The sequence below is a fragment of the Bradyrhizobium sp. USDA 4454 genome (genome assembly GCF_054822705.1).
This window is the reverse complement of sequence record NZ_JBTRCN010000001.1, coordinates 7,498,574-7,611,214: the sequence shown is the minus strand read 5'-3', so window position 1 is coordinate 7,611,214 and position 112,641 is coordinate 7,498,574. Positions and strand designations below refer to the sequence as shown.

Below are 112,641 nucleotides of genomic sequence, written 5' to 3'. Positions count from 1 at the left end.
AATTCCCCGCAACCCGATCTGTGACTACCGGGACTCGAGCCACGGCACGGTAAGCCAACGGCCGGCGTGGATGCGTGTCCGTCGGCAGGCTTTGGCCAAGCCATCCAGCTCTCCGCTCAAAGTGCGCATCCCTCGAAAACCGGCTATCGTGCCCGGCACCGGCCCGTGAGAGGCCGTGGACTTTTGGGGAGAACGCCATGATCTCTGCAACTCGCGCTGCCGGATTGTCTCTGGCCGCGGCAATCCTTCTCGGTGCCGGCTCGCTCGACTGCGCTCAGGCCAGGCCTCTGATGATCGTCGGCCTCGACGAGAAGCTTTTGTGGGACGACGACGGCAAGCCGGTGCTGTCGGCGCCCGGCAAAGATCAGGTGCTGATCGTCGATCTCGCCGATCCCGAGAGCCCGAAGATCGCCGCTTCTCTGCCATTGAAGAACTCGGTGGTCGGCCCGCCGGTCAACGTCGATATCGATCCGACAGGGACAGTGGCGCTGGCCGCGGATTCGGTCGATGTGGTGAAGGAAGGCGACGCGCTGAAGCAGGTGCCGGACAACAAAATCTATGTCATCGATCTCAAGGCGACCCCGCCCAAGCTCGCAGCGACCATCGCGGGCGGAAAGCAGCCATCAGGGTTGAGCTTCAGTCCCGATGGCAAGATGGCGTTGGTGGCAAATCGCGGTGACAATTCGATCAGCGTGCTTTCGGTCAACGGCACTGACGTCAAGATCACCGATACGGTATCGATGCCCGACAGTGTCGCGCATGTCGCGTTCGCGCCAGACGGCAAGCGCGCGCTGGCTGCGCGTTTTCCCGCGCACAAGATATCGGTGCTCGACGTCGCCGGCGACAAGGTCACCTACAGCAAGATAGACTTGGCGACCGGCCAATGGCCTTACAACGTCGCAGTAACCCCCGGCGGCAAGATCGCGTTGACGTCCGACAATGGCAACGCAGGCGCGTCCGACGGCAGCGTCGACACGGCGAGCGTCATCGATCTCGAAGCGAAGCCGCCGCGCATCGTCGATCGCGTGGTGGTCGGCGATGGTCCGGAAGGCCTTGCCGTCAGCCCGAAGGGGGATCTTGCGGTCTCAGTGATCCTGCGCGGCTCGAACATGAAGAATGCGTTCTTCCATGACAAGAACGGCAGCGTTTCTATCCTGAAGATCGACGGCAAGAAGGTAACCAAGATCGGGGATATCGAAGTTGGCGGGTTGCCCGAGGCCGCCGTCTTCACGCCTGACGGAAAATATCTCCTGGTCGGGAACTACCTCAGCCAGGACTTCTCGATCCTCAAGGTCGACGGAACCAACGTCACCGACACCGGCAAGCGCTTTCAGGTGCCGGGCCACCCGGCGTCGGCCAGAATGGGACCGAACTAATCTAATTTGGTCAGATAGAGCATGATCCGGAAAATTGGAAAGCAGTTCTCCCTCGCGACAAACGCCAAAGGCGATTGCGCGGAGATCATGCTCAAACAAGAGATGAGATGATGATGCGATTCCGTGGAAACGCATCATCATCTAAGTCGAGGCTTGATGCGCGGTCCGGATCGCGCGCCGCGCTCACTCCGCCGCCACCATCTGCTGCGTCCGCCACTGCCCGAGCAGGGCGCGCAGCGAGGCGGGCTTCACCGGCTTATTCAGCACCGCGATGTTTTCCTCGCGCGCGGCGGCGCGCACGGCGGGGCTGCGGTCGGCGGTGATCAGGATCGCCGGGATGCCGTCGCCGAAGCGGCGGCGGATCTCGCGGATCGCGGCGACGCCGTTGCCGCGGTCGAGGTGATAGTCGACCAGCACGCCGGTGACGCGGCTGCCGGCGGCCTCGATCGCGCTGATCGCACCCTCGGCATCGAGCACCGCGATCACCTCGGCATCCCACGCCGTCAGCAGCGTTTTCATGCCGTCGAGAATGGCAGGGTCGTTCTCGATGCAGACGATCAGCGAGCCGCTCATCGGCGTCTTCGCCAGAGGGGTGGCGCTGGTGACGGCCGCGGTGTGGTTGACCGCGGTCGCGACCGGCACGGTGACCGAGAACGCCGAGCCGCCGCTGACATTGGCCGAGATTGCGATGCGGTGGTTGAGCACGCGCGCCAGCCGCTCGACGATCGATAGCCCGAGGCCGAGGCCGCGGGCGATCCGGGCGCCCTGTTCAAGCCGGTGGAACTCCTTGAAGATCTCGCCGCGCTTCTGCACGGGGATGCCGACGCCGGTATCGTAGATGCTGATCTGCAGCGTGTCGCCGCGGCGGCGGCAACCGATCAGCACGCGGCCGCGCGGGGTGTATTTGATCGCGTTGGAGATGAAGTTCTGCAGCAGCCGGCGCAGCAGCGAGCGGTCGGATTCGACCGGCAGCGAGCAGGCGACGAAGCGCAGGTCGAGGCCCTTGTCGCGGGCGATCGGCATGAACTCGATCTCCAGCGAGCGCATCAGATCCGCCATCCGGAAGCTCGTGATCGCCGGCGTCATGGCGCCGGCATCGAGTCTCGAGATATCGAGCAGCGCGCCCAGGATGTCTTCGATCGCCTCGAGCGAGTCGTCGATGTTCTCGACCAGCCGCGAATCCTCGCCGCCGTTCTGGCGCTCGACCAAGCTCGTGACATAGAGCCGCGCCGCATTCAGCGGCTGCAGGATGTCGTGGCTGGCGGCCGCCAGGAACCGCGTCTTGGAGGCGTTGGCGTCTTCCGCGATGCCCTTGGCGAGCGCGAGCTCCGAGTTCAGCCGCGTCAGCTCCTCGGTGCGGTCGCGCACCCGCTTTTCCAGCGTCGCATTGGCGCGCTCCAGCGCCTCCGCGGCCTCGAAGCTCGGCGTGACGTCGGAGAAGGTGATGACGAGCCCGCCGCCCGGCATCCGGTTGGCGCGCACCTCGATCACCAGATGGCGGTCGGTGAAGCGCTCCAGATAGGGCTCGCCCTCGGTGGTGTAGGCGCGCAGCCGCAGCTGCAGCTGGCTTTCGCCGTCGCCGGCCGCCGGCGGATTGATCGCGCCCATGTATTCGAGGATCTCGGGCAAGGGGATGCCGAGCTGAACCAGATGCGGCGGCAGCGCCAGCAATTCGGAGAACTGACGGTTGGAGCAGATCAGCTGCAGATCGGCGTCGAACACCGCGATGCCCTGGCGCACATGGTTGAGCGCGGTCTGCAGGATCTCGCGGTTGAAATGCAGCGCGGCGTGGGAATCGTCGAGCAGCTTCAGCGCGGCCTTAGCCGACACCGTCCGCCGTTGCAGCAACAGCGACATCACGAGGCGCGAGGACGCAGCGCCGATCGAGGAGGCGATCAGCCGCTCGGCGTGCTGCAGCAGCTCGAAATCGGCCGGTGCTGCGGTCTGCAGCACGATGTTGCGGTCGGCGGCGAACGAGGCGAACGCCTCGCGGGTGCGGTCGGGGCCGAGATATTGCGTCACCGTGCTCTGGATGTCCTGCACCGTCACCGTGGTGCGCCAGCGCCGGAAGCTCGGCGCGATCGGGGCCAGCGCGTTGGGCACGAACTGGTCGGCCTGCAACAGCTCGATCGCGGACGGCGCGCGCGCCAGCGAGAGCAGCACATAGGTGAGGATGTTGAGCGCAAGGCTCCATAGCACGCCGTGCAGCAGCGGCGGCAGGTCGGCACCGAACAGCGCCTGCGGCCGCAGCGCCTCGATCCCGAACGGCCCGTGCTGCAGCAGCATCAGGCCGGCGGTGGAGTTTTCCAGGAAGCTCGGGATGAACAGCGTGTAGAGCCACGTCGCGAAGCCGACCAGCATGCCCGCCATGGCGCCGCGTGCGGTGGCTCTGCGCCAGAACAGGCCGCCGAAGAAGGCCGGCGCGAGCTGCGTGATCGCGGCAAAGGACAGCAGGCCGATCGCGACCAGCTGGGTGTTGCCGAGCGCGCGGTAATAGAAATACGCCAGCACCATGATGGCGAAGATCGAGAAGCGGCGCGCCTTCAGCAGGAAATCGGCAAAATCCTTCTGGCCGGCGCGGGCGTCGTCGCTGCGCGGCAGCACCAGCGGCAGCACGATGTCGTTGGAGACCATGATCGACAGCGCGACGCATTCGACGATCACCATCGCGGTCGCCGCCGACAGGCCGCCGACGAAGACCGCAAGGCTGAGCAATTGCGAATTGCCCTCGATCGGCAGCGCCAGCACGAACATGTCGGCGTCGACGGCGCCGAACGGGAAGATCACGAGGCCCGCGATCGCGATCGGAATCACGAAGATATTGATCGCGACGAGGTAGAGCGGGAACAGCCAGCGCGCGCGGGTGACCTCGGCGGGCGTCGAGTTCTCCACCACGCTGACATGGAACTGGCGCGGCAGCAGCATGATCGCGCAGAACGACAACAGCGTCATGATCAGGAAATTGCCGATCGACGGTACGTATTCGATCGCGCGCACCGCCTCCGGCGTCTTCAGGGCGCGCTCATAGAGCTCGACCGGGGAGAACATCCAGAAGGTGACGAAGGCGCCGGCGGCGATGAAGGCGACCAGCTTGACAATGGATTCGGCGGCGATCGCCAGGATCAGGCCGTGCTGGTGCTCGGTGGCGTCGGTGTGGCGGGTGCCGAACAGCACCGCGAACACCGCCATCGCCAGCGTCACCATCAGCGCGATGTCGCCGATGACGGGGATTTTCGAGAACGCCTGGTCCTCGCTCAGGATGGTCTCGAGCGAGGAGGCCATCGCCTTCAGCTGCAGCGCGATGTAGGGCACCGAGCCGATGATCGCGATCAGCGCCACGGTGGCCGCGACCGCCTGGCTCTTGCCGTAGCGGGCGGCGATGAAGTCCGCGATCGAGGTGATGTTCTGCGACTTGGCAAGCGCGATCACGCGGCGGAGTAGCGGCGTGCACAGCCCGACCATCACGATCGGGCCGACATAGATCGCCAGGAAGTCGATGCTGGTGCGGGTGGCGAAGCCGACCGAGCCGAAGAAGGTCCAGGAGGTGCAGTAGATCGCCAGCGACAGCGGATAGATCCAGTGGCTGGCGCGGCCGCGCGCGCCCGCCGACATCCGGTCGCCGCGGCTGGCAATGAAGAACAACAATCCGATGTAGGCGAACGCCGTGGCGATCACGCCCCAATCGTGCAGCATCGCTGCTCATCTCCTGTCCCGGCCTCCAGGCATGATCCGGAAAGGTGTGAAGCGGTTTTCCGAAAAGATCCATGCTCAAACAAAGCGGCCGGATGTCAGGATTATAACGCAAAGGGCCGGCCGCGCGATGCACGGCCGGCCCGAATTCCGGTTCGGAAACGGATAAGGTTACTCGGCGGCCAGCGGCTTCTGGTGCAGCGGCAGGCCGAGCCGGTCCCAGACCTGGAGCAGGGCTTCCGCCAGCGCGTCGATCAGGCCGTCGTCATGGTAGGGCGAGGGCGTGATGCGCAGCCGCTCGGTGCCCTTGGCGACGGTCGGATAGTTGATCGGCTGGATGTAGATGCCGTGGTCCTCGAGCAGCAGGTCGGAGGCGCGCTTGCACTTCTCGGGATCGCCGACGAACAGCGGCACGATATGGGTGTCGCTCGACATCACGGGCAGCCCGGCGGCGGTCAGGATCGCCTTGGTGCGGGCGGCGCGGTCCTGGTGGCGCTCGCGCTCCCAGGTCGAGGTCTTGAGGTGGCGGATCGCAGCGGTGGCGGCCGAGCAGATCGCCGGCGGCAGCGCGGTGGTGAAGATGAAGCCCGGCGCATAGGAGCGCACGGCGTCGATCACGGCAGCCTTGCCCGCGATGTAGCCGCCGAGGCAGCCGAACGCTTTCGCCAGCGTACCTTCGAGGATATCGATCCGGTGCATCACGCCGTCGCGCTCGGCGATGCCGCCGCCGCGCGGGCCGTACATGCCGACCGCATGCACCTCGTCGACATAGGTCATGGCGCCGTATTTTTCGGCGAGATCGCAGATCTTGCCGAGCGGCGCGACGTCGCCGTCCATCGAATAGAGGCTCTCGCAGACGATCAGCTTCGGCCGGTCGGGGCCGGCGGCGATCAGGAGTTCCTCGAGATGGGCGGTATCGTTGTGGCGGAAGATCTGGCGGTCGCAGCCGGCCTGGCGCACGCCTTCGATCATCGAATTGTGGTTCAGCGCGTCCGACAGGATCAGGCAGTTCGGGATCAGCTTGGCGAGCGTCGAGATGCCGGTCTGGTTCGAGACGTAGCCCGAGGTGAACAGCAGCGAGGCTTCCTTGCCGTGCAGGTCGGCGAGTTCGGCCTCGAGCTGCACCAGGGGATGATGGGTGCCCGCGATGTTGCGGGTGCCGCCGGCGCCGGTGCCGACCCGGGTCGCGGTCTCGACCATGGCGCCGACCACCTTGGGGTGCTGGCCCATGCCGAGATAGTCGTTGGAGCACCAGATCACGACGTTGCGGCTGCCTTTCGGCGAATGCCAGGTCGCGTGCGGGAAGCGTCCCGCGATCCGTTCGAGGTCGGCGAACACCCGGTAGCGCCGCTCGTCATGCAGGCGGTTGAGGGCGGTATTGAAGAACTGGCTGTAATCCATCGGCAAACCCAAAGCGGAACCTGACCGGAACGACTGCCTCTTCTTAGAGCTTTTCCAGCTCTAATGTCTATGCGTTGGCCCACATTTGGGCATCCGTCGCAGTTGGGCAAATTGCCCTAGCGGCTCTCTATCCGGCTTGATTTCGGTCAAATCGCCCGGGGCATTACGGCTTGGCCGGGCTCAGGTCGTCCTGAACCGCAGCATGCCGTCGGCGTGCATCGCGGCCGTGAGGCGGCCCTCGACCAGCATGTAGTTGACGTGGGCGACGAGTTCGCCGGCGGCAAAGCCCATTTGGTGCTCGTCCAGCACGTGCTTGTGGAACACCACCGGCACCAGTTCCTTGGAGGTCTGCGGCACCTCGCGGCAGGCCTCGGCGATCAGCCGGCAGCGTTCCTCATGGTGGTCGGCGAGCTGCTTGATCCGGGTCTTCAGCCCGTAGAACGGCACGCCGTGGCCGGGCAGCACCATCACGTCATAGGGTAGCGTGGTGGTCAGGCTGGCCAGCGAGGCCAAGTACTCGCCGAGCGAGTTCTGCTCGGGCTCGACCGCCCAGACGCTGACGTTGGGCGAGATCTTGCTCAGCACCTGGTCAGCGGACAGGAACAATTTGTCGGCGGCGCAATACAGCATCACCTGGTCGAGCGCGTGGCCGCCGCCGGTGATCACCTTGAAGCGCCTTGTGCCGATCACGACCTCGTCGCCATGGGTGAGGCGGTGGTAGGACGGCGGCAGCACCGAGACGCGCTTCAGATAGTCCTGGCCGCGGCCGAGCAGTTTTTCGGTGAGGTCCTCGTCCATGCCGTGGCGGCGGAAGAACAGCCGCTGCGCGTTGCGCCGTTCCTCGGTGCCGCGGTTCTGGTGATAGACCGATTGCAGATATTCCACCTGCGACATGAACAGCGGGCAGTCGAAGCGCTCCGTGATCCAGCCGGCGAGACCGACATGGTCGGGATGCGAATGCGTCACGATCAGCCTGGTGACCTTGACGTGCTTCAGCGGTCCCTCGAACAGCGTGGTCCAGGCCGCGATCGATTCCTCGTTGCCGAAGCCGGCATCCACCATGGTCCAGCCGTCGCCGTCGGCGAGCAGGTAGATGTTCACATGGTTGAGGCGGAACGGCAGCTTCAGCCGCGCCCACAGCACGCCGGGCGCCACCTCCACGACCTGGTCGTGGCCGGGATGGTTTTCCCAGGGGTATCGCAGTGCCTCCGCGGAGGAGGGAAGGCTGTCGGTCTTCGTGTGCATGCTACCGGCTTAGCGGCACATTGCCCGCCGCGCCAGCCGAAAAATCAGATAGTCGTCCGGAGACTGCGGTGAAGCGGCGCCCGAATTCCGTAGCCCGGATTGCGCTGGTCGCTTCACCGCCCGCTTGCGACAGGATCATTCGGCTGGATGCACGCTCCCCACGGGATGGCTGTGTCCGCTCACACTCCCCGAAGATTTGGCTTCGTGCGTTGCCACGCGCTGCGGCTTGCGCCCGAACCTGCGGACCACGGTATAAAACGCTGGCGTGAACAGCAGGCCGAAGGCGGTCACGCCGAGCATTCCGGCGAACACCGCAGTGCCGAGCGACTGGCGCATCTCCGCGCCGGCGCCGGTTGCGACGACGAGCGGCGCAACGCCGAAGATGAAGGCGAGCGACGTCATCAGGATCGGCCGCAACCTCGTGCGTGCCGCCGTGACGGCGGCTTCAGCCGGGCTCGCACCAGTCTCTTCGGTCTGGCGCGCGAACTCCACGATCAGGATCGCGTTCTTGGCTGCCAGACCAACCAGCACGACAAAGCCGATCTGAGCCAGCACGTCGATCGGCATGCCGCGCCACAGCAGGCCCGTCACGGAGGCGAGCAGACACATCGGCACGATCATCACGACCGCAAGCGGCAGATTCCAGCTTTCATACTGGGCGGCGAGCACCAGGAACACGAACAGGGCGGCGGCGCCGAACACCAGCAACGATGATGTTCCTGGCAGCTGCTGTTGAAAGGCAAGCTCGGTCCATTCGAAGCCGATGCCGGGCGGCAGAACTTGATGGGCCAACTCCTCCATCCGATGCAGCGCGCTGCCGGTCGCCACGCCCGGCGCCGCGACGCCCATCACCTCGGCCGCCGGGAACAGGTCATAGCGCGGCACGCGATAGGCCATGTTCTCGGATTTCATCCGCGCCACGGTGCCGATCGGCACCATCTCGCCTGAAGAGTTGCGGGCCTTCAGCCGCGCGACATCCTGCGGGTCCTGCCGGAACGAACCATCGGCCTGCGCAATCACCTGGTAGGTTCGGCCCAGATAGTTGAAGTCGTTGACATATTGCGAGCCGAGATAGACCTGCAGGGTGTTGAACACATCGGTCGGCGTCAGACCGACTTTCTCGGCGCGCTCGCGGTCGATGTCGGCATAGACCGACGGCGCGCGGGTGCCGAACAGCGTGAACACCCCGGCGAAGCTCGGATCCTTGTTGGCGGCAGCGACCAGCGTCTGCGCCGCCTTGGCGAGTGCCTCCGAGCCGAGCCCGGCACGATCCTGCAGCATCATCTTGAAGCCGCCGGCATTGCCGATGCCCTGCACCGGCGGCGGCGGGATCGTCAGCACGTAAGCCTCCTGGATCACCGACAGCCGCTTGCGCAAATCGGCGAGCACGCTGGCTGCGGTCACGCCGTCGACCTCATGGTTGTAAAGCGACGGCAGGCCCGAGAAGATCGTTCCGGCGTTGGAGGCGATCGTGAAGGTCGTGGCATCGAGACCCGCAAACGGCGCAACGTGCTCGACACCCGGCGTCGACATGATGATCTCGATCGCTTTCTTCACGACCGCTTCGGTCCGGTCGAGCGTCGCGCCGGGCGGCAGCTGCAACACCGTGATCAGATAGCCCTGGTCCTGTTCGGGAATGAAGCCGGTCGGCGCCCGTGCGAACTGAAAGCCGGCAAGCCCGATCAGCGCCGCATAGATCACGAGCACGACCCCCGTGATCTGCACCAGCCGGCGCGTCAGGCGTCCATAGCTGGTCGACAGCCATTCGAAGCCGATGTTGAAGCGGGCAAATCCTGCCTGCACCAGCCGGGCGATCCACGAGCCCCGCGCCTTGTGGCCAGGCTCATGCGCCTTGAACAGCACCGCGCAGAGTGCCGGGCTCAAGGTCAGCGACACGAAGCAGGAAATCAGGGTGGACGCCGCGATCGTCACGGCGAACTGGCGGAAGAACTGGCCTGTGATACCCGACAGGAACGCTGACGGAACGAACACGGCACACAGCGTCAGGGCGATCGAGATCAAGGCGCCCCCGACTTCCGTCATGGTGACGTGAGCGGCCTCGACCGGGGTCATGCCACGCTCGAGATTGCGCTCGACATTTTCCACGACCACGATGGCGTCGTCGACCACGATGCCAACCGCGAGCACGAGTCCGAAGAGCGAAAGATTGTTCAGCGAGATGCCGAGCAGATACAGAAAGCTGAACGTTCCCACCAGCGAGACCGGGATCGCGATCACCGGAATGATCGCGGCACGCCAGCTCTGCAGGAACAGGAATACCACACCGACCACGAGCAGGATCGCAACGAAGATCGTCTTGATCACCTCATCGACGGATTTGCCGACGAAGATGGTCGGGTCATAAATGATCTTGTATTCGACGCCCGGCGGGAATTCCTTGCCGAGCTTCTGCATCGCCTCGAGCACTTCCTTGTCGACGGCCAGCGAATTGGCGCCTGGCTGGGCGAAGATCAGGAGCGGCAAGCCGGGTTGCCGGTCCATGAAGGCGGTCGAGCCGTAATCGGAGGCGCCGATCTCGACCCGCCCAACGTCGCGCAACCGCGTCACGCGACCCTCGCCATCCGACTTCAGCACGATGGAGGCGAACTGCTCCGGCGTCGAGAGCCGGCCGAGTGTCTGCACGTTGAGCTGATAGGCCTGCTTCGAGGCGACCGGCGGCTGGTTCAGAATTCCGGCCGATACCTGGATATTCTGGGCGCGCAACGCGGCCAGCACCTCGCTTGCGTTCAGATTGTGGGCCGCGACCTTGTCCGGATCGAGCCAGATGCGCATGGCGTACTCGCGGCCGCCCTGCATCGTCACGTCGCCGACACCCGGCAACCGCGCCAGCACATCCTTCACATGCAATGTCGCGTAGTTCGAGATGTAGAGCAGGTCGCGTGAAGAATCCGGCGAATAGAGGTGCACGGCGAGCAGGATATTCGGGGTCGCCTTCCTGACCTGCACGCCGAGCCGCTGCACGTCCTCCGGAAGCCGCGGCAGGGCATCCTGCACGCGGTTCTGCGTCAGCATCTGCGCGACGTTGAGGTCGGTGCCGATCCGGAACGTGACCGTAATGGTGAGCTTGCCGTCGCCGGTCGCCTGACTGTTCATATAGAGCATGTTCTCGACGCCGTTGATCTCCTGCTCGAGCGGCGTCGCAACGGTGCGCGAGACCACTTCGGCGGAGGCGCCGGGATAGCTTGTGGTGATCTGAACGGTGGGCGGCACGATCTCCGGGTACTGCGCGATCGGCAGGATCGCGAGTGCGCCGAGCCCGATCAGCGTCACAAACACGCTGAGGACCGTTGCGAAGATCGGCCGGTCAATGAAGCTGTGGCTCATTTGAAGCTCCGGAAGTCAGGAAAGCGACGCCTGGTCTCGCTGTCGGTCTTTGATCTAGCCGCGGCCGTCGGCGCTCGTGTCGTAGCGAATAGTGCCGTCCTGCGGCGTGACCTTTGAGCCGGGAATGGCACGTACCAGGCCGTCGATGACGACGCGGTCACTGGGCTCGAGGCCCGATCGGATAACCCGCAAACCGCCGCGCAGATCGCCCGTCGTCACGATCTTCGGCTTGACCGCGGAGTCGGGCCCGACGGTCATCACCAGATGCTGCGACTGGTCGAGCATGACCGAGGCATCGGGAAGCAAGAAAGCAGGCGCCGGCGGCGCGATCTCGACCCGCAGCCGCGCAAACGCACCGGGCGCCAGGAGCAGATCGGGGTTCGGCACCGTCGCGCGCGCCCGGATCGTGCCGCTGGAGCGATCGAGCGCGTTATCGATGAAATCGAGCGTTGCCTCGCGCTTGAAATCGTTCTCGTCGGAAAGCCGGATCAGGACCTTGTTGGCAAGCGGCCCCTGAATGTGGGCACGCTCGCGCGAGAATGTCAGGAAATCGGATTCGCTCATGTCGAAATCGACATAGAGCGGGTCGAGCGAGACCAGCGTCGCCAGCAATGTCGTCGGGCTGGTCGCGGCGCGGCTGCCCGCGATCAGGCTGCCGATCGAAACCTGCCGCGCGCCGATGCGTCCCGTAAAGGGCGCCCGCACGCGGCTATAGTCGAGATCAAGCTCGGCGTCGCGCACGCGCGCCTTGGCATCTTCGACCGCGGCCTGCGATGCGTCCTGCTCGTTGGTACGCTGATCAACGGTTTCCTGCGTCGCGAAGTCACTGCGCTTGAGTGACGTCGCCCGCGTCAGCTGATTGTTGGCGAGCTCGACGCGGGCTTTTGCTGTCTGCAGCGCGGCCTGTGCTTGAGCGAGCTTGATTTCATAGGGGCGCGGATCGATGACGAACAGAAGATCGCCCTTGTGAACGATCTGGCCGTCCTTGAAGTGAATTTCGGTCAGAGTGCCGCCGACCTGGGCACGCAGCTCGACGCGGTCGACCGCGGAGAACTGGCCGAGGAAGTCAATCCTGTTGCTGACCTCACGCTGCAGCGGCTGACTGACTGTCACCGGCGGAGCCGGCGGCGCTACCGCTGCCGCCTTGTTGCCTCCATGGGGCGCGAAGCCGAAATAGACCGATCCGACGGCGAGTGCGATTGCCGCAACGATGACGCCGGTTCGCCAGCTGCGTCTCCGTGGCTGCCCCGCCGGTCGATTGAGCGGCTCGCGTGCTACCTTTGTGGTGTCGGTGATCTGGTCCATGAGACGTCCGTCATTCTTTCCCTGGCCGCCCGAGGCTTGGCCGGGCCCGGTGCCGCCAACGGCAGGCTGAGCCTTGCGGCGCATCGAGTCGGTGTTGCCTGGTCACTGTCATCGCCGGAGTGGAAAAATACCGCGTGGGGTTGATATCTGGAGCAAGCCCTCCAATATCGTTGGGGCGATATAACCTCGGGGAGGCGCCGTTCAAGGAATTTTGGAGCGATGACACCAAAAATAATTCAAGGGAAGAAAGCCAAGGACGACATCAAGGACGACACGGTCCGTAACCGCAAGGTGCGCAGCCCAAAGCGCGGCCGAGGGCGGCCTTTGGTCTTCGATCGCGCCGTCGCGCTGCAGGCTGCGATGAAGCTGTTCTGGGAACGCGGCTATGAAGGCACGTCGTTCGACGAGCTGATTGACGCGATGGGGATCAGTGCCTCGAGCTTCTACAATTCATTCGACAGCAAGGAAGCGCTGTATTGCGAAGCGACCAGCAGCTATCTCGACTGGGCGGGCAAATGGTTTCTCGCCATTCTCAATGATCCGTCGATCGACACCAGAACCGCATTCGCGCACTTGCTCGCGGCCACCGCAGACGAGTTCACGCGAGGCGATCATCCGCTTGGCTGCATGATCTCGCTGGCCGGCACGCATTGCTCGCCGGGGATGAAAAACATTCGTGAGATGATGGTCGAGCATCGCGCGTTCTCGGAAAGCGTGATGGCCGACCGCATGCGCAGGGGCGTTGCCAACGGCGATGTGCCGCCGGCGACCGATTGCGATATGCTGGCCGCCTATTATAGCGCGGTCGTTCGCGGCATGGCTGTCCAGGCGCGCGACGGAGCACCGCGCGAGAAGTTGGGCAAGATCGGCCGCTTGGCAATGCAGGCCTGGCCGCACGGCTAGACGCCCGAATGCAATCCGAAGACTGTAGTCGGGCGATCAGCGGGCTATACAACGTTCGACAGAACATTGAGGCGAACCATGGTGCGCAATTGCGCACCTGAGAGGATGTGAAGCTTTATCCTCATCCACTGTTGTCGTCGCCCGGCTCGACCGGGCGACCCAGTACGCCGAGGCCTATCGGCTCAAGCACGGCCGTCTCTGGAATACTGGATCACCCGCATGCGCGGGTGATGACACTGAGCAAGCTGAGTAAGCCAATTCCGTCACCCCGAGATGCGCAATTGCGCACCATGCTGTCGCATCGCCCCTGAACGACGGCGGCGAGTTAGGCTGCGCGGATGTTCGACAGGAAGCTGTCGATCTCCGAGCGCAGCACGTCGGCCTCGCGGCGCAGCGCGTCGGAGGCGCTGAGCACCTCGGCGGCAGCAGTGCCGGCCTCGGCCGAGGCGGTGGAGACGCCGACGATGTTGCTCGACACCTCGCTGGTGCCGCCCGCCGCATGCTGGATGTTGCGGGCGATCTCGCGGGTCGCGGCACCCTGTTCCTCGACCGCGGCGGCGATCGCGGTGGTGACGTCGTTGATCTCGCCGATCGTGCTCGAGATGTTGCGGATCGCGGAGACCGCCGTCGTCGTCACCTCCTGCATGCTGACGATTTGCTGGCGGATCTCCTCGGTCGCCTTCGCGGTCTGGCTCGCCAGGTTCTTTACCTCCGAGGCGACCACGGCAAAGCCGCGGCCGGCCTCGCCGGCGCGCGCCGCCTCGATGGTGGCGTTGAGCGCCAAGAGGTTGGTCTGCGAGGCGATGGTCTGGATCAGGTCGACCACGACGCTGATCCGCGCGGCGTTGTCGGCAAGCCCCTGCATGGTGGTGTCGGTGGCGCTGGCCTCCTCCACCGCCTTGCGGGCGATCTCCGCCGAGGTGACGACCTGGCGGCCGATCTCCTGGATCGACGACGACAGCTCCTCGGTACCGGCCGACACGGTCTGGACGTTGACCGAGGTCTCCTCGGCGGCCGAGGCGACCGCGTTGACCAACGCGCTCGACTGGTCGGCGGTCGCCGACATGCTCTGCGCGGTCGACTGCATCGAATTGGCTGCGGTCTGCAGGCTGCCGAGCGCGCTCTGGACGTTGGACTCGAACGCTGCGATCTGCGTCTCCATGCGTGAGGCGCGTTCGGCCTTGGCGGAGCGGTCCTTGTTCTGGTTGTCGGTGAGCTCGCGGCTCTCGATCATGCTCTCGCGGAACACCTGCAGCGCGTCGGCCATCACGGCGATCTCGTCGCGCTGCCGGCTCTGGGGGATCTCGGTGTCGAGATCGCCGTCGGACAACAGTTGCATCGAGCGCTGCAAGCCGCGGATGCGCCGCAGGATGTTGCGGCCGACATAGAGCCAGACGAACAGGAACGAGCCGACCAGCGTCAGCGCGCCGAGGCCGATCATGACCGTGGTCGCGAGCGAGATCTGCTGCCGCGCCTGGAAGGTCGAGGCGTCGGTGTCCTTCTGAACGGCCTCGACCAACTGCTGCACGCTGATGCCGAGCCCGACATTGAGCTTGCGGGTCTCTTCCAGGATGGTCTGGCCGTAATCGATCGAATCGAGCTCCTTCTGGCGGACCTTGAACACGCCGGTCTTGCTTTCGCCGAGAGCGAGCAGTTTCGAGGCGGCGTCGCGTACGGCAACGATCGCCGGATTGTTCGGCAGGTCCTCGAGGTTCGACTTGACGCGCTCGCGGCCGTTCTTGAACTCCGCCTCGATCGCATCGAGCATCTCGCTGGAATTGGCCGACAGCGCCGCGGTCATGTCGGCTGCGATCAGATTACCGACGGCAAGCACATTGCTGATCTGGCCGACGGTGCGGGCCGCTTCGGTGGCGTCGTCGGCGGAGACTTCGGCCGAGGCGAGGATGGCGTTGAGCCGGGTCTGCGCATCGAGCATCGCGGGACCGGCGGCGGAGACGAAGGCGTTCTGCGCCTTGCGCAGCGCGTTGTATTGCTTGTCGCGCAGCGCCGCGATGTCGAGCCGCTCGTGCGCCGCCGAGATCAGGCTCTTGGTTGCCTCGTCGGTGTTCTTGACGTTCTCCTGCAGCGCGCTGACGACGGATTTGTCGGCGCCGAGCTCGATGATCTCGCCAAGCTTGGCAGTGGTCTGCTGCGCGACCTCCTGCACCTTCCTAGTGCGTTCGTTCAGCGCCTCCTCGCTCTGCACCGCGAGCAGGCCGGGTCCCTGGGCGGCGAGCGAAGCGCTCTGCGCGGACAGTTGCAGGCTGGCGGCGAGCCGCGGAATGTCGCGGCCGGAGAGATCGCTCATGGTGCCGCCGAGGCGATGCAGCACGATGCCGGCGCCTGCACTGATCACGAGCGCCATGCCTGCGATCACGGCGAACGCCGCGAACAGACTGCCCCTGACGCCCATCTGCGGCAGGCGGATGCGCTTGAGATTTGGTTTGCCGAGCTTGAACCGAAACGCCATTGCCCCTGTACCCCCCGGCCAACTACCCGGCCACTACTCTTGGATGTTTCCCCGGCGCGGGAGTATCGGTGCGGCGGGTTAACAAAATCGGGAAAATTGCGACGATCTGCGGGATTTTTCGGGGCCGCCGCGCGCCGTTCGGATCCGCTGTGCGGAATCGATGTGGGTGACTGGACGTAAAAAAGGCCGGCGCGAGCCGGCCTTTCCACTCTTGGTTGGGATGGTCCGTCGTCTCAGTAGCGACCGTAAGCCGGGCCGCCGAGATTGCCGAGGTTGAAGCGGTAGTTGAGACCGGCCTTCACCGTATGCTCGTCATTGTGGAAGCTGCCATACTGCGCCAGCGCGCCCGGCGCGGTGAAGCGGCTGTCGCCAAAATCATAGTACTGATACTCGACCTTGGCCGACCAGTTCGGCGCGAACATGTATTCGGCGCCGCCGCCGATGGTCCAGCCGTTGCTATGGTTGTCGGAGAACACGAAGCCGGTCGGCACGCCGCCCTGCGTCACCGATTCGTTGTTGTCGGAATAGGCGTAGCCGCCCTTCACATAGATCAGGCCCGGACCCCAGGTGTAGCCGACGCGGCCGGTGATCGAGGCGATGCCGCGCTGGTTGTTGTTGTAGACATAGCCGCCCGGGAAGATCGCGTTGAGCTGATGGCCGCTGAGCCAGGAATACTGGCCCTCGAGGCCGATCACCCACATCGGCGACAGCTGCCAGTCGTAGCCGGCCTGCACGCCGCCCATGAAGCGGGCGTCGGAGTCGGACAGCGCGAGGCCGTTGAAATTGTTGTTGCCCGAGAACACGCCGCCGAGATGGCCGCCGAGATAGAAGCCGGTCCGGTTGTAGAGCGGCGCGGCGTAAACAGGCGCGGGCGCCTTCTGGTAATAGCCGCGGTTGAGGTCGGCGGCGTGAGCGGTCGCGCCAAGGGCAGCGACGGCAGATGCGGCTACGGTTGCGAGCAGGAACGTCTTCATGGGGCAGTCTCCGGACAAGTCATGAGGCGCAGCGTGAATGGCGCCACCGCTGGGTTAGCCCGCATTTGAATAAAATTTCTCATCGAAAGACGGCTTGGTGCGTTAAGTCGCAGCCTTTGCGGCGAAACGTTTTGTTGTGCCTAACGAACGCTTAAGCCGGGATGACGGAAGGCTTAACGCGCCGCGCACGGCGCGCGTCTTCCGTTAACCAAGCCGTCCGTTAGCTAGGGCATGATGAGATTCGGTTGAGCTGCAACGGCATCGAAAGTTCACCTCTCCCCGACGGGGAGAGGTGAACCGAGACCGCCAAGCCGATTCAATCAAAACTCATCGCGCCTCAGGCGAGCCGCCTGCGCACGTCGTCGCGTATCTGTTGGCGGAACGCCTCGCGGCGCGCGGCGCGATCCCCGACCGGAACGTCGTGGCGATCGAACACGTCGAACTCCTCCAGGATCGGATAGCGCTCACTCGCCATCGCCAGCACGCGCAGCAGGCCGGCGACCTTCGGGGTCGGGCCGGTGACTTCCCACCGGCGCAGCTTCTCGGCGCCGCCGGCCGCGGGCAACCCGCATAGTTTCGCCATGTCGGCGGCCGTCAGCTCCCGGCCAAGCGCCTCGCCGAGATGTTCGCGCAATTTTCTTAATTCTGGGCCGGTCACGCTGAAGTCCGCAAAGTGTGAAGTAAGTCACATGACGTGATCGAGGTCGGGTCTATACGCCGCGCATGTGACTTCTAGAGCCTTTTCCGTTCCGATCGAATCGGAACGGGGCTCTGGATTCTTGTTTTGACGCGTCTTGTTCATGCGAACCGGTACCCACTTCGCTCGAAAACGCTTCTGAAGGAAACCATCATGCACGGCATCATCGAAAGCCTCAGCCCCGAACACGGACAGATCGATTGGAAATGGGTCGGCAGTGTGTTCGCGTTCTACGTCGTGCTGATGATCGGCGGGGTCGGCGCGCTGCTCGCGCATTGATCCAGCGAAGCGGACGAGGGCAATTGCTTGCCGCGGAGCGCCTTCACCTGCTGAAGGGCCAACGTCAGTTTCATCTTCAATAAACTGAGGCGTTGCCGCAGCCGCAGATAGGCGATGCGGCTGAGCGGGTCTCGCGCGAGCTCCTGGTAGCTTTCCGCCAGATTTTGGTTGCCTTTAGCCAGGCTTTGATGGTTTCCGGCCAGCCTTTGGTAGTCTTTGGCCAGACTTTGGTAGTCTTCAACCAGCCCCTGATAGTATTGGTTCAGGCGCTCGTAGTGTCCGACCAACTCCAGATGGCCATCGACCAGGTTGTTGTAGACCGGGACAACGTGCTCCTCGAGATATTGGCCGCGGGCGACCCACTGAATCCCATTTGTGCTGATGGCCAGCTCCAGTGGGCCGAGCGTCTCAGGAAGCGCGCTGGGCGTGAGCCCGAGCCGCTGCGCTTCGTCGGTGACGACCTGGTCAAATCGCTCGATCATCTGCTTGAACGTCCACGCAGGGGACAGGGCAACTTCGTGATACGCGCGATCGATGATGGATTGTGCCTTGGACGGATTTCGGATGATCGAGACCACTTCCGCCATGTTGCCGTGGTCGCGCCGGAGCGGCACGTAATGCTCCCACGGCCGGACCGCACCTGAATAGTCACCTTCATAGAGGATCATCAGGGTGCGGAGCGCGGCAGCTTCAAAAATGCGCGGAGAAACCACCCGGATAACGATCTTGCCGTCGTCGTCTCCCAAAAATCTCTGTCTTACCACCTCGTGGGGGAGATCGGGATTTTCTGCGCAGAACCGTTCCACCTCGACCTGGGTGTCCCCGGTGAAATCGATGAAGCTGACGCCGCTTTCCGTCCCGAGCACCGCCTTCGAGCTCGCGACAAAGTCGACCCAGGAGCCGCCATAGATCCTGGACGTCTCGCTGGTGTCGATGTCGCAGACCAGGTTGTACTGGGCTGCATCGGCGGCAAATCTGTCGGCTATTCGCCATTTTTCCTCGGCGAACGATCCGAGCCAGGCCGGCGCCTTGCGTGCGCGATACGAAACCTCGAGCGGGCGCGCCGCGTAGTCAGGCACGTCAATCGACAGCAAATGTTCGGGCACAAATCCCGTGAGCGTGTGCTCGAAGCGGACACCGTCGAAATACGGGTCGCGGTAAATCTTTCGGGTCACGTCGGGATTCGTGACCGTGAAAACCACGCCGACCTGCAAATCGGCCAGAGCAGCGTTTTGACGATCGATGAAGCGATATTCGTCCTGAATGAACGCGACCTTGACCCCCTTGAACCGTCTTATCTTGTCGCGGAAAGAGGCGGGAACGTAGTTGTCCATCGAGATCACGATGGAATAGTGAAATACGATGCAGTCATAGGCATCGAGATCCGTTCCGATCGCCTCGAACGCCAGCGAATCCACAATCGTAAAATTGTGCCGACCATATTGGCGAAACGCACGAATATGATCCGATACCGTATTGGTTTTCAGGGCTGCGGCGGCGCACAGCAGCAAAATGTTGTAGCGGGGGGAATGCACTCGGGATTCTCAGCCTGACTATCGGACTACATGACGCGAATATTTTGATTCTCTCAACCTACTTGCGACATTTGGTCGTCAAATTTTCAAACTTTGCGCGCCGCGCGCCCCGGAGCCGGCCCTCGCCCCAATCGCGGAGTTGCAACAAGAGTGACCAAGCCGGCAGCTCACAGCCAGCGCCGCGTGGCCGGGCCCAATTTCGTCAGTGAGTGACTGATGTGTCGGTGGAAAGGACTGGTGCTGCCAGACAGGATTGAACTGAGGTGGCAATCCCGCTTAGTGTTGATTTTATTGAATTTTTCGATCCGGCGATCTGTTTTTGTGTGGCACCCTTGGGAGGCGCCGCACGCCGACTTTTAGCACATTCCGTGCAAGCTTACCAAGGAGTGATCAATTCAAAACTCATAGCTGCCGATGGTTTCTCTCCTAGTTGCGATTGAATGATGGTTCACCTGAGATGCGCGCCTTCCGACCCCTCGTACCGTCGCGCACGCCGCCGCCTTCCATCGCCGCGAGCGTGGCGGAAAGCGCTCCGATGAAGAGCGAGAGCGTCAGCCAGATCGCGGTTTGCATCGCGGCCTTCCGTGCGGCGTCCAGGTCGGACTTGGCTTGCGTGACGACGTCGTTCACGCGCTTCTCGGCGTCGGCCTGGCTCAGCCCCGTGCGTGCGGCAACGATTTTGACGACGTAGGTGCGATCGTCGGCCTTGAGATCCTTGGCTGAACGGAAGTCGGCCGTGAGCAGACGAACCAGTTCGGGTCGCGAATCGGACGATTGCTGCCCCTGCGCGGACGGATCGTTGGGCCGCAGCAGCGCGTCGACGTAGCCGGCCATCGGACCCGAGTTCGTCGCGCTCGCCGCCCCTGAGTGGCGCCGCCGAGAGCGTCCCCGATCAACGAGGAAGCCGGGGAAGCGAGCAGAACTGCGCCAAGCACTGATGCGACCGCGGACCGGCCTCCGACCAAGTTGGCGACTGGTGTCAGGCCGCTAGTTGTTTTAGTGGGACGCTGAGAATCAGCCTCAGACCATTGCGCCGCCAATCGTGCTCGATTTTGCCGCCAAGCTCGGAAGCCACACTCCGCTCGGTAAGAACCGTGCCGAAGCCTTTGGCGCACGGCGTGGTCTCGATGAGGGGGCCGCCGGCTTCGTCCCACTCGAGATGGAATTCATCATGATTGGCGCCCCACGTGACATGGATTGATCCATTCGGCTGGGAGAGCGCGCCGTATTTTACCGCGTTTGTCGCGGTCTCATGGAGAGCCAAAGCAAGGCCCGTCACGGATTTGGCCCCGACCGGCACCTCGGGTCCGCTCAAAACGATGCGACCGGGCGAGCCGTCTTCATACGGCTGAAGCACGGTGCGCACCAACGCGTCTACTGTCGTGCGCTCACTCTCGTGCTCCGTACCCATGATCCCGGGTCGGACGAGATCCTTTGCCCGCAACAGCGCGTCCATGCGCCCACGAAGTGCTCGAGCCATCTCCTGGGGAGTGCGCGAAGAGCGAGCGCTCAAGCTGATCAAGGAGTGAAAATTCGCGAAAATGTTCTTCACTCGGTGGTCGGCCTCGCGTGCAAGCAGCCGTTGTCGCTCCTGCGCGTTCTTCTGGCTCGTCACATCAACCACCACGCCGACGAAGCGTTCGGGCTTTCCTGCCTTGTCGCATAGACATTCGCCGCGTGCCTCGACCCAGCGAATGTCTCCGCCCTTTTTTAGGACTCGGTATTCCTGGACGTATCTTTCCCCAGTGTTCACTGTGTGCTCGATAGCCTTGGCGATTCGCTCGACATCCTCCGGATAGATGCCGGCAAGATACTCCTTCAGTGGGGCACCCTTGTCGCCCTTGTCGGGATCGACCAAGAACATTTCCGCAAAGCGGGCATCGGAATACAGCGTATCGGACTGCACGTGCCAGTCGAAGGTCCCCACCATTCCGGCGGCGCCCAAAGCCAGGGTCAGCCTTTCCTGCGCTCTCGCCAGCGCGGCCTGCGCGACTACCCGCTCGGTGGTTTCGCTGACGATGCAGAGAACTCCATCGACTTCACCCGTCTCGCCGCGGACGGGCGAGTAGGAGATGTCGAAATAGACATTCTCCGGATAGCCGTGTCTCTCGATGTAAAAGGGGCGATCCTTGGCGGACACGGTCTCCCCGGTCTCGAGGACGCGTCGGAGGAGGGGCTCCAGATCGTCCCATAGCTCCGCCCAGCTCTCCGAGGCGGGGCGGCCAAGAGCCATTGGGTGTTTCTCGCCGATGGTCGGGGCATATGCATCGTTGTACAACGCCACGAACTCCGGCCCCCAGAACAGCACGATCTGTGCTTGGGCGGGCAGCATGAGTGTGACGGCAGCCTTCAGGTGCTGAGGCCAATCGACAGTCGGGCCGAGGCTTGTAGTCGACCAATCGAGCGAGCGGATACGTTCGGCCAATTCGCCCCCGCCGGGAGGAAAGGTGCCTTTACCCTGGGAATGGCCGGGATCAGTGTGCATCGCTTGACGGAAACTGATTTTTCCCGACCACGCAAGCGGCGAAAGCAGAATGCCTCGTGTGAGGAGCCGCAGTTCGACTTCGGCGGGCTCGATAGGAACCAACCCGGATCCCTGTCGTTAGACGAGGTTGTTTTTCGGGGCACAAGCTGAAGCGCCGCCTTCTGTCCAAGGCGGCCGCCAGGGGTGAATGATGTCGAGTGGAGCTGATAGGCCAGTTTCCGCAGTCAAACGGAAATCCTATGTCCACGCGGCGGAAGAGCCAGGACCGGTGGCGCTTTCGGCGATCGCCGGGTCCCCCGACGCGATCTGGTGTTGGCGCACCGACGGCATCATCACGCAGTGGAATCCAGCGGCAGAACGCCTGTTGGGGTTCGCGAGTTCGGAAATAGCCGGTCGCTCCCTACTTGACCTGGTCACGCAAGCGGAGCGCTCGACCGCCGAGAATATGATCGATCGCGTCAGCGCCGGCGAATCCTTCGGCCCGTTCGAAACCGTCAGGGTGGATAAGGATGGCAGAGCCCTCGCCGTGGAGATTACGGTCGCCCCGCTGTGCGATGAGAACGGATCGATCGTGGGCGGAGCCTCATTTTGCCGAGACATCAGTGAACGCAAGAGCGTCTCGGAATCTCTATCGCGGACGATCCGGGAGCTCGAAACACTCTTTCACCTGTCCGAGCGTCTTCAGGCCGCTAAATCCGCCGAAGAGGTCTACGAGGCGGCGCTAGGGGCGATTACCGGAGCGCTCGAATGCGAGCGGGCGTCGATCCTTCTGTTCGACTCGACCTCCGTCATGCGCTTCGTCGCATGGAAGGGCATCAGCGAGGAATACCGCAAAGCCGTGGACGGTCACTCGCCATGGACGCCCGAGACGACCGAAGCGGTCCCGATCTTCGTCACCGACATTCGGGATACGAACGAACCCGATGCCTTGAAGAAGATGATCGAGGGAGAAGGAATTCGTGGCCTTGCCTTCATTCCGCTCCTCGCCAACGGGCACGTCTTCGGCAAGTTCATGACCTATTATCGTAGTCCGCACCAATTCAGCGAGCGCGAGACCCGACTAGCGAGCACGATTGCGCGCCAGCTTAGCTTGGCAGTCGACAGAATAATGACCGAAGCGCAACTGAAGGAGTCCGACTTACGCTTCCGGCTCATGTCGGAGCACGCTCCGGTCATGATCTGGATAAGCGATTCCTTTGGCAAGTGCCTCCACCTCAATCGGCTGCTCCGTAGCTTCTGGGGCGTGGAGGAAGCAGCAATTCCCGACTTCGACTGGTCCTCCACGATACATCCCGACGACGCCGCAGCCGTCGGCGAACAGGTCGGGGCCGCAGTCGCGAGACGGACTCCGGTAGAGCTGAAAGGGCGATACCGCAGCGCTTCGGGGGCATACCGGGTGCTGGAAACCGTAGCCCATCCTCGCTTTGGGCCTTCCGGTGAATTCCTCGGGATGATCGGCGTTAATGTCGATATCACGCAGAGAGAGGAAGCGGAGGCCGAACGTCGCCGTGCCGACGAGGCACTGCAGACGATGAACATTGCCTTGCGAGAGAACGAGGAACGGCTGCGCCTGGCGACGGCCAACGCGGACGTCGGCTTCTGGGACGTCGACGAGGTCAATCAAGTCCTGCACTGGCCTCCGTTGGTCAAGGCAATGTTCGGTATCTCGCCGGACGTAGCCGTGTCGATGCTGGACTTCTACTCGGGTCTTCACCCTGAGGACCGGGAGTTCGTCAGCGCAGCTTACGCAGCCGCGGCAGACCCCGACAAGCGAGCCCTCTATGACGTCGAGTATCGAACCGTCGGCAAAGAGGACGGTCGGGTTCGCTGGGTCGCGGCGAAAGGGCGAGGTGTGTTCGATGCCGGGGGCCGCTGTGTCCGGGTGACCGGCACCGCGATCGACGTCACTAGTCGCAAGGCGGACGAAGCAAAGCTGAAAGAGCTGAACGAGACGTTGGAGCGCCGCATCTCGGAGGTCCTGGCTGAAAGGAAGGTTTTGGCGGACATCGTCGAAGGGACTGATGCCTTCGTTCAGGTCGTAGACCTCGAATTTCGCTGGCTCGCCATCAACAAGGCCTCGGCAGACGAATTCCAGAGGATATTCGGAGTTCGTCCGCACACGGGGCAAAGCATGCTCGATCTGTTGGCCCACCTTCCTACCGAACGCGAAGCGGTCCGCGCGATTTGGGCCCGCGCTTTGTCCGGAGAGGAATTCACTGAAGTCGGGACGTTCGGCGACCGAGGTCGCGTACGTCGCCACTACGAAATGAAGTACAACACGCTCCGGAACAGCAAAGGTGAGCGGATCGGCGCGTACCAATTCGTCTACGACGTGACGCAACGTATCCGGGAGCAGGAGCGGCTGGCGCGGGCGGAGGAGCAGCTGCGTCAGGGACAGAAAATGGAAGCGATGGGCCAGCTCACCGGTGGCGTCGCCCACGACTTCAATAACCTGTTGACGCCGATCGTCGGCGCCCTCGATGCTCTGCAACGCAGGGGCGTAGGCGGGGAGCGCGAGCAACGATTGATCGCCGGCGCCGTGCAGTCCGCAGACAGAGCCAAGACGCTTGTTCAGCGGTTGCTCGCATTCGCACGACGCCAACCGCTCCAAGCCAGGGCGATCCGGATGGGGGACCTGATTCAAGGAATGGGCGATTTGATCGCGAGTACGTCCGGTCCGCAGGTCAGGGTTTCGGTAGAAGTCGAGCAGGACCTACCCGCCGCGAAGGTCGATGAGAACCAGTTGGAGATGGCTCTCCTCAATCTCGCGGTGAATGCGCGCGACGCGATGCCCGACGGAGGCACGTTACGCATCACCGCGGACGTCCAAGAGCTTGACGCGGGACACCGGACCAATTTGAGGCCGGGGCGGTATGTCAGGCTATCCGTTGCGGACAACGGCGTCGGCATGGACGAATCTGTGAGGGCCCGGGCGGTCGAGCCGTTCTTCTCGACAAAGGGCGTCGGAAAGGGCACGGGCCTCGGTCTTTCTATGGCCCACGGCCTGGCATCGCAGCTGGGCGGGGCTCTGACCATTCAAAGCCGCCTGGGGATTGGAACTAATATTGAAATCTGGCTCCCTTCGACCGATGAGCCTGTAGCGTCAGAGAATCAGCAGCCGGCCTGTGTGCAAACCGGTGGGGCTTTTGGCACCGCACTTCTCGTCGATGACGAGCCCCTGGTGCGCGCAGCAGCCGCGGACATGCTCACGGATCTCGGATACGCGGTTCTTGAAGCCGGCTCGGCGGAAGAGGCAATCCGGCTGATCGGCGGCGGCGTCAAGCCCCAGCTGCTCATTACCGATCATCTCATGACAGGAATGAACGGCACAGATCTGGCCCGGTTCGTTCGTTCCGAACTGCCTGGGACGAAGGTGCTTTTGATGTCGGGCTACGCCGAAAGCGAGGGCGTCGCGCCTGATCTTCCGCGGATGGTCAAGCCATTCAGCAGCAACGAACTTGCTGCCAAACTAGCCAGCCTATCGAGCAGCGGATGAGGGACTCTCTTTCGCCGACGAGAGCCCGTGCGTTTCTCTCTACGAGGGAGGTCCCGTGCTACCGGGACCGCGGCCGATCGGTGAGATCCTTCACGGCGCGACGATCTCCTCCGGGTGGAAAGGCTTTTGCAGAAGCACGCTGCCGGCCACCGGCCGCGGGGCGACCGGGGAAAATCCCGTCGCGTAGATCACGGGCAGAAGTGGATCGTGCAGCCGGAAGCCTTCTGCGATCTGCCACCCGTCGATCGGCCCCGGCAGCTTGATGTCGGTCACCAGAACATCGACGGCCTGCCGATCCTGCCAGGCGAGCGCCTCGCGCCCATTCGACGCATGGATCACCTCGAGGCCTGCCTCCCGCAGCGCCTCGACCACGAACTCCCTGATCAGCGGATCGTCCTCCACCAGCAACACGCGCACAGCTGTTTCCTCAAGAATCCACACTCATCGCCTCGCTAACCCGGGCGTATCGAGATTGTTCGGAAGAGAAGTGAATTGCTTTTCGACGCACAGAGCCGCCACTCGACGGCGGGCTCCGGGCGTTTGCCGTCTCGGCAGCGCTCTTTGAGGATCGAAGATGCAGTCCCTTCAGGCGGGCGGATGCGCGGCACAACGCCATACATGCGGCCCGAGCACTGCGGCTTTTCCATCCCTAAGGTCGACCCGAAATCGACGACGCCGGGCGCGGCCCGGCTTGCCCGCGCGGCTTTATCGGTGCTGCGCGAGAGGCGGGAAACATTCGCTGAAACCTTTCCCGTCAAATAGGCGCCCTAGGGCCCTACCCATGCGGATACCCTGCCGCGAGAGGATGCTACTGCAGGTCTTCCCGCAGTCCCTTGAAGAACGGGTGTCGGACCTTCCCTTCCGCCGACTTGGCCCGGTATTCGACCTCGGCAAGCAGCTTCGGCTCGACCCAGATCCCTTTGTGGGCGATCCGCTTCGCGTACGGCTGGGTCTTCCGGATCAGTGGCTTGAGCCGCTTCTGCAGGTCGGCGGCGGAGGCCTTGTCGAAGCCGTGGTCGACCTTGCCGGCGTAGACCAGATCGTCGCCCTTGCGCCGGCCGAGGTAGATGCCGTCCCATTTTCCCTCTGTGAGCGCGAAGCCGGCGATCGGCAGGGTCTCACGCAGCGCGCAGGTCTTCTTGACCCAGTTGTTACCGCGGCCGCTGGCATAGAGACTGTCGCGCACTTTCGAGACCACGCCTTCAAGGCCGACCTTGCAGGCGTGTGCGAACATCTCGGAGCCCTCGATCTCGAAGCTCTCGCTGAACTGAATCTCGGTGCCGCCGACGATCTTCTTGAGCTCGGCCTTTCGCTGGAAGAGCGGCAGCTTCCGCAAGTCGCCGCCGTTCAGATAGAGAAGGTCGAAGGCGACCAGTACGATGCTGGTCGACCTACCCTTCAGTTCGTTCTGAAGGACCGAGAAGTTCGTCGTGCCGTCCGCGGCGGGGACCACGATTTCGCCGTCCACGATCGCCGACGCCGCCTTGATGTGCCAGGCGTCGTCGGCGACCTTCTTGAAACGGTTGGTCCAGTCGTGACCGCGGCGGGTGAAGACCTTCACGGCTTCGTTCGCCAAATGGACCTGGACCCGGTAGCCGTCGAACTTGATTTCGTGAATCCATCGGATACCGGTCGGCACCTTCTCGATCGAGAATGCCAGGGCCGGTTCTACGAAGCCGGGGAACGGCGCCTTGACGCCTATCGCCAACGGTTTTCGACGCTGAAACGCCACGCAACTAAACTCCATCACAACAACTGGCGGACTCAAGCTGCCGGATCCTGAAACAGCGTGGTTTTCGGGGGCTCGGTCAGCGCGTCCCATGGATCCATACTACCGGTCAAAATCTCCACGAGGTACTCGTAAGACAAGCGATTCCCGATGTTTTCGGAGGTGCCCGGGGGGCGGCGGGCCGTTGGTCGATTTTCCTGTCGGTCGGCTCGGCCCATGTCGGAACCGGCAGGCCCCGTTCGTCTTGAATCCGAGTAGCCCGATTTGGAGTTCTGCGTTCATGGCCCCCCGCGCCAACTGGAAAGGTTTTCTTCGGCTGTCCCTGGTCACCTGCCCGGTGGCGCTGTACCCGGCGACGTCCGAGTCGGAAAAAATCTCGTTCAACCAGCTGAACCGGGCGACTGGCCATCGGATCAAGTACGTCAAGGTCGACGCCGACACCGGCGACGAGGTACCCAACGAAGACATCGTCAAGGGCTACAAGGTCGACACCGACACGTTCATCGAGGTGATGAAGGAAGAGCTCGAGAACGTGGCGCTCGAATCGACGCGGACCATCGAGATCGACGAGTTCGTCGACCGCAGCGACATCGATCCGCGGTACCTGATCCGCCCTTACTATCTTCGCCCCGACGGGAAGGTCGGCCACGACGCGTTCGCTGTGATCCGTGACACCATCCGGGAGATGGACAAGGTTGCGATCGGGCGCCCGGTGCTGACCAACCGCGAGCACATCATCGCGATGGAGCCGCTGGACAAGGGCCTCATGGGCACGCTGCTGCGGTACCCGTACGAAGTGCGGGATCCGAAGGAATATTTCGACGAGATACAGGACGTCAAAGTCACCAAGGACATGCTGGATCTCGCCCGGCACATCGTGGACCAAAAGTCCGGCTCGTTCGAGCCCGGCAAGTTCGAGGACCAGTACGAGAGCGCCCTGGTCGAACTGATCAACCAGAAGCGGGCCGGAAAACCGATAGTGCCCAAGGACCGGCCGAAGGGCGAGAACGTGGTCGACCTGATGGAAGCATTGCGCCGAAGCGTCGGCGGTGCTGCGGCTACCGAATCCAAGGCTTCGAAGAAGCCGGTCAAAAAGGGCAAGAAGGCGGTCGTAGGGCAGAAGGAAATGTTGATGCCGATCGCCGGCAAGAAGCCGGCCGAGGAGGCCGCCGCCAAGAAGCCTGCCGCTGGCGCGCGGCGCAAGTCGGCTTGAAGTATCGGTGACGCCTTGCGGCATGGGCTGGGCGTAGGACACCAGTTATCTGAGGTTCGAATTCATGGCACTCGCGCTGTAGACGCAGTCGGTTCGCTGAGAAACACTCCGCAAATCAGGATCGACCGGGCATCGTCCCTTTAGGATTTACGGGCGCAACGCCAGTGGAGTGCCTGCGCGTCTTGCCGAACCGACCAGACCGCTCTCGAGCGCCGACCGCCTTTCGGCCACGGCATGGTCGAACAGATGGAGGCTGAGGCCGAACGCCACCATGTCGTCTTGTTCGATCGCACCGTCATCGTAAAACTTCAGCATTTCGCCGATGATACTGTCGACTTCTCGTTGGGCTGCCAGCAGGTCATCTTCGGACCCAGCTTCCACGAGCTTGGATGTCAGGGCGAGGATACGGTTGCGGTGGCCGGCATCGTCGTCAAGGTCGTCCCTGTTGAGATAGCGGCGCAGCCACGCGGCGGCCGACCCGATGCCGGAGAGAAGCAGTAAGGCGAACCAGAAGTAGTCGCTGTACTTGTCGAGAAAGGTCCGCTCCGTCCCGTTGATGACCGCAGCGGCGCCGCGGTGCACGGAGGGTTCGACTTCCTTCTCAGTATCGGGCTTGGTGATGTGTGCGGCGCCGACGACGCGACGCGTGATGGTGTCGCGGACAGCGAAAAGCTGGCGATAGAAGGCCGCCGCTTTGGCCTCCGACAGCCTCCGCCTTGCGACGATGAGATGGCTGACGCTGATGGTGTCGGCCTTGTCCTCCGGCCAGGCCGGGTTCGCGCTGAAGACGCTTCCAGGAATCTCTTCGGCTTCGTAACGCGGCTGCTTCAACGCGATGGCCTCGGATGCATCGACCGGGAGAAACTTAGGAGCTCCGCGCGATCGCGAGGTCGCGGCGATCGCCTCGGCCGTGATCCTGCTGTCGAGAGGACCGACCGCGAGAAAGGCGTCGAGGGTGGTATCCTGCGCGAGCTTTCCGATCTCGTCGGTCCCGAATTGGACCGTCGCAACCTTATCGGGCTCCACGCCCGAGCCGATCAGAACGGTGCGCAGGAGCGCTAAATTGGCGCCGCTCCTTCCGATGATGCCGACCTTGTGGCCTGCCAGATCGGCGATCTCCGAGATCTTCCCAGTTGCCTTCTTCCGGGAGTCCTTGCCCGGTCGTCCGGAGGGCGTCCAAAGGACGACGTAGTTCTTCCGCAGTACGGCCAACGTCTGCGCATCCGCCGGCATGCTCAGATCGCCGCGACCGACCGCCAGATCGGCCTTGCCGGCGCCCAGCAGAGCGAGCGACTCGGCCGCGCCTTCGGTCTTGATCGCGGAAAGCCTGACTGATCTGCTCTCCTCGCCGAAAGCCTCGGCCATCGCATCCACAACCTGCTGGTCGTCGCTGCCCGCCGGGCCGACCGCTATCCGGAGGGTCTCGGGCTGCAGAATGTAGTAGAGAGCGCCCGCGGCGGCCGCGAAGACGATGAATCCCATCGCGAGCACCGCCAGCAACCGTCTTTGGCGTCCGTTGTGCGCAATCTGGGCAGGGTCAGACGGGATCATCGGCAGAACCTCCGCCACCAAACGAGTGGCTCAGGGATCGGTTCACGAGCCGCTTTTATTTTCCTGCCGAGCTTCCCTCATTGCATCGAACACATCGAGAAGCTGCCTCTCATGGATTGGATTGGCGACGGCGGCGCACAAACCGAGATTTCCACGCCTGGATCGGAGAGCGAACGCTTCGCTCGCATTCGCTCTCCGCGATGCCCAGTTACGTCTTTTCCGGCACCCAAGTGGTGCTGGCGCGATCGTACTTGAAGCCTGGCGCACCCTTCAGGTCGTCCTTGGTTTCGTCGAGCGTGAGCCACCACTTGTCGTTCTTCTTGGCGGTCTTGACCGCGGTGAACGGCACGATGACGTCCTTCTCGCCCGCACCGAGGAAACCGCCGACCCCGATGACGAGCCCCGTGATCTTGCCCGACTTGTCGACGAGGACGTCGTCGATGTCGCCGATCTTGCTCTCCTTCGGATCGTACACGGCCTGCTTGTAGTAGTTCGTGACGGTCCAGCTTTCCGTCGGCGCCGCGCTCAGCACGGTGGTAGCAGCGAAGGCCCCGGTTGCCGTCGTCGCGGCCAGCAGACATCCGATTGCAAGATTTTTCTTCATATCCGAACTCCTCATTTCGTAATGGACCCATCCAACGGGATAAAATGGCAAATGTTCCGATGCTGGAACGCTCTCAGCGCCGTGCAGTAAGGTTTGCAAGTTGCGTGAAGCGAGCCCTGTCGGCTGCACGGTCATTGCAGGTCGATCTCGACCGCCACCCTGACGAGGTCCGAGTGGCTTTTGGCGCCCAGCTTCGTCTTGAGCGCCGAAGTGACGTTCGCGACGGTCTTGTAGGAGAGGCCGAGTTCGGACGCGACTTCCGCTATCCTGTCACCTCTCCCCAGCAGCCTAAGTATCTCGAGTTCGCGCGCGTTCATCCGTGTCAACGGGTTGGCTTTGATCTCAGCGCCGGCGAAGGTCGTCGCTTCGGCCAAGCGAGGCGATACGAAGCGCCCGCCCGCTGCAACCTTCCGTATCGCCTCGGACAGGATCTTGGGATCGTCGCTCTTTGAGACGTATCCTTGGATGCCCATTTCGACGGCGCGCACCACGAAGGCCGGATCATCGCTCACGCTGAGCATGACGATCCGCGCGGCGGGATCGTCCTTGCGGATCCGGCGCGTCAGCTCGAAGCCCGTCAGATCGGGAAGCCTCAAGTCCACGACGGTCACGTCCGGATGCTGCTGCAGGTACGCCTGATGACCCGTCTTCGCGTCGAAGGCCTCCTCGATTTCGACGGAATGGTCCGATGCGAACAGCGCGCGGCATCCCGTCACGACGACAGGATGGTCGTCAACGACCAGCACCCGCACGACGGATTTTGAATTATCCCGCATCGACGATCCTCGATTCACGCGACAGGAACGCCGGGCACGCGCCATTGGTTCGTCTTGTCTCAACGGAAACACCGAAGCGCTCTAAGAACGCAAGCTGCCGATCTTCCGGATCGCTCCTTCCTCCGACGGCGGCCGCAGTACGCCGAGGCTGCGAGCGATGCAGTCGGGAAAAATAGGCAATTGCCCAGTCACAAATCTGGAACCTTGCCACCATCCGCGTGTTCTCGCATGCCGCTTGTTGCGGAGAGGGAGACATTCATGAAGAAGCTGATGCTGACATGCGCGATTGCCGCGCTAATTTCGACGGGCGCGATGGCGCAGTCCACGGTCGTCACCACCACCGGCACGGGTCACACCGCTGCGGTCCAGATCGAGCCGGAATACCGCACGAAGATCCGCACCTACGTGACCGAACACAAGATCCGCCCGGTCGAGAGCCGCGAGAAGATCGTGATCGGCCAGCCGGTGCCGCGCGAGGTGGAGCTCGAGGCCGTGCCCGCCGAGTGGGGGCCCTCGCTCACCAGGTATCGCTACGTCTACTCCGGGGAACGGGTGATGCTGGTCGACCCGTCGACCCGCACGGTCGTTCAGGAGATCGACTGAGTCCTTCGGGGCGGGTCGCCGAATGGGCGGCCCGCCCCGACATCAATCCGGCGCCCGCCGGGTGTTGATTCCTTCCCCGCGAGCGGCCGTCCATGCCCATCATCCGATACTTCGTTTTCGTCGGCGCGCTGCTGCTGGCGTTGCTCTTCGCGGCCGACCGATACCTGCCGGCTCCCGTCGGACGCGCGGCGGCGACCGACCCGGACAGAACCATCATCCGGATCGCCTCGGCGAGAAGACTGCCCGACAAGATCGTGTTCGATACGCGTCCACCGTCCGACGTTCCAGCCGTCGCGCAGGCGGACCCGGTGACTGAACGGCCGCAGCAGCTTGTACGCGAAGCCATGGCCGCCGCGCCCGCAGCGCCTCTTCCGGAGGCCAAGAAAGAGCAGCCGATCCGCGTTTCCGCAGCGCGCCATCCACGCCCCAAGCGCCTTGCTAAGCCGGCAAAAAGAGCACCCGAGCGACAGCTTGCCTTCGACCGGCGTGACACATTTTCAGCCGAATGGTGGTAGAGAAAAGGAAGAGGCCGCGTCTTACGCAGCGCGGCCTCTTCTGCGTCGGACCGACAGCTTCACCAGTGGTGACGATGCCAGCGATGCCGAACCACCGGATAGGATCCGCCATAGTAGGCGTAGGCGGGTCGCACGACGCGCCGATAGCGGTAGCCGTAAGAGACAGGGGCGCTGTAGTACGTGCTGGTGTAGCCGCCGCCCCAGCCATAGGGTTCGTCGTACCCATAATCGTAGGCGTACGGGCCTCCGTAATAGCTGGCGCCGTAGTAGCCGGGACCGCCGTAATATCCGTAGCCCGGGCCCCAGCCGTACGCCGAGGATGCAAGCCCGCCGATTACGGCGCCGGCGACCAGCCCGCCGGCGATGCCTGGGCCCCAGCCACCGCCCCGCCAGCGAGCTTCGGCGGGAGATGTCGTGGCCACCGAAGCCAGACCGAGGGCGCCGACCATGAGCGCCGACATTGCAATCTTCCTCATCGGAATTCCTTTCTCATTGCGTGCCCCCCGGCCGTTAACGGGAAAAATAGGCAATAGTTGCTGCGGCGGCGACATTTGAGGCAAAGTGGGATACGGCGTGAACTTCCAGGTCACGGTGCTCAAGATCCTCGTCAGCTATCCCCGACGGGTTCGCCGTCATGGCGGATCTCAAGCGGGACATGGCCATCCTAGCCACCAGCGGCCACGAGTGGGCGGACAGAACCCGGCGCCTCGCCGCCCGCGTTCCCGATCTCGACCTTTTTTCGCAAGGGCTCGTCGAGCGATTGATCGGCGGATGGCGGATCACCGACAAGGGACGCGCCCTGCTCGACTTCATGGAAGCAAGGCCCGTTGACGCGGAAACGGAGCTTGGCGCTTCCGCCGAAATCCCCGCCTCGGAGAAGGCCACTCCGAGGCTCCTCGCCTCGACGAGGGTCGCCCGAGCGAGGCGCCTGCAGCGCCGCCGGGCGGCACGCGAAAAGGCAAGGGCGCAGGTATGAAGGCTCTGCGCACCAAATCGGGAAAAACTGGAAACTTTCGCCTGCGCGTGGAGTTTGCGTCGATAGCAGTGCGGCGGCGGCCGGAGCCCGAACATGTTCGATGATGTAGTTTTGAAGACGGCTGCGGAAACCGAGTGGACGGCATACCGATCGCGTCACCCCGACGTCAATGCGCGAGATGATGGGCGCTGCCTGCTGCAGCGTCATCTGCAGAGGAGATGGGAAGAGCGACGAAGCGACTCCGAAGAACTCGCGAGCTTCGGAATAGCGTACCTCGACCGTCTCCCTAGAGAGGAATGCTAAAAGGAATTAAAGCGTTCGTTGCGCGGATGGCTCGCGGAAGCACCAGGCCTTACTGGACTTTGCTCGCGATGGCCTGCCTCGCCTCCGCCGCGATCGTCATGGCGCTGCGCTTCGTGGTTGAGGGCTAAAAAAGGGATGCGTTCATCCAAAGAAAAGCGGCCCGCCGGGTTTTTCCCGGTCGGGCCGCGCCAGCGTCAACCGGTTCAGTGCATGTGAACCAGGAAGTATCCGGCACCGCCGACGAAGATGACTGCGGGGACCGCCCACAACAAGATGACGGGCATGATCTTCTCCTCGATTACTCTGTTGTTAAGGAAGGGCCTCGCGGCCCGATGCGATTACTGTTCGGTGCAGACCTTCGTGGTCTTCACGGCGGATTCCGCCTCGACCTTGGTCTTGTACACGCCGTCGCCGACGACCGTGGTGGTGGTCGTGGTCGGCTTGCTGTCGACGACAGTGCACTTCTTCGTGGTGGCGTCGCGCACGATGTAGAACTCCGCGGCGCTTGCGGCCTGCGTACCAAGAGCGAAAGCGGCGAGAGCGCCGCACACGATCAGTTTCTTCATGATGTCCTCTCCTCCATTAGCGACTAAGTATCACGCAAACGAGAGCCAAAACGGAAAGTTCCTCTTTTTCCCGAAGTCGGAACGAGCGTGGAGGCGCTTTTCTGCGAGCGCTTCGCGCTTCCGGACACTACAAGGCGAAGGATTGCCGCTAATTCCCGACTTGGAACCGCTGGCACCATGGAATGTTGATGGGCACCCATGTTTCAGGAGGTTCAGATGAACAAGCGTCTGTTGTTGGCGACCACCGCCCTCGTCGCTATCGCTACTTCGGCTTTCGCCCAATCTTCGCCCAACACTTCGACAACCGCCCCGTCGGCGCAGCGTCAGCAGGATTCTACGACGTCGACTTCGACGCCTTCGACTGCGAACTCGCCGTCCGCTTCGAGCACCAGTCCGTCGACGTCGAGCACGACGCCGACCGGCTCCGCGCAGACTTCGAATCCTTCGTCGACCAATTCGGCGCAGACGCAGGCCCCTTCGAGCTCTAACCAGAGCGCCGCGGGTCAGTCGACTGGTTCCGGCAGCAACACCAACACCAACACCAACACGTCGCAGGCGCCGGCGTCTTCGAATTCGCCGAGCCAGGCGCAGACCAACACCACCAATCCGCCAGCGAACCAGGCCCAGACCAGCCAGCCGTCCAGCGGCCAGACCCAGACCCAGTCGGCCAATCCGCCGGCGACGGGTAGCAATCAGGCGCAGCAGAACCAGACCGGCTCGAACTCCACCAATGCCGCGCAGCGAACCGACGACCGGCAGAACAACGCCGACCGTTCGTCAACCAACGTGAACGCTTCGGTCAACATCAACGACCAGCAGCGCACCCGGGTCAGCCAGTCGATCGCGCGTCTCGACGTCAGGCCGCTCACCAGCGTGAACTTCTCGGTGTCCGTCGGCACCGTCGTTCCGCGCGACGTTCGCCTGCAGCAGCTGCCGGCCGACGTCGTCGAGATCGTCCCGCAATACCGCGGCTATGACTTCGTCGTCGTGAAGGATGAGATCGTCATCGTCGAGCCTTCCAGCTACAAGATCGTCGCCACGCTACCGTATGCCGGCAGGTCCACGGCTTCCGCGCCCGCCCGCAGCGAGGAGCGCAAGACCACCTTCAGCGATCGCGACCGCGAGGTCATCCGAAAGCACGCGAAGGCGCGCCCGGTCGAGCGCGAGAAGCATGTGACCACCGGCAGCACGGTTCGCACCGAGATCCGGACCGGCGAGCGCGTGCCCGAGGGTGTCGAGGTCGAGACTTTCCCCGAGGAAGTCTATCGCGACGCGCCGACGCTGCGGGAGTACCGGTACATCAACCGCGACAGTCACACCTACATCGTGGAGCCGCGCGAGCGCCGCGTCATCGAAGAGATCGACTGACCGTACAGAAAGGGCTTGTTTGAGAAGGAAGGGCCGCCCGCGCGGCCCTTCCGATCAAGAGGGTTCCATATGTCTGCGATCGCGAAACTGACGGAACAGAGGAGGCAGCTTTTGGAGCGACTCGAGGCATAGCCAGGGCCCAACGAAAGAACCGAAATCCAGGCGCTGCTCGCAAAGATCGAGACGGCCCTGCGCCTTCTTGGAGCGGGGGTCACTTAAGATTCTCACGCTACTGGCGGACGCGCAGCGGAGGTGAGCAACTTTCGACAAATTGGCAAACAAGCGAAGGCGACCGGTAGCGGTCGGACCTGCTGGATGCTACGCCGCGTGCTACACTGACGTTTCACGGTCGCGCAGGTGGGCTCCGGTGCCGCGTAAACTGAAGACCTACAAGACCTCCCTCGGCTTCTACGATCTCGCGATCGCCGCGCCTTCCATGAAGGCTGCGCTGGAGGCGTGGGGCGCCGGTAGCAACCTCTTCCACCAGGGACAAGCAACGGAGACCCAGGATCGCGACGTTGTCGCCGCGACCATGGCGAAGCCCGGTGTGGTCCTTAAGCGGCCCGCTGGCTCCAGCGGGCGGTTCGCCGAGCATGCCGATCTGCCGGATGTGGACGAAGGAGCCAAGCCCAAGAAGAGCCGCCGTCCGGAGCCGAAGCGACGAGCGGCTCCCAAGGCCAGCGTCGAGGGTTCGCAAAAGGCCGCTGCGGCTTTCGAGCGCGAGCAGAAGCGCCGCGACGCCAAACATCGCAAGGAGGAGGCGGTTCGGGAGAAGGAGCGCTCAAAGCGCGAGAAGCTGGTCGCGAAAGCCCAGGCGGCGCTGGACGCCGCGCAACGGGAGCACGAAGAAAGGTCCGTGGCGCTCGACGCAGAGCGGCGTGAGGTCGAGAAGCGGATAGAGGCGGAGGACGCGCGCTGGGAAGCCGAAAGGGAGAAGCTCAAGGACGCGCTTCGCCGCGCGCGGGAATAGGAGACGCGCGATCGGGGTAAGGTGGCAGACCTAGTTCAGTTTCAGAGTCTCCCGCGGATCCAATTTGCGAAGCAGTCTTTCGACGGTCTGCCGTTGCCCCACGATATCTTCGCGGACCATTTGCCTTCGTCCGTTCTGACCTGGTCCGATTGAGTATCCGGCGACGTCGAGCTCGGCCTGCGCATGACCTGTCCTCCATCCTACCGGATGACGTCTCGAGACGTTCCCGCGAGGAGCGTAAGGCGCTTCGCCATCAGTTCGATGGTTTTGCGCTCGTCGTCCTCCGCTTGGCTCGCTCCGCTCTTGCCGCGCAAGCCAGTTTTCGATGGCCTGCAGTCGCGTCGCGAGCGCGACGGCGTCGTCACCGAACCATCCGCTTACCATCGTACTGAATTCGGCCCTCATCTCGCTGGAGATACGGACATGCAGGCAAGGCGTTTCGCGACCGTCAGGCGCCCGGTTCGGATTCCTTCCCGACATTCTCCATCTGACCGCGGAACTAGCCGCGCGCTCGGCGGCCTCGCTGATGCCGGGCAGTCGGTGACGCTGGTGCGGCTCGAGGGTATCGCGGCGTCGGTGGCGCACCGGACCGGATCGCTGAGCCGGACGCTGTCTTCATATGGGACGGTCGACAGCCTCAGGCGGTTGGTCAGGTTGTGGCCGCGGTTGCAGGTCGTTGGTCGTTCCCCGACCGATCCGCGACCGTGTCGGGCGGCAGATTGATCTTCATCTTACAGACGACCCCCGAAGGTTCGAACAGAAGTTGAGTGTCGCCTCCGAACTGAGCGAGTGCGCGCGACAAGAGCCGGAGTCCAAATCCCTGTTTTTGGGGAGCGACGACCGGCGGTCCGTCCCTTTCTTGCCAATCGATCTCGAGGAGGGTGCCGGCCATCCTCGAGATGAGAAGCACCACACCGCCCGGTACGGACAGAGAGCCGTATTTTGCCGAGTTGGTCGCAAGCTCGTGGACCAGAAGCGCCAGCGTCAAGGCGTATTTGGGCGGAAGCCTTACGTCGGGTCCTTGGATTACGACCCGCGACGCGACGTACGGCCCCAACTCGGTCGTCGCGATGTCATGCACGAACGCACCCTGTCCGTTAGCTTCCTCTATCAGGTGATCCGTCGCCGTCAGGGCCGCGAGGCGGCTGAGGATGCCGTCGCGTACCTGCGGCTGCTCCCTGAGCTGCACGCTGACGATCGCCTGTATGGTCGCGATTTTGTTCTTGAGTCTGTGGGCCAATTCTTGGACCGCTAACTTCCGCAGATGCTCTTCGTCCTCGAGGCGTTTCGCGATGCGTCGAAAATGGTCGGCTCCCAACACCAGGAGCATCGAAACGAATGCGAAGACGATGAGGGTCAGTCGGTCTCCGTTGCGGTCCAGGGCAAAGCTGAAGGCGGGAGGCATGAAGGCCCACCAGGCGGTCACCGCGCCGAGGACCGCCACCAGAACTGCCGGACCGATGCCGCCGAGAAGAGCTGTGAAAGCCACGGCTGGGTAATAGGCGATGAGCGGCGAGGCATTTTGATCGAGCCACATAAGCCAACACTCGAAAAGACCGGCGACCAAAGCGCAGGCCAGAGCGAAGGCATACGATCTCGGGGATCCCGGAGGGATGTACGCGCGCAGACGCGCCAAAGCCGAATCCACCGCTGCGGCCAACGTCGCCGGGTCGCCTTGCTGCATGGCAGGACCCCCTCTCGACTACTCTGAAAGGTACCTTGGCAAAAAATTAGCACATTGTTTTCGAGCGTAAAGACCCGCTTGGCTTTCGGGGCAGGTACGGCCGGCTTCCCCCTCGGGCATTCGTGGCACCCGCAAAAACCGGTCATTTACCCTCCGGAATTGAGTCGAAAAAAAATCGCTGCGGGCCCTTGAAACTTTTCTCTCGCTTCCAAATTTTTTCGGCGTCGTCCTACGACGATCGGGATGCCCTTGGGGTCCCGCCACTTGAGACGGGCTCCGGCCGTGTCCGGTGCCGCTGGAAACCATTTTGCTCCTAGGAGGATCTGGCTATGCGCACTGTAGATTTTTCGCCCCTCTTCCGGTCGGCCATCGGCTTCGACCGTCTTTTCGACCTCGCCGAAGCCGCCCAGCGCGCGGGTGAGGAAACCTATCCCCCCTACAACATCGAACGTCTCGACGAGAACCGCTTCCAGATCTCGGTCGCGCTCGCCGGCTTCACGCCGGAGGAAGTCGCGCTGACGGTTGAGCAGAACGTCCTGACGTTGGAGGGCCACAAGAGCGAGAAGGAGGGCAAGACCTTCCTGCACCGCGGCATCTCGGCCCGCAACTTCAAGCGGCAGTTCACCCTCGCCGACCACGTCGAGGTCAAGGGCGCCAGCTTCGAGAACGGCCTGCTGGTCATCGACCTCCAGCGGGAGATCCCCGAGGCGATGAAGCCGCGGCGCATCGCGATCAACGGTACTGCGCCCAGCAACGTGACGCAGATCGAATCCAGGGCAGCCTGAGGTCGTCTTTCGGATTTATCGACCAGGCCGCGCGAGTCTTCCCGCGCGGCTATCTCCTAAACTCGTCTTTGAAATGGAGGAAGCCATGCGGCCGACGACCGCTTCTCACGATAACGTTGTCGATCTCAACGCCATCATCCATCCCGGTACGGTCTTCGAACATCCCCTGGACGTAGTCTCTCACTCCACTCTGAGCCTGTCCGAGAAACGCGCCATCCTGGCTTCGTGGGCATCGGACGCTTCCGCGATCGCATCGTGCCCGTCGCTGCGTGCACCCGAGGGGCTGAAGGCGCCTGTCACGATCGACGAGATACTGGAGGCGCTTTGCGCGCTAGACGAAGGCCCACGGCATCCGCCCGGCGGCAAGCCGATGCGACTGTGGCCGGTCGAACGGGCCGCAGCCTAGGAGGAGGATGGGAGCGATGAAGATTCTCGATGAGAACCTTGCCCGCATCCGTGCACACCTCAACAACATCCACCGCTATCGCAGTCTGCTGAAGAAAGACGGGTTTGTCGGACATCGAGCGCCAGTTCGTCGAGCGGCGTCTGTCGGAGGAGAGCTCGGCGTTGGAGGCGTTGACTTCCCAGACGTTTCCCATGGCCCTTTCCATGCCCCCGAGCCGAGTCTCGCCGGCGACGACGGGGGGCGCGCCGTGACCGATATGCGGGAGATGCTGATCTACGGCAGCGAGAAGGTCATCTTCCACTACCGGCAGCTGCTTGCGAGCGCAAAGACCGAGAAGGAGCGGGAACTTTATCTGAGCCGGATCGAGCGCGAGCAGAGGCTGTTGGGCCAGCTTCGAGACGGCTTGCCACGGAGGTCCGCGGCATGAAGCTCGACATGGATGAAGACCGCTATCCGGGCTACGACATCGTGTTGAAGCAGCGCGGGCGCGGGCGGTGGAAGTGGGCCGTCTGTGGGCACGAAGGGGAAGCCGTGATAACCGGCTCCGAGTGCAGCCGTGCGGGCGCAAGGTACAAGGCGGGGCGGGCGCTGTTCATGCTGCTATGCTCTAGTGCATCTCGTGCGATGTCCGCCGGCGACGCCAGGGCCGCCGACTCGGGCTGATCAGCATTCCGGACAGGTGTCGCCGATCGAGTCCAACACGCTGCGGACCTCGGCTTGCGCCTCGCCAGGCGAGGCGCCGGGCGGCGGATCCTGGCGGGCGATCTCGAAGGCTCGCTCGCGTGCATGAGGGTCGGCTCGGTCCTTCGCCCAGCCGTGCTCCTCGCATTCGTGAGTCGCGCCGGCTTCCTGCAGCACTTGGATGGCCCACCCTCTCAGCGTCCGAATCGCCGGCCGTCGTTCCTTCGTCATCAGCATTGAGATCGCTCCTGCCTGGACGAATCCTTTCGCCAGCTGCTCGTTCCGCGCAGTTAGCACGCAGCAGGGATTCGCGATCGGCAGGGCTGGAGCCTGTCCACCGTGTTCCGCCCTCGTCAGAGCCTTCGACCAGAAGTAGAAGACTCATAGCAGATTGAGGACCGCCTGACGAAGCGCCTGCGTCAGCGCGCCGGCGCAGGATCCTCCTTCACGCCGCGCGTGACGATTCTTAACGCCCCATCCGGAAGCGGCCGCTGCAGCTTCAGCGCTTCGCCCGTGGGCGCAGTCATCTAGGTCTCGACCTCTTGGGACGTCGTCAAAATCACAGGCATCGCTTCGGATGGCAGAACAGTGCATCCTCAAGCATCAAGATCGGCGTCCGCGCGGGCCGCCTAATATCACGCAGTGAAACCAGTGAAAGCCGCCGGCAACGGCACTTGGCCTCAAGCAGATCGTATCCGCCGTTGATGGCCTTGCCGATCGTTCGATGATCGGGCGCATTTCACCAGTCGTCCATGCCCACATCAGTGCATTCCAAGCCTCGCATTCCAGCCTATCAGCTTCGCGGATCTTGGCTTCCGCTGCACTGCGGATCAGCTTCGATTGCTCGAAGTAGGTATCGTGCAGCCCGTCTGCATGACGAACGCCCTTAGCTTGGGCCTTTCTCAGGTCGCCGGAGAGCGGGATCGGAATGATGCGCGGGGACATTTAGTCATAATCGCGCCGAATCGAACTCGGGGAAGTCGCGAGGGCTAGGGAAAGGAGGAAGTAGCGACACCTGTCATTGGTCAATGTATTGACGCAGGCTCGGACAGCCGGTTGCCAGGCAGGCTTGAACTGAGCCCTCAATCCAGCTTCGCGTTGATATTATTGTGTTTTTCGGTCCGGCGATCTGCTTCTGTGTGGCACTCTTGTGTGACGTTTTCGCATCCATGTTACCATACAACCAGGACGCCGCGTGCAGACAATGTCATGATAATTTTCACTGGCAGCGATCTCCGGTGGCTCGACAGCGACGATAACACAATCGGGTACTCGGATTTGGCGGGCGCAGAACACCCGGGAGCGGCACTTCAAGTCCATGCCCAATCGCAGGCGGTCTGCCGACTACATCGCCGAACCGCTGTGACCGCCTTCTCCAGCCGTCGCGAGCGACGCCGACCCTCTGGACCCCGTCAAACCGGCTTGATGGCCTTCTGCTTCAGCGCCATTGTCTCTACCCAGGTCCTCAAGGCTATGATCTCTGCCTGAACTACGTCGGGTGTGGGCAAGGGCGTATTCAGCCCCCGCGCTTCGCTGTGTAGAAGTGCCGAGCACCTGCCGAAGGCGTCGCGGACCTCTTCGCAATCCTTAACGGTGATAGAGGTTAACTTCACCAGTCCATCAGTCGAAACCTTGTTTGAAAGTCGTCGCAAGACGGGGCCTACGGCGTCTTCGACCGCTCTCTCCCACGAGGTCCGAAGCTGCTCCTGGAAGGAGCGCACCGAGATTTCCCATTCTGCTTGATTACCGCGGTCGTGCTTGATCCGCTCGTTGTCCAAGCGATGTTGCATGCCGTCGATGACCAATGCGAGAGGTTTCGCCCGCAGAGGTGGCTCAGCGCTGCAGAAGCCTGTGTTGTCGAGGCCGCGGCTGATGGACTTGACCGTCATTGTCGGCTTCGGGTCGAGGTCGCCGCACGCCTCGTCCAGCATGAACAGGAACGCGATGTCGTGAGTGAACACGATTGTCTGGCGATGGACCGCCTCCTCGGCCAACCGCTTCGCGACGCTGGTGCGGTGCATGTGATCGAGCGATGATACGGGATCATCGAAGACGATCGTCGACCGGCTGTCGCTGGTGGCTAACTCGGCCAGGAACGCCGCGAGCGCCACGCATCGGTATTCACCCTCGCTCAGGACCGTGCCGACTCCAGCTGTGGGCTTCCGTGTCAACGTCACCTTGAAGCGCGGTACTCCGTGCAGGCTTTTTTCGCGCTTCAACTCGATCGCTAGAGGTGCCACGCCGATCCGTCCGATTTCCCTCGCGAACTGTGCCCTCAACGCATTCGTGACGAGCGACTCGGCGACCTCCGTACTCTTGAGCGTTATCTTCGTTGTCGCCGTGTCCTGGACCGCGGCTTTGAGCGCGGCGATCTGCTTGGCGCGGTCGATCTCGGCGAGAGCGTCCGCTTCGACGGTCGCGAGCCAATTCCGGTCTGCAAGGGCGTTGCACTCCGCGGTCATGCCGCGACGCTCGGGCGAATCCGCTTCTGCCGTCATGACCGCCACCCGAGCGGATATATCCGCGAGCTTCGCCGTCACGATATCGACGGGAGGAGGTTCGACGCCGCGATGACCATTTCGACCGTTATCGCGAGTGATCTGCCGCATGCTCCACGAATTGATCACGATCGACCGGCGAAAAGCTGCTGCCAAGACTTCGTCGCCAAGCTCGTTGGCTACGAACTTGGTCGCCTCCTTCCACTCCGATGGCAATACTCGCGCAGTGATAATCGCGTTAACGCTGGTGTCGTAGGCATCTTTCGCATCGCTCTCGCGGCGTTGGCTTTCGTTCTTGATGAACTCCTCGAAGCGCTTTAGTCGAGAACCTGCCTCGCTGCCGATCTCCTGTTGGCATAGTACGCAGACGCCGGGCGAACTGGCGACGGGAAACGGCTTTCCCGGATATGCTTCTGTCTCGGAATATCGACGGGCCGCTTGCCACAGTGCCCGCCAGGCGTCGGAGCCAATGTTGGGCAACGGTTCGGCCGCGAAGAGAGCCGAGGAGGCGGCGGCGGCCGCCTCGCGTGCGACTGCATATGCTTCGGCGGCCGCATTCAGCGCCTCGGCTTTCTCCCGAGAGACAGCCTCGGCGAGCGCTGCAGTTCGCAGTCCCAGAGCTTCGATTCTTTCCCGCTGCGCGTTCAGTTGACGGCCAGCCTTGATCGGATCGCTCGCTAGATCACTATTGAGCTGCGTCAGTCGTTCGCTTTCTGCAGGGTCGAGCCTTGCAAGCTTCTGGACCTGTGCGGGCGTACACCTACCGAGACGGGCGAGAGCGAGCAATTTAGCGACTTCAGAATCGGGCCGGCAGGGCGGCTGCCTTATCACCTGAGGTGTCTGAGCCTCGATCCTCTTGACGTCCTCCTCAAGCTTTGCGCGTAGGTCCTGACACGTTTTGGCGAGTTGTCCCAGAATCCGCAGAGGGAAAGGCGTGTAGGCGACATCATTGACCACGTCGACGTGCACGCTTGCCGTCCGGCTGTCGAAGACGCTGACGGCGGATAATACCGGATCAGCCGGATTTCCAGCGACCCACGTCGACGAGGCGTTCTGATTGTTCACAGCGAAGTCGACGGTTGCCGTCGGCGTTCCCGGATTCGGATCGTAGATGTTTGGAAGGACGGCCTCGCTTCGGCTTCCGAGGCGTGCTCGGCACATCTGCTTCAGGATGCGCGCATAGCCCGATTTACCCGAGCCGTTGTCGCCGTAGACAACCGTCAGCCCGCTTTTGGTGAAGGTCAGCCTCTCGTCTTCCGCGAGGGCGTTGACGTGCTTGACGTCGCGGACATGTCTGAGCGTCACGACTGGATTACCCGCGGCGATGGCCTTCACATGGGAGGCGTCCAGTGGTCTGCCCGCGGCGTCGCCTTTGCAGATCGCGAGAAGTTCGGTTAGGTCCGCGTCGTCGAGATCGGGGACCGCACAAAGGCGGCGTAGCGCGTCACGTTGCCAGTCGGGACATTCTTCCGACCATTTGACGAGGCCAGCGAGTACCGTCGCTTCGCTGGTCGAAAAATCGGGCATGAGTAAGGACCATCAGGGGCGCCGCACGCCCGCCAAAAAGGTTGCAGGAATCGGAAGGTGCATCGTGAGGTTAATCGAGTTTCCGATTCCTTGGAATGGCCACGCCGGTTCGCGAGTAGGAATGAGGTAGCTAGTCACGTCCTGCACGGCGTTCGTGTCTCCGCCGACAAAGGGGGTGCACGGCCTATGCGGTCCTCTTGGCGCTGTCCTGACCGAAAGCGGAAGTTGGCTCATTTGATCGTTATCGACGCTCATGAGCCGCAGCGCACGCTTCCTGGCGCTCGCTCATGTCGCCTTATGACCGAAATACGTGCAGATTTGAGGAATGGCTCGGCACTGAAAACCCGGACCCCTTGTTTTTTTGGTCAAATTGCCCAAAACGGTAGAGCATTGGCGGCGAATCAACCGCAGATCTTGAGCGCGGACCACGCGAAATTCCCGACCGATCGACATGGCCGTGCCAACTGGTGGCAGTCTCCAGCATGGACGACCCATTGTGATGGTAATTGCCGGTCGAGGGGTGCGAGCGGCTGAAGATTTTGATAGGCCACGTTCGATAGCCGCCTACCGGAAAGGCAGAATGATGGATCAAGCCATAGAGAGCGAGATCGCGTTCATCCGCGTCATCAACTCCAACTCGCGTTCGCAGTTCACTCCGGGCAGTCGGACGCGTTCAATAGATCCAATGAAGAGTGAGTTGCTGCGATGGCGATGATCGCACCCGAACGCCAACTGGAAGAGGCGCTTGTCACGAAGCTACGGGACCTCAAGTATGAGTATCGCCCCGATATCCGCGATCGAGTCACGCTTGAAGCAAACTTCAGGGCAAAATTCGAAACCCTAAATCGTGTCACACTCACCGACGGCGAGTTCCAGCGACTCCTGGACGAGATCGTGACACCGGACGTGTACGAAGCCGCCCGATCTCTCCGGAACCGGGAAGCCTTCATTCGCGACGACGGCACACCGCTGAACTATACCCTCGTCAACATCAAGGACTGGTGCAAGAACGTCTTTGAGGTTGTCAATCAGCTCCGCATTAACACGGACAACAGCCATCACCGCTACGACGTCATACTCCTGATCAACGGCGTACCCGTCGTTCAGATCGAGCTAAAGACACTCGGTATCAGCCCCCGGCGGGCGATGGAGCAGATCGTCGACTACAAGAACGACCCCGGCAACGGGTACACCAAGACGCTTCTCTGCTTCCTCCAACTCTTCGTTGTCAGCAACCGCACTGACACCTGGTACTTCGTCAACAACAACGCACGACACTTCGCCTTCGACGCGGACGAGCGGTTCCTGCCGATCTATCAGTTCGCGGCCGAGGACAATACGAAGATCACTCACCTCGACGACTTCGCCGATCGGTTCCTCGCTAAGTGCACGCTTGGCCAGATGATCAGCAAGTACATGGTCCTCATCGCGAGCGAGCAGAAGCTCCTGATGATGCGCCCGTACCAAATCTACGCCGTGAAGGCGATCGTTGACTGCATCGATCAGAACTGCGGCAACGGGTATATCTGGCACACGACCGGCTCGGGCAAGACGCTCACCTCCTTCAAGGCCTCGACGCTCCTCAAGACCAACGAGAGCATCCACAAGTGCCTCTTCGTCGTCGACCGCAAGGACCTCGACCGCCAGACCCGCGAGGAGTTCAACCGTTTCCAAGAGAACTGCGTCGAGGAAAATACCAACACCGCTGCGCTCGTCCGCCGCCTCCAGTCCGACGACTACGCGGACAAGGTCATCGTCACGACCATCCAAAAGCTTGGGCTCGCCCTCGACGAGAACAGCAAGCACAACAGGCAGAACATTGCTCAGGGACGGTCAACGTTTAAGCAGCGGCTCGAGCAGCTTAGAGACAAACGGATGGTCTTCATTTTCGACGAGTGTCACCGGTCTCAGTTTGGCGAGAACCACAAGGCCATCAAAGAGTTCTTCCCGAACTCGCAGCTCTTCGGCTTCACTGGCACCCCGATCTTCGAGGACAACGCGACGGTTAAGCAGATCGAAGGAGACGTCGCCACCCTTCGAACGACCAAGGATCTTTTCCAGAAAGAACTTCACGCCTACACCATCACTCACGCGATTGAGGACCGGAATGTCCTCCGGTTCCACGTCGATTACTACAAGCCCAAGGACGCCTCTGCCTTCAAGCCGGGCCAGGCTCTCACGAAGCAGGCGGTCGCCCAAGCGATTCTCGATAAGCACGATGCCGCAACCGGAGGCCGACGCTTCAATGCATTGCTCGCTACCGCCTCGATCAATGACGCTATCGAGTATTTCGAGGTCTTCAAGACGCTCCAGGCCGAGCGCCAGGCCGCCGATCCCCAGTTTGTCCCTCTCAAGATCGCCGCTGTCTTCTCGCCGCCTGCTGAGGGCAACAAGGACGTGCAGCAGATCCAGGAAGATCTCCCTCAGGAGAAGGAGGACAACCGGCACGACCCCGAGGGAAAGAAAGCCGCGCTCAAAGCCATCGTCGCTGACTACAACCAGCAGTATGGCACGAACCACGACATCAACAACTTCGACCTCTACTACCAAGACGTCCAGCAGCGCATCAAGGATCAGCAGTTCCCCAACCGCGACCTGCCTGGCAAAGGACGGGAAAAAATAGACGTCACCATCGTCGTAGACATGCTTCTCACCGGCTTCGACGCCAAGTATCTTAACGCGCTTTATGTCGACAAGAACCTCAAGCACCACGGCCTGATCCAGGCATTCTCCCGCACCAACCGTGTTCTCAACGCGACCAAGCCCTACGGGCACATTCTCGATTTTCGCAATCAGCAGGACAGCGTCGATGCCGCCATCGCTCTCTTCTCCGGCGCCCAGCCCGATCGGGCCCGCGAGATTTGGCTGGTCGACAAGGGGCCCGTTGTCATTGAAAACTTCAAGCAGGCGGTCTCTGCACTCGGCGAGTTCATGCAGTCGCAGGGTCTCGAAGCCAAGCCTGACCAGGTGAACAATCTGATGGGCGACGACGCTCGTGGTCAGTTCATCAAGCGCTTCAAGGAGGTCCAGCGCCTCCAGACGCAGCTGGACCAGTACACCGACCTCACCGACGATCAGCGGGAGCAGGTCGAGCAGGCGCTTCCCAAAGACGACCTCCGCGCCTTCCGCGGCGTTTATCTCGAAACTGCCCAGCGCCTCAAGGAGCAACGGGGCACGCCTGGAAAGGACGGCGAGCCTGCCAACCCCGAGGTCGACCAGCTTGACTTCGAGTTCGTCCTCTTCGCGTCCGCCGTCATCGACTACGACTACATCATGAAGCTGATCGCCAAGTACTCCGGACAGGATCCCAAGAAGGTCCAAATCAGCCGCGAGCAGCTCATCGGGCTGATCCAGTCTGACGCTAAGTTTCTCGATGAGCGGGAGGAGATCACCGAGTACGTCCTCTCACTCAACGAGGGCGAAGGCCTCGACGAGGCCGCTATCCGCGCCGGTTACCAGCAATTCAAGGCCGAGAAGCAGGCCAAGGAGATCGCCAACCTTGCTCAGGCCCACGGCCTAGCCACCGAGACCCTCGCGGCCTTCGTCGAGACCATCCTACAGCGAATGATCTTCGATGGAGAACAACTCACTGACTTGATGGAGCCACTCAACCTCGGTTGGCGTGAACGCCGCGAGCGCGAACTTGCCCTCATGGTCGACCTCGTTCCGCTCCTAAACAAGCGGGCCCACGGCCGGGACATTTCGGGACTTAACGCCTACGAGCACGGGGATGTGCGATGACCGTCGATACGCCACCCCACCTTGTGCCGAAGCTGCGATTCGCAGAGTTCGTTGATGATCCGCCTTGGGAGTGCACCGCCCTGATGAAGTTGGCGAACCGAGTCACGCAGCGAAGCACTCGCGGTGCTGAGCTTAGGGCCCTGACCAACTCTGCAGAATACGGTATTGTCGATCAGCGGGAGTACTTCGACAAGGACATCGCTACGAACACAGACAACTACTATATCGTTGAAACTGGCGACTACGTCTACAATCCCCGCACCTCTTCTGCCGCTCCCGTCGGACCCATCTCCAAGAACCGGCTGGGAACAGGCGTCATGTCCCCCCTCTACACAGTTTTCCGCTTCCGGAACGACGCCAACGATTTCTTCGCTCACTATTTCAAGTCGTCCCACTGGCACGGGTATCTGCGGCTGGTGTCCAACAGCGGCGCTCGACATGACCGCATGGCTATCACCTCCGACGACCTGATGCGGATGCCTATCCCAACTCCAGCATCGCAAGAGCAACAGAAGATCGCCGACTGCCTCAGCTCGTTGGATGACCTAATCGCGGCCGAGGACCGGAAGCTCGAAACCCTGCAGCAACACAAGCAAGGGTTGATGCAGCAGCTCTTCCCTCTGCCTGGCGAGACCGTGCCTCGTCTTCGCTTCCCCGAGTTTAAGGACTCGCCTGTGTGGAAAGAGGAGAGGCTTGGAGACATGGTCACAATAGTGAGCGGCAAAAGCCCGTCTCAGTATACGCTATTCTCTCAAGGCAACTGTGCCTTCGTCAAAGTCGAGGATCTGAACAACTGCACGAAATATCAAGTCTACGGCAGAGAGTATTGCGATGACGTTCGAGATGCGGTGCCAGGTGGTTCGATTCTGTTTCCCAAGCGCGGTGCAGCTATCGAAAATAACAAGATCAGGGTTACCGCGGCAGAGATGCTGATCGACACGAACTTGATGGCACTAACGCCTCACGACACAGCGGCAACAGAGTTCCTATACTACTATATTGTCCGTGTCGGGTTGGCCCAGATTGCGGATACCTCAAGTATCCCGCAGATCAATAACAAGCACATCATTCCGTATCGCGTGCTTATCCCGAGTGAGACATCAGAGCAGCAACGTATCGGCGATTGCCTCTCTGTTGTCGATGCCGGGCTCGCCGCGCAAGTGCAGAAGCTCAGTGTCCTAAAAGAGCACAAGGATGGCCTGATGCAGCAGCTGTTCCCATCGCTTGATGGGGTTGAACAATGAGCGGGACGCCGAAAATCCATCGGTTCAAGAATTTGACGACTCTCGCGCAAAGGCTCCGTAGCGACATCAATGATTTCCACTGCGTCTTACTCTACGCTTATAATCGAACGGGGAAGACGCGTCTGTCGATGGAATTCAAGGATCAGGGGAAGAGAAAAAGCCGAGGGGCGCCGGATACTCTTTACTTCAATGCGTATACTGAGGACCTCTTTGTCTGGCATAACGATCTTGATGGGGACGCGGATCGGCATCTGACGATCAACGAGAGCTCATCGTTCACTAGTGGTCTTACTGAACTTGCGCTGGACGAGGCCATCGCGGGCTACCTATCGCGCTACGCCGATTTCGATTTTGACATCGACTACAAAAAGTGGATGGTGAATTTTCGCAAAGGTGATGAAGAGCAAATCAAGATCTCCCGTGGGGAGGAAAAAATCTTCATCTGGTGCATGTTCATGGCGATCTGCGAGCGGGTCATTGATGGCCACCCCTCGTATCAGTGGGTGAAGCACCTGTACATCGATGACCCCATCTCGTCGCTTGACGACAACAATGCCATCGCTGTTGCCTGTGACCTAGCGGCACTTGTTCGCAAAGCCGCGACTCGCCGAAGCGCTAACGGCGAGCGAGATCCGCTTAGAACGGTCTTCTCGTCTCACCACGCATTATTCTTCAACGTCATGTGCAACGAGCTTGGACGGACAAGGGAAGATCAAGAGAAGGTAATCATTAAACGATACTTTCTGCACCGACCGAACTCCGAGGGAGTGTTCACCCTACGAGCCACTGGAGATACGCCCTACTTTCAACATGTGGCGACTCTTGCTGAGCTTCGGAAGTGTTTGGAGGCAGGAACCCTTTACACGTACCACTTCAACGCCCTGCGCAGCATCTTGGAGAAGACGGCGAGCTTCCTCGGCCACGACGACCTCCGAATCTGCCTGTCCGGGCTACAGGACGAAGCTCTCTACAACCGGGCTCTGAATCTGCTCAGCCATGGCAAGTACGCAATCAACGAACCGGTCGAGATGGTAGATGACAATAAAGAGTTGTTCCGCAGAATTCTTAATGATGTTCTTGACCGTTTCCAGTTTGCTCTTCCCGAACTTGATCCCGACGTCGCCCCGCAGAGAGTCAATTCATGACCGACCAAGACCAAAAGCAGCTCGGCAAGACGCTCTGGGCCATCGCTGATCAGCTCCGCGGAGCGATGAACGCAGACGACTTTCGTGACTACATGCTCGCGTTCCTGTTTCTTCGCTATCTCTCGGACAACTACGAGCAGGCCGCGAAAAAGGAGCTTGGCCGCGACTATCCTGACCCGAGCGCCATCAGCAACGGCGGGCGGTCCTCCCTGTCGGTCTGGTATGAGCAGAACCTCAGCGATGTGCCAGCCTTCGAGAAGCAGATGCGGCTTAAAGCTCATTACGTAATCCGCCCCGAGCATCTCTGGGCCAGCATCGCCCACATGGCCCGCACCCAGGACGGCGAACTGCTCAACATGCTCCAGGCCGGCTTCAAATACATCGAGAACGAATCGTTCCAGAGCACGTTCTCAGGGCTTTTCTCGGAGATCAATCTCGGCTCCGACAAGCTAGGCAAGACCTATACTGACCGGAACGCGAAACTCTGCACAATCATCACCAAGATAGTCGAGGGTCTCGCGGAGTTCTCCCCGGACAACGATACTCTAGGAGATGCCTACGAGTACCTGATTGGCCAGTTCGCCGCGGGTTCAGGCAAGAAGGCCGGAGAGTTCTACACGCCACAGCGGATCTCGGACATCCTCTCCGCGATCGTTACGCTCGATAGCCAGGAGCCGAAGACCGGCAAGCGTAAGCACCTCGCCAGTGTGATGGACTTCACCTGCGGCTCGGGCTCGCTGCTGCTGAACGTCCGCAAGCGCATGGGCCAGCACGGTATCGGCAAGATCTACGGGCAGGAGAAGAACATCACCACGTACAACCTCGCGCGAATGAACATGCTGCTGCACGGGGTGAAGGACTCGGAGTTCGAGATTTACCACGGCGACACGCTCACGAACGACTGGGACATGCTCCGCGAGCCTAACCCGGCAAAGAAGCCCTACTTCGATGCGGTCGTCGCTAACCCGCCGTTCAGCTACCGCTGGGACCCAAACGAAACGTTGAGCGAGGATATCCGCTTCAAGAACTATGGGCTGGCCCCGAGGTCTGCTGCGGACTTCGCCTTCCTGTTGCACGGGTTTCACTATCTAAAAGATGACGGCGTGATGTCGGTCATTCTGCCACACGGTGTGCTATTCCGCGGTGGAGCGGAGGCAGTCATTCGTAAGAAGCTGGTCGACGACGGCCACATCGACACCGTCATCGGGTTGCCGGCGAACCTGTTTTACTCGACCGGCATCCCTGTCTGCATCCTCGTCCTAAAGAAGTGCAAGAAGCCCGATGATATCCTATTCATCAACGCGTCCGAGCATTTCGAAAGAGGCAAGCGACAGAATTACCTATCGGATGCGCATATCGAGAATATCATCACCACCTACCAGCAACGCCCGGAGAACATTGACCGCTACGCCAGACGCGTGGCGATGCACGAGATTGAGGCCAACGACTTCAACCTGAGTATCTCCCGCTATGTCAGCACGGCCAAGCAGGAGATCGCAATCGATCTGTCGGCGACACGCCGGCAGTTAGTTGAGATCGAGAAGCAGATTCAGGACTCAACGGCGAGGCACAACACCTTCCTGAAGGAGCTGGGACTGTTGCCATTGCCGGGGCGTGAGGAGTAGTCGAAGCGATTCCTCCCACTGATGAATGATAACGAGGTGTCGAAGCCTGTTTAGTCCCAGGTCGGGGTGCGGAGCGTTTCGCTCGGCATCAAAATTTGAAATTTGGAGGCGTATGTGCTATATAGGTCAAGACATCGCTAATTAATTGAACAAAGGCCCCGCCCGTAGTGGGGCCTTTTTGCGTCTGCCCTAGGCCTCAGCAATCCCGCTGGGGCCTTTTAGTTTTGAGGAGAACGAACGTGAGCATGCTTTTCAACCCCGACGCCCGACGCAGTTATATCGGGTTCCATTTACCGCTGGACCAACTCGCCGCCCTAGAGAATGCGCGGATCGAACTGCGCTTGTCTCGGTCTGAGTTCATGCGGCAAGTCGTGGCCGCGCATCTGCAACAGCTTCACACTGCTGCGGAGTGACCATCAACGAGAAAGCCCATGGCGTTCGCGCGCCATGGGCTTCTCATCCGTCCTTTGTTCAACCCGCTGAGATCGAACCGCAAACATTATGCCTGAAAACCGAGAAAACCACAACGGCAAGACCAAATTCTACGTGTCGCCCACAGAGCGTTTGGACCTGCTATTCGCTCTGACCAAGGCGCAAGCGAAAGAAGAGGCAAAGGGTAAGAAGCACAAGAAGCTCCTGGAGCAAGTCGACCTGTTCGTCATGGTGGCCCTGATCGGCCATCGCAACAACAAAACCGGTCAGTGTGACCCGTCTCATGCGCTGATCGCCCGTGAGATAGGGGTCTCGGAGTCGACCGCGAAGCGTTCGTTCAAGCGACTCACCAATGCCGGCTTCATCGCCACGACCGCCAAATACTTCAAGGGTCTCAAGACCAGCAGCCAAGTCGATATCCAATTCCAGAAGGGTGAACCATGGATCACCAAGCCCGATAGCGATGGGTCACTGACGACCGATCGATCGGTCGCCGACGACCCAACGATAGGTCATGGGTGCGCGTCACGCTCGGTCACAGATGACCTCAACGATAGGTCACCGATGACCCATAAACACAGTGAACTGAACCCAGAGAATGAACACAGTGAAGAGAACACACTGAACGCTCCGCGTTCGGATGGGCCGGCTGGTATTTTGGATGTTGGTTCTGATGATCGAAGCCAAACCACGCTACCGGAGGACGATCGCAGCCGCGAGATCAAACAAGACAGGGTAGCTCAAGACAACGAGCCGGCCGATTTGCCCACGGACTGGCGCAACGAGTTCTGGAACGCCTCGCCGGAACGCAAGAACGTAGCAGCGACTGAGAAAGCGCTGATTGCCGTCGTCAAGGCTGGAGTGAAGTTCGAGGCGATCTTGACCGCCGCTCGGCGAAGGTGTCGGACAGAGAATGTCGGTTACTACCGCGATCCGGTGAAATGGTTGGCCGATGAGCCGTGGAAGGATAACCACAAGCCAGTACCAAAGAGGGAGCCTGTAAAGCGCGCGGCGATCTGACCCCACCCTATGACGGCATGCCGGTCCATCCTGCGATGGTCCGGCGGATCGCCCTATGCGCCCTACGTGGTGCCGCGCTCTCGAAGGCGCCACCGATTGCCGAGAGCCACCATGACCATGACAGCCACCACGACCATCAATCAGGCCAGCAAGCCCGCCGGAGCGCCGCCCAGACGTTTGCTCCGATAGTGAGCCGCAGAGGAGCACAAATCATCGAAACGCCCCCCAGCGCCCGCAGCATTGGCGATAAGACCTCGAAAAGCTAGTGAAGATGCCTAGATGACGACGTAAAGCTCCCACCTGGAAGATGATCCGGAGGTCAGATCGTGCGTGCCACAGTCCTTTTCACCTGCAAGACCGATGACTGCCCCGCATACGACAAGGCTGTCGACCTTTCAAAGGAGCCGATTTTCTTTGACCCCGAGTGCGCTCACTGCAAGGGGCCGGGCAAGCTTCAAATCATTGCGAGCGACGCTTCTTTCACATCGAAGGAAGGGTATGTCGAGTTCGTCAAGGCTTGCATGCAGGAGAAGAAGCTCCTGGAGCGGCTGCGGGGCGCAGGAGCGCTGGATGGGGATGATCAGAAGCGGATCGAGTACGTCTCGGCGATCGTCGAAGACGCCGTCTGTCCGTGCTGCCTCAAACCGCTGCCCGCCGGTTAGCTGCCCCTATGCGTAGCGCGTTCGAGTTGGCGCCGACCAGCGACGACTGGATCCACAAGGTCAAATACGACGGCTGCTGCTGCGCAAGTTTCACATCCTTAAAAAGAAGCTAATTAATTTCACTTGCGCCAATATATCTCCCTTTTCTCCCCAGGCAGCTGCCTTTGACAATTACGGGGTATGCCCCCATAATATGCACTACCTTGCCACAGATACGAACGATGGCAATTTCGGCTCCCTAGGGGAGCCGTTCGTATTTCTAGACCCCAATCAGCATCTCTCCACCGCCCGTCGCGCCACACTGGCCCGGCGGGATTCTGTAATTTAGGAACCAACGAAAATGAAACGACGATTCTGCCCGGAGTCGGAGGCGTTGATCACGTCGCCAATGAGGCCGGCCGCTTTCACAATGCCCGAAGTGTTGCTCGCTGCTATCGACAAGGCAGCCGCCGCCGACGATCCGAGCGCGCCAAATCGAAGCTCGATTGTCCGCCGCGCCGTGATCCAGTTCCTGCGTCGTCAGGAGGCCGCGTGATGACAGACCACCTCGAAGACCTGATTGCGAAGGAAGCGCGCAGGCAAGGCCACCAGCCCAACCAGGACGCCATACGGCAGGCCGGCATCGATCTCGCCGGAGCTGCCATGACCAGCCAAGGACTGATCCACCTTCCGGGCCGTGGCGCGATCTCGCCCGCCGACTTCGTGCGCTCGCTCCGCAGCACTATGCCGGCCGCATTCACGCCAGCGACCGACAACAAGCCGACCGGCAACTTGACGGACGAGATGCGCCGGGAAGTCGCCTCCAATCGTAGAGAGCGAGCGTTGCCGGCCGACTGGCTGGCCCGGCGCCAGAACGCCACGGGTGTTACACTTGAGCACATGGCAGAGCGGGAACGGGATTGGCGATGAGAACCCGCGATCTACCACCGGGCTTCCCGGTGCCCCTCTCGCAAGCACAGCGTATCGAGCGCTTACAGGACCGGCTTCGCGCCGCCCGCTTGGATGCCGTTACGGCACAGACCCCAGAACGACGCCAAGAGGTGTCCGACGAAATCGACGCGATCGCGTTTGAGTGGAACAAGGAAAACCGGAAATGAAACGACCTGGAATCATCGCCCGGCAGCACGCCGCGCAGCTGAATGCCGAAACGTATGACGTCGATGACAATGTGCGAGAGGCGAGGGCAGCCGCGCTGCTAGACCTAGATCGACGTCGCCGCCTGTCGAGCGCGGAGCATGCTGTGGCGGAGGCGGAGGATCGGCTCAGGTACGCACGTCGCGACTTCACCGCACAGGAGATGGCACTGGCCGATGCGCGGGCTCGGCTGAGGTCTGTTCAGGACGAAATGACCGACTAAGATCGGACGGCGGTTTCGCCTCACTCCAGAGGGCCGCCGTCCATTCGGAGGCGCGGTGATCGATATGAGACTCGCAATGCTGCTTACTACTGCTGTGGCTCTCGCCGCGCCTCCAGCCCTCACGACAGCTATGGCAGGCCCGTATCCAGTGCCGGACCGCGATGGCCGGGAGCGTATCCCGCGCACCGGCACCTGCCCAACCGGATACGTTGGTAAGGGCGCATTTTGCGAGGCGCTGCACCAGGACACGCCGCACGCCTTCCCGGTGATCCCGGGCAAGACCTGTCCGCCCGGAACGTTCCGCAGCGCGGATGCGTGCAAGGCGTTCAGATAATTGATCAGGCTGTCTTCTGATCCTTCATGCGCTTGACGACCTTCGCGATCGTCGCCCGGCCGCATCCAGTCGCTTTCTGGATATCGCCCCAGGACATTTTGGAATTCAGCATCCCCTCGATGCCGGCATTGCGATCCACGTTCTCAGGCCGCCCCTTGAACTTCCCTTCCGTCTTGGCCTTGGCAATCCCTTGCGCCTGACGGCGGCGCCTGTCCTCGTAATCCTTCCGTGCGGTCGCGGCCAGGATGTCGAGCACCATGCCGTTCACAGCCGCCAGGACGCGGCCAGTGAAGCTATCCGCGTTAGCCCCTATGAATTGGTGCGACGTTGGCAGATCAATAGCGACGATGCGGACGCCCTTGGCATCGATCATCGCCCGCAGTTTCTTCCAATCGGACTCGTCGAGTCGGCTCAACCGATCAACTTGCTCAATCAGGAGTACGTCCCCCTCCTGCGCATCGGATAGCAGCTTGAACAACTCAGGCCGATCAAGTTTCGTGCCAGACTCGTTCTCGCGATACCACGTGGCGATCTTGAGCCCGTGGTCCTTGGCGAAGGCTTTCAACTGGCCCTCCGCCCGGTTCGCATCCTGATCCTGAGTGCTGGCCCGAAGATATGCACGAACGAACATTGGAAACCCCTGAGTTCCGTTTGAGTGGTTCTCTTATATGAGTTCCGTTTGAGTAGTTCAAGAACTGTTTTCCCGAACCTTTGAGGCGGTGCTGCTGGGATATACCCAAAGCGAACCGACCTGGCCCTCATCACACCGCCGCTTGGCTCCTGTGCTACCGCCCCGCCATGCATGGTCAGGCAGGCCGACCAGGCATGTGTGGTCACAGCCCGCCGCCATGCTCCTCGACTATTGAAGGTGAACGCCTGTATGCCTTCTTCGTGAGTTCCAGAATGTCGCTCGACACAAGCCGCCGCTGTCACCACTGCGAGGAAGAGTTTGCGCCAGACGAGCTGCAGGTTCTCGCACCGCCCGCCGGTGACGGCGAACTGATCTGCGCGCGGTGCGTCGAGATCATACTCAGGCGGGCCATCGCGAAACTCCCTCGCCAGAACTGACGCCGCCCCGGGGCGCCAAGCTGCACCACCACGCCAACCATCATCCGCTTGCATGAGACGCTGTGAGGTTTCCCAGCGGTGCCGCGCGGGCGGGGCTGCGAAGCTGTCAGTTTTTTTGACCGCATGGGGGCTGGGTCGGCCGACCGCCCCAGACTTCGATTCCACAAAAGACGAATTTCGGGCCGCCCCCCGCCTTCTAAAGACCCCCACCATCAACCGGTCGCGTTCTCAGAGCGCGCCCTAAAAGAGCAATTAACGAGGAACGACCTTGTCCGAGAACTTGAACGTCCGCGCAATCCTGACCGCGACCAACGAAATGTCGCCGGTCCTCAAGAGTGTGCTCGCCGACCTGCGCAAATTCGAGTCCGCTGCCAAGCGCATCAGCAATGCCTTCAACGGGGCTGGCGAAGCCGGCATGAAGTCGATGGCCGGTTTTGATCGCACCATCCGCGCTGCCAGCGCACAACTGAAGGGCATGGAGAACCTCAGCCGGTCCGCAGCACGCACCTATGCTGCTGACTGGAATCGCGCCAACACCCAGCGCCTGAACGACACGCGCCGGACCTACGCCACGCTTGAGCGACTTGAGGCTGGCTACCAGCGGCAACTAGCTCGCAGTGCTGCCGCAGAACGTCGCGTCGGCTCCGGTAGGTCCTACGGTGGTGGTGGTCGTCTGCCCGCGCCGAACGTCCGCACCGTCGCTGCCGGCGCTGCCATCACGGGCGCCGGTCTTGTATCCGCCATCCGGAAGCGCATGGAAGTGCAGGCAGCGGAAGTCCGTGCCGAGATGTTCGGTGACCTCACCAAGATCGAGGTCCAGAAACTTCGAGTGGACTTCGCGGACAAGGCCGGCATCAAGTACGGAGTCGGCAGCACCAAGGTCATCGATACAGCAGTCGAAGGTCTTAAGGCCGGGGTCGCCAAGAAATACGCTGAATCCTTTGCAGACCTCGCTCTGAAGGCACAGGCTGGTCTGGACGTGAACCCGGAAGCGGTTGGCAAGCTGCTGGGCCGCTTGTCGAGTCAGATGCCGTGGAACACGGAGCGCTTCAGTAAAGTTCTGAATGCGGTAGCCGTAGCCAATAACAGCACCGCTGCCGATGGAGGTGAGATCATCGAGGCGATGCGCCGCAGTCTGTCTGCCCTCGCGACGACCAAGATGAGCCCTGAGCAACTTGCCGCTATTGACGCGACCGGTATCTCCCTCGGCGTCCAGCCGTTCAAGATGGGAACGTTCGTTAGCTTTCTGACCTCGCAGATTGCTGGTGCAGATTCTGCCCGTGGTCAGCAAGCGAATGACCTTAACGCTGCTGCAAATGCACTCGGTTTCGGTGGCCGTGGTGCCATGGCTAAGGCCATGCGGGACCGGCCGATGGGAGCCATCCAGCAAATCCTCGACGGTCTCGCCAAACTACCGGAGCGATTGCGAACGAAGGTCGCAAATCAGATCGGCGGCCGCGAGTGGATGGACGAACTACTTACAATTGTATTGGGGCGAGATAAGCTGCGAGACGTGCTGAAGGACATCGAGAGCAAGCCGGGCTTCCTCGATAGGACAGCGTTGCAAAAAATCCGTTCGATGCAGGGCCGGTGGGCGTCGATCAGCGCCGCCCTGGTTCTCGTTTGGGAGAAGGTCGGTGCTGGCCTAGAAAACTGGTTCGATCAGATTTCCGACTCGGTCATCGGCCTGGCGGAGACGTTCGATTTCAACACGATCAAGCAACACGTTGAAGCGCTGATCGATGGCGCTCGCGAGGGCTTCGGGCTGAAGGACTGGGGCGATGCTGTTCGGTCGCTCGCGAGCGAGTTCGACGCCGGCACCGTCGGGAAATGGCGCGCCTTCGGGACCGGCCTTGCTGAGGGCATTCGCGAGTTCGCCAGCGGACTCAAGACCGTATTCTCTGCGCTCGGACTCCTCGCCGGTAAAAATCCGGCCGACGCGCGAGAGATGGGCAATCTGGTCGCGCAGTTGACCGGACTCACCGTGGTGTTGGCGACCTTGTCGCCATTGCTAGGCGTCCTCACGACGCTCGCCCTTGGTTTGACCGGCCTCGGCCAAGTACTCGCCTTCATCGGCAGCAGCGCGGCCGCAGTTGCGTTGCTCAGCATGTTCGCTGCACGGAATCAGGACCGGGGTGTTGCGGACGAACACATCCGCAGGACTGATTCTAACACTGGCCGTCGCGAGTCCTACAAGGATTGGCAGGAACGCATTGAAGAGAAGAAGAAGCTTCGAGGCTACAAGCCATCAGGTGATCCGCTGTTTCAGCCAACGAGCTTCGGCGGAGCGACTGACTTCTCTGGCATGCGCCGCACCAGCGAGCTGTCGGACAACTTGAACAAGTTCACCGGCAAGATCGAGCGCGCGGCGTTCATCAGCAACGGAGCCGGAAGTTTGCAGTATGCCGCCATCACCACTGGCGGCGGCTCCGGCCGCGGCCTGAACCGGTCTGGTGCGAGCTTGGGCGGCGAAGGCCTCATCGGCGGCGTCCCCAACCTGGTGAAGAGCACACCCGGCGCGGCGCTGCCAGACTTCGGAGTCGGCCGTAGTGGCAGCATCATGCGGACCAGTCGTGAACGTGTTGGCGCCATCACGGGTGCCGATAAGGTCCCGTCGATCGGGGGCTCTCTCGATACGACGACGGGTCAGGGTCTCAGCGGCAACAGATACCTCGCCGCTCGACGTGCGCGGTTCCAGAGGGAGATAGACAGTGATCCGACCCTTAGGATGCATCTCGCGGCGATACAGGCCACGGAGGGCATCAGCGGAGGCGGTACCGTCGAGAGCCTGATGAACCGCGCCGACATGGAGGGCAAGACGCTCCGCCAGATGATCGGCATGGATGCCAATGGCGTTCGGCACCTCGGCACCAAAGGTTATCTGAAGGGCAAGCCAGACAGCTTCTATGGCCCCATCCGGCGGGGTGAAATCTATGGAGCGATCCGTAGGCTGCAGGCCAACCCGAAGGAGTTCTCCAAGTACGACGCCTACACCAACCGAGCGCTCGCGGGCAGCCACGTCATTGGTGGTTACACCGACCAGGGCTTACCTACCGATCCCAACGGGTCTCGGCGAACCGGCATCCCCGGTTTCAAGATCAGTCGGAAAGACGGCAACGAGTTCACGGATTGGGTTGGTCCCGGCGGTAGAAGCAAGTCGATAAATTACCGCCATCTCGTCGAGCAGGGCATAGCGCGCAGCAGTGATGCGCCAATCGCAAACGTGCCGACCCCAACCGACATGATCAAGAATGTTCCGATCCCCTCAGCCGCGGGGCCTGGGGCGGGCGCTGGTGACATTCGGTCCGTGCCCGGCAACTTGGCGATCCACATCAACGGCAGCAGTCACGATCCAGAAGCGCTGGCCACACTGGTGCAGCGCCGGATCGACGAAAGCATGAACTGGCGCACGCACGACACCGCAAGCGAGTACGCCTGATCGCTGTCGGGTAAATCATGACTGCCGGGACGGATGTACTCCCGGTAGTGATGGTCGCATTCGCTTGAATGCAAATCGGAAACTGAAACTGCAAATGGACTTGCAAACGCAGCTTCATCACAATGCCGCCGACCACTTCACCACCAACAAGGTTTATTCCCATGATCCAATCCAATCGCGGCTACAGCATCGCGAACGAGAACGGCCGGCATGTCGCCCGGTCGACCGATGGCGACGACCTCGCAATCCATTCAGTCTATCTGCCCCGTGTGCTGGACGCTGTGGACGCACTCTGGAAGGTGCTCAACAATATCCGATCGCTCAGTGACCTCGATCAATCTGCCATCGACAGGATGCCGGCGCCGCGCTGGCTGAGGGAGTGGATTACCCATCCGACCAGCCACGTCGATCTCGATGCCGCCTATGCTCGCGGTGCTTGCTGATGCACTCGATCGAGGAACAAATCTGCCGACTCCTGCCTGCCCTCGAAAATTTGAGCAATGATGATGGCGGAGCTGTCGCGTTCGCCCGTGCTGCCGCTCACAATCTCCGGCATCTGGTTGCTACCGGTGTATTCGGTGCTCTGACCGGTCCGTCGCTTGCGCTGATGCAGGCGATTGCGAGCGACCAGGATTTGAGGTCGGCTGATCGCGCCGTTGCTAAGGTGTTGCTCGCCGCGCTCGACCCTGAGCGGAGAGACGCGCAGCTATCGCAGCCGGCGATCTGCCAGAGGACCGGCTTTAGCCGCAGCACGGTGCTGAGGTCGATTAGGCGTCTGGCTGAGGCCGGCTATTTCGTCGTGATCGAGCCTTCGCCCGAGGAGCTATTTGACGGGGACCACGCGCGTCGATATCGGCCGCAATTCGTGGGATAGCGGCAATCACACGGGCCATGGCCATCACTGTCACGTCACCGTAATCCTCGCCGGAGGTGCGCGGCGCGTGTCCTTGTATGGCGTCAACGACACGGTGATCCAGCCCGAGGTTTCGAGCGATCGTCTTGAGGCGATGCCGCCAGCCATGGTTGGGCTGAACACGATCATCTGTCACCACACTTCTGACGAACGCCACGACACGTTCGTAAGCGCCCTTCGCGAACAGCGGGCCATCGCTAGAGGTCCCAACGAACTTTAAGAAACCCATATCTATCAAGTGCTGATGCACGGGAACCAGCCGGAACAGTCCTGACTTGATGCTGCCCGCAGCCGGGTTGAAGTCGAAGATATGGCGTCCGGACTCCCTGCGAACATCTTCTTTTCGAAGCTGCAGCGCCTCACCAATCCTGCAACCGGTGTAGGCGGCGATGATCGGACCCCATTTCTTGGCCGCAGCGGTCCGTGCGTCCTCTTTCGGTTTCTGCACGTATGAGAGGCAGGCTTCAAATATCGCCTTGGCCTCGTCTTCCGTGAAGCCTTTTGATCGAGTGCGGATTTTCTTCTCCGCCTTGATCTTGATGACGTCGGCTGGATTCTTTATCAGCTTCTTATTGTCAACGGCCCAGCCGAACACTGATCGAATGCCTGGGAGATCACCATCTCGCAAGGATTTGACGGTCACCACCTTGAGTCGAGCATCCTTGAACGTGAGCATGTCCTGGTCGGTTACGCGGCCGGCATCGTCATGACCAAGATGCTTGATCAGCCTATCCACCGCCCCCCGGTAGGTATCATGAGTTTTTCGTGAGCGGCCCGTGGCCTTTGCTTCCTGCCACCAAAGATCAAACAGCCCGGTGATTGTATGCTTCGGCTTGGCCTCTGTGACGCTCTCGATGGACGGAAAGCGAAGCGCCTTGATGTCGGGTGTATAGTCTCCCTCTGCATTACGGCGGAGCTGCCAGCCAGCATCTAATGCAGCGGTGCCCACGAGATGCAGGAACCGGCGACGGTCACTCTGAGCAAGATGGATGCGCTGTCGGATTAACACCCAATCGCCGATCAAGCCGAACCGGTCCTCCAAGCTATCGAACTGGCCGGGCGGGAGGGCATTCACAGACGCGGTGAGATCCCCCTCACCAAACAGCTCCATTGCAGTCGTCATCTCGTTCGGCATGAGCGCGGCAGGTGGCGGAGACTGTATGCGGCCCTCCAGCGCCGCGCGATGTAGCGCCTTGTGAAAGCTCCAGGGGCCCGGGTCGCCGGGACTGTCGGAATGGATTTCGTTGTAAATCCGGTACGCCTCGCCAGACAGAGCGACCAAGGCCTTGTGCGAGAGAGTGACGGGATCAGCTTCTGTCAGTTCGAACAGTCGGCGAAGATGATCCAGTGCCTTCGCCTGCCGCGCCTCCGCAAGAAGCCGATCATCCGTTTCTAGGCTGAATGAAACATCGTTCCCGATCTTCACCACCTTGATAAAGGGGCGTTCGGTGCCGAGGCTGAGGAGCACGCGCTTGCCGCGGAGCTGAGCGACGACTTTGGTGGGGACGCGAACGCGGAACTGGGGGATGCTGGATCGGGCGCGAGTGGACATCGAGAAGTTCAAGGAAACCATTGGTCTGTGTGGCACTTTCGTGTGGCACTCAGGACCGAATTTCCAATAAAATCAACATATCCAATAGGATAGATGGTGCTGCCAGACAGGATTGAACTGTCGACCTCTCCATTACCAATGGAGTGCTCTACCACTGAGCTACGGCAGCATGCCCGGGAAAAATTGAATCGGCCTCGAGGGCCCGTCCAAGCGGGCGGTTCTTGCCACAGGCCTCCCTTTCGCGCAAGCGAAACAGCGCCCCTCTTGCCGATGAAATGGGCGGAAATTGGCGTTCCGTCGATCGATTCCGGCCAATCTGGTCGATTTGGGCCCGATTGGGTTCCCGATCCGGCCGGAAGCTCCTGATCCGCCACGCCGCCGAATCATGCCACAGACTGCGCAACTGGCCGACCGGGCAGGGTGCGCGGGCGCCCGCCATTGGCTATGGTCGCCTTGAGGCGACGGCGGTTCGAGAGTTTGCAATGACAGGCGAGCAGGACAGAGGCGGCGGGCAGGCCGGAGCCCGCGTGAAGGATTCACGACAGGATCGCCTCAAGCTGGCGCTGCGCGAAAATCTGAAGCGGCGGAAATCGCAGGCGCGCGGTCGTGACGATGCCGCTGCTTCCGAACTCGCCGACCGCTCGCCAGATGACGGCTCGCTGGATGACGCCGGCGGAAACGAGCCGGGCCGCTAACCCGACTCCTAATGTGTGATGCAACGAGAAGCGGGACGCCGAAAATGGCTATCGATGAGACGACGATCAACCGGCTGAATGCCACCGCCTATGCGTTCCCGCGCCATGAGCAGACCTTTCCGACCCTGACGGCGCATGAGATCGAGCGGATCCGCCGCTTCGGCGAGCCGCGCTCGTATCAGGACGGCGAAGCGCTGTTCGAGACCGGCACGCCCGGTCCCGGCATGTTCGTGGTGCTGTCGGGCAACGTCGCGATCACCCAGCGCGACGGTCTCGGCCATGTCACGCCGATCATCGACCAGGGACCGGGGCAGTTTCTTGCCGAGATCGGCCAGCTCTCCGGCCGCCCGGCGCTGGTCGACGGTCATGCCGACGGTGTTGTCGAGACGCTGCTGCTGCCGCCCGAGCGGCTGCGCGCGCTCTTGGTCGCCGAGGCCGATCTCGGCGAGCGCATTATGCGGGCGCTGATCCTGCGCCGCGTCAGCCTGATCCAGGGCGGCGCCGGCGGGCCGGTGCTGATCGGCTCCGCCTCGGTCGGTAACATGGCGCCGCTGCAGAACTTCCTGACGCGCAATGGCCAGCCGCATCACGTGATCGATCCCGAGACCGACAAGGATGCCGCCGACCTCGTCGCGCGCTACTCGCCGACCCGCGCTGAGCTGCCGCTGGTGGTCTGTCCCAACGGCACCGTGCTGCGCAATCCCTCGGAGACCGCGCTGGCGATGGCGCTCGGCATGATCGGCAACAGCACGCAGGACAAGCTCTACGACGTCGCCGTGGTCGGCAGCGGCCCGGCCGGGCTCTCCACCGCGGTCTACGCGGCCTCCGAGGGCCTGTCGGTTGCGGTGTTCGATGCCCGCGCCTTCGGCGGCCAGGCCGGCGCCAGCATGCGGATCGAGAACTATCTGGGCTTCCCGACCGGCATCTCCGGCCAGGCGCTGGCCGGCCGCGCCTTCAACCAGGCGCAGAAATTCGGCGCCGAGATGCTGATCCCGGTCTCGATCAAATCGCTGGACTGCACGCAGGCGTCGGGCGCCTTCGCGCTTTCAACCGGATGCGGGCATACGCTGCGCGCCAGGTCGGTGGTGGTGGCCAGCGGCGCGCGCTATCGGAGGCCTGCGATCGACAATCTCGAGAGCTATGAGGGCCGCGGCGTCTGGTACTGGGCCTCGCCGATCGAGGCGCGGCTGTGTGCTAACCAGGACGTCGTGCTGGTCGGCGGCGGCAACTCCGCAGGCCAGGCCGCGGTGTACCTGTCGGCGCATGCGCGCAGGGTCAACATGATGATCCGCGGCGGCGGGCTCGGCGCCAGCATGTCGCGCTATCTGATCGAGCGCATCGAGGCGACGCCGAACATCGAATTGATGTTCAACACCGAGGTCATCGGGCTCGACGGCGCCGAGACGCTGGAGCGCGTGCGCTGGCGCAGCCGGCTCGCGCCCGACGAGTTCACCATGGATATCCGCAATCTCTTTTTGTTCGTCGGCGCCGACCCGGCGACCGGCTGGCTGGAAGGCTGCGGGGTGCAGGTCGACCGCGGCGGCTTCGTGATGACCGGCATGCAGACCGGCGAGGGCGCGCGCGCCGTGCCGCTGCTCGAGACCACGGTGCCCGGCGTGTTTGCGGTCGGCGACGTCCGCTCCGGCTCGGTCAAGCGCGTCGGCGGCGCGATCGGCGAAGGCGCCCAGGTCGTCGCCGCCCTGCACGGCTATCTCGCCGATGCGGGGAGTCCGTCGTTGTAGCTTTTTCCCGTCATCCCCGCGCAAAGGCTTCGCCTTTGTCGCTGGAGGAGCCGCGAAGCGGCCGTCTCGAAGCATGAATCGGCCCCGCTAGTGGCCGTCGATCCTTCGAGACGGCCGCTGCGCGGCCTCCTCAGGATGACGGGTTAGAGAGACGCACAAGTAGGAGGCCAGAAATGACAACAGGCTGCAGCCATATCGCTGGCATTCAGGACGTCACGCCGAGCGCGCTCGGCTGCGAGGAATGCCTGAAGAGCGGCAGCCGCTGGCTGCATCTGCGGATCTGCCGGACCTGCGGCCATGTCGGTTGCTGCGACGACTCGCCAAACCGCCATGCGACCGCGCATTTCCACGCCACCGGCCATCCCGTGATCGAGGGCTATGATCCGCCGGAAGGCTGGGGCTGGTGTTATGTCGACGAGGTGCTGTTCGACCTGTCGAAGCGCAAGACGCCGCATAACGGCCCGATCCCGCGCTATTATTGATTCAACGTCTCAATTCGCGCACGGGTCGCTGCATCCGATAGGCGCGGGTCGTTCAAAGTTAGCGCCGGAAAAATTTCGGATGAGATGCCGGCCGTCCTGCCACCCAACGTGTGGTAATTCTCCAAGATGCATCGTAACGTGATGCGGGTCCTCAACGGGGAGTGCGCCACATGTCGACGATCGTGCTTGTCCACGTCATCATCAGCCTGATCGCAATTGTTGCCGGTGTGATCGTGATGTTCGGCCTGCTCGGCTCGCGCGCGATGCCCGGCCTGACCTCGATCTTCCTGATCCTCACGATCCTGACCAACGCCACCGGCTTCGTGATCCCGCCCTTGGTGACCGAGAAGCTGCTGCCGTCGCACATCATCGGCGGCCTCTCGCTGGTGCTGCTCGCAATTGCCTGCATCGCGCTGTATGCGATGCAGCTCAAGGGCGCCTGGCGCCCGATCTATGTCGTGACCGCGATGGTCTCGCTCTATCTCAACGTCTTCGTGCTGGTCATCCAGAGCTTCCTCAAGGTGCCGGCGTTGCAGGCGCTGGCCCCTGCGGTGCCGCCGAATCCGCCGTCCGGGCCGGTGTTCGCGGTGGTGCAAGGCATCGTGCTGGTGTTCTTCGCTTTGGTGATCATCGGCGCCTGGCGCCGGTTCAGGCCGGTTACGTTCGCCTGATCATTCTCGTCATTCCCGGTGCGCAATTGCGCACCGGGAATGACGGATCAACAAGAGGAGCAATCAAATGCCCACCATCACCACCAAAGACGGCGTCGAGATCTTCTTCAAGGATTGGGGTTCGGGCCAGCCGATCGTGTTCAGCCATGGCTGGCCGCTGTCGTCGGACGACTGGGACGCGCAGATGCTGTTCTTCCTCAACCACGGCTTTCGCGTCGTCGCCCATGATCGCCGCGGCCACGGCCGCTCCGCCCAGGTCGCCGACGGTCATGACATGGACCACTATGCCGACGACCTCGCTGCGGTCACCGCGCATCTCGACCTGAAGAACGCTGTCCATGTCGGCCATTCCACCGGCGGCGGCGAGGTCGTGCACTACATTGCGCGCCATGGCGAGAGCCGGGTCGCGAAGGCCGCCATCATCGCGGCCGTGCCGCCCTTGATGGTGCAGACGCCTGCCAATCCGGGCGGCCTGCCGAAATCGGTGTTCGACGGCTTGCAGGCCCAGGTCGCGGCCAACCGCTCGCAATTCTACCGCGATCTGCCGGCGGGGCCGTTCTACGGCTACAACCGGCCCGGTGCGAAACCGTCGGAAGCGGTGATCCAGAACTGGTGGCGGCAGGGCATGATGGGTGGCGCGAAAGCGCATTATGACGGCATCGTCGCCTTTTCGCAGACAGACTTCACCGAGGATTTGAAGAAGATCAACGTGCCGGTGCTGGTGATGCATGGCGACGACGACCAGATCGTGCCCTATGCCGATTCCGGCCCGCTCTCGGCCAAGCTTCTGAAGAACGGCACGTTGAAGACCTACAAGGGCTTTCCGCACGGCATGCCGACCACGGAAGCCGAAACCATCAACAAGGATCTGCTGGCGTTCATCAAGGGCTGAGGCGCGGAGCAAGCGTTCAGCGTTGCCTGCCAGCGCAATGCAGCTGCTGAATGCGCTGAAGTGAGGAAGCCACCGATGGCAGGTTCCCTCCCCCCTTGCGGGGAAGGGTTAGGGAGAGGGGTGGCCACACGGCACGCTCTCTCGAACTGGCTGTTCGACTCTGCAACCGAATGCGAAGTCGATCGTTTCGTCACGCTTCTCGCCCGGGGCTTACCCCTCTCCCCAACCCTCCCCCGCAAGGGGGGAGGGAGCTTGAAGAGCGTGCTCACCTCACCTGTTTCGCGCGCAACTCCGGTTCCTCCGACGCGATTATCTCAAGGCGACCTGCTACCTCCAGCGCCGCAAGGCGTTATAACCACCGTCATGTCGCCACCCGCGCCGCTGAAACTGATCGCCCTCGATGCCGATGACCTCGCGGTGATCTCCGCCCATGTCCAGGACGCCCGCGTCCAGGCTGCGGACATCGTCTGGCGCCAGGGCGAGAAGCGCCTGGTGGTCGGCCTGAATCGGCTCGACTGGGAACAGACCCTGTCCGGCGGCACCTGCTCGCGCCGGCTGATTGCCGCGCTTCGGTTCGACCGGGTGCTGGCATGCAAGTCGCGCAATATCGATCTGGAGGCCCCGGAGGCCACCTTGGAACTGCTCGGGATCGAATTCCATGCCTCCGACCCGCCGGGCGGCAGCGCGCTGCTGATGTTCGGTCAGGGGGCGGCGCTGCGGCTCGATGTCGAATGCCTGGAGTGCGAATTGACCGATCTTGGGGAAGACGACCTCGGCGTGGGGCCCTGATTGCGTCGTCCCGGCGAAGGCCGGGACCCATTACCCCAGAAGTCAGCGGTTGCGGCAGACTGGGGCCGCGTCCGGCTCCAACAACCGGATTCGGTGGTTATGGGTCCCCGCTTTCGCCGGGACGACGGGCGCCAAGGGTTGACGGCCATTATCCGCCGCGCCATTGAGCAGGGAGCTGAATTCCATCTAAGAAAGCCGTTATGCCCGTTCGCCTGGACCGACAGAGCGCCGATTTCGACCAGCGTTTCCGCGACTTCCTGGCGGCCAAGCGCGAGGTGTCGGCCGACGTCGAACGGGCCACCCGTGCCATCGTCGACGACGTGGCGGCCCGCGGCGATGCGGCGCTGTTCGAGGCGACCAGGAAGTTCGACCGGCTCGAACTCGATGCCGCCGGCCTGCGTATCACCGCCGCCGAGATCGACGCCGCGGTCGCGGCCTGCGACCCCAGGACCGTCGAGGCACTGAAATTAGCGCGCGACCGGATCGAGACCTTCCACCGCCGCCAGCTGCCGAAGGACGAGCGCTTCACAGACGCCGCCGGCGTCGAGCTCGGCTGGCGTTGGAGCGCGGTCGATGCGGTCGGGCTTTACGTGCCGGGCGGGACCGCGGCCTATCCGTCCTCGGTGCTGATGAACGCGGTGCCGGCCAAGGTCGCCGGCGTGCCGCGCGTGGTGATGGTGGTACCGGCGCCGGACGGCAAGCTCAACCCGCTGGTGCTCGCGGCAGCCCATCTCGGCGGCGTCTCGGAAATCTACCGCGTCGGCGGAGCCCAGGCGGTGGCCGCCTTGGCCTACGGCACCGCGACGATCGCGCCGGTGGCAAAAATCGTCGGTCCCGGCAACGCCTATGTCGCCGCGGCCAAGCGGCTGGTGTTCGGCAAGGTCGGCATCGACATGATCGCGGGCCCCTCCGAGGTGCTTGTCATCGCGGACGCGACCTCCAATGCCGACTGGATCGCGGCCGATCTGTTGGCGCAGGCCGAGCACGACGTCAGCGCGCAGTCGATCCTGATCACCGACAGCGCGCGGCTCGCCGCCGATGTCGAGCGCGCGGTCGAAGCGCAGCTGTCGACGCTGCCGCGCGCCGAGATCGCCCGCGCTTCGTGGAACGATTTCGGCGCCGTGATCAAGGTGGCCAGGATCGACGACGCGGTCGAGCTCGCCAATGCGATCGCGGCCGAGCATCTGGAGATCATGACTGCCGACGCCGAGGGCCTGTCGCACAAGGTCCGCAACGCCGGGGCGATCTTCCTCGGAGGCCATACCCCGGAGGCGATCGGCGATTATGTCGGCGGCTCCAACCACGTGCTGCCGACCGCGCGCTCGGCGCGGTTTTCCTCGGGGCTCGGGGTGCTTGACTTCATGAAGCGAACCTCGATCCTGAGGTGCGGACCGGATCAGCTTCGTGCGCTCGGGCCCGCCGCGATGACGCTCGGCCAGGCCGAGGGTCTCGATGCACATTCACGTTCCGTCGGATTGCGCCTCAACCTCTCATGAACAAGCCGCCAGACGACGAGGATTCCAACAATCGCATCGTCGCGGTGACGCTCGACGAGGAATCGATCGGCCGTTCCGGGCCCGACATCGAGCATGAGCGCGCGATCGCGATCTATGACCTGGTCGAGCAGAATCTGTTCGCGCCCGAAGGCGCTGCGGCCGGGCCCTATACCCTGCATATCGCGATCAGCGGCAACCGGCTGATGTTCGATATCAGGAAAGAGGACGGCACGCCGGTGGTCGCGCATCTGTTGTCGCTGACGCCGTTCCGCCGCGTCGTGAAGGACTATTTCATGATCTGCGACAGCTATTACCAGGCGATCCGGACCGCGACACCGGACAAGATCGAGGCGATCGACATGGGCCGCCGCGGCATTCATGACGAGGGCTCGCGCACGCTGCAGGAGCGGCTCAAGGGCAAGGTGCGCGTTGATTTCGAGACCGCGCGGCGGCTGTTCACGCTGATCACCGTTCTTCATTGGAAAGGCGAGGGCGGATGACCGGGGAAGCGATGATTGACGGGGGCGTACCCCGGTCGAAAAAAGCCTGATCGCATGGAGGCGCCGCGCGCGCGCAACCCGCAGGCCGTGCTGTTCGCATGCGGCCTCAACAGCGTGCGCTCGCCGATGGCTGAAAGCCTGTTGCAGCAGATGTTCCCGCAAGGCCTCTATGTCCGCTCGGCCGGCGTGCGGAAGGGCGAACTCGATCCGTTCGCGGTCGCCGTGATGGCCGAGCTCGGCCAGGACATCTCCACTCACAAGCCGCAGACCTTCGAGGAACTCGAGGACTGGGAAGGCCTGAACTTCGACCTGATCATCACGCTGGCGCCGGAGGCCCATCACAAGGCGCTCGACCTCACCCGCACGGTCGCGGCCGATGTCGAATACTGGCCGACGGTGGACCCCACCGGCACCGAGGGCTCGCGCGAGCAGAAGCTCGCCGCCTATCGCGAGGTCTGCGACGGCCTGCTGTTGCGGATCCGCCGCCGTTTTGCCCAGGCGGGCGCGGCGAACCTGTGAAACTTCGCGATGCGTGTTCCGATTGGCAGAACCGCGCCTTGTCGCCAGACTGACAAACGACTGTGCTTATGGGGCCTTGTCTCCAGGCGGGAGCGCGATTCGCAAGCCGGTTCCAAGGTTGTGCATCCATGCCCCATCCGATAGGTTCCGCCCGCGTCGTCCCCCCGATTCAGCCCAAAAGCCCGCATGCTAGGCCGTCCCAAATTCGTTCTTGCTTCCGGTTCGCCGCGCCGGCTGGCCCTGCTCAACCAGGCCGGCATCGAGCCCGACGCGCTGCGCCCGGCCGATGTCGACGAGACCCCGCGGCGTGGCGAGTTGCCGCGCGCCTGCGCCAACCGCCTGGCGCGTGCCAAGGCGGATGCGGCGCTGAAATCGGTTCAGCTCGACGACGATTTGCGCGGCTCCTTCATCATTGCCGCCGACACCGTGGTCGCGGTCGGCCGGCGCATCCTGCCCAAGGCCAATCTGGTCGACGAGGCCGCGCAGTGTCTGCGGCTGTTGTCGGGCCGCAACCATCGCGTCTACACCGCGATCTGCGTGGTGACGCCACGCGAGGCATTCCGCCAGCGTCTGGTCGAGACCCGCGTGCGCTTCAAGCGGCTCAGCGAGGACGACATCCAGGCCTATATCGGCTCCGGCGAATGGCGCGGCAAAGCCGGCGGCTACGCCGTGCAGGGCATCGCCGGATCGTTCGTGGTCAAGATGGTCGGCTCCTACACCAACGTGGTCGGCCTGCCGCTCTACGAGACCGTGACCCTGCTCGGCGGCGAAGGCTTCCCGATCCGCCACGGCTGGCTCAACACGGCCACGGTGTGAGATCGAGGAACCTCGCGGCGTTGGCGCCCTTGCATCTCGCTTGCTGTAGGCTACGTGCCAGCCATGACCGACCAAGCCCGAACGCCACCGGCCACCCCGCGCGCCTGCCCGATCTGCGGCAAGCCCGTGGAGCACGCCTTCCGCCCGTTCTGCTCGCCACGCTGCCGCGATGTCGACCTCAACCGCTGGCTGACCGGCCGCTACGTCGTTCCCGGCCGCGAGGACGACACCGAGGACCCGGAATAGCCAAGATTTCCCAACAAGTTGGGGAAATCACAAAAGCCGGGCCCGCCCCGCCGAAGCCTTCGGCGAAGGCGGGTGGACACGGCGCCCCGACCTCTCTATAAACCGCCCGCTCGCTCCGGCCTTTATGGCCCCGCGGGTTTGCCCAGGTAGCTCAGTTGGTAGAGCATGCGACTGAAAATCGCAGTGTCGGTGGTTCGATCCCGCCCCTGGGCACCATTCAGCTCAATGCTGCCGTAGCCGATAAGCCATCCACACGAAGGAAACCAAGTTCGGCCGGCCGTCCGCACTCGACCCAGCCAACGCCGCACCATCGCCGTGCGCTATGCTGCCGGCGAGACCATGGCCGAGCTCGCCCGCGGCGCGTACGAATGTGGCGAAGCCACCATCTGGCGGGCGCCCGCAATAGTTGCGGGCCCATCCCGAGCCGATCTACGCGGCCCAGTCAACTATCGCATCGATGAATGTCTTGGCCTGATAGATTGCATCCCGTGGTCGCACACATACCGACCGAGACCGTCCTGCCCTTCCCAACGGTCCATCTCCATCCGTGAGGATAGCTCACTTCGACGACCGAGAAGCCGATGCCACGATGTTCCACGGAAGACCTCCGCTAACATGTTCCAGACACGAGCTCATGCTAGCGCGCTGGATGGGGCACCCGCAACCGAGATTGGGTGCAAGTTACGGTGGCGAGTTACTGTGACAGTGCTGGACTGTCACCGTAATGCAGCCCCGGCAGGTCGCCTCACTCTTGCGGGTCGGTGGACTGAGCCTCCTACCGATAGTCCTTGTTGTCGATCACCTTGCCGTCCTTGCTCCCGCTGGCATCGGTCGGCATGCATTCGACCTGCACGAGATCGGGATAGAGCTCCCAGGTTCGCACCAGGAATTTCCTACGGATACCGTAGGAGGTGATGACACAGCGGTTCAGGACCGGGCTGACTGCCGCGGCGACGTAGCCGGGATAGAACAGCGATCCATGATGCAGCACGCTCCAGATCTCGTTGAACCAGGTCGCGCGCACCCGGAAGGTCACAGTGTTCTGCTCGGTGCAGGGTAGCGTTTCGCAACCATAGACCTCGTGGACTTCCTGGCCTTCGGTCTGCGAACTGGAGAGATTCTGGGAGTTGGAAAGATAGAGTTGCTCGTCGCGCTGCACCGTGGCGAGGTACCAGGGCAAGGTCACCGCGACCGTCGCCGCGCCGTAGATGAGGTAGCAGACGGCGATCGTCGCGAGGATCATGATTCCGCCGCGCGCCTTGCTGAATTCCGGATCGCCATAGGCGTCCTTGGCATAGACGCAGCGCGCCCACAGCGCGCGGTAGCCGGCGAACACCCAGCGCAGGAAGCGGTAGATCCGCCACGTCACCGGCGCGATCAGCTGCAGGTAGATCCAGCCGCAGGAGCGGACGAACTGCGACCAGAACCGGCCGAGCATGCTCAATTCCCGGTGCGCGCGCCCGAGATCGGACTGGTCGTAGGACTTCTTGGCCTCATAGGCCTTGGTCTTGAAGTCGGACAGCGTCTTGTCGATGCCGTCCAGCAACGCATCAGCGTCGTTATGCGGCTTTTCGGTCATGGGCGATCCAGTTCGACGTGAAATTGCGGCTCGCGGCATCGAAGCCGATGTCGAGCGTCCCGCTGAAGGCGGCGTCCGCCATCGTCTTCTCGACGATCATGGCTTCGATGCGCTTGATGCGCCCGGGCAGGCCGCGCGCTCCGATCTCGGGCGAATAGGTCTTGTCGCAGAACTCGCGCAACTGGGCCTCGGGGAAGCGCACCTCGATCGATTGCGCCTTGTAGAAGGCGTTGATGCGCGAGATTTCGCGGAACACGATCTTCTCGATCGTCTCCATGTTGAGCTTGTGGAACAGGATGATGTTCTCGCGTCCCTCGAAGCGGTTCAGGAATTCGGTCCGGAACGACTTCTTGAGGTCGCGGATGGTGAGTTCATAGGCCTCTTCCTGGCTCAGATCGCCGGGCCCGGTGCCGACCCGCAGCGCATGATCCGCGCCGATATTGGTGGTCATCGGCATCACCACGTCGCCGAACTCGACCTTGCGGCCCAGATTGTCGCGGCAGCGTCCGTCGTCGAGGATGTTGAGGCAGATGTTGAAGATGTCGGGGTGAGCCTTTTCGATCTCGTCCCACAGCATGACCTGGTACGGATTGGCCCGCACCGAATTGGTCATCTCGCCGCCGGCAGCGAAGCCGTCATAGCCCGGAGGCGCGCCGATCAGCTTGGTGACGTCGTTCTTCTCCATGAACTCGCCCATGTCGTAGCGGTTCAGCGCCTTGTCGGTGTCGAACAGCGCCTCCGCCAACCCCTTGGAGACCTCGGTCTTGCCGACGCCGCTGGCGCCGCAGAACAGGAACGGCAGCGGCTTGTCGGTGCGCCGGCCGCGCCGCCAGACCTTGACCGCGCGATCGACATGATCGAGCACCGCGTCCTGGCCGAACACGCGCCGCTTCAGCGAGCCGTGCAGATTGAGCAGCTTGACGGCGTCATTCTGCTTCAGCTTGGAGGCGTCGATGCCGGAGATCAGCGAAAACTCGTCGATCACCATGTCTGCGGTGAACAGCAGCCGATCGTTGATCTCCTTGGTGACGGCCTTGTATTTCACCCGGTTCTCGTCGACGGCCGCCTGGGTCCGCGCGATCTCGCCGCGCAGCTGGAGGATTTCGGGCGTCGCATAGCCGGACGCCCTGGCGATCAGGTCGAAGTCGGCATCGCCGGCGGAGGCCTTGCCGGCGGGCTCGTCGAGGTGCCGCTTCTTCTCCTCCTCCTCGAGGGTGCGCAGCTGGGCCTCCATGTGCGCGATCGACTTCTCGCCCTCGCGTTGTGCCGCGTAATAGCCCTTGATCCTGGCCTGGTGTTCGGCGAACTCGGCCTTGTGGCGGGCGATGGCCGCGCGCACGGTGGCGGCCTTGTCCTCGTTTCCGGAAGCCGATCCGCCGGCGGTGAGGCGCGCGAGCTCGGCTTCCAGCTCCGCGAGCAGCGGCGGCGTCGAATGCGCCCGCAACAGATAGCGCGCCATGCCGCGGTCGAGCAGGGTGCGGGTGCGCGCGGGCTGTGCCGCGCTGAGGCCGGTGTCGAGCGAGCGGTACTTGCTCGACATGTCGATCGCCGCCCTGACCGCCGCCGGATCGATCCGGACCCCGTAATTCTCCTCGAGGTCCTTGGCGCCGTGCAGCGCGATCTCCTCCAGCTCGGCGCCGACCGGCTCGGTCAGGTCCATCAGCGTGAAGTGATCGCGGAAGTCGGAATGGCATTTGAGGACCTGGGTCAGGTCGGCCTCGCGCACCTCGAGGAAGACCTGCGTCTTCTTCGCCTTCACCATCGCCGTCAACGCGTTGACGATGTGCATCAGCCCGCTGTTGCGCAGCGCATCGATCAGATCAAGCGTGTCCTCGACGATCAGGACGCTGTCGGGCGTGCGGTTCAACCGCGCGAAGATGGTCTTGAACTGCTTGACGATGGCGTCGTTGTCGCCGAGGCCGAACAGGCCGTCGGTGTCGAGCCAGAACAGCCGCTTGTTGACGATGTCGAACGGCGCGTCGGGGTCGGCCTTGCGCGCCTGCAGCGCCTGCGCCAGCGTGGTGATGCCGACGCCGCTCGGACCTGACACGATCACGCTGTTGGCTTCCATCCGCGTCAGGATGGTACACAGCTCCTCGAACTTGTCCGCGCAGCCAACCAGCTTGAAGTTCTTGCGCTCGGCGAGCTTCTCGCTTCCGGTGATCAGGAAGTTGTCGGCCATTGGGATGTCCATCGGTCAGGCTTGCACATCAAGGAGCCCGGACCGGCCGTGCCGGTCCGGCAGGCGGGCCTCAGATCTGCCCGAACGTGATCTCCTTGTCGTCGACCGGTTTCGGCGTCGTGGAAGCGGCCGGCGTGCCGGCATCCTTGGCGTCCATGCCGATGCTCTCCTGCAACCGCGCCCGGACGGTCGCGGTGACATCGCTGAGCTCTCCGAGCCGGCTCTGGATATTGGAGAGCCCGTCTTCCCGCAGCTTGTTGGCGGCCTGCAGCGATTCGGCGATGTTCGACATCGACTCGACCTTCTCCATGATCCGCTTGGATGCCTCGTCGACCTGCAGCGCCTGGCGGATGACCTCCTTGTTGGCGACGTCGTCGGTCACCGCATTCATCGCCCGCATCGAATCGCGCACGCTCTCCGAGGCCTCATTGAGCGCCGAGTTGTTGAGCGCCTGGATGGTGGTGTTCAGGCTGGTGGCGACGCTGGCGATGCCGTCGCTGGAGAGCTCGCGCAAATTGACGTTCTGCTTGCCGAGCGCGTCGTGGAAGGTGTTGGCGTCGACCGCGTCCTTTTCGAGATCGGCCACGGTCTTCTTGGTGCCGCGGCCGCTGTCCAGCAGCGCGGTGACGTGGCGCTCGAAATCGTTCTTCTTGCGCTCGCGCTCGAGACGGGCGAGCGTATCCTCGCCCTCCTTCGCGGTCGACAGCGCCTGCACCTTCTCCTTATTCGCGGCGCAGGCGAGATCGATGCCCTTGTCGAGAATCGCGACCACCGTGATCATCTGCGAGTTGATCTTGACCAGCTTGTCGGCTTGCCCCTCGATGCCGCCGAGTTCGTCGCGCAATTCCGAGACCGTAACTTGCGACTTGTCGATATAGTCGAGCGCCGCCTTTATGATGCCCTCGACGCGCTTGACGTGCTCGGGGCCGGAGATGTCGAGCATCTTGCGGACCTGGTCCTTCTCGGCCTTGAACTTGCCCTGCTTGGCGTCGTGCTCGGCCTTCTCCGTGACGATCGCCTGCGCCTTGTCGCGGCAGGTCTTCAGGGCCTCGATCCCCTTGGCGATCAGCAGTTCCTTGGCGGCGATTTCGGCCTGCGCGGATTTCTTGATGCCGCCGAACAGGCCGGTCTGCGTCTTCAGCTGGGCGATGTCGCGATCGAGCTTGTCCTTGTCGGCGTTGATCTGCCGCGCTTCGGCCTCGACCTGCGCCGTACGGCGGTCCCAATCGGCTTCGCGCTTGCGGTCCTCCTCGATCTCCGCGAAGGTATCCAGCACGACATTGTCGCCGGCGGTGCGCAGCGTGTAGAGCGCATCGAGATTGTCGACCAGCGGCCGGATCATCTCGCGGAAATCGAGCACGCCCTTGTTCATGTCGGCAAAGGTCTGCTTCATCTTGGCGAACACGGTCGTCGACGACAGCTCGATCAGCTTGCGTTGCATCAGCGTGCGCTGCTGCGCCAGATATTCCTTGTAGCTCTCGAGCTGCTTGATCGACGCCTTGCACTCCTCGGCGAGGTCGGGCGAGAGCAGCGCTCCGATCTGGCGGCTGCGCTCTTCCGGCGCGGCCTCGGGATTGAACACGATCTTGGCGACCGGATTGGCCGTGATGTCGACCGGGGCTGCCTGCGCCGCCTGCTTCGGCGCGATCCGCGCCTTGACGGCTTCATTGAGCGCGGTCGATTCGGCGAGTTTCGGGGATGCAGAGGTAGACGTAGACATTGCAGTCGTCTCCTGGTCTGGCGGTTCCAAAGGGGAGCCGCATAGGCAGCGCGGGCGTGAAAGCCGCGTTGCGCGAAAGAAATCGTCCTCAGGCAGCAAACATGAGAAATCCGGCCGATGCGGAAACTAGATGCAGCTCTTCAGCCGCACAACCATAGGGAGGCCCAATTCGAGCGGTTAACCAAACCAAGTCGCGATAGTGTTTACGCATCGTTCTGCGGTTGCTGAGTGTTTCAGCCCGGAAGGAAGCTCATCGATTTATTTCGCTGGCTGATTTGTCCGCTTCGCGCCCTGTCCGGTTCGATTGAATCTTCGCGGGCCGGTCCTGAACTGATCATGGGTTGATCTGAGGCACCTTTGCGTTGGTCACCCAGGAGATGCGCTCTCGCCTCGTCGCCCGCAAGGGTCGACTGCGATTTGAGCTCAAGTCGTCCTGCCGCGCGGAGGCCGTCCGCCCGGAGGCTAAAGATTTGAAACTGCTTCGAAAATGGTCCCGCCATCCGGCTCCTGGCGGCCTGGTGTGGAGACGCGAAAACCATAGCGACTTCAATGGCATGCAGGTCCCGGATTTATTTAAGTGGCGCACCATTGGGGTGGCGGCCTTGCGACCGGTCAATCGCGTCAGGCGCCTCACTCCCCACTGCGTTTCCAGTAGCCGGTGCCGAGCTTGCCGGTGATCACGGCAATGCTGTCGCGGACCTCGTAGGAGCCGGCGTCGCTGTAGTTCCTCAGTCCCTTCAACGCATGCAGCGTCCAGCGGCCGTTGACGAAGGTGACGGTGCCTTCGTGGGCTTGTGCCGAGCGGAACGGCTCGGCGTGGAATCTGTAGCTGCCGTCGGCCAGGATCTGCCAGATCCAGCGCGACTGGCCGCGGCCGCTCGCCACCATGATCTCCCAGGTGCCGATCAGCGCGGGATCGATCGCGCCAGTTGAGGTTGCCGGCGCTGTCGATACGACCGGAGCCGCGGCGGCCGGCGCCGCGTTCGCCTGTTTCGCCGTCTCGGCCGGCGGCGCGCCCGCCAGATAGATCGCCTTGCGCGACAGCGAGCCGTAGACGAACGGCTGTTGCTCGTTGCGGGTCGCCTCCATCACGTCGTCGCGGACGTTGCGGAACATGAAGGTGACCTCGACGCCCGGCGTCTCGATGTTGCGCAATAAAGCCGCGGCGAACGGGCTGTTGCGGCCGTCGCCGTCGAGCGCGGTGGTGCCGTCGCGCGCGGCATAGGCGACCAGCACGTTGCCGACCGGCTCGATGCGGCCGAGCCCGCTGGTGGCGGCGGCGCGCGTCGCGAGCGAGCGGCTCATCTTGGCCGCGAACGGGTTGTTGCGGCAGGCGTCGAGGATGACGAGGCCGAGACTTCCGGTGCTCGAGACCTGCAGCATCACGCTCTGCAGGCTGATCGCTTCATTGCCGGCATCGGTGTCGCGTTTCAGCTCGGCATCGACCGGAATCAGCCAGTTGTCGCCGTTGATCTCCATGCCGTGGCCGGCGAAATACACCGCGGCCATGTCGGCCCCGGCGGCATTGTGCCCGAACGCGATCAGGCCGCGCCGCATCTCGTCGAAGCCGCCATTGGTGATCAGCGTCACCGCGAAGCCGAGGCGCTTCAGCGCCGCGGCGATGTCGCCCGCGTCGGTCGGCGGATTCGATAGCGTGGGCACACTTTTGTAGGCGCCGTTGCCGATCACCAGCGCCACCCGCTTGCCGTCGGCCGCGGCCGGCGCGGCAAGGCCCGCGAGCGCCGCGACAACAGCCAGTCCCGAAACGAACGCGCGGCGGTTCATGCTGGACCCGATCGGAGGTGACCGGCACAGGGTATCGCAGCCGGCGCGCCGCGGCCATGGAAATGGCTGGGCGGTCAGGCCGCCTGTTTTGGCGTCCAGACGCCCGCCGGCACCGGCTCGGCCGGCAGCAGATTGGCGCCGGCGGCGCCCGCGATCGACATCGTGATCTCGTGGATGTCCTGCACCGAGCGCTGCATCGAGAAGCGCGGATAGAACTCGCGCATCGCATCGAAGGTCGTGGCGCCGAGCACGCGGGCCGGACGTCCGCTGACGTCGAGATCGCTCCAGCCGCCGCCGATGAAGTCGACGGGGCAGTCGGCGAGCACCGCGCCGATCTCGCGGGTGCGCACGCCCCTGGTGTAGTTGTCGAGTCGGGCTGTCTACGGCGCGATGGTGAAGTAAGACCGGCTGCCGGCATTCCGCTTCGAACGTCGGCAACCCCAGAGTTCCCGACGTTTTCCTGTGCGGTGATGGCCGCCGATGCATTTCGACCAGAGCAGATCACGTTGACGAAATGTCTTCGACGTTATCCTGCGTCCGCGTAGCCGTGCCAGGCACACGAGCCTTTCGAAAGGAGAAGCCAATTCTCCTGCACCCATTCATTTCACGATCGTGAGCATCGAGCCATTCGCCGCCGCGTCATCGCCGAGGTGATTTCAGCCGCGCAGCAACAAACCACGCCTTTCGTTTTGAAGAAGAGAATACCGCTTTCCCTAACTCGATGAAAAAGAGTTTGGCTTGGACTCGCTCGTCCGCAATTTCTCTGAGACACTTGATCGTCAGCCGATGGTGCTTGCGAGGGGAAATTCTGATGGTCTGCACCGACGTCTTCGACGAAATCAACGCCTGCGCATTGCGAACGTCGTGTCGCACGATCTGCTGTTGACGCACCGCCGGTGCGTTGCGGATCGGAATTGCTGACCGCTCCGACCTTTCAAATACATCCGGACTGACAAGGTTTCAGTCAGTCCCCTCCCAACTCGCTGCCCGCGCAGCGTGAGTGCATCCTGATGCCCGCTTCCCATGGCGCGCGTCGTCACACGCCAACCGAAATGAGGACATTCGAATGACCGCCAGCAATGATCCGATCAAGTTCGCCTATTGGGTGCCCAACGTCTCCGGAGGTCTGGTCATCAGCAAGATCGAACAGCGAACCGGTTGGGACATCGACTACAACCGCCGCCTGGCGCAGATCGCGGAGCAGGCTGGCTTTGACTATGCGCTGAGCCAGATCCGCTTCACCGCCGGTTACGGCGCCGAGTTCCAGCATGAGCCGGTCGCCTTCAGCCACGCTTTGCTTGCTGCGACCACGAAACTGAAGGTGATCGCGGCGCTGCTGCCCGGACCGTGGAATCCGGCGGTCGCGGCCAAGCAGATTGCGACCATCAGCCAGCTCACCGAGGGACGCGTTGCGGTCAACATCGTCAGCGGCTGGTTCCGCGGCGAGTTCACCGCGATCGGCGAGCCCTGGCTCGATCACGACGAGCGCTATCGCCGCTCGGAGGAATTCATCCGCGCGCTGCGCGGGATCTGGACTCAGGACAATTTCACGTTCCGTGGCGATTTCTACCGCTTCTCCGACTACACGCTGAAGCCGAAGCCGGCGCACCCGTTGCCCGAGATCTTCCAGGGAGGCAGCTCGCGCGCCGCGCGCGACATGGCCGCGCGGGTGTCGGACTGGTACTTCACCAACGGCAATTCGGTGGCGGAGATCAAGAAGCAGGTCGACGACATCAGGGCGAAGGCGCGCGCCAACAATCACTCGGTCAAGATCGGTGTCAACGCCTTTGCGATCGCGCGCGACAGCGAGGCCGAGGCGCGCGCCGTGCTCGACGAGATCATCGTCAAGGCCGATCCGGAGGCGGTCAATGCGTTCGGGCATGAGGTGAAGAACGCCGGCAAGGCGTCGCCCGAGGGTCAGGGCAATTGGGCACAATCGAGCTTCGAGGATCTCGTCCAGTACAATGACGGCTTCAAGACCAACCTGATCGGCACACCGGAGCAGATCGCCGAGCGCATCGTCGCGCTGAAGCAGGTCGGGGTCGATCTCGTGCTGCTCGGCTTCCTGCATTTCCAGGAGGAGGTCGAATATTTCGGCCGCCGGGTCATTCCGCTGGTCCGTGCGCTGGAGGCAAAGACCACCGCGCATGCCGAGGCTGCCGAGTGACGGGGAGCCTTTCGACGTGACGGTGGTGGTGACAGACGCTGAGGTCCTTGCGCTGGAGACGGCCCCAGCGCATGGCAAGACGCGTCCAACGGCGACCGCCGATGTTCCGGATCGGCGGCTTGCACAGGCTGCGGATCGCGCGGCACGGCCGGTGCTGGGCCTCAGCGATATCGCGCTGGCATTCGGCGGCGTCGCCGCACTGCGTGACGTCGATCTTGCGGTGGCGTCCGGTGAGATCCGTGCCGTCATCGGGCCCAACGGCGCCGGCAAAAGCTCGCTGCTCAACGTCATCAGCGGGCTCTACCGGCCCGACCGCGGCCAGGTCTGGCTCGGCGAGCGCGCCTTCGCCCAGGTGCCGACCGCCGAGCTCGCGGCGCACGGCGTCGCGCGCACGTTCCAGAATCTTGCGATCTTCAAGGGGCTGTCGGTGTTCGACAATGTCCTGATGGGGCTTGCGCATCGCGTCCGCGCCGGATTCCTGCGCCAGATCATCGGCTCGCCGCTGGCGCGGCGGATCGAGGCGGAGAATCGCGCCGCCGCCGAGGACGTCATCGGCTTCCTGCATCTCGACGACGTCCGTGAGCGCGCCGCCGGAACCTTGCCCTATGGCTTGCAGAAGCGGGTCGAGCTGGCGCGGGCGCTGGTGGCGCGACCGACGTTGCTGCTGCTGGACGAGCCGTTCGCCGGCGTCACGTTGAGTGAGAAGTTCGAGCTGTCCGAGCACGTGCGCAATGCGCGCGACAGCTATGGCGCCAGCATCGTGCTGATCGAGCACGACATCGGCGTCGTGATGGGATTGTCCGATCGCATCGCGGTGCTCGACAACGGCCGCAAGATCGCCGACGGCACGCCCGACGAGGTGAGAGCCGACCAGGCCGTGATCGACGCCTATCTCGGCGTCGCGCATCAGGACGTCACGGAGCTCGCGGTCTGATGTTCGATTATCAGTTCCTGATCGAGGTGTTGGTCGGCGGTCTGCTGTCGGGGGTGATGTACTCGCTGGTCGCGATCGGCTTCGTGCTGATCTACAAGACCTCGGGCGTGCTGAATTTCGCGCAAGGCGCGATGCTGCTGTTCGCGGCATTGACTTTCGTCAGCCTGATCGAGCGCGGCATCTCGTTTCCCCTCGCTTTCCTGATCACGCTAACGATCATGGTCGTGCTCGGCGTCAGCGTCGAGCGCGCGGTGCTGCGGCCGCTGGTCAACCAGCCGCCGATCACACTGTTCATGGCAACGCTCGGGCTGTCCTATGTGATCGAGGGCGCGGCGCAACTGCTGTGGGGCACCCAGGTTCACGGCCTCGACATCGGGATCAGCGACGTGCCGCTCGACATCGCCGGCGTCTTCATCAGCCGGTTCGACCTGTTCGCCGCGGCGGTCGCGGGCAGCCTGGTGGCGTTGTTCGCGCTGTTCTTCCGCTACACCCGGACCGGGCTGTCGTTCCGCGCGGTCGCCGACGATCCGTTCGCGGCGTTGGCCGTCGGCCTGCGGCTGCCGCGGGTCTGGGCCAGCGTGTGGACCGCCTCCGGCATCGTCGCGCTGGTCGCAGGATTGCTGTGGGGCGCGCGGCTCGGCGTGCAGTTCTCGCTGTCGCTCGTGGTGTTGAAGGCGCTGCCGGTGCTGGTGCTCGGCGGCTTCGATTCGATCGCCGGCGCGATCATCGGCGGACTTCTGATCGGCGCCATCGAGAAGCTCGCCGAAGTTTATGTCGGGCCGCTGTTCGGCGGCGGGATCGAGGCCTGGGCCGCCTATGTCGTGGCGCTGGTGCTGCTCCTGGTGCGGCCGTCGGGGCTGTTCGGGCAGAAGCTGGTCGAAAGGGTCTAGGCGATGGGCAACACATCATCGGCAGCACAGCGCCCGTCCGGCGTTGGGACCATTGCGATCATCGCCGTAGCGATCGTCGCCTTTGGCGTCGTTCCGCTGTTCGGTTCCGACTATCTGCTGGACGCCGTTCTGACGCCGTTTCTCGCGCTGGCGCTCGCCGCCGTCGGGCTCAACGTGCTCACCGGTTATGCCGGGCAGGTGTCGCTGGGCTCCGCCGCGTTCCTGGCGGTCGGCGCCTATGCGACCTACAACCTGCATCTCCGGCTGCCGCAGCTGCCATTGATCGTCGATCTGGTGCTCGCCGGCCTCATCGCGGCCGCGATCGGCATCGTGTTCGGATTGCCGAGCCTGCGGCTGCGCGGCTTTTACCTCGCGGTCTCGACGCTCGCCGCGCAGTTTTTCGTGCAATGGGCGCTCACCAAGTTCGGCTGGTTCTCCAACGACAATCCGTCCGGCGTGATCGATGCCCCGGTGCTCGGCGTGGCCGGCTTCACCTTCACCAGTCCGGCGGGGCGCTACCTGTTCTCGCTGTGCATCGTGGTGGTCGCGACCTTCCTGACGCTGCGGCTGTTGCGCTCGCAAAGCGGCCGCAACTTCATCGCGGTGCGCGATCACGAGCTCGCGGCCAAGGTGATCGGCGTGCCGCTGCTGCGCACCAAGCTGCTGGCTTTCGGCGTCTCCTCGTTCCTGATCGGAATCGCCGGCGTGTTGTGGGCCTTCGCTTACTTGCGCACCGTCGAGCCGGCCGGCTTCAATCTCGATCGCTCGTTCCAGATCCTGTTCATCATCATCATCGGCGGGCTGGCTTCGCTGCGGGGCGCGTTTCTCGGCGCCGCCTTCATCGTGGTGTTTCCGCTGCTTCTGTCACGCGCCGGCGCCGCCTTGCTCGGCGGCATGTTCGATTCCGGCGTGCTGGAGATGAGCCAGCGCATCGTCGTCGGCGCGCTCATCATCGCATTCCTGATCGCCGAGCCGCGCGGCCTGATCGCGCTGTGGGACCGGCTTTGGCGAGCGGTCGCGCGGTCGGTCGCGATCCGCACCACCTGACATTTTGCACCAAGGGAGAGACCAAAGATGATGAGATCAAAATATCTGAAATTCGCCTTCGCCGCGGTAGTCGCCTCTATGCTGGCGACAGCGCCGGCCGCACGCGCCGACGAACAGTTCTTTCCGCTGCAAAGCTACCGGGTTGGCCCCTATGCGGCCGGCGGCACCGGCTTCTTCGGCGGCTTCATCGACTATCTCAATCTGATCAACATCCGCGACGGCGGCGTCAACGGCGTCAAGCTGACCTGGGACGAGGGCGAGACCCAGTACGAGGTCGAGCGCGGCGTCGAGGTCTATGAACGGCTGAAGGGGCGCCCGGGCGTTGCTGCCTGGAATCCGCTGTCGGTCGGCATCGCCTATGCCATGATCGACCGGATCACCAAGGACAAGGTGCCGCTGATCACCATCAACCACGGCCGCACCGATTCGACCGACGGCCGCGTATTCCCCTACGTGTTTCCGTTGCTGCTCAATCCCTACAGCGAGACCTCGGGCATCGTGAACTACATTGCGAGCCGCGAGGGCGGGGTGGAGAAGCTGAAGGACAAGAAGATCGTCGTGCTCTATCACGGCTCGCCCTACGGCAAGGAAACCATCCCGATCTACAAGCTGCTGGCCGACAAGTACCAGTTCAGCCTGGAGCAGATCGAGGTGCCGCATCCCGGCAACGAGCAGCAATCGCAGTGGCTGTCGATCCGCCGCGCGAAGCCCGATTACGTGGTGCTGCGCGGCTGGGGCGTGATGAACCCGGTGGCGCTGAAGACCGCGCAGAAGGTCGGCTTCCCCGCCGACCACATCATCGGCAACGTCTGGTCCAATTCCGAGGAAGACGTGATCCCGGCCGGCGATGCCGCCAAGGGCTATATCGCGATCACGACGCAGGCCTCCGGCGAGCAGTATCCGGTGCTGCAGGAGGTGATCAAGACGGTCTATGGTGCCGGCAAGGGCAACCTCGACGACAAGAAGCGGATCGGCAGCGTCTACCACAACCTCGGCATCGTGAACGGCATCCTTAATGTCGAGGCGATCCGGATCGCGCAGGCGAAGTTCGGCAAGCGCACCTTGACCGGCGACGAGGTGCGCTGGGGCTTCGAGCATCTCCAGCTCGATCCGGCGCGGGTCGAAGCGCTCGGTGCCAAGGATCTGTTCCACTCGATCAACGTCACCTGGGACAATCACGAAGGCGACGGTCGCGTCACCTTCCAGCAGTGGGACGGCGGAAAGTGGAAGGTGGTCTCCGGCTGGATCGCGCCGGACTGGGCCTTCCTGCGCCCGATCATCGAGAAGTCGGCGGCCGCCTATGCCAAGGAGCACGGCATCAAGGTGCGGACCTCCGGCGACGAGGCCGTCAGCAACTGACGTCGCGACAGGCGCGGGAGCTATCCGGCTCCCGCGCCCCTCAAGACGATGGATCAACAGATGAGTGAACCGCTGCTCTCGGTCGAAGGCCTGGCCGCGACTTACAACCACGCGATCGCGGCGGTCAGCGACGTGTCGCTTGCCGTGCGGGGCGGCGAGATCGTCGCCGTGCTCGGCGCTAACGGCGCCGGCAAGTCGACCACGCTGCAGGCGGTCTCGGCGCTGCTCTCGGCGAGTCGCGGGCAGATCACCGCCGGACGGATCGTCTTTGACGGCCGCGATCTCGCGGGCACGTCGGCGGCGGCGCTGGTGCGCGCCGGCCTCGTGCCGGTGCTCGAGGGGCGGCATTGCTTTGCCTCGCTGACTGTGGAGGAGAACCTCATCACCGGCGCGATGGGGCGCGATGCGCGCAGGGCGGAGATCGTTGCAGACCTCGACCGCGTCTATCAGCTGTTTCCGCGCCTCAAGCAGCATCGCCGCTCGCTCGCCGGACTGACCTCCGGCGGCGAGCAGCAGATGACGGCGATCGGCCGGGCCCTGATGTCGCGTCCGCGGCTGCTGGTGCTCGACGAACCGTCGATGGGCCTCGCGCCGCTGGTCGTCGAGGCGATCTTTCGCGCGCTCAAGCAGCTCAACACCGAGCAGGGACTGTCGATCCTGGTCGCCGAACAGAACTCGACCGTGGCGCTGCGCTTTGCCGACCATGCGGTCGTGCTCGAGAACGGCCGCAGCGTGCTGGCCGGCCACGCGGCCGAACTGCGCCAGCGCGCCGACATCAAGACCCACTATCTCGGCGGATCGTCGCAGGGCGATCCGCGCCGAAGGCAGCCGCGCGAGGCTGTCGCATGATTGCAACCCGGGAGAGACTGACCATGGCTAACGACAATCTCGCACGCAGGATCGACGACGACGTTTATGCCAGGCTCGATGCCGCCATCGACGCGACGGTAAAGGTGAATGCCGACCGCAACGACCGCGAGAGCCGCTTTCCGCGCGAGAACCTTCGCGCACTGGCGGAGGCCGGCTGGACCGGCGTGCTGAACGAGCCGCAGTTCGGCGGGCTCGGCCTCGGCCATCTGGACTTCGCGGAAGCCGCCTACCGGATCGGGCAGGCGGATGCCTCCACCGGGCTCATCTACGTCATGCATGTCGGCGCGGCCCAGACCATCAATCTGTTCGGCAACACCGATCAGAAGGAGCGCTGGCTGAAGGCGAATAATGGCGGCCTGCTCGGCACCTATTCGACCAGCGAACGCGCCACCGGCGGGCACTGGTGGTACAATCTGTCCGAAGCCTCGCGCGACGGCGACGATTATCGCGTCAACGCCGAGAAATCGTTCACGACGAGTTCGGGCCAGGCCGACTATTACGTGGTGCAGACCCGTACGCCGGGCGCCAAGGATCAGGCCGACATCATCTTCTTCGTCGTCGACGGCAAGGCCGAGGGCATCGAGTCCCGTCCCTGGGATGCGCTCGGCGTGCGGGCCAACCATTCCGGGGCGATCCGCTACAGCAATGTGCATGTGCCGCAGCGCGACCGGCTCGGCGCCGAGGGGCAGGGCAAGGAGATCATCTATGACGGCGTCTCGCCGGTCTATCTGATCGGGCTCGGCGCGGTCTGGGAAGGCGTGGCGCGCGGCGCGTTGAATGCGGCGATCGCCCACACCACGAGCTTCGTGCACAAGGACAGGAACAAGAGCCTGTCGGATTATCAGGCAATCCGCCAGGAGCTCGGTGCCGCCAAGGTGCTGGTCGAAACGCTGCGGCCGTGGCGCAACGAGCTCGCGGGCAAGCTCGACGCGCTCTGGCGTGCCGGCAAGGCGCAAAGCGAAATCCTGATTCCGCTGACCGAGTTCAAGGTGCACGCCGCCGAGGTCGCCAACAAGGTCGCGGCGACGGCGCTGACGGTGACGGGCGGTTACGGCTATCACCGCGGTCCGATCGAGCGCGCCTATCGCGACGCCCGGGCGGCGATCGCGATGGGGCCGTCCAATGTCATCGCGCGCGACTGGATCGGAAAGGCGGTGGTCGGCCTGCCGCTTGAACTGTTTTACGAGGGCGGAGAATAATTACTGCTCTCCCCGCGCGTGGAACGACTCAGGCAAAAGGCCCGCCGCTCAGGCCGAGCGACGGGCCTTCACATTTGCGTGGGCTACCACTGCCGGTAGACGCCGGTCAGCGTGCCGTTGTTGTTTCCTTCAGGGCCAACGTCACCCTGCGTCGAACCCGGCGTCGGATGGTTGGTGCCATTCATCGCGCCATACCAGCCCGGTTCAACCTGATTGTACATCACCTGCGGCTCGTAGGTCTGATAGCGCGGGCCGCCATAGTACCGTGGGCCGGGGTTCCCATAAGGATAATAGCCTTGCGCGAACGCACCTGCCGTCGTTGCGATCAGCGACGCCGCGGCCAGGGTCAGTATCGTGGTCTTCCGTTGCATTCATGCACTCCTTGCTGGTGTCGCGACCAACGGATGCCGCGGACCGGCGTTCCTCATCTGCCATGCGGCTGACGAAGGTGAATTTGCACGGAGGTGGGATCAGGATTTGGTGAGGGGGCTTGCGCTCTGCGGGCCGCGCCGTCGCTCTGCCCGGTAGAATGCATCCGCAGCAGATTCGCTATACTTTTCTGGCTATAACGAGCCGCCGGCTGCGCCCGCAGTGCCTGGAGAGCCCGGCGCTTCGGAAAAGGAAGCCCGCCGACCGGGGCGGGCAAGGTCTCAGGGAGGAAAACGCTCTGACAAGGGAGCGCGCGGTCAGCGTCCCCGATTCGCGTGCAGTTGCGAAGATCGTATAACTACTGTCATCAGGGCCGGCATTATGCGAATGCTGCTTGCCGGCCGACAAAGCGCAAGCACAACCGGGACCAACAGGGGAAGTACATGAGCACGTCTTCAGTTTTTGCCCGCGTCGTCGCGGCGATCGGGGCCGGCGCCGTGGCGTGGCGGCGGATGCAGGGCGCACAGCCCGCGCCCGCCTGGGGCAGCGCGCCGCAGATTCCGGCGGCGAAGTCGCAGGGCGCGATCCCGACGCTGAAGATGCCGACGGCGCGCGGCTGGGACAAGGGCCAGCTTCCGACTACAGCACCCGGACTCAAGGTTAACGCCTTCGCGGCCGGGCTCGATCATCCGCGCTGGATCAACGTGCTGCCGAACGGCGATGTGCTGATCGCGGAGGCGACGCAGATCGCAGGCACCCCGCGCAGCGTATTCCATTATGCGATGCAGGCGACGATGCGCCGTGCCGCAGCGCTCGGCGTCAGCGCCAACCGCATCACGCTGCTGCGCGATCGCGACGGCGACGGTGTCGCCGAAAGCCGCGGCGCCTTCATGGAAGGATTGCGTCAGCCGTTCGGCATGGCGCTGATCGGCGACACCTTCTATGTCGGCAACACCGACGGCGTGGTGGCGTTTCCCTACACCGCGGGCGCCGATCGCATCACCGCGGAGGGACGCAAGCTCGTCACCTTCAAGCCCGACGGCCACTGGACGCGCAGCCTCCTGCCGAGCGCCGACGGCAAGAAGCTCTATGCCGGCGTCGGCTCGCTCAGCAACATCGCCGAGAACGGCATGGAGGTCGAGCAAGGCCGAGCCGCGATCTACGAACTCGATCTCGCCGCCGGCACCAGCCGCATCTTCGCCAGCGGCCTGCGTAATCCGGTCGGGCTCGCGTGGGAGCCGAACACGCATGTGCTGTGGACCGTCGTCAACGAGCGCGATGGCATCGGCGACGAGACGCCGCCGGATTACCTGACCTCGGTGCGCGACGGCGGCTTCTACGGCTGGCCCTATTGCTACTGGGGTCAGACGGTGGACGACCGCGTGCCCCAGGATCCGGCGATGGTCGCCAAGGCGATCCAGCCGGACTACGCGCTCGGCGGCCACACCGCTTCGCTCGGCCTGTGCTGGATGCCCAAGGGCACGCTGCCCGGCTTCCCCGACGGCATGGTGATCGGCCAGCACGGCTCGTGGAATCGCTCGACGCTGTCGGGCTACAAGGTGGTGTTCGTGCCGTTCGAGAACGGCCGCCCGTCGGGGCCGGCGCGCGACATCCTGTCGGGCTTCCTCGCACCCGACGAGAAGGTGTCGTACGGCCGCCCGGTCGGCGTCGCGCTCGGCCCGGACCGATCGCTGCTGGTCGCCGACGATGTCGGCAACGTGATCTGGCGCGTCACGGGCGCGTCGGCTGCCAGCGAGCCCGGGCATTCGCAAAGATGAAGAAGGCCGCCAGTCGCAGCGGCCTTGGTGGACTGGTCCGGCTTGCTTGATCGCGAGAGCCGGCTCGGCGCTCTCGTGAGCGCCGGCGGCGATCTTCCAGTCCGGTGCTGCTAGTCGCAGCGGCGGATCCTGCGCGCCGAACCGTCGTCGCGCTCGATCGTCACTGTGCGGCATCCGCGATATCCGCGATCGTATCCGTAGGCGCGATAAGCGGGTCGATCGTAGTCTCGGTAGTAGCGCGACTCGGGGCCTACCCTCACGCCGCCGAGCGGCGTATCGACGGCAACTTGAGCGGTCGCGGGCGCAATGGAGATCGGCGTGACGATCGCGAAACCGGCCACCGCCACGACACCGGCCAATAACAGATTCCTCATGCGAGTTTCCTCCTCGATTGTCGCAGTGCCGTTCAACATCCCAGCCATGGCAAGGGTTCCTCCGCTTTTGTGAAGTCTTGCCGCGCTCGGCGTCAGTGGCTCAGGAACTTGCGGATGTCCTGCGCGATCTCGGCGGCATGGGTCTCCAGCGCGAAGTGGCCGGTGTCGAAGAACTTGACGACGGCGTTCGGATTGTCGCGCTTGAACGCCTCGGCGCCGGGAGGCAGGAAGAACGGATCGTTGCTGCCCCACACCGCGAGGAACGGCGGCTGGTGGGTGCGGAAGTAGGACTGGAAGGCCGGATAGAGCGCGACGTTGCTCTTGTAGTCGCCGAACAGATCGAGCTGCACGTCATGCGCGCCGGGCCGCGCCATGTAGTAATTGTCGAGGTTCTGTCCGTCCGGCGACACGGCCTGCGGATCCGATGTGCCGTGGGTGTACTGCCAGCACGTGGTCTCCGGCGTCAGCAGGGCGCGCAGCGCGTCGCGGTTCGCCTGCGACGGATCCTGCCAATAGGCCTTGATCGGGCTCCAGCCGTCGCTGAGGCCTTCTTCATAGGCGTTGCCGTTTTGCGAGATGATCGCGGTGATCCGCTCCGGATGCTTGAGCGCGAGACGGAATCCGGTCGGCGCGCCGTAGTCGAACACATAGACCGCGTAGCGGTCGAAGCCGATCACCTCGGTGAAGCGGTCGATCACGCCGGCGATGCGGTCGAAAGTGTAGCCGAACGCGTCGCGCGGCGGCATGTCGGACTGGCCGAAGCCGGGCAGGTCGGGCGCCACGATGTGGAATTTGTCCGCGAGACGCGGGATCAGATCGCGGAACATGTGCCCCGCGCTCGGGAAGCCGTGCAGCAGCAGCAGTTTCGGTGCGCCGGATGAGCCGGCTTCGCGATAGAACACCTTGAAGCCGTCGACATCGACGGTGCGATACTTGATCTCGGACATTTGTCACTCCCTGTGATGTGGTGGGCTTTGGGATTACGGCCTGGTCTGCGCGGAAACCGCGCTGACTGCTTCCCGAATGATGTCGGTGACGAGCTTCGGCGCCGTGACGATCGGGGTGTGATCGACCGGATGTGAACGCATCGCAGCCTTCATCCGCGCCGCCATGCTGCGCTGGGTTGCGGGTGCGATCATCCGGTCCTCCTCGGCGACCAGGAACCAGCTCGGGATATCTTTCCAGAGCGGACGGCCGACCGGCACGGTGATGCAGGCGGGCGAGATCGGCCGCTGCACGGCGGCGAGCACCGCGAGGTCCTCGGATCGCGCGCCGTGCGCGAACGCCGATGCGAAGGCGGACTCGGGCAGCCAGATCAGGCCGTTTGTGTCGGGCGCGAGCCTGGGCGCGAACGGATGCGGCGGTGTGCGATAGAACACGTCGGCGACGGTCTCGCCCTCGTCGGGCGCCAGCGCCGCGACATAGACCAGCGCCTCGACGCGCGGTGCGCGGGTCTCGGCGATCACGGCCCCGGCATAGGCATGGCCGGCCAGCACGACCGGTCCCTCGACGCGATCCAGCGCGCGGTTCAGCGCGGCGACGTCGTCCGCCAGCGAGGTCAGCGGCAGCGGCGCCGCCACCGCGGTGATGCCCTCGGCATCGAGCGCCGTGATCACCCGCGCCCAGCTCGATCCGTCGGCCCATGCGCCATGGGCGAGCACCACGCTGACATCCTTGTTCGACATCTTCAGCTCCTCGTTTCAGGCCGATTGCACGTAACCTGTAAAATGCTAATATGCAGGTTACAGCGCTTGTGGCTCAATGTTCGTAACTTGTCAATGGCTATTAATCAGGTTATGTGGATTGACGTTCGGAGCAGGCGCCCAGGAGGACATCACCGTGCAATCCCATCCGCCCGCGATGTTCATCGCCGACAGCTTGGGCCTTGATTTCATCAATTCGATCGCGACCCCGGTCGATACGCCGGTGGATTGGATCGCCGATGGCGACGGCCTGCTGCGCTGGCTCGCGCAGGCCAGGCTGGTGCCGCCAGACGTGCTCGATGAACTGACGGCCCGCGCGAAGCCGGGCGAGCTCGACGATGTTGCCGGCCAGGCGCGAGACTTGCGCGAATGGTTCCGTGGCTTCGTGCGCAAGCATATGGGCAAGCCGCTGGCGGCTCGCGCGCTCAAGGAGATCGAGCCGCTGAACCGGTTGCTCGAGAGCGATCAGGCGTTCAGCAAGATCGTGCCGCGTCGCGACCATGATGGCTTCGCGCTGGAGCGGACACGGCGCTGGCGCTCGGCTGAAGCATTGCTGCTGCCGATCGGCGAGGCGATGGCCAAAGTCGTCTGCGAGGAAAGCTTTTCCGACATCAAGGCGTGCGAGGGCCCGGCGTGCACCTTGATGTTCGCCGATCACACCCGGGCGCGCGCGCGCCGCTGGTGCAGCATGGCGATCTGCGGCAACCGCGCCAAGCAGGCCGCGCACCGCAGCCGGATGAAGGATAGGGGAGCATGATCCGGAAATGTGCGTAGCGGTTTTCCGAAGAAATCATGCTTAAGAAGACAAACCAAACCCGAGCAGGTCGTGGGTGACACTCTCGACGCCGCCGATCAGTTGCCCGTCGCTAGAGCATGATCCGGAAAAGTGGAAACTGGTTTTCCCTCGCGACAAACGCCAAAGGCGCTTGCGCGGAGATCATGCTCAAACAAAGAGAGGAGATCATGATGCGGCTCCGTGGAAACGCATCATGATCTAGGGCGCAAAGGGTAACGGTCGCTGACGCATTGCGCGCCGGAGGGAACTCAAAAATCCGTATGGGCTCGATTGCTCGGAAGCGCCTAAAACCGGAATGAAATCCATAGCGGTTTTCAACCATGCCCCTTGAGCCTTCCTCAACTTCCGCAGCCGATGCTTTGTCCGCCAACGGGATCGATAAGGAGCTTGAGCATGCCGGCCAAGGTTCGAACGACGGCACGTACGACCGCGAACGCCACCGCGCAGGGGCGCGAGGATATCCTTAACGCGCACGCCATCAGCACGCTGGGCGCCGGCGTCGTCAGCGCGATGAGCGCGGTCGGCGCCGCCGTCATCAAGAAGAACAAGCCGGCACTCGGCAAGAGCCCGGACTGGTTCTGGCACATGTTCGCGAAATGCGAGGCCAAAGCCGCCCGTGTCGCCGAGCAGGCCGCGCACGATCCGCAGGCCTGCGGCGACGCGACCTTCATCGAGGTCTATGCCGCGCAATTGCCGAAGCTGATGGCGTCGGCGCTCGAGAGCCACGACAAAGCGCTGAAGGCGAAGTGAGGTCGGCCGATACGGGTCAGCTCTGTAGGGCGGGTTAGCCACCGGGTCCGCGCAAAGCGCGGCCCGATGACAGGCTCAGCATAACCCGCCGCAACGCTACGCGATGAAGCCTCGGCGGGTTACGGCTTCGCCTAACCCCCCTACGATGCTTCCGATGCGGCTGGATGAACGGGCGGCCCCGATCGGACAGCCGGCCTGATCCGCGGCAGCTTTTCTGCCACGGAGGCATGGCGATTTCGGCGGTCTTGGCGTAAAGCACGCCAAGTCATCATGCGGCTGTGCCGCCTGCCGGGGTCGCAGCTTCAGGTCGTCCCGCTCGACGTTCTGCGCCCGGACCAATCAAGGTTTCCCATCTCGTGCCCTTTCCGACCACAAGTTTGCCGCTCGCCCGCGCCTTGGCTGAGCGCAACTACGAACAGCCGACCCCCGTCCAGCTCGCCGTGCTGGCGGACGATGCCGTCGGCCGCGACCTCCTGGTTTCGGCCCAGACCGGCTCGGGCAAGACCGTCGCCTACGGATTGGCCATGGCCAGGGACCTGCTCGGCGACGCCGAGCGGTTCGAGCCGGCTGCCGCCCCGCTGGCGCTGATCGTCGCGCCGACCCGCGAACTTGCTCTGCAGGTGCAGCGCGAGCTCGCATGGCTCTATGAACATGCCGACGCCCGGGTCGTCTCCTGCGTCGGCGGCATGGACCCGCGCCGCGAGCAGCGCGAGCTGGCTGCGGGCGCCCACATCGTGGTCGGCACGCCCGGCCGGCTGTGCGACCATTTGCGGCGCGGCCGCCTCGATATCTCGGGATTGCGGGTTGTCGTGCTCGACGAGGCAGACGAGATGCTCAATCTCGGCTTCCGCGAAGACATGGAATTCATCCTCGAGACCACGCCGGATACCCGCCGCACCCTGCTGTTCTCGGCGACGTTCCCGCGCGGCATCGTCGCGCTGGCCAAGCAGTATCAAGAGCAGGCGTTACGGATCGAGGTGGCGGGCGACGAGGGTGGTCACGCCGACATCGAGTACCGCGCCATCCGGGTGGCCGCCGACGATGTCGAGCATGCGGTCGTCAATGTGCTGCGCTTCCATGAGGCGCCGAGCGCGCTGGTGTTCTGCAACACAAGAGAAGCCGTCAGGCATTTGCAGGCGGCGCTCTTGGAGCGCGGGTTCTCGGTGGCCGCGCTGTCGGGCGAGATGACCCAGAACGAGCGCACCCAGGCGCTGCAGGCCTTGCGCGACGGACGGTCCAGGGTTTGCGTCGCGACCGACGTGGCGGCGCGCGGCATCGACCTGCCGAGCCTCGATCTCGTCATCCACGCCGATCTGCCGAAGGACCCGGAGGTGATGCAGCATCGCTCGGGCCGCACCGGCCGCGCCGGCCGCAAGGGCATCAGCATCCTGCTGGTCCCGCCGGCCCGGCGACGCCGCGCCGAACTGCTGCTCGATCTCGCCGGCATCGATATCGTCTGGGGCACCGCGCCGCAGGCGGACGAGATCCGCAAGCTCGACCATGATCGCTTGCTGAAGGATGCCGTGTTCTCCGAGGAGGCGACTTCGGACGATCTGGCGCTGGCGCAGGCCTTGCTCGCCGAACGCTCGCCCGAGGCGATCGCCGCGGCGCTGGCCCGGCTCTATCGCGCCCGACTGCCGGCGCCCGAAGACATCCTCGATCCCGGCGAGGGGCGGGGCCGCGACCGCGGCGAGCGCGCCGCGCGCCGTGAGGAGCGTGCCGCCGGGCCGCGATCGAAGACCAGCAAGTCTCCGCGCCACGGCATGGAGGAGGCGACCGTCTGGTTCCGCGCCGCGATCGGACGGAGGAAGAACGCCGAAGCGCGCTGGCTATTGCCGATGATCTGCCGCCGCGGCGGCATCGACAAGCGCGACATCGGCGCCATCAAGATCATGGACACCACCACCGAGTTCGAGATCGCCGCGCGGGTCGCAGACTCCTTCGCCGTCAAGATCAAGCGCCCGGACAAGGAGGACAGCATCCGCATCGAGCCGCTGGCGGAGGCTCCGCAGGGGAATGGGCACGCGGAAAAGCCGACGCGCAGGCCGTGGCGCGACGAGGGTGACGACCGACACAGCCCGCCGCGCAGTGATCGGTCGCATGATGAGGCGACGGCCAAGCGACGCGGCAAGCCGGACCGTGAGACGAGAGCCAAATTCGACGGCGAGCCGAGATTCGGCAACCAAAAGAAACATCGCGGCAAGCCCGGCCATGCCGAACGCACGCAGTGGCCGGACGTGGCGGTGAAGCCGAAGTTCGGCAAGAAGCCAAAGAAGAAGCGGCGGGGTTGAGCTGTGATTGGTGTCACGTTACGTGAGGTGAGCAGGCTGCTCAGGCTCCCTCCCCCCTTGCGGGGTAGGGCTATCGCATATGGCCGAGGGTCGAGAGAAGGAAGTCGTTGTTCCACCTGGCTTGGAGCATTTTGTGGCTGATGCGCGCGGGGCCGGGTGTCGCCTGCAGAGCATTGATGGCCAGCTTGCGGATAAGAGCAAGATTTTCCGCAGCGTGATCCTTGCGGCTGCGGCAGGCATCCTCGTCGAACAGAACGTCGAGGACCCAGTGCAGGTTGTTCTCGATGCTCCAATGAGCGCGCACGGCCTCGAGCAGCTTTTTGGCCGACAGCAGGCGCGATGCCAGGAAGTATCGGACCGTGTGTTTGACAGCCTTGCCAGAGTTGGCGCGCCAACTGTCGATGCGACCGACTGCGGCGATGGCGGGGAAGCCGTATTGTTTCGCCAACCGAGGCGCCGGCGCGACGAGGGCCTGTCGGCGCTCGACGCGGCCGTGGGCGGTGGCTCTTCGTTGACTCGCTCGCGCGGGCTTTCGGGCTGTGTCGACCAGCGTCTTGGCGGCCTTGAACAGCCGGCCACGATTGCTCTTGATGGCCAACACGTAGTGCCCCTTTCGGTCGCGGATGGCCTGCGCGGTGTCGGGCCGGCAATGCAAGGCATCGGCGGTGACAAGAGCCCCATCCAGATCGAGCAGGGCGAGGACTTCGAGAGCCCCGGCAACCTCGTTGCGGTCGGGAGCCTTTCTCTGAGCCAGCGCCATGCGAGTGCCTGCGGCCCAGACATTGACCATATGCAGCGGCGTGGCCTGCCGACCTCGTGTGTAGGCTCCGCGCAGCGCCTTGCCGTCAATGCTGACCACCCCTTTGACGCCGAAGCTCTTGCTGAACTTGCGCAAAACCGCTTCAAGCCCCTTCGGGTCCAGAGCACGGAAGACATTGCTGAACGTATCGTGGCTCGGGATGCCGTGCTCGAGCTTCAGGAAGCGCCGCAACAGCTCCTCGCGGCCTTGGCCAAAGAACTCGAACTCGGTGCAGGTCTTGGCGCCAGCCAGCGTCGCCGCCAAGGCGATGACGAGGATCTCCACCAGATCATGTCGGGTGTTGCTAGCGCGCGGGTCCTTGAGCGGTCGAAACAGGCGCTTGAGCTTGCGCATTCAGGGCTCCCTCGGGAATCGAGAGACACCCAAAGAATCCAGTTCCAATCGCTTGGCAACACCCCGCTAGCGCCATATGCGATTCCCCTACCTTGCGGGGGAGGGTGGGGAGAGGGGTGGCCCCGGGGCGAGATGATCGATCAGCCCGTGCGATTTCGGCTATGAGCGTTGCACACTTCGAGTGAGTGGGAGAGAGCTTGCCGCGTGGCACCCCTCTCCCCAGCCCTCCCCCGCAAGGGGGGAGGGAGCCCTTCCGCCAGTACGTCCCTTACAACTGCGATGCGCGCGTGCAGTCCGGCATTTTGCAGCCGTTACGCCCCTCACGCCACCAGCGCGATCTTCGGCACCGTGGCCAGCACCGACTGGTTGCGGCCGTTGGCCTTGGCGGCGTAGAGCGCCTTGTCGGCGGCTTCGATCAGGTCGGCCCATGGCTGGCCTGCGCCCGGCCGCATGCTGGCGACGCCGATGCTCACCGTCGTGCTCAGCTCGCCCTCGCACCATTGCTGCACCTTGCCGCGGATGGTCTCGGCCAGCTTGAAGGCTTCGAGCGCAGTCATGTTGGGCAACAGCACGGCGAATTCCTCGCCGCCGAAGCGCGCCGGGCAATCGCCGGCGCGGCGCACCGCATCCGAAATGCAGATCGCGATTCCGACCAGCACCTGGTCGCCGGCCTGATGGCCGTAGGTGTCGTTGTAGGCCTTGAAATGATCGGCATCGATCATCAGCAGCGCGACCGGCTGGCCGTAGCGGCCGGCGCGACGCCATTCGCGCTCGATCTCGGCATCGAACTTGCGCCGGTTCTTCAGGCCGGTGAGGGCGTCGGTGGTCGCGAGCTCCTCGAGCTTGTCCTCGGCGTCAGCACGCCGGACGATCTCGCGGGCGAGCACCAGGGTCGCGCTGAGCACGAACAGGATCAGGACAGCCATGATCGCGCCGATGCGAATGGCCTCGGTGCGCCAGAGGTTGAACACGGCGTCGAGCGGCTTGCCGACCACGACATAGAGCGGCCCGGAGCTGCCGCGCCGGACATAGAGCCTCGGCGTATTGTCGACCGGGCCCTTGCCGGAGAAGGCGCCGCCGACCTTCAGATTGTCGGCCTTCCAGTTGGATTGTTCCGCGAGGTTCTTGCCGATCACGTCGAGGTCGAACGGCGTCCGCATGATGATGGTGCGGTCGTTGCGCAGCACAGTGATGGTGTCGCCGGGCACCAGGTTCAGCCGTCCGAACAGGTCGTGGAAATAGCTGAAGCGGATCGAGCCGACCACGACGCCGAGGAAGCGGCCGTCGTCCGCCGAGATCCGCCGGCTCAGCACGATGGCGTAGGCGCCACGGTGCAGCATCGGCCGGCTGACATAGAGGCCGGTGTCCGGATGGTCGCGCTGGATGGTGAAATATTGCTCGTCGCTGCGGTTCTCCGGGCGCGGGTCGAGGCTCGCGGCGTCGATGGTCAGGTTGCCTTCCGCATCGAACACCTGGATCGCGCCGAAATGCTGCGCGGTCGCGGCGTGATCGAACAGGATCAGCTGGCGCAGTTCCTTGCTGACGTTGCGGATCTCCGGCATCTGCAGATTGCTGGCGACCGCGCGCAGAGACAGATCATAGAGCTCGATGTTGCGGCTGATGTCGGCCTCGATGCCCGACGCCAGATTCTCCAGGGTCCGGCGCGCCAGTTCCTCCTCGCCGCGGCGCATGTCGAACATCACGCCGGCGCAGACCGCGGAGAAGCCGAGCACGGTGGCAATCGATGCCGCGATCAGCAGCTTTGCCGATAGCCGCCAGCGCCGCCTTGCCTCGTTTCCCCGTCGAAATGGCATTTTCAGCTCCAATGCGCCGTCATGCATCGGGAAATCTTGTCGTCGCCTTAAATGGCGACAGCGGTCGCCGAATGGGTTAACGGGTGGTTGCCGGAACCCTGAGCCTTGAGGACGATGTGAACGACTACGATGCGCTGCGGGACTACCTGAAGAAGCAGCATCTTCCCGAGTTCGTGCTGACCTTCGAGCAGATCGAGGAGATCATCGACGCGGCGCTGCCGCGCGCCGCGCAACGGGCGTCGTGGTGGGAAACCCTGCGTAGCCCGCAGGAGAAGATGCCGCAGCGTGAAGCCTGCATCGAGGCCGGCTACATCGCCACCCGCCAGGCCGACGGCAAGAGCGTCAAGTTCAAGCGCATGCCGAAGCCGCGTTAGAAGAGCAACACTATAGGTCGTCATCGCCCGCGAAAGCGGGCGATCCAGTATTCCAGAGACGTCAGAGTGATACGGATAAGCCGCGGCGCACTGGATACTCCGCTTTCGCGGAGCATGACATTCGTGAGTGGGGCAGGCAGAGTGCCCCGGCCCGGGCCTAGCTCGCGGCTTCCAGCCGTTCCTCGGTGAGCAGGCGCGTCGCGGCGTCGGCGTCCATCGGCTCGCCGAAGGCAAAGCCCTGCGCGTATTCGCAGCCGAGCTGGTAGAGCTCGACGGCGTCCGAATCGGTCTCGGCGCCTTCCGCGACCACGTCCATGCCGAGGTCGTGCGCCAGCGCGATGATCGATTTCAGGATCACCGGGCGGGTGCCGCGGCTGGTGGTGCGGACGAAGGACTGGTCGATCTTGATGGTGTCGAACGGGAAGCGCTGCAGATAGGACAGCGAGGAGTGGCCGGTGCCGAAATCGTCGAGCGACAGCCCGGTGCCGAGCTCGCGGATCCGCGCCAGCATCTGGGCGGCGTGCTCCGGATTCTCCATGACCAGCGATTCCGTCAGCTCCAGCTTCAGCGTGCCGCGCGCCACCGAGGAGCGCGACAGCACGGTGCGGATGTCGTGGATCAGGTCGTGGCGCAGCAACTGCCGCGAGGAGACGTTGACCGAGGCGAAGATCGGCTCGCGGGCGCGCATCGCGCGCTGCCACACCGCGAGCTGGCGTGCGGTCTGGTCCATCACGAACATGCCGAGATCGACGATTAGGCCGGTCTCCTCGGCGACGGTGATGAACTCCGACGGCGACATCCGGCCGAGCTTCGGATGATCCCAGCGCGCCAAGGCCTCGAAGCCGGCGATCGCGCGATCCTCCAGCCGCACGATCGGTTGGTACAGGATTGTGATCTCCTGGCGCTCGATGGCGCGGCGCAGGTCGCTCTCCAGGGTCAGGCGGTCGGTCTTGCGCGCCCGCATCGCCGGCTTGTAGACGTCGATGCGGTCGCCGCCGATCCGCTTCGAGTGATACATCGCAAGCTCGGCGTCCTTGATGATCTCGTCGGTGAGCGGCGCGGCCGGATCGGACAGCGCCAGGCCGATCGAGGCGGTCAGGAAGATCTCGCGGTCGTTGAAGGCGATCGGCGCGCGGATGGTCTTGCGGATGGTCTCGGCGAAATTGGTGATCCGCGCCGGGTCCTGCTCCGACAGCAGGATCAGGCCAAACTGGTCGCCAGCCATCCGCGCCAGCGTGTCCTGCGGCTTGAGGATGCGGGTCAGGCGCCGCGCGAGCGTCAGCAGGATGGAATCGCCGACCGCAATCCCGACGGAATCGTTGACCTGCTTGAAGCGGTCGAGGTCGATCACCATCAAGGTCGGCCGCAGGTTCGGCATGGTCTTGGCGAGATTGGCCACCGCGCTGAGGCGATCCATGAACAGCTTGCGGTTGGGCAGGCCGGTCAGATTGTCGTGCACGGAGTCGTGCAGCATCCGCTCTTCGGAATTCTTGAACTCGGTGACGTCGGTCAAGGTGCCGACCACGCGCGAGACCTCGCCGTCGGAGCCGACCACCGGCCGCGCCTTCAGCGCGAACCACATGAAGTGGCCGTCGGGCGTGCGCAGCCGGAAATCCTGCACCAGGCGGCCGCGGCGCTGGTCGAGCACGCTGTCGAGCGCGGCGCGGAAGCGGTCCTGGTCGAGCGGGTGCAGCACCTCGAGCCATTTCGCCGCGGGGCCTTCCAGCGTGCCGCGCTTCAGCCCGAGCAGGGCTTCGGTCTCCGGGCTGGTGAACACCTTGTCGGCGGAGACGTCCCAGTCCCAGATCAGGTCGCCTGAGCCGGTCAGCGCCAGCGCGCGGCGCTCGACGTCGGAGACCACGCCGGTGGTGGCGCCGCCGCCGGCGAAAGCGTGCTGCATCACCGTGAATCCGATCAGCATCACGATCAGCACCAGGCCGCCGAGCAGCGCGGGACCGACGATGTCGTTCGTGACCGAGCCGGCAACCGTCATGCCGGCCGCGACCACCCAGACCACCAGCAGGAACCAGGTCGGGATCAGCAGCACCGCGCGGTCGAAGCCGTGGGTCGAGAGATAGACGATCAGCGCGAAGCCGGCGAAGGCGATCATGACCAGCGACATCCGCGCGATGCCGGAGGCGACCGCGGGATCGAACAGCGCCAGCGCCACCAGCGAGCCGAGGAACACCAGCCAGCCGATCGTGATGTGCGAGTAGCGCACGTGCCAGCGGCTGAGATTGAGATAGGCGAACAGGAACACCAGGAGCGTCGCCGCGAGGATCGCCTCGCCCGCCGCGCGCCAGACGCGCTCGGCGTTGTTCGACATGTCGAGCACCTTGCCCCAGAACCCGAAGTCGACGCCGATATAGACCAGCACCGCCCAGGCCAGCGCTGCGGCGGCCGGGAACATGATGCTGCCCTTGACCACAAACAAGATCGTGAGCACCAGCGCGAGCAGGCCCGAGATGCCGATCACGATGCCCTGGTACAGCGTGAACGAGTTGACCTTGTCCTTGTAGGCGTCGGGTTCCCACAGATAGAGCTGCGGCAGCTTGTCGGTGCGCAGCTCCGCGACATAGGTGACGACCGCGCCAGGATCGAGCGTGATGCGGAACACGTCGGCGGTCGGGCTTTCCTGCCGCTCGGGACGATCGCCGACCGACGGCGTGATGGTGGCGATGCGCGACAGGCCGAGGTCGGGCCACAACAGGCCCGACGACACGATGCGATAATGCGGCGCGACGATCAGGCGGTCGAGCTGGTCGTCGGTGTTGTTGGCGAGCGCGAACACCACCCAGTTCTGGCCGCCTTCGCGGGCGCGCACCTCGATGCGGCGCACGATGCCGTCGGTTCCCGGAGCGGTGGAGACCTGGATGCGGTCGGTTTCACTGCGCTGATGGTCGAGCACCGCCGTGAGGTCGATCGCCGGTGCGTCGCTGCGCACGCTCACCGCGTCGATCGCATACGCGGCAGGCGCAGCAGCAAACATCATGAGGCCCAGCGCCAGCAGCGCAAGGCACCTGATCGGACGCAATGTCAGTACTCCGCGATCGACAAACTGCCCGGGCCCGGCGACCGGCCCGGATGTGGCGCGATAAATGACACGAAAGCGAAGGGAATCAAAGGGTTTCCGCCCCTGCTTCCGCTGTGAGAGTTAAACCACCAACACAATTTTGCCAATATGTTCGCTGGTCTCCATGCGCCGGTGCGCGTCGGCGGCCTTTTCCAGCGGGAATGTGCTGTCCATCAGCGGTTTGACGCGGCCCTCGCGCAGCAACGGCAGCACCTTGGCCTCGATCGCCGCGACCATCGCCGCCTTGTCCGCATTACTACGGGGGCGCAGAGTCGAGCCGGTGTGGTGCAGCCGCTTGACCATCAGCTTGGCGAAATTGGCTGACGCCTTCGGTGTTCCCGACAGGAACGCGATCTGCACGATGCGACCCTCGACGGCGGCGGCATCGTAGTTCCGATCGATATAGTCGCCGCCGACCATGTCGAGGATCACATCGGCCCCGTTGCCGCCGGTTGCCTTCTTCACCGCCTCGACGAAATCCTCGGTCTTGTAATTGACCGCGTGATCGGCGCCGAGCTTGCGGCAGGCATCGGCCTTGTCCTGCGAGCCGACGGTGACGATCACCTTGGCGCCGAACGCCTTGGCAAGCTGGATCGCCATCGTGCCGATGCCCGACGAACCGCCGTGGATCAGCAATGTCTCGCCGGCTTGCAGCGCGCCGCGCTCGAACACATTGTGCCACACGGTCATCAGCGTTTCCGGGATCGCGCCGGCTTCCTGCATCGACAGTGAGGGCGGCACGGTCATCGCCTGCGCGTCCTGCGCGATGCAATATTGCGCGTAGCCGCCGCCGGCGACCAGCGACATCACCTTGTCGCCGATCTTGTGCTTGGCACCTTCGCCGAGCGCGACCACTTCGCCCGCGATCTCGAGGCCGGGCAGGTCGCTGGCGCCGGGCGGCGGCGGATAGGAGCCGGAGCGCTGCGCGACGTCGGGGCGATTGACGCCGGCGGCCGCGACCTTGACCAGGATCTCGCCGGCCTTCGGCACCGGCACCGCGCGGGTCTCGGGCACCAGCACCTCCGGGCCACCGGGCTTGCTGATGGCGACGACGGTCATTTGCGCGGGCAGGTTTGGCATGGTTCGTCCCTGGTCGGTGGAGAGGATCGGCGATGGCATACCGCCTTTTCCGCCGGAGCGAAACGCCATTAAGCCCCGAACCGGGCCGTCAGATGCGCGGCTTTTTCAGGGCTGATTTTCTCGACCGGCGGGGGAAGCCGCGCGGCCGGAGTGAGCCATTGCGCCAGCGTGGCGCGGATGCGCGTCGGATGTTGCACGCACGCCAAAGTCACTGCAAAATTCTCCTGCGCGCGGATATTCACATCGCCGGGAGGATACATGCCGATTGAGGATGAGGACCGGCCGCGGAAGAAGATCAGTCACGAGATCGGACAGGATCTCTCGCTGCTGTCGGTCGAGGAATTGACCGAGCGCATCGCGCTGCTCACCGCCGAAGTCGATCGCCTGAAGGAGGCGATGACCAAGAAGCGTGCGTCGAAGGATGCCGCGAACGCGTTCTTCAAGTCGTAGCCGGCGACATCACATCGCTTCATAGCCCGGATGGAGCGAAGCGCAATTCGGGGCTGCGCTGTCCGGGGTTGGAGCGGCCCCGATTTCGCTGCGCTTCATCCGGGCCTCCGAGCGCCACGCATTCGCGTGCTCCGGCCGCCTGTCCCAAACTAGGTCAATGGCCGACATGGCAAACAAAGCCTGAAGAAATTCGTTCATTTACGATCGGTTAAGCTTTCTCGATTATGACTGCATTGTCCTCGTTTGGACACCGAGTGGCTCCTGTCCACTCTGTTTGACGCCTCCCTGTTATCAACTTCAAAGCCGCCGGAAACGGCGGCTCTTTTTTGTTGCGTCCGCGGCTGGAAACCATAAATCCGGTTGCGGCTGGACTCTTCGGCGCGCCCGCGCAATGATTTGTTCATCATAAGCTGGCGCGTGAGATGCCAGCGGGCGTTACGATGGTGTGAGGGCGTTAACCATGGCCGATCGTTCCCAGAACGAAGCCGGGCTTGTGCTGTTCAGCGAACGGCTGACCAATTCTGCGGCATTCGGCGTGCTGTTCCGGGAAGGCATGGACCTGGTCGAGCAGACCGCCGCCTATCTCGACGGCGACGGACGCACCGAGGCCAAGGCGCTGGAACGGTCCGTCAGCCTGACCTATGCCACCGAAAGCATGCGGCTGACCACGCGGCTGATGCAACTCGCCTCCTGGCTGCTGCTGCATCGCGCGGTCAAGGAAGGCGAGATGACGCTGACCCAGGCCAATCGCGAGAAGACCAAGGTGAAGCTGTCGGCCGCCGATCCCGGCCCGGCCGACATGGTGATGAAGCTGCCGGAGCAATTGCAGCAGCTGATCGCCCGCTCGATGGATCTGCAGGCCCGCGTCCGCCGCCTCGACACCACGATCCACGCGCCGGCGCCGGATCGCTCGTCGATCGGCAACCCGCTGGTGCCGCAGCTCAACCGGCTGAAGGCTGCGTTCGAGCAGTAAGGCCGTTTACGCCCGCGTCGTCAAAGTCGAGAGCTGATCCGTGTCGTAGCGGTTTCTAAGATCAGCAAGCGTCTCGGGATCCGGCGCACCCCGCGCTGTAAGTTTCGCGAGCTCTTCGAAATAGTGTTCGTGGCCGGGCGGGGAAACGGTCATCAGCACGCGCGCCGGTTTCTCGCTGACATTGGTAATGTTGTGAGGCACCCCCGGCGGGATGAACAGATAGGTGCCGGGCGTTGCATGGATCGTGCGGTCGCCGACGTGCCACTCGCACTCGCCGTCGATCAGGTAGAAGGTTTCCTCCTGAATCCGGTGAACGTGTCGGCCTGTGGCGAACCCTGCCGGGATCGTCCAGTCGAACATGCTGGTGTACTTGGTGTTCGCGCCGGTGACGAGGAAGACCATGGGATGACCGCGCAGCATGACCCCGTTCTTCTCATCGGGCATACGAATGATGGCATCGGCCATGCGATCCTCCACTGAGCAGGCGCCTACGCCCGGCAGGCACGTGTGCAACATCGGCCATCGGGTTCCGGAAGTCCTGAATCCCTTCCTAAAAATCTGCTAAATTCGCCGGATGACAGCCGGGGACGACATCTACCAGTTCGGCCCGTTCCGCCTCGATGCGAAGGCGGGCATCCTCTACCGATGCGCCGAGCCGACCATGCTTGGGCAGCGTGCTGTCGCCCTGCTCCGCCGGCTGCTCGAAAACGCCGGCGTGCCGGTGTCAAAAGACGCGCTGATCGAGGCCGGCTGGGGCGGATTGGCCGTCTCCGATAACAATCTGACGGTTCAGATTGCAGCCCTGCGCCGGGTGCTGGCGGAGGCCGCGGATGCCGATAGTTGGATCGAGACGTTGCCGCGGCGCGGCTATCGGTATGTCGGACCGGCCGTCACCAAGGGCTTCGATTCGGCGGTCGGTCGCGTCGCATCGACACCGGCACTGCCCGAAAAGCCGTCGATCGCCGTTCTGCCGTTCTCGAACCTGAGCGACGATCCGGAGCAGCAGTACTTCGCCGACGGGATGGTCGACGATATCATCACCGGTCTCGCCCGCATCAACTGGCTTTTCGTGATCGCGCGAAACTCGACCTTCACCTACAAGGGCCGCGCCGTAGACGTGAAGCAGGTCGGTCGCGAACTCGGCGTGCGGTATGTCCTGGAAGGCAGCGTGCGGAAGGCTGGCGATCATGTGCGCGTGACCGGCCAGATGATCGATGCATCGACCGGCGCGCACGTTTGGGCTGAGCGCTACGACGGCAGTTCCCACGATATCTTCGCGCTTCAGGATGAGATCGCGCTGTCGGCGGTGGGTGCGATTGCGCCGAGCGTGCGGAAAGCCGAGATTGAACGCGTCAGGCGGAAACGGCCGGACAGTCTGGATGCTTATGATCTCGTGCTGCGGGCTCAGCCGGACGTCGATTCAGGCATGCCTGAGCAGGTGACGCGAGCGCTAGCGCTTCTTGACCGCTCGATCGCACTCGAGCCCACTTATGCGCTTGCACATGGCAATGCCGCGATGTGTCACCATTGCTTGTTCCTCCGCGCCGGTCTGCAAGAGGTCAATCGTGCTGCATCGATCCGTCACGCCCGATCGGCCATCGCCTATGGACAGGACGACGCGCTTGCCCTCACATGGGCCGGGTTTTCCATCGGCATGGATGAGCACGATCGCGCTGCTGCATTCGCGGCATTGGAAGCTGCTCTCGCCCTCAGCCCGTCATCCGCGCTGACCTACATTCTCGGCAGCGTGATTCTCGGATGGGGCGGCGAGGCAGAACGGGCAATCGAATGGAGCAGCAAGGGTATGCGGCTAAGTCCCTTCGATTCCTGGGTGTGGGCGGCGTTTGATGCGCAGGCAATGAGTCACTTGTTGCGCGGCCGCTACGACGAAGCCTGTCGCGCGGCCTACAGGTCCGTTCAAGCCAATCCGACACACAGCATCACTTACGTGCAATTGGCGGCTGCGCTGGCCAAGCTGGGCCGGTTGGATGAGGCGCGGGCGGCAGCGACGCGCGTGCTCGAGCTTCAACCCGCCTTTCGCTACAGCCGTCAGTTTGCGGGCGTGAACTGTGCGCCCGCGCTTGCGGAAGCGCTTGGCAGCGCGTTGCGGGCAGCGGGGCTGCCAGAATAGTGCGGCGTACAATTCGCTATGCCGTTGCGGCCGGCGGCGGTCCGCCGAGACAGCGTCATATGAGCGAAAGTGGCTCTTATCATAGACCGCTTCGGCGCTATTGTGTGAGCCATAGCTGACGCGATTTGCCAGGAGGCAGCCATGTACCTGCCGCCGCATTTCAAGATGGAAGAACTCGGCGCGATCCACGCCGCCATGCAGGCGTCGCGGCTGGCGACGCTGGTCACCGCCACCGCCGACGGGCTGATCGGCAACCCGCTGGTGCCGCAGCTCAACCGGCTGAAGGCTGCGTTCGAGCAGTAATCGAAATCAGCGTGAAGCGCCGGCACGGCGTGGCTTGCCCCGCCGTGACAGCGCGTGCTCATCCATCACGCGCCGCAGCCTGATCGCCGCTGCCGCCAGCTCCTCCGGCTCAAACCCGCCGAAGCCGAGCATCAGGCCGGGCCGCGCGGCTGCCTTGTACATCGATGAAATCGGCCGCACCACGATGCCGTCGGCGAGCGCTGATTTCGCCAGTTGCACATCGTCGAAGCGCGGCGGCAGCCACAGCAACAGATGCATGCCCTGGTCGCTCGGCTGCAGCGTGACGTCATCGGGCATGTGTCGTTCGAGCGCCGCGATCAGTGTCGCGCGCCGCGCGGCATAGACGCCGCGAATCCGCCGGATATGCGCCTCGAAGAGACCTTCGCGCATATAGGCTGCCAGCACGTGCTGGTCGGCGGTCGGCGAATGCCGGTCGAGCAGGGCGCGTGCGCCGGCGAAGGCGTCGATCAGCGGCAGCGGCGCCACGACGTAACCGAGCCGCAGCGAGGGGAACAGCACCTTGCTCAAGGTGCCGAGATAGATCACGCGCGACGGCGCGAGGCCCTGCATCGACGGGAAGGGATGGCCGGCATAGCGCAGCTCGCTGTCGTAATCGTCCTCGACGATCCAGGCCTCGCGGCGCTTGGCCCACGCCACCAGCGCGTTGCGGCGGGCCATGCTCAAGGGCATGCCGAGCGGATATTGATGCGACGGCGTCACGAATGCCGCGCGTGCATTGGGACACGCGGCGATCGCGGCCTCGACGTCGATGCCTTGCGCATCGACCACAACGCGCGTGGTGACGAGATCGAGATCGTCGAGCACTGCGGTCATGCCGGGATAGGCCGGATCCTCGGCCCACACCCGATCGCCTGACGACAGCAGCACGCGGCCGGCGAGATAAAGGCCCTGCTGCGTGCCGGCCGTGATCACGACCTGCCCGGGCTCGCAATGCACCGCGCGGGATTTGCGCACATAGTCGGCGATCGCTTGCCGCAGCTCCATCAGGCCGCGCGGATCGCCGTAGCTCGCAGGCGCCGCCGCGCGCGATGCCCGCACCCGGTTGCCGAGCCGGCGCCAATTGTCGTCAGGGGCGACCGCGCCGCCGGGGACCGCAATCGCAAACGGGATTTCGGGCATCGGCGTGAAGGCCGCCGCCACCTCGGCAAGCCGCATCGCGCGCGGCGGCAGCTGGATCGGCGCGGGCTTGTCGGGACTGCGGCCGGCCGGCCGGACCGGCCGTGCTTGCGCGGCAAGTGTCGGTGCAACGCTTGTGCCGGCGCCGATCTGCGCTTCCAGATAGCCCTCGGCCTGCAATTGTGCGAAGGCTTCCGCGACGGTGCCGCGCGCGACGCCGAGCGAGGCCGACAGCGCGCGCGTCGACGGCAGCAATTCTCCGGCCTTCAATTCGCCGTTGGCGATCGCCTCCCGCAGCGCCTGCGCGATCTGCCGTCCGACCTGTCCGGCGGCGCGGTCGACCGCGCCGAGCGAGGGGATGCTGATCGTGGCACGAAGGCGGGACATAGTGGACCAATCAATATGATCGGAAGTGGCCCTTATCATAGGCCACTTCGGCGCTATTGTGCGAGCAGCAATTGATGAGGTCTGTCATGTACCTGCCGCCGCATTTCAAGATGGAAGAACTCGGCGCGATCAACGCCGCCATGCAGGCGTCGCGGCTGGCGACGCTGGTCACCGCCACCGCCGACGGGCTGATCGGCACCCCGCTGCCGCTGATGCTCAACGAGAACGAGGGCGCGTACGGCACGCTGTATGGTCACGTCGCGCGGCCCAATCCGCAGTGGAAGCTGCCGGCGACCGGCGAGGCGATGGCGATCTTCATGGGCCCCGACGCCTATGTGACGCCGTCCTGGTATGTGACCAAGGCCGAGCACGGCAAGGTGGTGCCGACCTGGAATTACCTCGCCGTGCACGCCTATGGCGCGGCCGAGTTTTTCGAGGATGCCGATCGCCTGCTCGATGTCGTGACCCGGCTGACCTCGCTGCACGAGAGTTCGCGCAAGGAGGTCTGGCAGGTCAGCGACGCGCCCGCCGATTTCATCAAGGCGCAGCTTCGCGGCATCGTTGGCGTGCGGATGCCGATCACGCGCATCGACGCCAAGAAGAAGATGAGCCAGAACCGCAAGCTTGAGGATCGCGCCGGCGTGATCGCGGGGCTCGGCGAAAGCGATAATCCGGTCGATCGCGAAGTCGCGGCGATGATCCCGGCGAACTAAGTTGCTCTAACCAAAGTGCAGTCTGTCATTGCGAGGAGCGACAGCGACGAAGCAATCCATCCATCGGCATATGCGGGTAGATGGATTGCTTCGCGGAGCCTGTCATCGGGCGCGCGTTCGCGCGACCCGTTGGCTCGCAATGACGGCGGAGGAAGTTGCGCTCGCCCAACCCCTTCAGAGATCGACGCCCGCACATGGAATTGTATCTCGCCTTTGCGATCACCACCGCGACCTTCGCGTTGATCCCGGGCCCAGCCATGCTCTATGCCGCAGCCCGTACGCTCGCGGGCGGCAGGCGCGCGGGACTGATGGCCTCGCTCGGCCTGCATCTCGGCGGCTATGTCCACGTCATCGCCGCGGCCGCTGGCGTCGCGCTGCTGTTTCATGCAGTGCCGCCGTTGTTTACAGCGATGAAGCTCGCCGGCGCGGCCTATCTGGTCTGGCTCGGGCTGTCGCTGTTTCGCGACCGCGATCCAACGAAACGCCCCGAGCTGGCGCCGCTCTCCGCCGAGCGCGCCTTCGCGCAGAGCATCGTCGTCGAGGTGCTCAATCCGAAGACCGCGATCTTCTTCCTGGCGTTCCTGCCGCAGTTCGTCGATGCGTCGGCCTGCGTTCCGGTCTGGGCCCAGCTGTTCCTGCTCGGCACCATCGTCAACCTGGCCTTCTCGGCGGTCGACATCGTCTGCGTGTTCTTCGCCAGCGCGGTGATGTCGAAGCTGGAGCGCTCGCGCGCGTCGCAACGGATCATGCAGCGGATCGGCGGCAGCATCCTGGTCGCGCTCGGCGCGCGGCTCGCGTTCGGGGATCGTTAGGGTTAGCCATTGTTCAACAGCGTGACAACGTCCACTCAACGCTTCGTCGCCGGCGCTTCGAACGACATCGGCAGGCCGGCGCCTGTTATCGATCCCGGAAATGGCCGGTCAACGGTAGAAATATCCTCAACCCTCGGTAGCGCAACTCGCGATCTATGCTACCGTGCCCTTCTCGGGACGGCTGTTCCGTCCCGGCTTTGGGAGGGCATGTCATGAGATTGTCGTCAGGCTTTGTCGCGCCTTCAGCTGCCGCCGTCTTGTCGATCGTGTTGCTGTGCGGCCCGGCCGCGTCGCAAACCGATTCCGCAAAGCCGCTTCCGTCCATCACGGTCGAGGCGCCCAAGCCGGCGGCACGGCCAAATCGCCCGACGCAGGCGGCGACCATGGGGGTACCGCACCGCAGATCGCGAACCGCCCAGACGAGATCGTCAACCGCGCGCCCGCCGGCGCCGGCACCGGATACGGTGCTGGGCAGGATTGCCGCGCTGGAGAAAGTCGCCAGCAATTGCAACGGTGGTTGCGAGTCGAGCATGCCGCACGGCAAGGACCCCTGGGTCGGCTGCAGCGAGTCGGCGGGCGGCCAAGCACATGGACCGTTCTCGACAACGTGCCGGGACAACCTGACCTACAAATCCTATGTCGATTGCGTCGAGACCAAATGGTTCCTGGGTGAGTACCGAAACAGGGCCTGGTGGCTTTGCAGCAGCCTGCAGGCCGCGGAGAAGTTCAAGGTCGCCGAACTGAAGCGAGCAAGACATCCGCGCTAAAGCATGATCCGGAAGAGTGCGAAGCGGTTTTCCGAAGAGATCCTACAGACTGCGCGAGCAATTGCTTGCGACGGGTGCGACAAAACAACCCGACGGGCAACTCAACAAAACGCGTCAAGGCCCTGCAGCAAAAATATTTCGCTTTATCCGAAGAGCAACTCAGTGTATGAATTTCCCCGTCTCGCCCGACACGAGGGGCGCTTCGCGGTCGTCACGAACGCGGGTCGAGATGCGGTGGACGCTGCGCGTGGCCTGACGAGAGCACGCAAGGCGGACGGCGAAGTCGTGCAGGCCTGACGCCCTAGCGGTAGGTGTCTTTTCGGATTGCGCAATTGCGCGTCGCGAAGACGGTGACAACAAAGCCCAGTCTCGCCGGGGAGAGCACGTATAAGCCGTAACCCATCGCGCAGGGAAAGCCGGATTGCTCCGGTTACACCTGTGGTCCTACCCCCGAGCTTTCTACCCTTTTGCTCGGGGCCCATGGGTGCGATCGGCACCCGGCTTTCCCTGCGCCCTCTGCTGATGGAGAGGGCGGAACGAAAGAGCAAAGCTCGGGCAATCATGTCGCGAGAACGCGCGAGTATGACTCACCGGCCGCGCAACACATTCGCTGTCGTCCCGGCGAAGGCCGGGACCATTACCCCAAATCTCAATTGTTGCGCGATGCTGGGGCCACAGCTTTCCTCACCAACTCAACCCTGTGGTTATGGGTCCCGGCCTTCGCCGGGACGACAGCGTGGAGGGAGTGGCGCGCTTGCCCATCCAACCAATCCGGCCCGCCCCCCCAAGAACAAAAACGCCCCCGAGACGGAGGCGTTTTGCGTTCGACCATGAGGGCGATCCCGAAGCGGACTTTAGTCCTTCTTGAGGAAGCCCGAAAACTTCTTCTGGAAGCGTGAGACGCGGCCGCCGCGGTCCATCAGCTGCTGGGTGCCGCCGGTCCAGGCCGGGTGCGACTTGGGGTCGATGTCGAGGTTCAGCGTGTCGCCTTCCTTGCCCCAGGTGGAGCGGGTCAGGTACTCGGTGCCGTCGGTCATGACGACCTTAATCGTATGATAATTCGGATGAATATCGGCTTTCATGACAGTTCCTTCGGCGCGCCGGCGCCCATCTCAAGACATTCAGGTACGGGATTTGGCCGGCTCTATAACCCATGGAGCCCCCCAAAACAAGCCGGGAAAGGGAGCTTAAGCCCATCACCGGATTGGGACTTTACCGGATTTGCCAGCCGGGGGTCGGCGGGCCTATGTGAGGGGCGATAGAACCGGTCTAGATTGATGAGCATAGCCGAACAGCTTGAGACCCCTCGCGGCAACGCGCAGCCGCCGCGCGACGCGTTGCTCGATGAGCAAGCCTTCATCGAGAGCCAGCTCACGGAGCCGGCGAAGAGCCGCGCCCGCCTGCGGCCGCTGCTTGCGCTCGCGCCCTATGTCGCGCGCTACAAGGGGCGGGCGACCCTGGCGCTGATCTCGCTGACCATCGCGGCGATCACCACGCTGATCGTGCCGGTCGCGGTGCGGCGGATGATCGACATGGGCTTCACGCCCGAAGGCATCGCGATGATCAACAGCTATTTCAGCGTGATGATCGCGGTGGTCGCGGTGCTCGCCGGTGCCAGCGCCTCGCGCTACTACCTGGTGATGACGATCGGCGAGCGCATCGTCGCCGATATCAGGCGCGACGTGTTCGCGCACCTGATCTCGCTGTCGCCCTCGTTCTTCGATTCCGCACGCTCCGGCGAACTGGTGTCGCGGCTCACCGCCGACACCACCCAGATCAAGTCCGCGGTCGGCGCGTCGGTGTCGATCGCGCTGCGCAACCTGATGCTGTTCTTCGGCGCCGCGGCGATGATGGTGATCACGAGCCCAAGGCTGTCCGGTTTCGTGCTGCTCGCGATCCCGATCATCGTGATTCCGCTGGTGGCGTTCGGCCGCTGGGTGCGGCGGCTGTCGCGCACTGCCCAGGATACGCTGGCCGATGCCAGCGCCTATGCGAGCGAGCTGGTCAACGCGATCCGCACCGTGCAGGCCTATACCGGCGAACGGCTCGCCAGGACGCGCTTTGCCGGCGAGGTCGAGCAGGCCTATCAGGCCGCGTGCAGCTCGACCAAAGCGCGCGCGGTGCTGACCCTGATCGTGATCTTCATCGTGTTCGCCAGCGTCGTCGTGATCCTCTGGGTCGGCTCGCATGACGTGCTGGTCGGCACGATCAGCCCGGGCCGGCTTGGCCAGTTCATTCTCTATACGGCGTTCGCGGCGAGCGGCCTCGGCCAGCTCAGCGAGGTCTGGGGCGAGGTCTCGGCCGCGTCGGGCGCTGCCGAGCGGCTGTTCGAGATCCTGCGCGTC

At 63.4% G+C, this 112,641-nt stretch carries 102 protein-coding genes, 2 tRNA genes and 2 pseudogenes (2 of these 106 only partly in view); 62 read left to right on the top strand and 44 right to left on the bottom strand.

The features are described from left to right. Both ACVIW0_RS35445 and ACVIW0_RS35440 read left to right on the top strand, forming a co-directional pair. Positions 1–2, top strand: a 2-nt sliver of a protein-coding gene (locus tag ACVIW0_RS35445) for a response regulator (RefSeq protein WP_461356566.1). The gene continues 673 nt to the left of window position 1, outside the view; a 2-nt sliver of its 675-nt coding sequence is all that appears in the window; its start codon lies off the left edge, out of view; the stop codon is cut by the window's left edge — 2 of its three bases fall inside, at positions 1–2. Positions 3–197: 195 nt separating this feature from the next. Beyond that, positions 198–1,376, top strand: coding sequence for a beta-propeller fold lactonase family protein (locus ACVIW0_RS35440; RefSeq protein ID WP_461356565.1), 1,179 nt, complete (start codon positions 198–200; stop codon positions 1,374–1,376). A gap of 183 nt (positions 1,377–1,559) precedes the next feature. On the opposite strand, the gene ACVIW0_RS35435 is transcribed toward ACVIW0_RS35440, so the two are convergent. The 5 genes from ACVIW0_RS35435 to ACVIW0_RS35415 all read right to left on the bottom strand — a co-directional run bounded on the left by ACVIW0_RS35435 (position 1,560) and on the right by ACVIW0_RS35415 (position 12,362). Then, the gene (locus ACVIW0_RS35435) at positions 1,560–5,069 is read right to left on the bottom strand and encodes a PAS domain-containing hybrid sensor histidine kinase/response regulator (RefSeq protein WP_461356564.1); all 3,510 of its coding nucleotides are present in this window, start codon (positions 5,067–5,069) and stop codon (positions 1,560–1,562) included. A gap of 168 nt (positions 5,070–5,237) precedes the next feature. Next, positions 5,238–6,467, bottom strand: coding sequence for a 5-aminolevulinate synthase (gene hemA, locus ACVIW0_RS35430; protein ID WP_461356563.1), 1,230 nt, complete (start codon positions 6,465–6,467; stop codon positions 5,238–5,240). A gap of 180 nt (positions 6,468–6,647) precedes the next feature. Continuing rightward, complete coding sequence (locus ACVIW0_RS35425) at positions 6,648–7,712, bottom strand: MBL fold metallo-hydrolase (RefSeq protein WP_461356562.1); 1,065 nt, start codon at positions 7,710–7,712, stop codon at positions 6,648–6,650. 135 nt (positions 7,713–7,847) lie between these two features. Next, positions 7,848–11,057: an efflux RND transporter permease subunit gene (locus ACVIW0_RS35420; RefSeq protein ID WP_461356561.1), complete on the bottom strand. Its 3,210-nt coding sequence runs from the start codon at positions 11,055–11,057 to the stop codon at positions 7,848–7,850. A 54-nt stretch (positions 11,058–11,111) separates the two neighbouring features. Then, positions 11,112–12,362, bottom strand: coding sequence for an efflux RND transporter periplasmic adaptor subunit (locus ACVIW0_RS35415; protein WP_461356560.1), 1,251 nt, complete (start codon positions 12,360–12,362; stop codon positions 11,112–11,114). A 219-nt stretch (positions 12,363–12,581) separates the two neighbouring features. On the opposite strand from ACVIW0_RS35415, the gene ACVIW0_RS35410 reads away from it, so the two are divergent. Next, positions 12,582–13,265 (top strand): TetR/AcrR family transcriptional regulator, encoded by a 684-nt coding sequence (locus ACVIW0_RS35410; RefSeq protein ID WP_461356559.1) that lies wholly within the window; start codon positions 12,582–12,584, stop codon positions 13,263–13,265. Positions 13,266–13,590: 325 nt separating this feature from the next. Here the strand turns inward: ACVIW0_RS35410 and ACVIW0_RS35405 are convergent, their stop codons facing one another. From ACVIW0_RS35405 to ACVIW0_RS35395, 3 genes are all read right to left on the bottom strand, one after another. Next, positions 13,591–15,735 carry a methyl-accepting chemotaxis protein gene (locus tag ACVIW0_RS35405; protein WP_461356558.1) on the bottom strand — a complete coding sequence of 715 codons (2,145 nt, stop codon included), beginning with the start codon at positions 15,733–15,735 and terminating at the stop codon, positions 13,591–13,593. 233 nt (positions 15,736–15,968) lie between these two features. Beyond that, positions 15,969–16,709: an outer membrane protein gene (locus tag ACVIW0_RS35400; protein WP_461356557.1), complete on the bottom strand. Its 741-nt coding sequence runs from the start codon at positions 16,707–16,709 to the stop codon at positions 15,969–15,971. 337 nt (positions 16,710–17,046) lie between these two features. After that, the gene (locus ACVIW0_RS35395; protein WP_461356556.1) at positions 17,047–17,367 is read right to left on the bottom strand and encodes a hypothetical protein; all 321 of its coding nucleotides are present in this window, start codon (positions 17,365–17,367) and stop codon (positions 17,047–17,049) included. Between the two features lie 192 nt (positions 17,368–17,559). On the opposite strand from ACVIW0_RS35395, the gene ACVIW0_RS35390 reads away from it, so the two are divergent. Next, complete coding sequence (locus tag ACVIW0_RS35390) at positions 17,560–17,685, top strand: hypothetical protein (RefSeq protein WP_461356555.1); 126 nt, start codon at positions 17,560–17,562, stop codon at positions 17,683–17,685. On the opposite strand, the gene ACVIW0_RS35385 is transcribed toward ACVIW0_RS35390, so the two are convergent. The 3 genes from ACVIW0_RS35385 to ACVIW0_RS35375 form a co-directional block, all read right to left on the bottom strand. Then, positions 17,637–19,220, bottom strand: coding sequence for a hypothetical protein (locus ACVIW0_RS35385; protein WP_461356554.1), 1,584 nt, complete (start codon positions 19,218–19,220; stop codon positions 17,637–17,639). The two genes, ACVIW0_RS35390 and ACVIW0_RS35385, sit on opposite strands and share 49 nt — an antisense overlap. A gap of 426 nt (positions 19,221–19,646) precedes the next feature. Continuing rightward, entirely contained in the window at positions 19,647–20,054 is a 408-nt protein-coding gene (locus tag ACVIW0_RS35380) for a hypothetical protein (RefSeq protein WP_461356553.1), read from the bottom strand. 145 nt (positions 20,055–20,199) lie between these two features. Then, complete coding sequence (locus tag ACVIW0_RS35375) at positions 20,200–21,705, bottom strand: PAS domain-containing protein (protein WP_461357519.1); 1,506 nt, start codon at positions 21,703–21,705, stop codon at positions 20,200–20,202. Between the two features lie 268 nt (positions 21,706–21,973). On the opposite strand from ACVIW0_RS35375, the gene ACVIW0_RS35370 reads away from it, so the two are divergent. Then, on the top strand, positions 21,974–25,201 hold the full coding sequence (locus tag ACVIW0_RS35370) for a PAS domain S-box protein (RefSeq protein WP_461356552.1): 3,228 nt from the start codon (positions 21,974–21,976) through the stop codon (positions 25,199–25,201). 90 nt (positions 25,202–25,291) lie between these two features. Here the strand turns inward: ACVIW0_RS35370 and ACVIW0_RS35365 are convergent, their stop codons facing one another. After that, positions 25,292–25,618, bottom strand: a complete 327-nt coding sequence (locus ACVIW0_RS35365) for a response regulator transcription factor (RefSeq protein WP_461356551.1) — start codon at positions 25,616–25,618, stop codon at positions 25,292–25,294. Positions 25,619–25,798: 180 nt separating this feature from the next. On the opposite strand from ACVIW0_RS35365, the gene ACVIW0_RS35360 reads away from it, so the two are divergent. Next, a complete protein-coding gene (locus tag ACVIW0_RS35360; RefSeq protein WP_461356550.1) occupies positions 25,799–25,963 on the top strand; it encodes a hypothetical protein in 165 nt (54 codons plus the stop codon). 46 nt (positions 25,964–26,009) lie between these two features. Here the strand turns inward: ACVIW0_RS35360 and ligD are convergent, their stop codons facing one another. Continuing rightward, positions 26,010–26,933 (bottom strand): non-homologous end-joining DNA ligase, encoded by a 924-nt coding sequence (gene ligD / locus ACVIW0_RS35355; protein ID WP_461356549.1) that lies wholly within the window; start codon positions 26,931–26,933, stop codon positions 26,010–26,012. 277 nt (positions 26,934–27,210) lie between these two features. On the opposite strand from ligD, the gene ku reads away from it, so the two are divergent. Further along, positions 27,211–28,143, top strand: a complete 933-nt coding sequence (gene ku / locus ACVIW0_RS35350; protein WP_461356548.1) for a non-homologous end joining protein Ku — start codon at positions 27,211–27,213, stop codon at positions 28,141–28,143. A gap of 147 nt (positions 28,144–28,290) precedes the next feature. On the opposite strand, the gene ACVIW0_RS35345 is transcribed toward ku, so the two are convergent. From ACVIW0_RS35345 to ACVIW0_RS35335, 3 genes are all read right to left on the bottom strand, one after another. Further along, a complete protein-coding gene (locus tag ACVIW0_RS35345) occupies positions 28,291–29,694 on the bottom strand; it encodes a TAXI family TRAP transporter solute-binding subunit (RefSeq protein ID WP_461356547.1) in 1,404 nt (467 codons plus the stop codon). A gap of 208 nt (positions 29,695–29,902) precedes the next feature. Further along, a complete protein-coding gene (locus ACVIW0_RS35340; RefSeq protein ID WP_461356546.1) occupies positions 29,903–30,298 on the bottom strand; it encodes a PRC-barrel domain-containing protein in 396 nt (131 codons plus the stop codon). Positions 30,299–30,429: 131 nt separating this feature from the next. Beyond that, positions 30,430–31,074, bottom strand: coding sequence for a response regulator transcription factor (locus ACVIW0_RS35335; protein WP_461356545.1), 645 nt, complete (start codon positions 31,072–31,074; stop codon positions 30,430–30,432). 258 nt (positions 31,075–31,332) lie between these two features. Between ACVIW0_RS35335 and ACVIW0_RS35330 the strand changes: the two genes are divergently transcribed. Both ACVIW0_RS35330 and ACVIW0_RS35325 read left to right on the top strand, forming a co-directional pair. Further along, positions 31,333–31,677: a DUF1236 domain-containing protein gene (locus tag ACVIW0_RS35330; RefSeq protein ID WP_461356544.1), complete on the top strand. Its 345-nt coding sequence runs from the start codon at positions 31,333–31,335 to the stop codon at positions 31,675–31,677. A gap of 92 nt (positions 31,678–31,769) precedes the next feature. Beyond that, positions 31,770–32,192, top strand: coding sequence for a hypothetical protein (locus ACVIW0_RS35325; protein WP_461356543.1), 423 nt, complete (start codon positions 31,770–31,772; stop codon positions 32,190–32,192). Between the two features lie 59 nt (positions 32,193–32,251). Here the strand turns inward: ACVIW0_RS35325 and ACVIW0_RS35320 are convergent, their stop codons facing one another. Beyond that, complete coding sequence (locus ACVIW0_RS35320) at positions 32,252–32,668, bottom strand: hypothetical protein (RefSeq protein ID WP_461356542.1); 417 nt, start codon at positions 32,666–32,668, stop codon at positions 32,252–32,254. 97 nt (positions 32,669–32,765) lie between these two features. On the opposite strand from ACVIW0_RS35320, the pseudogene ACVIW0_RS35315 reads away from it, so the two are divergent. Continuing rightward, positions 32,766–33,168 (top strand): annotated as a pseudogene (locus ACVIW0_RS35315) (hypothetical protein). A 641-nt stretch (positions 33,169–33,809) separates the two neighbouring features. Here ACVIW0_RS35315 and ACVIW0_RS35310 read toward each other — a convergent pair. Continuing rightward, complete coding sequence (locus ACVIW0_RS35310) at positions 33,810–34,037, bottom strand: hypothetical protein (protein ID WP_057746595.1); 228 nt, start codon at positions 34,035–34,037, stop codon at positions 33,810–33,812. 216 nt (positions 34,038–34,253) lie between these two features. Here ACVIW0_RS35310 and ACVIW0_RS35305 point away from each other — a divergent pair, with 216 nt between their 5' ends. Both ACVIW0_RS35305 and ACVIW0_RS35300 read left to right on the top strand, forming a co-directional pair. Beyond that, positions 34,254–35,405, top strand: coding sequence for a DUF1236 domain-containing protein (locus ACVIW0_RS35305; RefSeq protein ID WP_461356541.1), 1,152 nt, complete (start codon positions 34,254–34,256; stop codon positions 35,403–35,405). A 367-nt stretch (positions 35,406–35,772) separates the two neighbouring features. Beyond that, positions 35,773–36,375, top strand: coding sequence for a cell envelope biogenesis protein TolA (locus ACVIW0_RS35300; RefSeq protein ID WP_461356540.1), 603 nt, complete (start codon positions 35,773–35,775; stop codon positions 36,373–36,375). A gap of 649 nt (positions 36,376–37,024) precedes the next feature. On the opposite strand, the gene ACVIW0_RS35295 is transcribed toward ACVIW0_RS35300, so the two are convergent. Then, positions 37,025–38,059, bottom strand: a complete 1,035-nt coding sequence (locus ACVIW0_RS35295; RefSeq protein ID WP_461356539.1) for a sensor histidine kinase — start codon at positions 38,057–38,059, stop codon at positions 37,025–37,027. 329 nt (positions 38,060–38,388) lie between these two features. Here ACVIW0_RS35295 and ACVIW0_RS35290 point away from each other — a divergent pair, with 329 nt between their 5' ends. The 4 genes from ACVIW0_RS35290 to ACVIW0_RS35275 all read left to right on the top strand — a co-directional run bounded on the left by ACVIW0_RS35290 (position 38,389) and on the right by ACVIW0_RS35275 (position 39,913). After that, complete coding sequence (locus ACVIW0_RS35290; protein WP_461356538.1) at positions 38,389–38,844, top strand: Hsp20 family protein; 456 nt, start codon at positions 38,389–38,391, stop codon at positions 38,842–38,844. 85 nt (positions 38,845–38,929) lie between these two features. Beyond that, on the top strand, positions 38,930–39,250 hold the full coding sequence (locus ACVIW0_RS35285; RefSeq protein ID WP_461356537.1) for a hypothetical protein: 321 nt from the start codon (positions 38,930–38,932) through the stop codon (positions 39,248–39,250). Between the two features lie 16 nt (positions 39,251–39,266). Further along, positions 39,267–39,677 (top strand): hypothetical protein, encoded by a 411-nt coding sequence (locus tag ACVIW0_RS35280; RefSeq protein WP_461356536.1) that lies wholly within the window; start codon positions 39,267–39,269, stop codon positions 39,675–39,677. Next, a complete protein-coding gene (locus tag ACVIW0_RS35275; RefSeq protein ID WP_461356535.1) occupies positions 39,674–39,913 on the top strand; it encodes a hypothetical protein in 240 nt (79 codons plus the stop codon). Before ACVIW0_RS35280 ends, ACVIW0_RS35275 begins: the two co-directional genes overlap by 4 nt. On the opposite strand, the gene ACVIW0_RS35270 is transcribed toward ACVIW0_RS35275, so the two are convergent. The 4 genes and pseudogenes from ACVIW0_RS35270 to ACVIW0_RS35255 form a co-directional block, all read right to left on the bottom strand. Next, complete coding sequence (locus tag ACVIW0_RS35270; RefSeq protein WP_461356534.1) at positions 39,914–40,168, bottom strand: hypothetical protein; 255 nt, start codon at positions 40,166–40,168, stop codon at positions 39,914–39,916. Positions 40,169–40,350: 182 nt separating this feature from the next. Further along, positions 40,351–40,506, bottom strand: a pseudogene (locus ACVIW0_RS35265) (SOS response-associated peptidase); the annotation flags it as partial. A gap of 28 nt (positions 40,507–40,534) precedes the next feature. Continuing rightward, on the bottom strand, positions 40,535–40,876 hold the full coding sequence (locus ACVIW0_RS35260; protein WP_461356533.1) for a hypothetical protein: 342 nt from the start codon (positions 40,874–40,876) through the stop codon (positions 40,535–40,537). 467 nt (positions 40,877–41,343) lie between these two features. Further along, positions 41,344–43,956, bottom strand: coding sequence for an AAA family ATPase (locus tag ACVIW0_RS35255; RefSeq protein ID WP_461356532.1), 2,613 nt, complete (start codon positions 43,954–43,956; stop codon positions 41,344–41,346). A 705-nt stretch (positions 43,957–44,661) separates the two neighbouring features. Between ACVIW0_RS35255 and ACVIW0_RS35250 the strand changes: the two genes are divergently transcribed. From ACVIW0_RS35250 to ACVIW0_RS35205, 10 genes are all read left to right on the top strand, one after another. After that, positions 44,662–47,697, top strand: a complete 3,036-nt coding sequence (locus tag ACVIW0_RS35250) for a type I restriction endonuclease subunit R (protein ID WP_461356531.1) — start codon at positions 44,662–44,664, stop codon at positions 47,695–47,697. Further along, on the top strand, positions 47,694–48,941 hold the full coding sequence (locus tag ACVIW0_RS35245; protein WP_461356530.1) for a restriction endonuclease subunit S: 1,248 nt from the start codon (positions 47,694–47,696) through the stop codon (positions 48,939–48,941). Before ACVIW0_RS35250 ends, ACVIW0_RS35245 begins: the two co-directional genes overlap by 4 nt. Further along, positions 48,938–50,086: an anticodon nuclease gene (locus ACVIW0_RS35240; protein ID WP_461356529.1), complete on the top strand. Its 1,149-nt coding sequence runs from the start codon at positions 48,938–48,940 to the stop codon at positions 50,084–50,086. Before ACVIW0_RS35245 ends, ACVIW0_RS35240 begins: the two co-directional genes overlap by 4 nt. Next, positions 50,083–51,711 carry a type I restriction-modification system subunit M gene (locus tag ACVIW0_RS35235; protein ID WP_461356528.1) on the top strand — a complete coding sequence of 543 codons (1,629 nt, stop codon included), beginning with the start codon at positions 50,083–50,085 and terminating at the stop codon, positions 51,709–51,711. Before ACVIW0_RS35240 ends, ACVIW0_RS35235 begins: the two co-directional genes overlap by 4 nt. Positions 51,712–51,956: 245 nt before the next feature. Then, complete coding sequence (locus ACVIW0_RS35230) at positions 51,957–52,124, top strand: ribbon-helix-helix domain-containing protein (protein WP_461357518.1); 168 nt, start codon at positions 51,957–51,959, stop codon at positions 52,122–52,124. A gap of 88 nt (positions 52,125–52,212) precedes the next feature. Further along, positions 52,213–53,163 carry a helix-turn-helix domain-containing protein gene (locus ACVIW0_RS35225; RefSeq protein ID WP_461356527.1) on the top strand — a complete coding sequence of 317 codons (951 nt, stop codon included), beginning with the start codon at positions 52,213–52,215 and terminating at the stop codon, positions 53,161–53,163. 326 nt (positions 53,164–53,489) lie between these two features. Beyond that, positions 53,490–53,825 carry a hypothetical protein gene (locus tag ACVIW0_RS35220; protein WP_461356526.1) on the top strand — a complete coding sequence of 112 codons (336 nt, stop codon included), beginning with the start codon at positions 53,490–53,492 and terminating at the stop codon, positions 53,823–53,825. A gap of 534 nt (positions 53,826–54,359) precedes the next feature. After that, positions 54,360–54,734 (top strand): hypothetical protein, encoded by a 375-nt coding sequence (locus ACVIW0_RS35215; protein WP_461356525.1) that lies wholly within the window; start codon positions 54,360–54,362, stop codon positions 54,732–54,734. Next, complete coding sequence (locus tag ACVIW0_RS35210; RefSeq protein WP_461356524.1) at positions 54,731–54,922, top strand: hypothetical protein; 192 nt, start codon at positions 54,731–54,733, stop codon at positions 54,920–54,922. Before ACVIW0_RS35215 ends, ACVIW0_RS35210 begins: the two co-directional genes overlap by 4 nt. After that, positions 54,919–55,182 (top strand): hypothetical protein, encoded by a 264-nt coding sequence (locus tag ACVIW0_RS35205; RefSeq protein ID WP_461356523.1) that lies wholly within the window; start codon positions 54,919–54,921, stop codon positions 55,180–55,182. Before ACVIW0_RS35210 ends, ACVIW0_RS35205 begins: the two co-directional genes overlap by 4 nt. Before the next feature lie 338 nt (positions 55,183–55,520). On the opposite strand, the gene ACVIW0_RS35200 is transcribed toward ACVIW0_RS35205, so the two are convergent. After that, positions 55,521–56,147, bottom strand: coding sequence for a recombinase family protein (locus tag ACVIW0_RS35200; RefSeq protein ID WP_461356522.1), 627 nt, complete (start codon positions 56,145–56,147; stop codon positions 55,521–55,523). A 272-nt stretch (positions 56,148–56,419) separates the two neighbouring features. On the opposite strand from ACVIW0_RS35200, the gene ACVIW0_RS35195 reads away from it, so the two are divergent. The 4 genes from ACVIW0_RS35195 (at position 56,420) to ACVIW0_RS35180 (ending at position 60,897) form a co-directional block, all read left to right on the top strand. Beyond that, the gene (locus tag ACVIW0_RS35195; RefSeq protein WP_461356521.1) at positions 56,420–56,584 is read left to right on the top strand and encodes a hypothetical protein; all 165 of its coding nucleotides are present in this window, start codon (positions 56,420–56,422) and stop codon (positions 56,582–56,584) included. 268 nt (positions 56,585–56,852) lie between these two features. Then, positions 56,853–60,023, top strand: a complete 3,171-nt coding sequence (locus tag ACVIW0_RS35190) for a phage tail tape measure protein (protein ID WP_461356520.1) — start codon at positions 56,853–56,855, stop codon at positions 60,021–60,023. A 161-nt stretch (positions 60,024–60,184) separates the two neighbouring features. After that, positions 60,185–60,466: a hypothetical protein gene (locus ACVIW0_RS35185; protein WP_461356519.1), complete on the top strand. Its 282-nt coding sequence runs from the start codon at positions 60,185–60,187 to the stop codon at positions 60,464–60,466. Beyond that, a complete protein-coding gene (locus ACVIW0_RS35180; protein WP_461356518.1) occupies positions 60,466–60,897 on the top strand; it encodes a winged helix-turn-helix domain-containing protein in 432 nt (143 codons plus the stop codon). The genes ACVIW0_RS35185 and ACVIW0_RS35180 overlap by 1 nt, the downstream gene beginning before the upstream one ends. On the opposite strand, the gene ACVIW0_RS35175 is transcribed toward ACVIW0_RS35180, so the two are convergent. Further along, the gene (locus ACVIW0_RS35175) at positions 60,791–62,488 is read right to left on the bottom strand and encodes a hypothetical protein (protein ID WP_461356517.1); all 1,698 of its coding nucleotides are present in this window, start codon (positions 62,486–62,488) and stop codon (positions 60,791–60,793) included. The genes ACVIW0_RS35180 and ACVIW0_RS35175 overlap by 107 nt on opposite strands. A 94-nt stretch (positions 62,489–62,582) precedes the next feature. Continuing rightward, positions 62,583–62,657: transfer RNA gene (locus ACVIW0_RS35170), tRNA-Thr, on the bottom strand. A 313-nt stretch (positions 62,658–62,970) separates the two neighbouring features. Here ACVIW0_RS35170 and ACVIW0_RS35165 point away from each other — a divergent pair. The 12 genes from ACVIW0_RS35165 (at position 62,971) to ACVIW0_RS35110 (ending at position 71,552) form a co-directional block, all read left to right on the top strand. Then, positions 62,971–63,183, top strand: a complete 213-nt coding sequence (locus tag ACVIW0_RS35165) for a hypothetical protein (protein ID WP_461356516.1) — start codon at positions 62,971–62,973, stop codon at positions 63,181–63,183. Between the two features lie 44 nt (positions 63,184–63,227). Further along, positions 63,228–64,925 carry an FAD-dependent oxidoreductase gene (locus ACVIW0_RS35160; RefSeq protein ID WP_461356515.1) on the top strand — a complete coding sequence of 566 codons (1,698 nt, stop codon included), beginning with the start codon at positions 63,228–63,230 and terminating at the stop codon, positions 64,923–64,925. 173 nt (positions 64,926–65,098) lie between these two features. Then, positions 65,099–65,407, top strand: coding sequence for a UBP-type zinc finger domain-containing protein (locus ACVIW0_RS35155; protein ID WP_461356514.1), 309 nt, complete (start codon positions 65,099–65,101; stop codon positions 65,405–65,407). A 170-nt stretch (positions 65,408–65,577) separates the two neighbouring features. Beyond that, positions 65,578–66,078, top strand: a complete 501-nt coding sequence (locus ACVIW0_RS35150) for a hypothetical protein (protein WP_461356513.1) — start codon at positions 65,578–65,580, stop codon at positions 66,076–66,078. Between the two features lie 67 nt (positions 66,079–66,145). After that, complete coding sequence (locus ACVIW0_RS35145; RefSeq protein WP_461356512.1) at positions 66,146–66,970, top strand: alpha/beta fold hydrolase; 825 nt, start codon at positions 66,146–66,148, stop codon at positions 66,968–66,970. Positions 66,971–67,333: 363 nt separating this feature from the next. Continuing rightward, positions 67,334–67,759, top strand: a complete 426-nt coding sequence (locus ACVIW0_RS35140; RefSeq protein WP_461357517.1) for a DUF2948 family protein — start codon at positions 67,334–67,336, stop codon at positions 67,757–67,759. 200 nt (positions 67,760–67,959) lie between these two features. After that, positions 67,960–69,255, top strand: a complete 1,296-nt coding sequence (gene hisD / locus ACVIW0_RS35135) for a histidinol dehydrogenase (RefSeq protein WP_461356511.1) — start codon at positions 67,960–67,962, stop codon at positions 69,253–69,255. Then, positions 69,252–69,755, top strand: a complete 504-nt coding sequence (locus tag ACVIW0_RS35130; RefSeq protein ID WP_461356510.1) for a UPF0262 family protein — start codon at positions 69,252–69,254, stop codon at positions 69,753–69,755. Before hisD ends, ACVIW0_RS35130 begins: the two co-directional genes overlap by 4 nt. A 54-nt stretch (positions 69,756–69,809) precedes the next feature. After that, on the top strand, positions 69,810–70,274 hold the full coding sequence (locus ACVIW0_RS35125; protein ID WP_461357516.1) for an arsenate-mycothiol transferase ArsC: 465 nt from the start codon (positions 69,810–69,812) through the stop codon (positions 70,272–70,274). A 186-nt stretch (positions 70,275–70,460) separates the two neighbouring features. Next, a complete protein-coding gene (locus tag ACVIW0_RS35120; RefSeq protein ID WP_456750699.1) occupies positions 70,461–71,090 on the top strand; it encodes a Maf-like protein in 630 nt (209 codons plus the stop codon). 63 nt (positions 71,091–71,153) lie between these two features. After that, on the top strand, positions 71,154–71,336 hold the full coding sequence (gene yacG / locus ACVIW0_RS35115; RefSeq protein WP_461356509.1) for a DNA gyrase inhibitor YacG: 183 nt from the start codon (positions 71,154–71,156) through the stop codon (positions 71,334–71,336). Between the two features lie 140 nt (positions 71,337–71,476). Next, positions 71,477–71,552 (top strand) — tRNA-Phe (locus ACVIW0_RS35110). Between the two features lie 559 nt (positions 71,553–72,111). Here the strand turns inward: ACVIW0_RS35110 and ACVIW0_RS35105 are convergent. From ACVIW0_RS35105 to ACVIW0_RS35085, 5 genes are all read right to left on the bottom strand, one after another. After that, on the bottom strand, positions 72,112–72,915 hold the full coding sequence (locus ACVIW0_RS35105; RefSeq protein ID WP_461356508.1) for a hypothetical protein: 804 nt from the start codon (positions 72,913–72,915) through the stop codon (positions 72,112–72,114). Further along, positions 72,896–75,097, bottom strand: a complete 2,202-nt coding sequence (locus tag ACVIW0_RS35100; RefSeq protein ID WP_461356507.1) for an AAA family ATPase — start codon at positions 75,095–75,097, stop codon at positions 72,896–72,898. Before ACVIW0_RS35100 ends, ACVIW0_RS35105 begins: the two co-directional genes overlap by 20 nt. 70 nt (positions 75,098–75,167) lie before the next feature. Beyond that, the gene (locus ACVIW0_RS35095; RefSeq protein ID WP_461356506.1) at positions 75,168–76,817 is read right to left on the bottom strand and encodes a hypothetical protein; all 1,650 of its coding nucleotides are present in this window, start codon (positions 76,815–76,817) and stop codon (positions 75,168–75,170) included. A 630-nt stretch (positions 76,818–77,447) separates the two neighbouring features. After that, positions 77,448–78,602: a caspase family protein gene (locus ACVIW0_RS35090; protein WP_461356505.1), complete on the bottom strand. Its 1,155-nt coding sequence runs from the start codon at positions 78,600–78,602 to the stop codon at positions 77,448–77,450. A 74-nt stretch (positions 78,603–78,676) separates the two neighbouring features. Beyond that, positions 78,677–78,952 carry a hypothetical protein gene (locus ACVIW0_RS35085; protein ID WP_461356504.1) on the bottom strand — a complete coding sequence of 92 codons (276 nt, stop codon included), beginning with the start codon at positions 78,950–78,952 and terminating at the stop codon, positions 78,677–78,679. A 716-nt stretch (positions 78,953–79,668) separates the two neighbouring features. Between ACVIW0_RS35085 and sfnG the strand changes: the two genes are divergently transcribed. The 7 genes from sfnG to ACVIW0_RS35050 all read left to right on the top strand — a co-directional run bounded on the left by sfnG (position 79,669) and on the right by ACVIW0_RS35050 (position 87,068). Further along, a complete protein-coding gene (gene sfnG / locus ACVIW0_RS35080) occupies positions 79,669–80,769 on the top strand; it encodes a dimethylsulfone monooxygenase SfnG (protein WP_461356503.1) in 1,101 nt (366 codons plus the stop codon). After that, on the top strand, positions 80,750–81,703 hold the full coding sequence (locus tag ACVIW0_RS35075) for an ABC transporter ATP-binding protein (protein WP_461356502.1): 954 nt from the start codon (positions 80,750–80,752) through the stop codon (positions 81,701–81,703). Before sfnG ends, ACVIW0_RS35075 begins: the two co-directional genes overlap by 20 nt. Beyond that, a complete protein-coding gene (locus ACVIW0_RS35070) occupies positions 81,703–82,593 on the top strand; it encodes a branched-chain amino acid ABC transporter permease (protein ID WP_461356501.1) in 891 nt (296 codons plus the stop codon). Before ACVIW0_RS35075 ends, ACVIW0_RS35070 begins: the two co-directional genes overlap by 1 nt. A 3-nt stretch (positions 82,594–82,596) precedes the next feature. Beyond that, on the top strand, positions 82,597–83,640 hold the full coding sequence (locus tag ACVIW0_RS35065) for a branched-chain amino acid ABC transporter permease (RefSeq protein ID WP_461356500.1): 1,044 nt from the start codon (positions 82,597–82,599) through the stop codon (positions 83,638–83,640). A gap of 78 nt (positions 83,641–83,718) precedes the next feature. Continuing rightward, the gene (locus ACVIW0_RS35060; protein WP_461357515.1) at positions 83,719–84,999 is read left to right on the top strand and encodes an ABC transporter substrate-binding protein; all 1,281 of its coding nucleotides are present in this window, start codon (positions 83,719–83,721) and stop codon (positions 84,997–84,999) included. Positions 85,000–85,059: 60 nt separating this feature from the next. Next, on the top strand, positions 85,060–85,848 hold the full coding sequence (locus ACVIW0_RS35055) for an ABC transporter ATP-binding protein (RefSeq protein WP_461356499.1): 789 nt from the start codon (positions 85,060–85,062) through the stop codon (positions 85,846–85,848). A 23-nt stretch (positions 85,849–85,871) separates the two neighbouring features. Continuing rightward, complete coding sequence (locus ACVIW0_RS35050) at positions 85,872–87,068, top strand: acyl-CoA dehydrogenase family protein (protein WP_461356498.1); 1,197 nt, start codon at positions 85,872–85,874, stop codon at positions 87,066–87,068. An 83-nt stretch (positions 87,069–87,151) separates the two neighbouring features. Here ACVIW0_RS35050 and ACVIW0_RS35045 read toward each other — a convergent pair whose 3' ends face one another. Then, positions 87,152–87,439: a hypothetical protein gene (locus ACVIW0_RS35045; protein ID WP_461356497.1), complete on the bottom strand. Its 288-nt coding sequence runs from the start codon at positions 87,437–87,439 to the stop codon at positions 87,152–87,154. 441 nt (positions 87,440–87,880) lie between these two features. Between ACVIW0_RS35045 and ACVIW0_RS35040 the strand changes: the two genes are divergently transcribed. Continuing rightward, positions 87,881–89,215: a PQQ-dependent sugar dehydrogenase gene (locus tag ACVIW0_RS35040; protein WP_461356496.1), complete on the top strand. Its 1,335-nt coding sequence runs from the start codon at positions 87,881–87,883 to the stop codon at positions 89,213–89,215. Positions 89,216–89,325: 110 nt separating this feature from the next. Here ACVIW0_RS35040 and ACVIW0_RS35035 read toward each other — a convergent pair whose 3' ends face one another. From ACVIW0_RS35035 to ACVIW0_RS35025, 3 genes are all read right to left on the bottom strand, one after another. Then, positions 89,326–89,589, bottom strand: coding sequence for a hypothetical protein (locus tag ACVIW0_RS35035; RefSeq protein ID WP_461356495.1), 264 nt, complete (start codon positions 89,587–89,589; stop codon positions 89,326–89,328). 92 nt (positions 89,590–89,681) lie between these two features. Next, positions 89,682–90,536 (bottom strand): alpha/beta fold hydrolase, encoded by an 855-nt coding sequence (locus ACVIW0_RS35030; protein ID WP_461356494.1) that lies wholly within the window; start codon positions 90,534–90,536, stop codon positions 89,682–89,684. Between the two features lie 33 nt (positions 90,537–90,569). Further along, positions 90,570–91,274, bottom strand: coding sequence for an alpha/beta fold hydrolase (locus ACVIW0_RS35025; protein ID WP_461356493.1), 705 nt, complete (start codon positions 91,272–91,274; stop codon positions 90,570–90,572). Between the two features lie 175 nt (positions 91,275–91,449). On the opposite strand from ACVIW0_RS35025, the gene ACVIW0_RS35020 reads away from it, so the two are divergent. From ACVIW0_RS35020 to ACVIW0_RS35010, 3 genes are all read left to right on the top strand, one after another. Beyond that, complete coding sequence (locus ACVIW0_RS35020) at positions 91,450–92,049, top strand: CGNR zinc finger domain-containing protein (protein ID WP_461357514.1); 600 nt, start codon at positions 91,450–91,452, stop codon at positions 92,047–92,049. Between the two features lie 432 nt (positions 92,050–92,481). After that, positions 92,482–92,838 (top strand): hypothetical protein, encoded by a 357-nt coding sequence (locus ACVIW0_RS35015; RefSeq protein ID WP_461356492.1) that lies wholly within the window; start codon positions 92,482–92,484, stop codon positions 92,836–92,838. A gap of 356 nt (positions 92,839–93,194) precedes the next feature. After that, positions 93,195–95,129: a DEAD/DEAH box helicase gene (locus ACVIW0_RS35010; RefSeq protein WP_461356491.1), complete on the top strand. Its 1,935-nt coding sequence runs from the start codon at positions 93,195–93,197 to the stop codon at positions 95,127–95,129. A 70-nt stretch (positions 95,130–95,199) separates the two neighbouring features. On the opposite strand, the gene ACVIW0_RS35005 is transcribed toward ACVIW0_RS35010, so the two are convergent. Then, positions 95,200–96,282: an ISAs1 family transposase gene (locus ACVIW0_RS35005; protein WP_461351070.1), complete on the bottom strand. Its 1,083-nt coding sequence runs from the start codon at positions 96,280–96,282 to the stop codon at positions 95,200–95,202. Between the two features lie 320 nt (positions 96,283–96,602). Further along, entirely contained in the window at positions 96,603–98,096 is a 1,494-nt protein-coding gene (locus tag ACVIW0_RS35000) for a sensor domain-containing diguanylate cyclase (RefSeq protein ID WP_461356490.1), read from the bottom strand. A gap of 116 nt (positions 98,097–98,212) precedes the next feature. Between ACVIW0_RS35000 and ACVIW0_RS34995 the strand changes: the two genes are divergently transcribed. Continuing rightward, complete coding sequence (locus ACVIW0_RS34995; protein ID WP_461356489.1) at positions 98,213–98,470, top strand: DUF7662 domain-containing protein; 258 nt, start codon at positions 98,213–98,215, stop codon at positions 98,468–98,470. A gap of 157 nt (positions 98,471–98,627) precedes the next feature. On the opposite strand, the gene ACVIW0_RS34990 is transcribed toward ACVIW0_RS34995, so the two are convergent. From ACVIW0_RS34990 to ACVIW0_RS34980, 3 genes are all read right to left on the bottom strand, one after another. Then, the gene (locus ACVIW0_RS34990) at positions 98,628–101,504 is read right to left on the bottom strand and encodes an EAL domain-containing protein (protein WP_456750494.1); all 2,877 of its coding nucleotides are present in this window, start codon (positions 101,502–101,504) and stop codon (positions 98,628–98,630) included. A gap of 120 nt (positions 101,505–101,624) precedes the next feature. Next, positions 101,625–102,623 (bottom strand): NAD(P)H-quinone oxidoreductase, encoded by a 999-nt coding sequence (locus ACVIW0_RS34985; RefSeq protein WP_461357513.1) that lies wholly within the window; start codon positions 102,621–102,623, stop codon positions 101,625–101,627. A gap of 68 nt (positions 102,624–102,691) precedes the next feature. Next, complete coding sequence (locus tag ACVIW0_RS34980; protein WP_461356488.1) at positions 102,692–102,883, bottom strand: hypothetical protein; 192 nt, start codon at positions 102,881–102,883, stop codon at positions 102,692–102,694. Here ACVIW0_RS34980 and ACVIW0_RS34975 point away from each other — a divergent pair. Beyond that, positions 102,882–103,073, top strand: a complete 192-nt coding sequence (locus ACVIW0_RS34975; RefSeq protein WP_076865389.1) for a DUF1192 domain-containing protein — start codon at positions 102,882–102,884, stop codon at positions 103,071–103,073. The genes ACVIW0_RS34980 and ACVIW0_RS34975 overlap by 2 nt on opposite strands. Positions 103,074–103,533: 460 nt before the next feature. Further along, positions 103,534–104,046: a protease adaptor protein RcdA gene (gene rcdA / locus ACVIW0_RS34970; RefSeq protein WP_461356487.1), complete on the top strand. Its 513-nt coding sequence runs from the start codon at positions 103,534–103,536 to the stop codon at positions 104,044–104,046. A gap of 6 nt (positions 104,047–104,052) precedes the next feature. Here the strand turns inward: rcdA and ACVIW0_RS34965 are convergent, their stop codons facing one another. Further along, entirely contained in the window at positions 104,053–104,511 is a 459-nt protein-coding gene (locus tag ACVIW0_RS34965) for a cupin domain-containing protein (RefSeq protein WP_461356486.1), read from the bottom strand. A gap of 109 nt (positions 104,512–104,620) precedes the next feature. Here ACVIW0_RS34965 and ACVIW0_RS34960 point away from each other — a divergent pair, with 109 nt between their 5' ends. Then, entirely contained in the window at positions 104,621–106,177 is a 1,557-nt protein-coding gene (locus ACVIW0_RS34960) for a winged helix-turn-helix domain-containing tetratricopeptide repeat protein (protein ID WP_461356485.1), read from the top strand. A gap of 141 nt (positions 106,178–106,318) precedes the next feature. Next, positions 106,319–106,480, top strand: a complete 162-nt coding sequence (locus ACVIW0_RS34955) for an FMN-binding negative transcriptional regulator (protein ID WP_461356484.1) — start codon at positions 106,319–106,321, stop codon at positions 106,478–106,480. 6 nt (positions 106,481–106,486) lie between these two features. Here the strand turns inward: ACVIW0_RS34955 and pdxR are convergent, their stop codons facing one another. Next, on the bottom strand, positions 106,487–108,004 hold the full coding sequence (gene pdxR, locus ACVIW0_RS34950; RefSeq protein WP_461356483.1) for a MocR-like pyridoxine biosynthesis transcription factor PdxR: 1,518 nt from the start codon (positions 108,002–108,004) through the stop codon (positions 106,487–106,489). Between the two features lie 86 nt (positions 108,005–108,090). On the opposite strand from pdxR, the gene ACVIW0_RS34945 reads away from it, so the two are divergent. Then, entirely contained in the window at positions 108,091–108,717 is a 627-nt protein-coding gene (locus tag ACVIW0_RS34945; RefSeq protein WP_461357512.1) for an FMN-binding negative transcriptional regulator, read from the top strand. Positions 108,718–108,911: 194 nt separating this feature from the next. After that, the gene (locus ACVIW0_RS34940) at positions 108,912–109,529 is read left to right on the top strand and encodes a LysE family translocator (protein ID WP_461356482.1); all 618 of its coding nucleotides are present in this window, start codon (positions 108,912–108,914) and stop codon (positions 109,527–109,529) included. Between the two features lie 85 nt (positions 109,530–109,614). Here the strand turns inward: ACVIW0_RS34940 and ACVIW0_RS34935 are convergent, their stop codons facing one another. Next, entirely contained in the window at positions 109,615–110,061 is a 447-nt protein-coding gene (locus ACVIW0_RS34935) for a hypothetical protein (protein ID WP_461356481.1), read from the bottom strand. Here ACVIW0_RS34935 and ACVIW0_RS34930 point away from each other — a divergent pair. Next, a complete protein-coding gene (locus tag ACVIW0_RS34930; RefSeq protein WP_461356480.1) occupies positions 110,060–110,296 on the top strand; it encodes a hypothetical protein in 237 nt (78 codons plus the stop codon). The two genes, ACVIW0_RS34935 and ACVIW0_RS34930, sit on opposite strands and share 2 nt — an antisense overlap. Before the next feature lie 854 nt (positions 110,297–111,150). Here ACVIW0_RS34930 and rpmE read toward each other — a convergent pair. Next, positions 111,151–111,378, bottom strand: coding sequence for a 50S ribosomal protein L31 (gene rpmE, locus ACVIW0_RS34925; RefSeq protein WP_016845230.1), 228 nt, complete (start codon positions 111,376–111,378; stop codon positions 111,151–111,153). A gap of 195 nt (positions 111,379–111,573) precedes the next feature. Between rpmE and ACVIW0_RS34920 the strand changes: the two genes are divergently transcribed. Further along, positions 111,574–112,641, top strand: the 5' portion of a protein-coding gene (locus ACVIW0_RS34920) for an ABC transporter ATP-binding protein/permease (RefSeq protein ID WP_461356479.1). 789 nt of this gene lie beyond the right edge of the window; 1,068 of the gene's 1,857 nt are visible here — the first part of the coding sequence; its start codon is at positions 111,574–111,576; its stop codon lies off the right edge, out of view.

What these genes read in the sequence shown, in the direction of transcription:
- ACVIW0_RS35440 (WP_461356565.1), top strand. Translation starts at nt 198, where the DNA reads ATGATCTCTGCAACTCGCGCTGCCGGATTGTCTCTGGCCGCGGCAATC.
- ACVIW0_RS35435 (WP_461356564.1), bottom strand. Translation starts at nt 5,069, where the DNA reads ATGCTGCACGATTGGGGCGTGATCGCCACGGCGTTCGCCTACATCGGA.
- hemA (WP_461356563.1), bottom strand. Translation starts at nt 6,467, where the DNA reads ATGGATTACAGCCAGTTCTTCAATACCGCCCTCAACCGCCTGCATGAC.
- ACVIW0_RS35425 (WP_461356562.1), bottom strand. Translation starts at nt 7,712, where the DNA reads ATGCACACGAAGACCGACAGCCTTCCCTCCTCCGCGGAGGCACTGCGA.
- ACVIW0_RS35420 (WP_461356561.1), bottom strand. Translation starts at nt 11,057, where the DNA reads ATGAGCCACAGCTTCATTGACCGGCCGATCTTCGCAACGGTCCTCAGC.
- ACVIW0_RS35415 (WP_461356560.1), bottom strand. Translation starts at nt 12,362, where the DNA reads ATGGACCAGATCACCGACACCACAAAGGTAGCACGCGAGCCGCTCAAT.
- ACVIW0_RS35410 (WP_461356559.1), top strand. Translation starts at nt 12,582, where the DNA reads ATGACACCAAAAATAATTCAAGGGAAGAAAGCCAAGGACGACATCAAG.
- ACVIW0_RS35405 (WP_461356558.1), bottom strand. Translation starts at nt 15,735, where the DNA reads ATGGCGTTTCGGTTCAAGCTCGGCAAACCAAATCTCAAGCGCATCCGC.
- ACVIW0_RS35400 (WP_461356557.1), bottom strand. Translation starts at nt 16,709, where the DNA reads ATGAAGACGTTCCTGCTCGCAACCGTAGCCGCATCTGCCGTCGCTGCC.
- ACVIW0_RS35390 (WP_461356555.1), top strand. Translation starts at nt 17,560, where the DNA reads ATGCACGGCATCATCGAAAGCCTCAGCCCCGAACACGGACAGATCGAT.
- ACVIW0_RS35380 (WP_461356553.1), bottom strand. Translation starts at nt 20,054, where the DNA reads ATGGCCGGCTACGTCGACGCGCTGCTGCGGCCCAACGATCCGTCCGCG.
- ACVIW0_RS35375 (WP_461357519.1), bottom strand. Translation starts at nt 21,705, where the DNA reads ATGCACACTGATCCCGGCCATTCCCAGGGTAAAGGCACCTTTCCTCCC.
- ACVIW0_RS35360 (WP_461356550.1), top strand. Translation starts at nt 25,799, where the DNA reads ATGCGCGGCACAACGCCATACATGCGGCCCGAGCACTGCGGCTTTTCC.
- ku (WP_461356548.1), top strand. Translation starts at nt 27,211, where the DNA reads ATGGCCCCCCGCGCCAACTGGAAAGGTTTTCTTCGGCTGTCCCTGGTC.
- ACVIW0_RS35345 (WP_461356547.1), bottom strand. Translation starts at nt 29,694, where the DNA reads ATGATCCCGTCTGACCCTGCCCAGATTGCGCACAACGGACGCCAAAGA.
- ACVIW0_RS35340 (WP_461356546.1), bottom strand. Translation starts at nt 30,298, where the DNA reads ATGAAGAAAAATCTTGCAATCGGATGTCTGCTGGCCGCGACGACGGCA.
- ACVIW0_RS35335 (WP_461356545.1), bottom strand. Translation starts at nt 31,074, where the DNA reads ATGCGGGATAATTCAAAATCCGTCGTGCGGGTGCTGGTCGTTGACGAC.
- ACVIW0_RS35330 (WP_461356544.1), top strand. Translation starts at nt 31,333, where the DNA reads ATGAAGAAGCTGATGCTGACATGCGCGATTGCCGCGCTAATTTCGACG.
- ACVIW0_RS35325 (WP_461356543.1), top strand. Translation starts at nt 31,770, where the DNA reads ATGCCCATCATCCGATACTTCGTTTTCGTCGGCGCGCTGCTGCTGGCG.
- ACVIW0_RS35320 (WP_461356542.1), bottom strand. Translation starts at nt 32,668, where the DNA reads ATGAGGAAGATTGCAATGTCGGCGCTCATGGTCGGCGCCCTCGGTCTG.
- ACVIW0_RS35310 (WP_057746595.1), bottom strand. Translation starts at nt 34,037, where the DNA reads ATGAAGAAACTGATCGTGTGCGGCGCTCTCGCCGCTTTCGCTCTTGGT.
- ACVIW0_RS35305 (WP_461356541.1), top strand. Translation starts at nt 34,254, where the DNA reads ATGAACAAGCGTCTGTTGTTGGCGACCACCGCCCTCGTCGCTATCGCT.
- ACVIW0_RS35295 (WP_461356539.1), bottom strand. Translation starts at nt 38,059, where the DNA reads ATGCAGCAAGGCGACCCGGCGACGTTGGCCGCAGCGGTGGATTCGGCT.
- ACVIW0_RS35290 (WP_461356538.1), top strand. Translation starts at nt 38,389, where the DNA reads ATGCGCACTGTAGATTTTTCGCCCCTCTTCCGGTCGGCCATCGGCTTC.
- ACVIW0_RS35285 (WP_461356537.1), top strand. Translation starts at nt 38,930, where the DNA reads ATGCGGCCGACGACCGCTTCTCACGATAACGTTGTCGATCTCAACGCC.
- ACVIW0_RS35280 (WP_461356536.1), top strand. Translation starts at nt 39,267, where the DNA reads ATGAAGATTCTCGATGAGAACCTTGCCCGCATCCGTGCACACCTCAAC.
- ACVIW0_RS35275 (WP_461356535.1), top strand. Translation starts at nt 39,674, where the DNA reads ATGAAGCTCGACATGGATGAAGACCGCTATCCGGGCTACGACATCGTG.
- ACVIW0_RS35270 (WP_461356534.1), bottom strand. Translation starts at nt 40,168, where the DNA reads ATGCTGATGACGAAGGAACGACGGCCGGCGATTCGGACGCTGAGAGGG.
- ACVIW0_RS35260 (WP_461356533.1), bottom strand. Translation starts at nt 40,876, where the DNA reads ATGTCCCCGCGCATCATTCCGATCCCGCTCTCCGGCGACCTGAGAAAG.
- ACVIW0_RS35255 (WP_461356532.1), bottom strand. Translation starts at nt 43,956, where the DNA reads ATGCCCGATTTTTCGACCAGCGAAGCGACGGTACTCGCTGGCCTCGTC.
- ACVIW0_RS35250 (WP_461356531.1), top strand. Translation starts at nt 44,662, where the DNA reads ATGGCGATGATCGCACCCGAACGCCAACTGGAAGAGGCGCTTGTCACG.
- ACVIW0_RS35245 (WP_461356530.1), top strand. Translation starts at nt 47,694, where the DNA reads ATGACCGTCGATACGCCACCCCACCTTGTGCCGAAGCTGCGATTCGCA.
- ACVIW0_RS35240 (WP_461356529.1), top strand. Translation starts at nt 48,938, where the DNA reads ATGAGCGGGACGCCGAAAATCCATCGGTTCAAGAATTTGACGACTCTC.
- ACVIW0_RS35235 (WP_461356528.1), top strand. Translation starts at nt 50,083, where the DNA reads ATGACCGACCAAGACCAAAAGCAGCTCGGCAAGACGCTCTGGGCCATC.
- ACVIW0_RS35230 (WP_461357518.1), top strand. Translation starts at nt 51,957, where the DNA reads ATGCTTTTCAACCCCGACGCCCGACGCAGTTATATCGGGTTCCATTTA.
- ACVIW0_RS35225 (WP_461356527.1), top strand. Translation starts at nt 52,213, where the DNA reads ATGCCTGAAAACCGAGAAAACCACAACGGCAAGACCAAATTCTACGTG.
- ACVIW0_RS35215 (WP_461356525.1), top strand. Translation starts at nt 54,360, where the DNA reads ATGACAGACCACCTCGAAGACCTGATTGCGAAGGAAGCGCGCAGGCAA.
- ACVIW0_RS35210 (WP_461356524.1), top strand. Translation starts at nt 54,731, where the DNA reads ATGAGAACCCGCGATCTACCACCGGGCTTCCCGGTGCCCCTCTCGCAA.
- ACVIW0_RS35205 (WP_461356523.1), top strand. Translation starts at nt 54,919, where the DNA reads ATGAAACGACCTGGAATCATCGCCCGGCAGCACGCCGCGCAGCTGAAT.
- ACVIW0_RS35200 (WP_461356522.1), bottom strand. Translation starts at nt 56,147, where the DNA reads ATGTTCGTTCGTGCATATCTTCGGGCCAGCACTCAGGATCAGGATGCG.
- ACVIW0_RS35195 (WP_461356521.1), top strand. Translation starts at nt 56,420, where the DNA reads ATGTCGCTCGACACAAGCCGCCGCTGTCACCACTGCGAGGAAGAGTTT.
- ACVIW0_RS35185 (WP_461356519.1), top strand. Translation starts at nt 60,185, where the DNA reads ATGATCCAATCCAATCGCGGCTACAGCATCGCGAACGAGAACGGCCGG.
- ACVIW0_RS35180 (WP_461356518.1), top strand. Translation starts at nt 60,466, where the DNA reads ATGCACTCGATCGAGGAACAAATCTGCCGACTCCTGCCTGCCCTCGAA.
- ACVIW0_RS35175 (WP_461356517.1), bottom strand. Translation starts at nt 62,488, where the DNA reads ATGTCCACTCGCGCCCGATCCAGCATCCCCCAGTTCCGCGTTCGCGTC.
- ACVIW0_RS35165 (WP_461356516.1), top strand. Translation starts at nt 62,971, where the DNA reads ATGACAGGCGAGCAGGACAGAGGCGGCGGGCAGGCCGGAGCCCGCGTG.
- ACVIW0_RS35160 (WP_461356515.1), top strand. Translation starts at nt 63,228, where the DNA reads ATGGCTATCGATGAGACGACGATCAACCGGCTGAATGCCACCGCCTAT.
- ACVIW0_RS35155 (WP_461356514.1), top strand. Translation starts at nt 65,099, where the DNA reads ATGACAACAGGCTGCAGCCATATCGCTGGCATTCAGGACGTCACGCCG.
- ACVIW0_RS35150 (WP_461356513.1), top strand. Translation starts at nt 65,578, where the DNA reads ATGTCGACGATCGTGCTTGTCCACGTCATCATCAGCCTGATCGCAATT.
- ACVIW0_RS35145 (WP_461356512.1), top strand. Translation starts at nt 66,146, where the DNA reads ATGCCCACCATCACCACCAAAGACGGCGTCGAGATCTTCTTCAAGGAT.
- ACVIW0_RS35140 (WP_461357517.1), top strand. Translation starts at nt 67,334, where the DNA reads ATGTCGCCACCCGCGCCGCTGAAACTGATCGCCCTCGATGCCGATGAC.
- hisD (WP_461356511.1), top strand. Translation starts at nt 67,960, where the DNA reads ATGCCCGTTCGCCTGGACCGACAGAGCGCCGATTTCGACCAGCGTTTC.
- ACVIW0_RS35130 (WP_461356510.1), top strand. Translation starts at nt 69,252, where the DNA reads ATGAACAAGCCGCCAGACGACGAGGATTCCAACAATCGCATCGTCGCG.
- ACVIW0_RS35125 (WP_461357516.1), top strand. Translation starts at nt 69,810, where the DNA reads ATGGAGGCGCCGCGCGCGCGCAACCCGCAGGCCGTGCTGTTCGCATGC.
- ACVIW0_RS35120 (WP_456750699.1), top strand. Translation starts at nt 70,461, where the DNA reads ATGCTAGGCCGTCCCAAATTCGTTCTTGCTTCCGGTTCGCCGCGCCGG.
- yacG (WP_461356509.1), top strand. Translation starts at nt 71,154, where the DNA reads ATGACCGACCAAGCCCGAACGCCACCGGCCACCCCGCGCGCCTGCCCG.
- ACVIW0_RS35105 (WP_461356508.1), bottom strand. Translation starts at nt 72,915, where the DNA reads ATGACCGAAAAGCCGCATAACGACGCTGATGCGTTGCTGGACGGCATC.
- ACVIW0_RS35100 (WP_461356507.1), bottom strand. Translation starts at nt 75,097, where the DNA reads ATGGCCGACAACTTCCTGATCACCGGAAGCGAGAAGCTCGCCGAGCGC.
- ACVIW0_RS35095 (WP_461356506.1), bottom strand. Translation starts at nt 76,817, where the DNA reads ATGTCTACGTCTACCTCTGCATCCCCGAAACTCGCCGAATCGACCGCG.
- ACVIW0_RS35090 (WP_461356505.1), bottom strand. Translation starts at nt 78,602, where the DNA reads ATGAACCGCCGCGCGTTCGTTTCGGGACTGGCTGTTGTCGCGGCGCTC.
- sfnG (WP_461356503.1), top strand. Translation starts at nt 79,669, where the DNA reads ATGACCGCCAGCAATGATCCGATCAAGTTCGCCTATTGGGTGCCCAAC.
- ACVIW0_RS35075 (WP_461356502.1), top strand. Translation starts at nt 80,750, where the DNA reads ATGCCGAGGCTGCCGAGTGACGGGGAGCCTTTCGACGTGACGGTGGTG.
- ACVIW0_RS35070 (WP_461356501.1), top strand. Translation starts at nt 81,703, where the DNA reads ATGTTCGATTATCAGTTCCTGATCGAGGTGTTGGTCGGCGGTCTGCTG.
- ACVIW0_RS35065 (WP_461356500.1), top strand. Translation starts at nt 82,597, where the DNA reads ATGGGCAACACATCATCGGCAGCACAGCGCCCGTCCGGCGTTGGGACC.
- ACVIW0_RS35060 (WP_461357515.1), top strand. Translation starts at nt 83,719, where the DNA reads ATGCTGGCGACAGCGCCGGCCGCACGCGCCGACGAACAGTTCTTTCCG.
- ACVIW0_RS35055 (WP_461356499.1), top strand. Translation starts at nt 85,060, where the DNA reads ATGAGTGAACCGCTGCTCTCGGTCGAAGGCCTGGCCGCGACTTACAAC.
- ACVIW0_RS35050 (WP_461356498.1), top strand. Translation starts at nt 85,872, where the DNA reads ATGGCTAACGACAATCTCGCACGCAGGATCGACGACGACGTTTATGCC.
- ACVIW0_RS35045 (WP_461356497.1), bottom strand. Translation starts at nt 87,439, where the DNA reads ATGCAACGGAAGACCACGATACTGACCCTGGCCGCGGCGTCGCTGATC.
- ACVIW0_RS35040 (WP_461356496.1), top strand. Translation starts at nt 87,881, where the DNA reads ATGAGCACGTCTTCAGTTTTTGCCCGCGTCGTCGCGGCGATCGGGGCC.
- ACVIW0_RS35035 (WP_461356495.1), bottom strand. Translation starts at nt 89,589, where the DNA reads ATGAGGAATCTGTTATTGGCCGGTGTCGTGGCGGTGGCCGGTTTCGCG.
- ACVIW0_RS35030 (WP_461356494.1), bottom strand. Translation starts at nt 90,536, where the DNA reads ATGTCCGAGATCAAGTATCGCACCGTCGATGTCGACGGCTTCAAGGTG.
- ACVIW0_RS35025 (WP_461356493.1), bottom strand. Translation starts at nt 91,274, where the DNA reads ATGTCGAACAAGGATGTCAGCGTGGTGCTCGCCCATGGCGCATGGGCC.
- ACVIW0_RS35020 (WP_461357514.1), top strand. Translation starts at nt 91,450, where the DNA reads ATGTTCATCGCCGACAGCTTGGGCCTTGATTTCATCAATTCGATCGCG.
- ACVIW0_RS35015 (WP_461356492.1), top strand. Translation starts at nt 92,482, where the DNA reads ATGCCGGCCAAGGTTCGAACGACGGCACGTACGACCGCGAACGCCACC.
- ACVIW0_RS35005 (WP_461351070.1), bottom strand. Translation starts at nt 96,282, where the DNA reads ATGCGCAAGCTCAAGCGCCTGTTTCGACCGCTCAAGGACCCGCGCGCT.
- ACVIW0_RS35000 (WP_461356490.1), bottom strand. Translation starts at nt 98,096, where the DNA reads ATGCCATTTCGACGGGGAAACGAGGCAAGGCGGCGCTGGCGGCTATCG.
- ACVIW0_RS34985 (WP_461357513.1), bottom strand. Translation starts at nt 102,623, where the DNA reads ATGCCAAACCTGCCCGCGCAAATGACCGTCGTCGCCATCAGCAAGCCC.
- ACVIW0_RS34975 (WP_076865389.1), top strand. Translation starts at nt 102,882, where the DNA reads ATGCCGATTGAGGATGAGGACCGGCCGCGGAAGAAGATCAGTCACGAG.
- ACVIW0_RS34980 (WP_461356488.1), bottom strand. Translation starts at nt 102,883, where the DNA reads ATGTATCCTCCCGGCGATGTGAATATCCGCGCGCAGGAGAATTTTGCA.
- rcdA (WP_461356487.1), top strand. Translation starts at nt 103,534, where the DNA reads ATGGCCGATCGTTCCCAGAACGAAGCCGGGCTTGTGCTGTTCAGCGAA.
- ACVIW0_RS34965 (WP_461356486.1), bottom strand. Translation starts at nt 104,511, where the DNA reads ATGGCCGATGCCATCATTCGTATGCCCGATGAGAAGAACGGGGTCATG.
- ACVIW0_RS34960 (WP_461356485.1), top strand. Translation starts at nt 104,621, where the DNA reads ATGACAGCCGGGGACGACATCTACCAGTTCGGCCCGTTCCGCCTCGAT.
- ACVIW0_RS34955 (WP_461356484.1), top strand. Translation starts at nt 106,319, where the DNA reads ATGTACCTGCCGCCGCATTTCAAGATGGAAGAACTCGGCGCGATCCAC.
- pdxR (WP_461356483.1), bottom strand. Translation starts at nt 108,004, where the DNA reads ATGTCCCGCCTTCGTGCCACGATCAGCATCCCCTCGCTCGGCGCGGTC.
- ACVIW0_RS34945 (WP_461357512.1), top strand. Translation starts at nt 108,091, where the DNA reads ATGTACCTGCCGCCGCATTTCAAGATGGAAGAACTCGGCGCGATCAAC.
- ACVIW0_RS34940 (WP_461356482.1), top strand. Translation starts at nt 108,912, where the DNA reads ATGGAATTGTATCTCGCCTTTGCGATCACCACCGCGACCTTCGCGTTG.
- ACVIW0_RS34930 (WP_461356480.1), top strand. Translation starts at nt 110,060, where the DNA reads ATGCCGCACGGCAAGGACCCCTGGGTCGGCTGCAGCGAGTCGGCGGGC.
- ACVIW0_RS34935 (WP_461356481.1), bottom strand. Translation starts at nt 110,061, where the DNA reads ATGCTCGACTCGCAACCACCGTTGCAATTGCTGGCGACTTTCTCCAGC.
- rpmE (WP_016845230.1), bottom strand. Translation starts at nt 111,378, where the DNA reads ATGAAAGCCGATATTCATCCGAATTATCATACGATTAAGGTCGTCATG.